The organism is Streptomyces sp. NPDC088194, assembly GCF_040702025.1.
GTDB lineage: Bacteria > Actinomycetota > Actinomycetes > Streptomycetales > Streptomycetaceae > Actinacidiphila.
This window is the reverse complement of record NZ_JBFBIV010000032.1, coordinates 1-96,757: the sequence shown is the minus strand read 5'-3', so window position 1 is coordinate 96,757 and position 96,757 is coordinate 1. Positions and strand designations below refer to the sequence as shown.

The following is a 96,757-nucleotide window of genomic DNA, read 5'->3' as shown; positions in this document are numbered from 1 at the left end:
CTCCCCTACGCCTCCACCCTCTGCGGCGCCTGCTACGACGTCTGCCCCGTCGCCATCGACATCCCCGAAATCCTCGTCCACCTCCGCGAACGCGTCGCCGAGCAGGGCGAGGGGCACCGCGCCGAGCGGGCCGCGATGCGGGCGGCGACCTGGCTGCTGGACCATCCGGCCGCCCTGTCGGCCGTCGAACGCGCCGCGTCCGCCACGCGCGGGCTGCACCCCGCCCGGCTGCCGCTGCCCGGCCCCGCGAAGGCGTGGAGCGACGCCCGCGACCTGCCCGAAGTGGCCGCGGAGCCGTTCCGCGCCGGCTGGAAGAAGGCCCGGGGTGCAGGCGGCGCCCCGCGGAAGGACAAGGACACCCCCCGATGACGCACCCGGTACACCCGGCACACCCGGCACACCCGGCACACCCCGCCGGCCCCGCGGGCTCCTCGGACCCCGCCACCCCTTCCAGCCGGGACCGCATCCTCGCGCGGGTCCGAGCCGCCCTCGCCGACCGCCCCGGCTCCACCGCCAAGGGCGCCGAGGGCGCCGTGCCCGCCGACCCGCCCATCCCCCGCGACTACGCCCGCGCGCACGTCCCCGACGACCCCGCGGCCCTCGTCGACCTGCTCGCCACCCACCTCGCCGACTACCGCGCCCACGTCCACCGCTGCACCACCGCCGACCTGCCCCGTACGATCGCGGAACTGCTCACCGCACACGGCAGCCGCACCGCCGTGGTGCCACCCGGACTGCCCGACGGATGGCTGCGGGCCGCCGCGGACGTCACGACGACGATCGGCGGCGACGACATCACCGCCGTCGAACTCGACCGCATCGACAGCGTCGTCACCGGCTGCGCACTCGCCATCGCCGAGACCGGCACCGTCGTCCTGGACGCGAGCCCCGACCAGGGCCGGCGCGTGCTGACCCTGGTGCCGGACCACCACGTGTGCGTCGTACGGGTACCGGAACAGGTGGTCGCCTCGGTGCCGCAGGCACTGCCCAGGCTCGACCCGGTCCGCCCGCTGACCTGGATCTCCGGCCCCTCGGCCACCAGCGACATCGAACTCGACCGCGTGGAAGGCGTACACGGCCCGCGTACGCTCGACGTCGTCCTGGTCGCCCCGGACGACGCGGAGCAGCCGGGGGCCTGAGCGCGCCGCCTCCGGGGCGGCGGAAGGGAGTGCCGCACGATGGGCCGTTCCACGCCGGTCGAGCCGCCGCGTACGCCGCTGACCGACGGCACCGTGACCGTACGGCTCAGGCGGGAGTCGGACATGGACGCCATCGCGGCGGCGAGCCACGACGCCGAGACGCGCCGCTGGCTGGACGACGGCCCGATGGACGCGGAAGCGCGGCGCACCGGCGTGGCGCGGGTCGAGGCGGCCTGGCGCAGCGGGCGGGCGGCTCCGTCGGTGATCGCGGACGCGGTCACGGACGAGCCGGTCGGCATCGTGAACCTCCAGTTCCGCGCCGACGACGTGGCCTCGGTCGCCTACAGCGTCTTCCCGGCCCACCGCGGCCGCGGCATCGCGCCGCGCGCCGTCCGCCTCGTGACCGCCTGGGCCTTCCGCGACCTCGCCCTCACCCGGCTCCTGCTGGAGGCCGACGAGGCGAACGCCGCGTCGGTGCGGGTCGCCGAGAAGTGCGGCTTCCGCCGCGTGGGCACCCGCACGTCCCCCGCCCCCGACGGCACCACCCCGCACCCCACCGCCCTCTTCACCCGCACCACCCCGAACTGACCCGGCGTCAGCACGGCACGTCCACGCCGTACGTCCTCAACTCCTCGACGGCGGCGCGCAGGCAGCGATCCACCGTGTCACCGTCGGCGCGCACGCCGTGCGGGAGCGGGCCGCCGCTCGCGAAGAACGTCCACGCCGGCCGGCCGTCCCGCAGCCGCTCGGCGTCGAGGCGCAGCCCGGCGCCCACGCCCTGCTCGCCGAGCCACTCCAGGATCAGGAGGGCCACGTCCTCGATCCCGCGCTCCGGGTCCGACTTCACCCACCGGCCTTGGCGCGACGGCACCGTCACGCGCTCCCCCGCGCCGGGGCCCACCTGTTGCCGGCTCCGGTCACCGCACCGGCAGGCTGGAGCCGCGGACGACCAACTCGGGGAGCAGGACGGCACGTTGGTGCTGGTGCTGGGCGGCGCGGGGTCCGGTCTCCTCCAGCAGGAGTTCCGCGGCCATCCGGCCCATCTCGGCGGCCGGCTGCCGTACGGAGGTGAGGGGGACGACCGCGGCCGCGGCGAACTCGATGTCGTCGTAGCCGACGATCGCCAGGTCGCGCGGGACGGCGATACCCGCGGCGTAGACGACCTGGAGGACGCCGAGGGCGAGCAGGTCGTTGGCGCAGAACACCGCGGTGGGGCGCTGGGCGAGGCCGAGCAGCCGGGAGGCGGCGTCGCGGCCGGCGGCGACGTCGAGCCGCTGCGCGGGGATCTCCAGCAGCGCCTCGGGGCCGAGCCCGGCCTCGGCGAGGGCCTGGAGCATGCCGACCCGGCGGTCCTTGACCTGCTGCAGGTGCGGCGGCCCGCTGATGTAGGCGATGGTGCGGTGCCCGGCCGAGACCAGGTGGCGGCCGGCCAGCGCGCCCCCGATCGTGTCGTCGACCGACACCGAGCACCCCTCGGCCTCGCCGGTGCCCCGGTCCACCAGGACGAACGGCACGTTCTGCTGCCGGAGCAGGTCCAGGCTGGCGCCGGTCGGGTCGGCCGGGGTGAGCAGCACCCCGCGCACCCGCTGCTCCGCGAAGAGGGACACGTACGTCGCCTCCTCGGAGGCGCTCTGGCCGCTGTTGCAGAGCATCACGCCCAGCCCCGCCTCGCGGGCCGCGGACTCCGCGCCGCGCGCGACGTCCACGAAGAACGGGTTGCCCATGTCGAGGACGAGCAGCGCCATGATCCGGCTCTGGCCGGCCCGCAACTGGCGGGCCGACTCGCTGCGGACGTAGCCGAGTTGCTTGATGACGCTCTGCACGCGGTCCCTGGTCTCCTCGGAGACCAGGTCGGGACGGTTGATCACGTTGGACACCGTGCCCACCGACACGCCGGCCTGCCGCGCCACGTCCTTGATCCCGACCATTCGCACCATGTTCTCCTCAAAGGGGCTCTCCGCACCGCCGGACCGCAATGTACTGAACGGGTCGGAGGTTTCCCCATTGAAACAGTTCACTCGGCCCCGCCGCACCAGAGGGCGGCCCCATCCGGGCCCCGGCGCCGCCAGCCGGGCCGCGGCGGGCCCGGGAGGGTGCACGGCGTGGCTCCCGCGCGACGCGTCGACCGATTGAAACTATTCAACCCACGTCGCCGACCCTAGGGCCGGCCCCGGCGGACGTCAAGCCTCGCGCCGGACGTACGCCCCCATACCCGCCGCAACCGAGAGGGGTACGGACGAGGGGGCCCACCGTACTCCGATTAGATGCATTCAATACCGCCACCGGTCCCGCGCTCGCTCCGCCCCTGCTCCCGCCCCCGCGCTCGTTCCGCCCCCCGCACCCGGCCCCGCACCCGCACTACCCGCTCTTACGCCGCGGCCGCTTCCCGAACAACGCCCTTGCGGGCCTCGTCCACGGGGCCGCCCGGAGGTTCCGCCGCGCGCGGCGCGCCACCTCGGGATCGATGCCCGGGCAGATCAACACCAGTGCGGCGAGCGGGTCGTGGAGTCCGGTGGGCCGCTTGCCGAGCGCCGCGGCGGCCTCCTGGTAGCGGCGGGCGATGGCCTCGGCGATCTCCGCGCGCTGCTCGGGATCGCGCCACGCGGCGACGCACAGGGCGAACGCCGCCGCGTCCACGGTCCAGTCGTCGGGCCCGAAGAGCAGGCGCAGCAGCAGGGTGCGGCGGGTGGAGCCGGCCCACGGCTCCTCCGCTCGGTGGTGCAGGATGCCGACGCACACCCACACCTGGGCGAACCGCTCCCAGTACAGCGGGTGCTCACGCTGGAGCTCCCTCCAGTTCGGGTCCCGCGGCGGCGGCATGTGGGCGAGCAGGCCCAGCAGGTCGGCGCAGTCCAGCTCGGCGAAGGCCGCGGCGCGGTCGTACGCGATCAGCGGCTCGGCCCAGACTCCGCCGGCGACCTGGTGGACGAGGGCGACCGCCGCCGGAGAGGGCGGCGCCGCGGCCGCGACGGGCTCGGTGCCCCGGTAACTCCACAGCGGCGGGCCGAAGTCCGTGCGGACGGGGAGGCGCGGGTCCGGTTGCGGCCAGCGCGAGAGTGTCGTCGTGGGCGCGGGAAAGCGGGCACGGCAGAGGGCTGTCGGCGTCGGCGCTTCGAGGGCCGTCACCGTCGCCGTGACACTGGTCACCAGGCTGTGCGACTCCTCGATCCCGGTCAAGTACCCGTAGGCGCTGCACACGGCTTCGGTCGGCGGGGGGACGATCCGCAGCCACATGCCGTCTTCGCAGGCGCGCTCCACGCAGGTGCGGAGGTAGCCCACCTCCGGATGGGCCACGGCGAGATCGATCAGGGTCGTCAACTGCGCGGTGTCGCCGCCCCTTCGGGTCTTCCGGCCGGCTCGGTACCGGGCCGCGAGGACCGCCGCGCGGTACTTGGCGCCCGTAGGGTCGGCCGCCGAGGGTCCGGCCGCCACCGCGCGTTCGGCCCAGCGCAACGACTGCGCGACGTCACCCTGGTCGAGCGTGATGTCCGCGAGGTCGAGCAGGACGTCGGCGTTGCCGGGCGCGAGCGCGACGGCCCGCTTCCACACCTCGATCGCACGCTCCGGCTGCCCGGCGCCGCGGTGGGCGGAGCCGAGCAGGATCAGGGTGAGTTGAGTCGCCCGGCCGTCGGCCTGCACCTCGCGTTCCTCGGCCCGCAGGCACCAGGTGACCGCTTCCTGGTGCGCCCCGAGCCGTCTGGCCAGCGCGGAGAAGGCGCGCAGGCCGCCCGCGTCGCAGTCCGGCCGGGCCGCCGCCTCGCGGGCCAGCGCCAGCCACGGGGCCAGCGCGGCCGCGACCTCGGGCGGCGCCGGGTCCTCGACGGCCCCCCAGACGGCGCTGACCGCGCCGCCGACCGCCGGAAGCGGCAGCGAGCCGCCGAGCTCCGGGCTGAACCAGGGCGCCGCGGCCCAGGGCCGCTCGGGGTGGACGGCGACCACGGAAGCGAGCAGTTCCACCGCTTCGGGCACCCGCCCTTCCTCGGCGATCAGCGCGATAGTCGCCGCCGCGTTCCCCGGGAAGACCGTGGTGCCGTCACCCTTGAACAGTTCCCGCGCCGCCTCGGACGATCCGGCGGCCACCACGATCTCGTCCAGCGCGGTGTACGCCGATGCGAGGCCCGGGTCGTGGAACAGCGCCCGGCCGAGATGGACCGCGGCGTGCGGGAGGTCCCCGGCGACCAGGAGCGCGCGGCACCGCCCTACGTCCGCCCCGGCCCGCGCCCGTCCGGAGCCGCCTCTCGCGCCCACACCCGTGTTCATCCCGCCCCCTGTTCGCCCCAGCGGGCCGAACCACCCGCCGGGCCGGAGCTTAGTGCCGTGGCCGGAAGGGTTTGCCTGGTTCGCGGTGTCCGGTGCGGTGCCTCGCAAGGCGGAGGATCGTCCTCGTACCGGGCGTACTCGGACGACTCCGACAACGCGGCGAGGTGCCGTGCCGGACACCGCGAACCGGTGCGCCTTTCCGTTCACGGCCCCAGCGATCAGCACCGACACGGGGAGCGGGGGCGGAGGGCGGAGGGACGCGCGTGCGGCGGCTCAGTGGCGTTCCGCCAGCCAGACCGTGCGGGTGGTGCGGACGGTGAGGTCGCCGCGGCGCAGGAGCGCGTCGGGGCCGTCGCCGTCGAGGAGCGTGGCGAGGACGGCCAGGTCGTCGGCGTCGAGCGCGCTCCCGAGGTGGTCGCGGGTGCGGCCCAGCACGGCGTGGGCGTAACGGCCGGTGGCGGCGGGGAGCGGAGGGGCCAGGTCGATGGCGACGTGCCGTTCGGCGCGGAGGGTGAAGCCGGCCGCGGTCAGGCGGGCGCCCCAGTCGTCGCCCATGTGCGGCACGTCGTGGGCCCGGCGCTCGTCCATCGCCGTGCGGCAGCGCGCTTCCAGGCCGGTCCGGCCGAGGCCGATGTCGTCGGGGAGGAAGAGCGGGAAGGAGTCCAGCTCGACGGCCGCGAGCAGCCCGCCGGGGCGGAGCAGGGCCGCGGCCTCGGCGAGCGCGCGGCCGGGGTCGGCCATGTGGTGCAGGGACGCCGACGCCCACACCAGGTCGGCCGGGCCCGCGTCCGGCCACCTCTCGTCGAGGTCGGCCTCGATCGTACGGACCCGGTCGGCCACGCCGAGTTCGCGGGCCCGGTCCCGCAGCCGGCCGAGCATGTACGGCGAGCGGTCCAGCGCGGTGACCTCGGCGCCGTCGAACCGCCGCAGCAACGCGAAGGTGCCGGCGCCGGTGCCGCTGCCCACGTCGACGATGTGGCGCGTGGCCGGGGAGGCGGAGGCACCTGGGGGCGCGGGGGATGCGGCGATGCCGTCGGGTTCGGCGGGTTCGGCGCGTTCGGCGAGTTCGGCGATCCAGGCGGTGAGGTCGGACAGGTACGCGGCGAGGACCTCGGCGTCGAGGTCGAGCATGTCGGCGAGGGCTGCTTCGTCGTCCCCGCCGTCCCCGCCGTCCCCGCTGCCCGATCCGCCCGCGCCGCCGCCGGCATGGTGGCCGTGCGCGTGCGAGTCCGCGTGGCGGTGCGAGTCCGCGTGGCGGTGCTGGTCCGGGTGGCTTTCGGGGTGCTGGTGGTCTGCCATGCCGCCGACCCTACGTACGGATTGCGGGGACGACATATCCTCTTGCGTATGGCGCAAGACGGTCACGGGCTCGACATCCTCGTACGGCAGCGGATCAGGGGGCTGCGGACGTCCCTGGGCTGGTCGCTCGACGACCTCGCGGCGCGGTGCGAGCTGAGCCCGTCCAGCCTGAGCCGGATCGAGACCGGGAACCGGCGCATCACCCTGGAGCAACTCGACGCGATCGCGCGGGCGTTGGGGGCCAGCATCGACATGCTGGTGGAGTCCGCCGACGACGGCGACGTGGTGATCAGGCCGCAGCACAACGCCGATCGCGGCGTCACCACCTGGATGCTGAGCCGCGAGCCGGGCGCGAACGGCACCACCGTCGCGAAGATGCGGATCACCCGTCCGGTCCGGCGCGGCACCGACGCGCTGCGGGTCCACCCGGGCCGGGACTGGTTCACCGTGCTGTCCGGGACCCTGATGCTCCTGCTCGGCGAGCGCACGATCATCGTGGAGTCGGGCCAGGCCGCCGAGTTCTCCACGATGGTCCCGCACGCCTTCGGCGCGCACGGCGGCCCGGCCGAGATCATGGGCGTCTTCGACCACGACGGCCGCCGCAGCCACTTCCGCCAGTTCGGCTGACCGCCCGCCCCGAAGGGCCGCCCACCCGCCTCACTCCAGATGCGCGACGGACGCGATCTCGACGACGGAGAAGGCGGGGGCGGCGCGGATGTCGGAATCGGCAGGGACGACGTCGAGCGTGGTGATCGCGCAGGAGGGCACGCCGGCGTCCGTCAGCGCGGCCGGCACCGCGTGGTCGCCGATCAGCGTACGCAGCAGGTCCGCGGTGGCGCCGCCATGCGTCACGACGGCGATCGGGCCGGGCTCGGCGTCGGCGGACTCGAACGGCTCGGCCCGCGCCGACAGTTCAGCCCCCTCCGCCGGCTCGGCCGCCTCCGCCCGCTCGGCCGGTTCCGCCAGCTCCAGCAGGCACGCGCGCATCCGCGCCGCGGTGGCGCGGGAGGAGTCACCGCAGTCGGGCACGTGGTCCCGGTCCCGTACCGAGGCGGCCCAGTCCGCCAGGAAGGCGTCCAGCGGCTGAACCCCGTCCCCGTTCATCCGCTCGCGCAGGCGGGCGTCCTCCCGGACCTCCGGACCGGTGGCGGCGGCGAGGAAGGACGCGGTCTCGCGGGCGCGCCGCAGCGGGCTGCTGACGATCGCACGCAGCCCGACCTCCCGCAGCCGGCCGGCGGTTCGAGCGGCCTGCGCCCGTCCCCGCCCGGTCAACCCCGGCTCCCCGGGCCGGCGTTCCTTCTCCGCGTGCTGCACCAGATGGAAGACGGCCATCCCCGCAGGGTGGCGGAGCCGTACGGCGGCGGTCCACCGATATCCCGCGGGTTCCGGGGGCGGGGAGGCACGTCTCCAGCCGAACTCGGCGTATAGTCGGTTCCAACCAATCGGATACGACCAATGGACATCGACCGCGTCCGGGTCCGCGCTGAGGTCGGGCGGACCGCGTGACGACGACGGGAGGGCACCGATGACGGCCAAACGACCGGCGAACCCGCTGGCCCTGGCGCTGCTCGGGCTGCTGCTGGAGCAGCCGATGCATCCGCACGCGATGGCGGTGGAGCTGCGCGCGCGGCAGTTGGACCAGTACTTCAAACTGACCACCGGCTCGCTCTACGACACCGTGCGCGTGCTCGTCCGCGACGGCTGGATCGAGGCGGACGGCACCGAACAGGTCGGCGCCCGCCCGGCCCGCACGGTCTACCGCCACACCCCGCAGGGCCGCGGGCACTTCACCGAGTGGCTGGACGAGCTGATCCGCGAACCGGTCCAGGAGTTCCCCCGGTTCCTGTCCGCCGTCAGCTACCTCGGCGCCCTCGGCCGCGAACGCGCCGCCGACGCGCTGCGGGCCCGGGCCACCGCGCTCCGCGCCCAGGTCGAGACGCGCGAGGCCGCACACCGCGCCGCCCGCGAAGAACACGGTGCGCCACGCCTCTTCGTCATCGAGGCGGAGTACGCCCAGGCGATCGCCCGCGCCGAACTCGCCTGGGTCGAACGCGTCGCCGCCGAGATCGAGAACGGCACTCTGGAGTGGCCGGAGGTGGCACCGGATGCGTGAGGCCCCTCAGGCGCCGGCGGCCACGGAACCGGCCGCCACCGCCACCAACACCGCCACCGCCACCGCCGCTGCCACCATCAACACCGCGACCACCATCAACACCGCCACTACCGGACCGGAGTCGCGCACCGCGGTGCTCGTCGTGGGCGCCGGCCCGGCCGGGCTGACCGTGGCCTGCGAACTGGCCCTGGCCGGAGTGCCCGTGACCGTACTCGAACGGGACGCGACGCCGCCGCCCTTCTGCCGGGGCTTCAACCTCAACGCCCGCAGCCTCGAACTGCTCGACCGGCGCGGCCTGGTGGACCGCTTCCTCGCCGAGGGGCCGACCGTCACCTCGACGGTGTTCGTCGGCGGCGCCCGGCTCGACCTCGCCGCGATGGACTGCCGGCACCCGTACGTCCTGGGCATACCGCAGACCCGCGTCGAGGAACTGCTCACCGCCCGGGCCGCGGAACTCGGCGTGCCGATCCTGCGCGGCCACCGCGTCACCGGCCTTCGGCAGGACGCCGGCGGCGTGACCGTCGAGACCACGGCCCCGGACGGCCCGGCGACCTGGCGGTGCCGCTTCCTCGCGGGGTGCGACGGCGGCCGCAGCACCGTGCGCCGACTCGCGGGCATCGCGTTCCCCGGCACACCGTCGCGCCGGTTCACGCTGCTGGGCGACGTCGTCCTCGCGGACGGCGCCGACCTGCCGTTCGGCGTGACCACCGGACCGGGCGGCGCCGTCTTCGTCATCCCGCGCCCCGGATACGTACGGCTGATCACCGCCGACCCCGAGCCGCCCGCCGACCGCGACGAACCCGTCACCCTCCCCCGTTTCCAGGCGGCGGTGGACCGCGCGCTCGGCCGGCCCGCCGCGATCGCCGAGGCCCGCTGGCTCACCCGGTTCGGCGACGCCGCCCGGCTGGCCGAACGCCTGCGGCACGGACGGGTGTTCCTCGCCGGGGACGCCGCGCACATCCATCCCCCGGCCGGCGCGATCGGCGTCAACGCCGCCATCGACGACGCGATGGCGCTCGGCTGGCGTCTCGCGCTCGCCGCCCGGGACCTGGCCGACGACGGCGTCCTCGACGCGTACCACGCCGAACGCCACGCCGCCGGCGCCCGGTTGATCCGCGACACCCGCGCGCAGGCCGTACTCGGCCGGGACGACGAGGAGTTGGCGCCCGTACGCGACCTGCTCGCCGAACTCGCCACCGCGCCGGCGACAGCCGGACCGCTCGCCGAGACGATCACCGCGGTCGGCACCCGCTATCCGGTACGGCACCCCTCCGGCCATGCCTGGGACGGCCGCGCCGTCCCCGATGTACCCGCGGCCCCGGCCGGGTTGTTCGACCTGCTCGCGCGCACCGGCCGCGGCGTGCTGCTGCTGGCCCCGGGCCCGCTCGCCGAGCCGCTGCGCGCGACCGCCGCCGACTGGTCCGACCGCGTCACCCCGGCCACCACCGCCCCCAACGCGCTGCCCGACGCCACCGCCGTCCTGGTCCGCCCCGACGGCCACGCCGCCTGGGTCGCCCCCGCGGACCAACTCCCCCCAGCAGCACCCGAGTCACCGCGCGAGGCATTGAACCAGGCCCTGCGCACCACCCTCACCGCGGAGTTCGGCCCACCCTCCGCCCGGGCCGACGAGGACACGTAACTCCCGCCCACCGGCCGAACTCACGGCCCCCGGAGCCGTGTGCGCAGGTTCGAATCCTGCCGGGGGCACTTCGCAGGAAATGCCGAAAGACCCCGCCACCAGCGAAGTTGCTGGGTGCGGGGTCCTTTCATGTGCGCGGCCGGATGCGGCTGGGGGCAGCCGTCTGACGGTGATCACGTTGTCATAGCGTGTTGATCTTCGGCTGCCCGACGCAACTGACGACGAGCCTGGCCCCGCACACCTGCCCATCAGAGCACGGAGCCTCGCAGCGGTGCGAAATCGAAGCAGCCGCCCCCTCCCCGGTAGTAGTCTCCACGAACTTAGACGCCGTTTCTTATGGTCGGCTGCGGTTCGCGGGGTCCTCCTGGCAGAGGTGTGTGGGACCATTTGTGCCATGGACATCAACCGAAGGGCTCGTGCCGCGTAGGCGGCCTGGGCGTCTACGTGCCGAGCAACGACTCCGGCGCCAGCCCCCACTCCCGCGACCCGTTTTCCCGGGCCTATCCTCGATGGCCACAGCAGAGGTCGTCAGGATCGAACTCAGCCGTAACTACCTGTGGCCGGGTGCCACGTACGCAGCAGCGCTTGTCTGGAGCCGGTTCGTGCGCAGTCCGAACCGACGACTTTGGGTTCAGGACGATGAGTCCAACTGCGGCATCTGGGAGTGCTGTGGCAGTCCGTTTGAGGCTCGATACTTCTTGGAAGCCGTGATCCGTGGCATGTCTCGGCAACGACGCTCCGAACTGCGCCGTATCGTTGACGAGCTGGACGATCTCTACTAGCCTCGATCTTTCGCGACGGTCTGCCGGCGGAGTCGGTGGACCGTTTCGCTTTCGGTGGCTGGTGGTGGGCATTCCGAAGGCCCGAGAGTCGCCTCGGGTGGGCGCCGGGTTCCACTGCTCCGGGCCGGGTCCTCTTCTCGTAGGGACAGGCGGATCCGCTGGTCAGCCGGGGTTCGGCAGGAGGGCGAGCCGTTCGAGGGCGGCGGTGATTTCGGCTGTCCAGGGCCAGTGCTGGGCAAGGCGGAGGATGCGGCGCCGGCCGGTGGTGACGCGCTGGGCGGCTGCGGAGAACAGGCGGAATCGCAGTCGACGGGACTCCCACAGGCGGGCGGTGCCGGTCAGGGCGAACATGGGCATCCAGGCCAGCAGGTCCAGGGCGATCTGGACAATCTCCAGCCACACCTTGTTCTGGGCGGTGTGGTGCAGGGGCAGGTTGCGCAGTCCGGTGGCCCGGGCGGCCCGGATACGGTCCTCGGCCCGGGCCCGCAGCCGGTGACGCTGTTCCAGATCGGCGATCGGCCGATCGGAGGTGTTGGTCGCGAAGCATGTGATTCGCATGCCGTCCGCGTCGGTGATCCTCAACTGAGTACCGGGATGCGGGCGTTCTTTGCGGACGACCAGGCGCATGCCCTTCGGCCAGCCGTCCAGAAGGCTGCCGGTCAGCTCGGCAACCCAGGCCCCGTCACGGACCGTGCCGTCGGTCTCGACGGCCGGCGTCCAGGCCGAGGCCGGGATCTTCAGCACGTGTGCGTGGATGGGGTCGGTGATCACCATGCCGACCGAGTAAGACAGCCATCGGCTCGCTTGGCGAGCCAGGACACGAAGTCGTGGGTGCCGCCCGCGGAGTCCGTGCGGATCAGCGTCTGGCGCCCCCGCCGGTACTTCTTCGGCAACTGGGCCAGGGCCAACTGGGCGGTGGTGATGTGGTCGGCGGCTGTGTTCGAGCCCGCGTTTCCCGGCCTGAGCAGGGCGGCGACCGGCTCTCCGGTTCCGCCCGGGCCGTGGTCGACGAAGGCCGTCAAGGGGTGATGGCCGTAAGTTTTCTTCCAGGTCGCGGCCGCGTTTTCCTTGTCGGAGTGCGCGATCACCAGGACGCCGTCGAGGTCGACCGTGACCTGGCCGTCGGCGTCCGGGGCGTTCTTGCCCGCCAGGGACCAGACCCGGTTGCGGACGTCGGACCGTGCGGACCGGATGGCCTGCAGGGCTTTTTCGCCGGAGGCGGCGAGGGTGTCGATCAGGCGGGAGACCGTCGGGTCGGAGGCCACCGGGCCGAAGAGGGCCGCCTCACACCGCAGCATCGCGACGTCCGCGAGGCAGTCCCCGCCCAGCGCGACCGCCAGCGCCACGTCCAGCAGCATCTTGCCCGGATCGTGCACCGCCCGGGCCCTCCGCCACGGAGCCAGCGCCGCCGATATCGCGGTGTCCAAGCCGGCCTTGCGGACCGTCTCGACCAGCAGCACGCCCCCCGCCTGCGAGACCACCGTCCGGCCCCCGCCCTCGATGCGGACACGCGGGTACGACCCGATACGCTTCTTCACCTGAGAAGTGCTTCTTTCCACAGCACGATCTGGACCCTCGACAAGTCCTATCGTTCCAGGTCAGGAGCACTTCTCGCTTGTGTGATCAAGCTTCGGACAGACCGCCTCGTGAAAGCCCGAGGCTAGTGACAGCCTCGGACGGCGCCGCTCAGCAAGCCAGGCGCCGGTAGTTGATGAGTATCGCCGCGATGCCGACGAAGGCGAGGAAGTGCTCGGCTTTGTGTTCGTAGCGGCGGTGGAGCCGGCGGCAGCCGGCCAGCCAGGAGACGCTTCTTTCAACCACCCAGCGGTGACGGCCGAGCCGCTGGGAGGACTCGATGCCCTTGCGGGCGATGCGGTGGCGTATGCCGCGGGTGCGGAGCCATCGGCGCAGGTGGTCGTAGTCGTATCCCTTGTCGCCGTGCAGCTTTCCAGGCCGCCTGCGGCGCGGGCCGCGACGGGAGCGGATGGGCGGGATGCCGCGAACGAGCGGCTGCAGTCCCTGGCTGTCGTGCAAGTTGGCGCCTGAGATCCCGAGCGACAGGGGCAGCCCGTTTCGGTCGGTGATCAGGTGAATCTTCGATCCGAGTTTGCCGCGATCGGTCGGATTCGGTCCCGTCAGAGGCCCCCTTTTGTGGCCCGGACGCTTACGGAGTCGATCGCACATCGGGACCAGTCCAGCTCACCGCGCGCACCGAGTTCGTCGAGGATGACACGATGCAGCCTGGCCCGCACCCGGTCCCGGCTCCACTGAGCGAAGCGCCGGTAGACCGTGGGCCACGCAGGGCCGAACACCGGCGGGAGCTGCCGCCACGTACAACCCGACGTCGCCACGAAGATGATCGCCGCCAACGTCTCGCGGTCACCTGCTCGTCGTCGGCCCCCGCCCTGCGGACGTATGACCTCTGTGGGAGACACCACCCGCCGAAACAGCTCCCACAACTCGTCCGGCACCAGCCGCTGGACCAGGTCTGCCATACGCTGCCCAACGACCGCTCAGGCCAAAAGAAACGGCGTCTAAGACCGAACAGCCCGGGTCAAGACGATGCCTCTGGCGGGGGCGCTCCGGCTCCGGGATGGCCCCACCCCGATGGCGGCCGCGGGTTCGTCGTGGGAGAGGTGGGGGAGCTCCCATCCCACCTGCCATCGACCCAGGCAAGCCGAGCAGTCGCGGCCCAGGGCGTCAAGGTCGTTCGTACACTCCACCTTGACGCCCTGAACCACGCCCGCTCCACAGGAGTGCGGGCCGACTGCAGACGGGATGGCAACACCAGGGTGTCCATGCATGGGGTTGCGGTCAGACAGCACAATACGACCAAACTTAGTGTCCGAAGGGTCGTCATAGGCTAACGTCCTCTCCTGTGGGCGACATAGATGGAGATGCAAACACGGTAGCCAGCCGCCTCCGTAGTTTGCATTCAGCAACTGGGCAGGCCATCGAAGCGACGGTCGATTCGTACTCGACTGCGGTTGGCGAGATCATGCGACTGGACCTTGACATCGGAGTATACGAAGAGCTGCTCGCTGATCGCTCAGAGGTAGCCCAACTACGCGCAGCTCGAAGGGAACTGGGATTCGCAACTTACGCTGCGGCCTGCGGGCTCTACCGGCTCTCCTATGACAGCATTCGACTATTTCTAGAACTCGGCTTTGCATCGGTCTACTTTTCGGCAAACGAATACCTACGCAGGAAATGGCTTTCTGACCGATACGACTTTTCTTGGTCAAAAGCACTCGACGAAAACGAAGGGGTCCTATCGAACTCTTTCGTTCGGGAGTTTCGCGAGGACGCTACCGACTCAGCTCCGCATTACTCCTCGGTCGCAGCATCTAGCTACCGACACTGCTCTCAGTTCATTCACGGCAAGGCATCCCAAACAAGCCAACTACCTAACATTGTTGGGTTCTCTGCTGAAGTATTGGGCGACTGGGAAAAAACAGCAAGAAAGTCCGCAGAAGCAGTCCTATTCCTCCTGTATTGTCGTTACTCCAGAGAGATCCTCGACCGCGACGACACGGGGAGATTGCACGCCGCCATCGAGCATTCTTTTGGTCATATACCATCAGTGAGACATTCTCTAGGACTACCAGTTTAGGGGGCAGGAAATGGCCGGCGACCTTTTTTTCCGCACGGAAGACATCCGCCAAGAGGAAGTTGTCTCCTACCTCGTCGAAACACCGACTGATCGCAGTCTGATTAATGCCCTCAAAGGACGCTCACCGGTCGTCCTCAAGGGGAGTCGGGGCGTAGGAAAATCATTCCTCATGCGCGTTGCAGAGGCAGAACTGAAAGACTCATTTTCAAATACTAGAATCTTGCCCGTATATATAACGTTCGCCAAGGCTGGACTTATCCGCGCGAACACTCCGGATAAGTTTATGATTTGGATGATGTCCAAGATATGCAACGCTATCGTGCGAGCTTCTTCCTCATACGGTCTATCTTTGCCTGACGGATCGGCCATAGCCGTGATCCAGGGTGCCGTATCCACTGGGGGTTCCCAGATGGAGAAGCTAGAACTTGCCCTTGAAGAATCTTGGAAAAATCACGCGGACTCTACGGAGAGTGCACAAGTTCCGGACACCGACACCTTGCGTGACGCGATTGAAGACCTGTGTAGGTACGCAGATCTCCAGCGCATCTGCTTGTTCATAGACGAAGCAGCACATGTCTTCATCCCTGAGCAGCAGAGGCAATTCTTCACGCTGATGCGTGACCTGCGGAGCCCATTCGTTGCAGTCAAGGCTGCCGTATACCCGGGTGCCACCGCGTACGGAGATTCATTTCAACCGATGCATGATGCTTCAACTCTCAGCGTAGATCGCCTTATCACCGAGTCAGACTACGCAATGAACATGCGGCAGGTCGTGTATAAGCAGGACTCTACCCTTCGCACTTCGATTGAGCGAAACGGTGAGGTATTTGACGCCCTCGCCTATGCCGCGACTGGAAATCCGCGCACCCTGCTAAAAACCATGGATAGACCTACTCAATTCAATCGCCGCAATATTTCAGAAGTAATCAAGGAATACTACCGCGAAGAGATCTGGGCGGAACACTCAGCCCTTTCTGAGCGATACCCCGGTCATAGCGATCTGATCGACTGGGGTAGATCATTTATCGAGGGAAGCGTCATTCCAGCGCTGTATGACAGAAATCGTCACTCCAAAAGCGAGACGACCGCTCTACTCTGGATCCATCGCGACGCTCCGCAGGCCGTCAGAGAGGCATTGCGCCTTCTCTCCTACAGCGGAATACTACAAGAAGGGGTCTCAGGGATCAGGGGAACGCGGAGTCAAATCGGCACACGCTACCTGGTGAATCTCGGCTGCCTCTTCGCCCTTGATGCCGACCCGATTTCATTCGGCGGTAAGGTCCGGAGCGCTCTTTCGATTAAACGCTGGGTCGAATATGGACCCAATCACAGTGAATTCAGGCCGCTCGACAAATTTTCGCTGGGTGGTCTCGAATCCGAAGGGAACCAAGCTCTCGACGCGCAGTTGCAACGCTCGATCGATCGCCTTGATTTGAGCGAATTCCAGTTGAATAGCTTGAAAAGTTTGAACTTTAAGACTATCGGTGAAGTTCTAGGGGCCGACGAGAAAGACTTCATGCAAGCACATTATGTAGGACCGAAGAGGTCGAGAAAGATGCGCAATTCAGCAATCGCCGCAGTGCTCGAATATTTGTCCGGGTGAATTCTTATAGTTCGTGGCAGGCGGGCTTGCTCTAGCCTAGGCCGTCATCATCGCTCCACCCGAAACCGCAGCTCCCCGCGATCTCCACCAACAATCAGGGCGAGAAGACAGGTCTCGACTTGTCCACTAAAGATTCTCCGAATTTTGTTCATGACCACATTGGTGATGTGCGCCTCCACTCGAGGCCAGTCACCCCCGCAACCGTGCAGCCTCGAAGACCGCGCGGACGTCCTCGACATGACGTCCCTCCAAGGTCTCGTGAACAAGCAGGTCATGGCCCATGCGGCTGAGGACGTTGGCGCCCATGTTGGGGTCGCGGAGGCCGAGGAGGTGGCGGGGGTAGGGAGGAGCGTCCGGGCCCGCCTAGTCAAGGGAGAGGGTGCCCGTCAGGATCGCATCGGTAATCGCCAGAACCGCCTGGACGAAGTGGTCGTAGAGTCCGGCGGTCGACTCGATGCCTGGTCCGGCGTAGAGCCAGCCGGCGAGGAGCGGTTCGAGGTAGACGCCCGTGGTGTGGATGTCGGTCGGGGCGTAGTTGGTGACGAAGTCGCGGAAGCAGTCCCGGGCCTGGTCGATGTGGCCGTCGATCGGTAAGGGTGCGGGGGGGCGGTTGGCGGGCATGGGGATTCCTTGAGGTCGCAGGGGTGGTTGTCGATCAACGGCAGTGCGGGTGTCGCGGCGCGTACGGGTGTCTTGGAAGTCGAGAAGTGGGTGTCCACACGGCTCGCCGCCTCGGTGCGGGCTGCGGCGCTGGGGCGCCGGTCCCGCCCCGAGGCGGCGACCACGCATAAGGTCAGCCAGGGCGCAAGGCCCGCATGTCGATGCCAGCCGAAGCAAGCTCCGCTTCCAGGTCGACGAACGTGCAGCCGCGCAGTCCCATGGCCATCTGCGACGCCAGCACCCACGGCATCCGCACGTCACCCCGGGGCAACAGCACCTGGCCCACCGGCAGCGGTCCGGCCGGCCCCGATTCGTACAGGGCCCCGACGACACCCGCCGGTCGGGGGTCCCGGACGCGTACGGCAACGTGACCGCCACGCCGAAGGAACGGGCACATGCGGACCGAGAGGGCGGCGCACCGCAGGCACAGCGGCGGGTGCGTCGCGCCCATCTCCTCCGGCCAGCCCGGCCAGTCGTCTCGGTCATCGCCAAGCAGCCACAACACGCCGTCGTCATTACGGTCGGCTGGGCCTGCGCAGACCTGGCACAGGAGCTTGCGCATGGTGCGGCGCTGCCGGGCGGCATGGACCGTGCCGAACTTCGGACGCCCCTGCCGGGGACGGAAGACGCTGCGATACCAGAGGACCCCGTGACGGTCCCGGTCGTGCAGCGTCTCGTCGGCGTAGGCGATGCCGCGCCCACCGGGGCGATTCACGATATGGGCAGGGGGACGGCTCTCGGCTGTCCAGGAGGCGATGTACGGCACGGTGGGCTGGCCCGGCGGATCGTCAGCGGAACGCGAGCGCTCCTTGCGTGCCGGTACTGCTGTGTAGGGCATGAGGTGGCAAGTCCCTCGGGGTAGGAGGTCAACGGCCGTCTTGGTCAGGAGGTTCGGCCGGCTGGTGAGAAGAAAGCGGGCTGAGAAGCGCGGTTCGTCCCTCGGTTGTGCTGCTGGGCCATCTCTGCCGCCAGACCGGCGGCGATCAGGCGTGCCAACTCCCGGCAGACGTCGGGGCGTACGGTTCCGACGGGGACGACGCCTTGTCCGATGACGTTGACGTCGGCTTTCAGGCCAGGGACGTCGGACGCGAGGCCCGCGCGGGTGAGTTGACGGGCAAGGACCTCCGCGGCACGGCGGGCATCGGACCAGCCGCGCACGTACGGGATGCCAGGGGCGAGGGTTTCGGCCGATCGGGCGCACACACCACGCGGGTCGGTCATGTCGTCGGCTCCCCTTCCTGGGGTGCGGTGGTGGCCAGACCGAGGCGCAGCAGTTCGGCGACACGTTCGGCGGTGTGCGGGGCGATGCGGCCGAGGTCGACGTAGCCCAGGCCGAAGGCGTTCATGTCGGCCCGTAGGTACGGGAAGTCGCGGTGCAGTCCGGCGGAGGTGAGTACGTCGCGAAGCGCGGTGGTCGCGTCGCGGGCCGCGTACCACTCGGACGTGTCCAGCGGCGTCCTGTCGCCGGCCCCAAGCCGACCGAACTCGCCCGGCCCGCTTGCGTCATCGGGCCTCATGGAGTTCCACCTCCCCGAGGTGCGCAGCCCGGGCGATGAGGTCAGCGGAGGCAGCGAGCATCACGGCGAGGGCGGTCGTACGGCCCGAGGAAGGCCCGCCCTCGCCGACCGGAGGGCACAGCCACTCGTACCGGTCGCCGCTCAGCGTCAGAGGACCGGGCACGACGAGCACCGCGTCGGCGTCGAGGTACCGGAAGGCGGGTGGAGTGCTTGTCTCTCCCGCCAGTACACGGTGGAAGCTGCCACGGGACCGCGGCGGGAGCATGAACCCGATCTGCCGGGCGGCCCAGTCGGCCAGCACGGGGCCCGCCGGCATACGGCGGCGCCGGAGTTGGCCGAAGGTCTCCATTCCGAGTTCCTGGCCGACCACCAGCACCTCGAAGTGCTCCCCCACCGGCAGGGCGTAGGGTGCCCGCGGATTGTGCCGCCAGAGGTTGCGGCACTCCTCGCCGTCGACAGCGGCCCGCGTCAGCCACTGAACGCCCGATCTCGTGACCCGTTGCATGCCTGCTCCCTCCCTTCTCGTCAGGCGGCGAGAGCTGACATCCGCCGCGGTTCCAGATTCGATGCGGACGGCATGGGCAGGGCAGATGACGGCAGGTGACGGGTGATGACGAGGCGACACGCGGCGCGTCATCCCCCGTCACCGTCGACCGACGGCCAGGACACGGAATTCGGGGGTCCCTCCGGCGTCCCGACACGTACGGTGGTGGGGCAACTACATGTCATCCACGGCTGGGAGGGCGCACGATGGCGGGCGCTCCGGAGCAGATCGGCTTACGCCTCAAGGCGGCTCGCCAGCAGCGGGGTTGGAGTCAGCCCCGGTTGGTCAGCGAGTTGCGCTGCCGCGCCCAGGTGAGCGGGCAGGCCCTACCGGCCGACGCGAGCGTCAAGCGGGGGTTGGCGAGTTGGGAGAACGGGCACAGCGTGCCGGACGAGTTCTACGGTCTGCTGCTCGCGGGTGCCCTGGACCTCGGTGCGGCTGAGCTGGGCTTGTCTCCGAGCGGAGTACGGGACGGCTCGCTCGTCGAAGTGCGCTATCCCGCCATCCCCGAAGCGGCAATTTCTGGTGTCGACCAACTCTGGCGCGCCGATCTCCACGGATACGAGCCCCTTCTCCACGCCGCGCCCTCCGAACCGGCATGGAGCGACGCCTCGTTGCGCTGGAGGGTCGCCCCCGAACCGGCTCCGCTGACCGCCAACACCCGCAATGGGACACGCGTCGGGCTCACCGACGTAGCTGTGATCAAGTACACCGGCGACACCTTCGCAATGCTGGACGACCAGTTCGGCGGCGAGCACGCCCGGCATGCGGTAGTGCAGTACCTCAGCGCATGGATGTCCTTCGACGCCGGACAACTCGGCCTCGCACAGCGCTACTTCCTCCAGTCACTTCGCTTTGCCCAGGACAGCGGGGACCGCCGCCTAGGACAGCGGGGACCGCCGCCTAGGACTTGTCCGGCCGATCATGTGCGGAGCCAGATGGTGAGCGCTGCGGCGGTGGCCGTGCCTAGGTAGACGTAGCGGCGCTTGTCGTAACGGGTGGCCACCGCTCGGTGCTGCTTGAGCCGATTGAAGGCGCGCTCGACGGTGTTGCGCTTCTTGTATCGCTCGTCGTCGAAGCTGGGTGGCCGGCCGCCGCGTGAGCCCTTGCGTAGGCGGGCGGCCTGGCTGTCGGTCTTCTCCGGGATCGTGTGCCGGACGCCCCGGCGCCGCAGGTACTCACGACAGGGCCCGTTGCTGTATGCCCTGTCGGCGGCGACGCTGTCAGGCTTCTTGCGAGGCATGCCCGGCCCGAACTTCGGGACGCGGATCTTCTCCAGCACCGGCTGGAACTGGGTGCAATCCGCCCGCTGGCCTGGGGTGACGATCAGAGACAGCGGGCGGCAGCCGCCGTCCGCGCTCAGGTGGAGCTTGGTGGTGAACCCGCCCCGCGACCGGCCCAGGCCCTCACCTCCAGCACCACCTCCACCAGGCGGCCGTGCAGGCTCTGCCATGGTGTTTCGTCCTGATGTTCTGGCCCCTCGGCCCCCTTTGAAACGGGTGCCCGCGGCGGGTCGGTGCGGGCACCCGCCGCATGCTGATGGGCACGAACGATGGTTGAGTCGACCGAAACGTCCCAGTCGATCTCGCCTGCGGCGTCGGCCACGGCCTGGACCTGCTGGAGCAGACGCTCCCACGTCCCGTCGGCCGACCACAGCCGGTGCCGTTCGTAAACCGTCTTCCACGGCCCGAACCGTTCGGGCAGGTCACGCCACTGCACCCCAGTCCGCCCCCGGTGCAGAATCCCGTCGATCACCTGCCGGTGATCACGCCACCGGCCACAACGCCTGTTACTGACCGGCAGGAACGGCCGCAGCCGTTCCCACTCGGCATCACTCAGATCACCCCGCCCCATGCCCGTATCAACGGCCTGGACACGCGGCAGTCCCGTCGGCCGGACGAGTCCTAGCCGGACGGTCGGATCAGAGCAAACTGCGCACTCATGGCGGGACCAAGGTGGTCGACAAGGCCGTATCCGGGCTGGTCCGGCCACGGCAAGCTGAAGAGGAACGAGGTGACAATCACCGCGCTCACCTCAGGAACATCGCGTCGAAGTTGCTCTTCCAGGAACCGCAACGTGACTCGCCAGTCCGTCCCATCTCCTCCCAGGAACGACGCGACAGTCTCCTGAACCACATCCCAGAAGAACACGTGGGACAGGACACCGTCCTGGTTGAAGACGTGGGACTCAAACAGGCCCTCGAATCCAGGCGAGGCCGCCACCAAATCCCGCACGAGCTGAACATCCTGCTCCACAGCACCCCCCAGTGGCTCAGGATAGATCCACTCCGGCTCCGCACATGATCGGCCGGACAAGTCCTAGCCGGGATCATCCTGTCCGCGATGAGCCACCAGGCCACTTTCCTGGGGCACTTCACCCAGGCCGCAACCCTCGCTCGTGCCGTCCGCATGGGCATCTCCGGCGTTGCGACCCCGACGCTCATGGCCCAGTTCCACGCCATGGAAGCGCGAGCACTTGCCGAACCGGCGACCGGCACGCCTGCGAACTCGCCCTGGCCGAGGCCGCACGGCACCTCGACCGCCGCAACGACGGCGACGAACGCGAGTGGATCACCTACTTCGACGAGGCCGAACTCGCCGCCGAAGCCGTCCACTGCTTTCGCGACGTCAATAGCGCCCGGCAGGCTGTCGAGCACGCGCGCACGCCATGAGCGGCAGCCACGTCCGATCCGACTTCTTCGCCACCATGGAGCTGGCTGGCGCGTACCTTCGGGCCGGCGAGTTGGAGGAAGCCTGCCGTGTCACGCTGGACGCGCTGGACCTGGGCGAGCAACTGAGGTCGGCCCGGTGCGTCAGCTACCTCGCCGAGTTCCGGACCGCGCTGGCTCCGCACTCCAAGAGCAGCGCCGTCCGAGATCTGGTGGAACAGGCGGGCGAGCACCGTTTATGGCTGGCTGCCGAGGGAGAAACCGAGTGATGGGACGCTCTAAGCTCGCGGCGTCTGTCTCCGCACATCGACATTCCAGTCCTGCGGTAGCACGTGCTCGCAGAAGACACAGAAGAAGTCGCCTTCACGGACGATGTTGAGCCGCCGGCACGCCTCACAGCGTCGGAAAACCACCTCGTGGGTGAACCCGGGCGGACGGTCGAGACCCACCTGATCGAGAGCCGCCGCGACGGCCGGCCAGGACGAGACGTCTGGGCAGTACCCAGTCGACTGGTTGGTGACCTCCACCGCTCCCCAGCGGTTTCCTACCCGAGCAAAGGTCACCTCCCCGGCGCTGAGAACATCCCCACCACCCGCACAGACCACGTGCTCGCTGCGTCGCGGCGCCAGGCACAGCACCCCGTGAACATCCACGACGAAAGTGAATGGCTGTACGCGCTCGGTCGCGGTGTGCGCCGACGCCCAGTCGTCGAAGGTCTCCGCGTCAGCGATACGCCGCCCGGCCGCCGACCTTGCCGCAGGGACCAACTCAGCAGGTCCCACATATCGGTAGGAACGCCACGGGGTCGTCATCGAGAACATTCAACCTTCGTCAGTTGTGCGGCCTCAGAACACGGCCCAGTCGCGCCGGCTGCCGTTCGTCCGGATGGCCTCCACCCGTCGTACGAACTCCTCGGCGGCTCGCGACTCAGCCGCAGCCTTTCCACCCATCCACAGGGTCATCATCAGCTCGCGCACGTCGGCGAGGACCGGGTAGCCCGGCCAGTTCATCAGGTCAAAGCCGTAGTGCTTGACGTCCTCGGGTTGCACGCCGGCGCCCAGGCCCCGCAGCGACGAACGCACCTTCGCGAAGGGATCGAAGTACGGCAACTCCAGTGACTCCGGCTCCTCAAGCCAGTACAGCCGCTTGAGCAGGTCGGCGAGTTCCGTGACGCTCGCGTACTCCTCGTCGTCCTGGACGCTCTCCCAGAAGGTGACCACGCGCCCGCCCACGACAAGCGGCTGCGCCACGTCGGCCACGACCCTGTTCGCGGGGAAGCCCTCTGCCGCCAGCCATCGCGCGACACGGACGGCCCGCTGCATCTCGGCGAGGGCGTCAGGGTCGGCCGCGATACGTACGATCACGCGCAGGTCGGCACAGTTGTAGACCGCGTGGGACCCGAGCCGGACCAATCGCGCCCCCGCAGGGTCCAGCCCCGCCACCGCGCACGCTTCTTCGAGCACCACGAGGTTGCCTCCGCGGTGAAGCCCGCAGCCCCGCCATCTGACCTGCCACCGTCAGAGGCGCCGCTCGCCATACAACCGACGCTACGGCCCCCCTCCCGCACCTGACAGGTGGTTCGCGTCGTAGAAACGTGTTGATTACGCCGCCCTGAACCGCCTCACAGTCCTTCCACCCAGCTCAACAGCCGACAAACGGCAACAGCTTGCCCGCTCAAGAGCCGTGCGCCCAGGCTCGAATCGTGCCGAGCGGGACACGGCACCCGCTGCGCGCTTGCCGTGCTTCCTTCACCACCGTTCGCGCGCCTCCCGAGGCGGTTGCCCCGCTGCGATCGTGGCAGCGGAACCTGTGCCCATCGTCAGCCTGAGAGGAGCAACCGTGGGAGAGCGCCAGCCGAAATGTCACGCCCTTACGCAGAAGGGGACGAGTTGCCAGCGTCCAGCGAAGAAGGGTTCATCACGCTGCCAGGATCATCAAGGCGCGTGGTCGGCACACGAGGCGAACAAGCGCCGCGCAGCCGGCAAGAAGACCACCAAGAAGAAGCGCTGACGCATCGTTGTCGCTCTGGACAAGCACAGTCAGACTGATGGCATACCTCCCAGCGTCTCATCCGGTATCCAAGTTCGTTCCTCGATCGCTACTGAGGGAATGGTGGATACCGACCACGACCGTGAGAGTCTGCTGGAGCGGCTGAACCGGGCACTACGCCTGGCCGAGGACTTCGGCGGCCTCCAACGGTGGTGCGCCTCCTCGATCGACTCGCGGCGGTCGAACCGAGCCGCGGGGCCCACGTGTGGATTCCCGACACGAACGCGCGCCTGGCTCCGTCAACGATGCTGAGGCAGGGCTTTCCCGACGCGGATGTCCATGTCGTCGCGTCCCTGTACGGGGAGGATGCTCACCGCCGGGGTTGGCTCCGGCTGGACCGTACGCTTACGCCCGCCGAGCACTCGGCCGTCGTCGACACCGCTACGTCCTGGTCGAGGAACAACCGCTCACTGCAAGAGGTCGTGACCGAGTTCGGCCCACCGTCTGTCACCTTTGGCTCCACGGAGCCGGACCGTCCCAAGACCGTCAGCTACGCCACCTCCGACCGCGCGGCCGCTGTCGTCACCTTTCACCTCGGCTTCGCACAGCCGGAGACAGATACAGGTTCAGGCAAGGGACCATGGACCGGCCCGGCCCTGCTCACGGTCCGCGTCCACGACGACTTCTTCGGCGGATGGGAAATCACGCCAGTCGGAGAGAGTCAATTCGGCTGCGCGTTGATGCTCAGAGCCGTCGACCACGTCGTACGGGCGTAATGATCACGCCCCGCTCGCCACCAGAATCGGCTCCCGCCCAGCTCCGTGCCACGCAAACAGCAACGGCTCCCCCAGCCTCCGGAGCCGTGCGCGCAGGTTCGAACCCAGCCGTGGGCACTTCGCAGGAACCGGGCACGGCAGGCCGTCGAGCACGAGGCAATGCGATGAGCGGCAACCCCGTGCGTTCCGACTTCGTCGCCACCATGGTGCTCGCCGACGCCCACCTCCGGACCGGCGACCTGGAGGGATCATGCCGGGTGGCCCTGAATGCTCTCGACCTCGGGGAACAGCTCCGCTCGGCCCGGTGCGTGAGCTACCTCAGCGAGTTCCGTAGGGCGCTGGGCCCACACCCTGATCCCGCCGCCGTACGGGACCTGACACCCCCGCAGCTGTGGTGCCAGGAGGACCATCCCCGCGGGTGCGGGGAGCACACGTTGACCGGGCCGGCGTACGGCTGGGCGAAGGGACCATCCCCGCGCGTGCGGGGAGCACTGGAACCCGGGCCAGGCGCTGATGGTGTGGACGGGACCATCCCCGCGCGTGCGGGGAGCACAGGCCGCCCCGCACGTCGCTCAGGATCACGCTGGGACCATCCCCGCGCGTGCGGGGAGCACAGGGCCACTGGTACCACTCACGAGGTGACAGTCGGGACCATCTCCCCGCGCGTGCCGGGAGCACGCGGTGGCCGAGCGGCTTGAGGAGCCGCACCGGGGACCATCCCCGCGCGTGCGGGGAGCATATCGACGATGCCACCCTGATCTCACCGAAGGTGGGACCATCCCCGCGGGTGCGGGGAGCATCGTCTACACCGCGTGAGAGGAGGCCCCGTGCCGGGACCATCCCCGCGGGTGCGGGGAGCATCGCGGCCGCGTACTCCAGGGGGATGCCGCCGTGGGACCATCCCCGCGGGTGCGGGGAGCATCTCTCCAGCGTGGTGCCGTTGATCTTCGCCGAGGGACCATCCCCGCGGGTGCGGGGAGCATCAGGGGTTCGTCGCCGGTCCACTGCGCGGCGAGGGATCATCCCCGCGGGTGCGGGGAGCATGCTTCCTCCCGCCGGTCGGCGAGCGCGCTCTCGGGACCATCCCCGCGGGTGCGGGGAGCATCCGCATCCGGACCAGGGCACGGCGCATCCGGCAGGGACCATCCCCGCGGGTGCAGGGAACACGGAGTTCCCCTCATGTACCGCGTCACCTACCGGGGACCATCCCCGCGGGTGCGGGGAGCATACTTTCTGACCTGGCACTCTAGCGGCCGATGGGGTCGGATTCTGCAACTTCCGCCGACTCTGACATGTCAGTCATAACGGATGAAGCTTCCACATCGCCCCACGCAGGCCGAGGTTGGCGGGACGTCACTCACGCACGGCATGCGTGAAGGTCCGGGGTCTCGTACGGCACCCGCCTACGTCGTAGGGGCGTAATGATCACGCCTCGACTCGCCCCCAGCTCCGCGCCCGGCAACCGCCCCCCGATCCACGGACCGGCGACCGGCGACCGGAGGGGGCCGAGCCGAGAGGGGGTGGACCGGGGGCGGCGGGGCGGGCGCTTCCGTCAGACGCTCTTGTGGAACCCCGCGTCCACCGCGAAGTCGGCGCCTATCGTGCTGGCCGACCGCGGCGAGGCCAGCAGCAGTACGGCGTCGGCGACCTCCCGCGGATCGATCAGGCGTCCCGTCAGCTGCCCCATCATCTGCGGGGCCACGGTCTGCATGACGGTGTCACGGTCGGCGCCGGCCATGCCCGCGATGATGTCCGCGGCTCCTCCCTTCTCCGTCCACCACGCGGTCAGCACCGCACCCGGGGAGACCGTGTTGAACCGGATTCCCCGGGGGCCGAACTCCTCCGACAGGACCTTCGTGAGGTTGGACAGCGCGGCCTTCGCGGCTCCGTACTCGATGTTGACGCTCGCGGGCTGACGGGCCAAACCGGTGGAGACGTTGACGACCGAGCCGCCGCCGCGCTCGACCAACCGCGGAATCGCGGCGCGGATCATGCGTACGACCGAGAACAGGTTGAACTCGAAGATTGCCTGCCACTCGGCGTCGTCACCGTCGAAGAACCCCGTGCGGGGCATGGCGATTCCGGGCGGCGGCCCGCCCGCGTTGTTCACCAGGACGTCGAGCCCGCCGAAGTGGTCGACCGCGCGGTCCACGACCCGGCCCGGCGCCCGCGGGTCCATCAGATCGGCCGGCACGTGGAGGAGGCCGGGTCCCGCGAGTTCCTCCAGTTCCGGCGACGTCCGGCGGGAGACCGCCGCCACCTTCGCGCCCTCCGCCAGCAACGACCGCGTGACGGCGAGCCCGATGCCCTTCGACGCGCCGGTGACGACGGCGACTCGGTCCACAAGTTCCAGATCCACGATTGCCCCTGCTCCTCTTGCTGTTCCGGGCGGTTCGTGGATCATGCTGCTCGGGCGGAGGCGCGGACGCTGGCACGATTCGGACGTCGCATCGCCTGGGCGACGCCTGCGCGTCACGGCACCCACACGTCACAGCACCTCCGCGTCACGGCACCTCGACGACGAAGAACAGGAAGCCGGGCGTGGTCGAAAGGCCCTGGAAGCCGTCGGGGAACAGGTCGCGGCCGGCCGGGTCGGGCTGCGGCTCGCTGATGACGGACAGCCGGAAGCCGGCAGCGGTGAAGGCGTCGGTCATCGCGTGCAGCGGCTTGCGCCAGAGCCTCATCGGGGCGGGCTGCCCGCCGAGCACCCAGGTGAAGGAGTACTCGCCGCTCGCGAAGTAGTCGGGCCGCGGCTCCCGATGCGTGTAGGCGACGAACGGGTGGTCCACCGACGCGATCAGCCGGCCGCCGGGCCCGAGCACGCGCCGTATCTCGGCCAGCGTCGGCCCCCAGTCCTCCAGGTAGTGCAGGACCAGGGACGCGACCACGTCGTCGAACGCGCCGTCGGCGAACGGCAGCGGGCCGGCCAGATCGACCACGTGCAGGGGCGTGCCGTCGCCCAGCCGGCGCCGGGCCAGCGCGAGCATCCCGGCACTGGAGTCGATGCCGGTGACGAGGGCGCCGCGCTCGCGCAGCGCGGCGGACAGGGGCCCCGAGCCGCAGCCGGCGTCCAGTATCCGGCGGCCGGCCACCTCTCCGGCGAGATCCAAGATCGCGGGCCGCTCGTAGTACGCGTTCACGAGGTTGTCCTCGTTCTCCGCGGCGTACGCCTCGGCGAAGCTGTCGTAGTCGTTCACCACGGTCGGGTCGGCGGGCTGGGCACGATCCTCGGGCACATCGCTGACGTGTTCCATCGTCGCAGGCTACTGCCGCGAACGGCCCCCAGGATCAAGGCCGGTACCCACTTCACCCGGTTCACCCGGTTCGCCCGGTGCCCCCGACCGCCGATGTCGACGCTCGCGGGCGGGCGGGCAAGAGGCCGGCGGGCAAGGCCAGCAGGCGAGGCCAGCAGGCGAGGCCGGCGAGCGAGGCCAGCGGGCGACGCTCCCGGCCCGGATCAACCGCCCGACGTCAGCAGTGCCCGCGCAGCCGCACCAGCACGGTGTCACCCGGCAGCCCGGCGAGGTAGCGTTCGGTGTCCGGCCCGACCGGCGGCGCGGTGTGGCCGCAGTCCAGGGGATCGCAGGAGCCGTGCACCGCGGCCCCGTTCGGCTCGATCCACCAGCCGTCCGGCGTGAGCACGTCTTCCTGCCGCACGGGGTCGGCCGCCTGTCCCACATGCCGCGGTCGGGCGGGTTGTCGGCGTTCAGGTCGAACGGCGCCAGGGCGGCGTCCAGAGCCGCCTCCACATCGCCCTCGGCCTCGGCCGGCAGACACACGGTCACCGACATTCCCGCCATCGCGGTCCCCTCATCCTTCCGCGCTCTTCCGCCTCCGCCGCCCGGAACGTGGGGCTCGGCCGCGTTCCGGAGAACCGCCGTCCGCCCCGGCGGCTCAGCGAGCGGTCATCCGGGGCGCGAGTCCCGTGCGCACGGGACGACCGCGCAGGGCACACGCCGCCCGCCGAAGGCAGGAGGCGAGGCTCACGCGCAGAGCGCCGCGGGCACGAGAGCGCCGCGGGCACGAGAGTGCCCCGTACGACCGGCCGCCGGCAAGGGATTTCCCGGCACGGCCTACCCCTCCAGGACCCCGAACCGCATGTCGCGCAGGCGGTCCGGGTCCGCGACGACGTCGATCGCGGTGATCCGGCCGCCGTCGACCGTGAAGGCGAGCGCCAGCACGAGCCGGCCGAGCGGCGCCATCACCAGCCCCACCGAGCCGTCGACGAGCGCCGGCGCGCTGAACGGCACCCGGGCCGCCGCCGCGAACGCCCCCTGGGAGACGTGCCGCGCCCCGCGCAGGACGACGGGCTCGGGCGTCGGCACCACCTGGCGGTCCGCGCGCAGCACCACGTCCGGGTCGAGCAGCTCGACCAGCGCCTGGAGGTCGCCGCCGCGGGCAGCGGCCAGGAACGCCTCGACCACCCGCCGTTGACCGGCCCGCGCGGCCGCTTCGGCCTCGGACGGCGACTCGGCCGCCGTGCCGCCCCGTACCCGGCGCCGGGCGCGGCTGGCGAGTTGCCGGGCCGCGGTCGGCGACCGCTCGATCATCGGGCCGATCTCGTCGAACGGCATCGCGAACAGGTCGTGCAGCACGAACGCGACGCGCTCCGCGGGCGCCAGCGTGTCCAGCACCACGAGCATCGCCAGCCCGACCGATTCGGCGAGCACCGCCTCGTCCTCGGGGTCGGGCCCGTCCTCCCGATGCCCGGGCGCGGCCGCGTCCGCGCCACCGGCTCCCGCCCCGGGCAGGTGCGCCTCCAGGGGTTCTTCGCGCCGCGACTCGCGGGCACGCAGCATGTTCAGGCAGATCCGCGTGACGATCGTGGTCAGCCAGCCAGGCAGGTTCGCGACGCCGTCCGTGCCGGCCCGGCTCGCCCGCAACCACGCCTCCTGAAGGGCGTCCTCGGCCTCGCTCGCCGAGCCCAGCATGCGGTAGGCGATGCCGCGCAGCCGCCCCCGCTCCCCCTCGAAACGCTCCGCGAAAGCGGCGTCGTCCTCCATCGGCCCGTCCCCCGTCACGTTCCTCGATCGCCGCGTGTCAACACCATAGACCTCCGAGAACCGGGAGGTCAGCCGGGCGCCGCCCGGGTCGGGACGACTTCGGAGAAGCCATGACCTCAGCCATTCTGCTCACCGGCGGTACGGGCACGCTGGGCCGGCACGTGACGCCGCTGCTGTGCGCCGCCGGGTACAAGGTGCGCAGCCTCAGCCGGCAGGCCCGGCCGGACACGGACGGAGTCGAGTACGTCGTCGGCGACCTGCTCAAGGACGAGGGGATCGAGCCGGCCGTGGCCGGCGCCGAGGTCGTCCTGCACCTGGCGGGCAGCGCCAAGGGCGACGACGCGGCGACCCGGAACCTCGCGCGAGCGGCCGCCCACGCCGGGGTACGGCACCTCGTGTGCATCTCGGTGATCGGCGCGGACAAGGTCCCGATCGGCTACTTCCGCGCCAAGCTCGGCGCCGAGCGTGCGGTGGCCGACTCCGGGGTGCCGTGGACGGTGCTGCGCGCCGCGCAGTTCCACGACCTGACGCTGACCGCCGTGCGGGCGATGGCGAGGCTGCCGCTGGTCCCCGCGCCGGGCGGCCTGCGGCTCCAGCCGGTCGACGCCCGCGATGTGGCCGCGCGGCTGGTGGAGTTGGCCGGCGGCGACCCGGCCGGCCTGGTCGCGGGCCTGGCCGGCCCGCGCGTGTACACGATGGCGGATCTGACCCGCGGCTATCTCCAGGCCCGCGGCAAGCGCCGCCCGATGTTCCCCGTGCGCGTCCCCGGCGGCCCCGGCCGCGCCTACCGCGCCGGCGCCAACCTCGACCTCGACGCCGACAAGGGCACCCGGAGCTGGGAGGACTTCCTCGCCGAGCGGGCGCGGTGACGCCAGGCCCCCACCGGAAGACCGAACACCGGAACACCCGCGGCTACCCCGGAGCCCACGCGGCCCCGAAGCGCCGGAGCCACGAAGCCCCGAAGCCCGCAAGCCCGCAAGCCCGTAAGCCCCGGAAAATCGTGGGCGGAGCCGCCTGACATCGGCCCCGCCCACGGGTCATGAGAGCAGCGTCCAGCCCCACACCACGCTGCCGCCGCCACCCGCGTGACAACGTTGTCAAACTATACGCCGTCCGCACCGGAAATGGATAGTCCTCATTGTTCGCCCCGCGGGACCCCGGACCCCCGGGAACCCGGCGACAAGGGCAAGCAAAAGGGGTGAGCCCGACGCTTGTCAACGGAACCGTGCGAATTCCCGGACCGCCCCGGCAGGAGTCACAGCGGGGGTCGCCGCGCAGGTCACAGCCGGGGCCGCCGCGGCGGGGGCGGCACCGGGCGGCGGGCAGTCGCGCCGGGGAGCCGCCCGGCACCGTCGCGCGGCACGGCCGCATGGCGCACGACCGCCGGCGCCGGGCGGCGGCTCCCACCCGCCGCGCAGGCCCGTTTTTGCGCACGTTGTAAACCGCCGGACCGCCGCTCTCCGCGGCGCGCGACCGCACCCGCGCGGACGTGCGGTGATGCTGAGGTGACGCCTGCTCACGGCGTGAACGTCCGGGGCGACTTCTGCGCGGGGTATGGACAGGCCCAACCTCAAGTGCTGTCATGCCGGTTGGCGCCCTTCTTTGCAACGTTGGAACAGCACGACGCCGGGCCTCAGCGGCCGGTGCGCACCCCTCCGCGTGTCCCCGTGCCCCCCCACCTCCGTGCTCCTCCGTGCCCCCACCTCCGTTCCCCCACTTCCGCGCCCCTCCCGCAGAAACGGATCACCGTGACCTCCGACGACACCCGGTCCCCCCACCCCGGACGCCGTGAACTCCTCGCGTGGGCAGGCGCGTTGACCGCGGCCGCCGCGACCGGAGGCTGGCTGACCGCAGGCACCGCCGCGGCCGCCACCGCCAACGCCGCCGCACCGGGCGCGGCCCCGCTCGGCGCCCACGCGGCAGCCGCCGCGCCCGCCTCCACGTTCGCGCCGCTGCGGCCGCCCGCCGTACCGCTGGCGGTCCGCTCGCCCTACCTCTCGACCTGGCTGGCCGCCGACAACCTCGCCGGCACCTGGTCCACCTTCTGGAACGGCCACGTCACCGCGCTGTGCGGCCTGGCCCGGATCGACGGCGCCGCCTACGTCTTCGCCGGCGCGCCCAGCCTCCCCGACGGCCCCGCCCTCACGCCGATGACGCAGGTCTCGCTCGAACTTACCGCCACCCGCTCCGTGTACCGACTCAGCGGCGGCGGCGTGACGTTGACCGTCACGTTCCTCTCCCCCGTCGACCTCGGCGACCTGCGGCGCCAGTCGGTGCCGCTGTCGTACGTCACCGTGCGGGCCGAGAGCGGCGACGGGCAGCCGCACGCGGTGGACGTGCACCTGGACGTGTCGGGCGAGTGGGTGCACGGCGACACCTCCACGCCGATCACGTGGGCGCAGCAGCAGGCCGGCGCGATGACCGTGCTCACCGCGCAGCCGGCGACGCCGGGCGTGCTCCAGGAGAACGGCGACCAGGCGTCCTGGGGGCAGTTGGTGCTCGCCGCGCCCACCGGCTCCGGGGTGACCTGGCAGATCGGGCAGGACACGGTGGTGCGGGCCGCGTCGGCGGGCGGCGGGCAGCTGGCCGGGACCGTCGACAGCGGGCAGCCGCGGGCGATCAGCGACCGCTGGCCGGTACTCGGCCTGAACCGCGACTTCGGCACGGTCCAACCCGGCACGCCGTCGCCGGAGTTCACCGCGACGCTGGGACATGTCCGTACTCCGGCGGTGAGTTACCTCGGCACGCAGTTGCAGCCGTGGTGGACGCACTACTGGTCGTCGTGGACGGACATGGTGCAGTGGTTCGACGCCGACCACGCCGCGGCGCTGTCGGCGGCGACCGCGCTCGACCAGCGCGTGCACGACGACGCGGCCGCGGCGGTGGGCGGCGGCACCACCGGCGAGCACTACGCGGCGGTGTGCGCGCTGGCGCTGCGGCAGGCGGTGGCGGGCACCGAGCTGGTGGACCGGGGCGGCAGCCCGTGGGCGTTCCTGAAGGAGATCTCCTCCGACGGGAACATGTCGACGATCGACCTGGTCTACCCGGCGTTCCCGGCCTACCTGTACCTGTCCCCCGACTACCTGCGGCTGCTGCTGGAGCCGCTGCTGGACTACCCCGAACACGGCGGCTGGCCCAAGGAGTTCGCCGAGCACGACCTGGGCTCCTCCTACCCCAACGCCACCGGGCACAACGACGGTGACGAGGAGGACATGCCGGTCGAGGAGTCGGCGAACACGCTGATCATGGCGGCCGCGCTGATCCAGCGGCTGCCGGCCGCGGACGCGTCGTCGTTCGCCACGGCTCACTACCCGATCCTGCGGCAGTGGGCGGAGTACCTGACGGCGAACGCGCTCGACCCGGGGTTCCAGAACCAGACCGACGACTTCACCGGCTTCATCGCGCACAGCGCCAACCTCGCGTTGAAGGGCATCATCGGGATCGGCGCGATGGGCGTGGTGGCGGCTGCCGCGGGCAACGGCTCCGACGCCGCGCACTACGCGACCGTCGCGCGCGGTTACGTCAGCCAGTGGACGACGCTGGCCGCGGACTCCTCCGGCGCGCACCTCAAGCTCGCCTACGACCAGGACGGCACCTGGAGCCTGAAGTACAACGGCTTCCCCGACCGGCTGCTCGGCCTGGACCTGGTGCCGACCGGCACCGCCGCGCGGGAGGCGGCGTGGTACGCCTCGCAGGCCGGCGGGTACGGCGTGGTCCTCGATCCGCGCAACGACTACACCAAGGGCGACTGGGAGTTGTGGACGGCCGCGTGGCTGGCCGACCACGGCGGTACCCGTGACGCGCTGGTCGAGGGGGTGTACGGGTTCGCCGACACCACGCCGCAGCGGGTGCCGTTCAGCGACTGGTACACCGTGGCGAGCGCGGCGCAGCGCGGCTTCCAGTGCCGGCCGGTGGTCGGCGGGATGTTCGCGCTGGTGCTGCCGCCGGCCGCGTCGACGGTGGTCTGGTGCCGTATCCAGAACCAGAACTCCGGGAAGGTGCTGGCCGTTTCCGGCATGTCGCTGGCGGACTCCGCGGAGGTCACGCAGTACGCCGACAACGGCACCGCCGACCACGTCTGGACGTTGCTGGACAACGGCGACGGCACGGTGCGGATCGCCAACCGCAACAGCGGGAAGGTGCTGGCCGTCCATGACCAGAGCCTGGACGACGGCGCGCACGTGCAGCAGTACCAGGACAACGGCACGCCCGACCACGTCTGGCGGATCGTCGACAACGGCGACGGCTGGTCGAAGATCGTGAACGTGCGGTCGGGAAAGCTGCTCGCCGTGGACGGTGCCTCCACCGCCGACGCGGCCCAGGTCACCCAGTGGACGGACAACGGCACCACCGACCACCTCTGGCGCCTGATCTGATCCGGGCCGCCCTCACCCCCCACCTCGACAGCAGGGAGCACGTCCATGGATCGTCGTACCTTCCTTCGCGGCGGCGCGGTCGCCCTCGGCACCGTGGCGTTCGCCGGCCGCATGGTCACCTCCTCCTGGGCCGCCGCCGGCGGCGGTCCGGGGGTGGTGCTGGTCGGTGACACCTCCGGCGGCGGCCTGTACCACCCGTATCCCGCCGGCCTGACCCGCACGCCGTTCCTGAAGCTGCCCACCGGCAGCGTCACCGCGTCGGGCTGGCTGGCGCAGCAACTCGCCCTGGAGGCTGACGGGATAGCCGGCCGCTACGACGAGGTGTCGCACTTCCTGGACACCTCCAGCACCGGGTGGTTCCACCCGGATCAGGTCGGCTGGGAGGAAGTGCCTTACTGGGTACGGGGGTTGACAGGTCTGGCCGGGGTGACCGGGGACGCCGGCCTGCGCGCGAAGGCCGACACGTGGGTGAACGGCGTGCTGGCCACCGGGCAGCCGGACGGCTTCTTCGGCCCGACGTCGCTGCGCACCTCGCTCGGCGGCGGCCCGGACTTCTGGCCGTTCATGCCGATGCTCCAGGCGCTGTGCACGTATCAGGAGTACACCGGCGACAGCCGCATCGTGCCGTTCCTGACGAAGTTCTTCGGCTACCAGAACACCTTCGGCGCCTCGGCGTTCAACCAGAGCTGGGGCTCGGTGCGTTGGGCGACAACGCTGCACTCGCTGCACTGGCTGTTCGCCAGGACAGGGGACGGCATGCTGCTCGACCTGGCCGACAAGATCCACCGGTACAGCGCGAACTACGTGAACAACCTGCCGTCGCTGCACAACGTGAACCTGGCACAGGGCTTCACCGAGCCGGCCTTCGCCGCGCTGCGCGGGGACGCGTCGCTGACGCAGGCGTCGTACCAGGACTACGCGACGATCCAGGGCACCTACGGGCAGTTCAGCGGCGGCGGGTTCGCCGGGGACGAGAACGCCCGTCCCGGGTACGGCGATCCGCGGCAGGGCTTCGAGACCTGCGGGATCGTCGAGTACATGCAGAGCTTCGAGTCGATGGCGCGGATGACCGGCGACCCCAGCTGGGCCGACGGCACCGAGACGCTGGCGTTCAACTCGCTGCCGGCCGCGATGGAACCGGGGCACACCGCGCTGCACTACGCCACCGCCGCCAACCAGGTGCAGTTGGACGACTACGACAAGACCCTGCACCAGTTCGACAACACCTTCTCGATGCAGGCGTACCTGCTCGGCGTGGACAAGTACCGCTGCTGCCCGCACAACTACGGCCAGGGCTGGGCGTACTTCACCGAGAACGCCTGGCTGGCGACGGCGGACAACGGCCTGGCCGCGGTGCTCTACGCGCCGACGAAGGTGACCGCGAAGGTGGGCGCGGGCGGCACCGCGGTGACGGTCACCGAGACGACGAACTACCCGTTCACCGACAGCGTCTCGCTGGCACTGGCGATGTCCGGCAGCGCCGCCTTCCCGCTCTACCTGCGGGTCCCGGCCTGGTGCGAGGCCCCGTCGGTGAAGGTCAACGGCGCCTCGGTGAGCGCGTCCGGCGGCGCCGGGTACGTGGCGGTGAACCGCACCTGGACCGGCGGCGACACGGTCACCGTCACCTTCCCGATGGCGGTCGCCACCACCACCTGGACGCAGAACCACGACTCGCTGTCGGTGCACCGCGGCCCGCTGACGTACGCGCTGAGGATCGGCCAGAACTTCCTGCGCCACAACGACCCGTCCTCGCACTGGGCGGAGTACCAGGTCTTCCCGACCTCCGCGTGGAACTACGGCCTGGTGCCGGGCACGTTCACGGCCACCAGCACCGGGGCGAGCGGCAACCCGTTCACGCCGGACGGCACGCCGGTGGCGATGACCGCGCAGGCCAAGGCGATCCCCAACTGGCAGGCGGACACCCAGGACGTGGTGACCACGCTCCAGCCGAGCCCGGTGGACACCTCGGAGCCGGCCACCACGGTGACGCTGATCCCGATGGGCGCTGCCGCGCTGCGCATCACCTCCTTCCCGACGGTCGGCGCCGGCGGCCGCCCCTGGCAGCTGCCGGCCACCCCCACCGCTTCCTGGTGCTTTTCCGGCGACACCGTGAACGCCCTCAACAGCGCCTACACGCCGAGCAGTTCCTACGACCAGTCGCATCCGCGGTTCACCTGGTGGGACCACACCGGCAGCAGCGAGTGGGTGCAGTACGGCTACTCCGCGCCGGTGACGGTCTCGGGCGCGTCGGTCTACTGGTACGACGACACCGGGCACGGCCAGTGCCGGGTGCCGGCGTCCTGGCACGTGGAGTACCAGGCGGGCGACGGGTCCTGGCAGCAGGTGGCCGGCGCGGGCGCGTACGGCACGGCGCTCGACGGCTTCAACTCCGTGGCGTTCACGCCGGTGACGACGGCGGCGGTGCGGGTGGTGGCGCAGCTCGCGCCGGGGGTGTCCGCGGGCATCCTGCAATGGGATGTGACGGCGCGTCAGGCGATTGTGGACGGCGGCACCTGGTACCGGGTGCAGAACAAGAACAGCGGCAAGGTGCTCGGCGTGGACGGCATGTCCACCGCGGACAGCGCGAACGTGGTGCAGTTCACCGACAACGGAACCGCCGACCACGACTGGCAGTTCACCGAGGTGGGCGACAACCGCTTCACGGTGAAGAACCGCAACAGCGGGCTGCTGCTGGCCGTCGCGGGCGCCTCGCAGGCCGACAGCGTCCAGGTGCAGCAGTACCACGACAACGGAACCGCGGACCACTACTGGCATCTGATCGACAACGGCGACGGCTGGTTCCGGGTCCGCAACGGCAACAGCGGGCTGGTGCTGGGCGTGGACGGCATGTCCACCACCGACAGCGCGCAGGTGGTGCAGTTCGAGGACAGCCGGACCGACGACCACCTGTGGCGCTTCCTGTAGGAGGCGCGCGAAGCGGCACGGCGACCGCGCGAGCAGTGCGGGGAGGAGCGGGCGGGACGGGAGGGGGGAGCGCCGGCGGCGGAGGCACCACCGCCGGCGCCCGTCAGTGGATCACACATCGGCGGCGCACCGGGGCGTACAACGATGTAAAGCCGGGCAGGGAAATGACAGCACGACAGCGGGATCGTGTCCAGTCCACGCGGCAAAGAAACCCGGGTCCTGACTGAGTCGTACGGGACTCTTGACACGTGGTCGTCAATCCCCCAAGGTCCTCTACATCGTTGTAAAGGACGCGCTGTCCGGCGTCCCGTGCTCGCCCCGTCCGTGCAGCACCGCTGCGCTTTGCACCCCCCATTTCTTCCCGCATCGACGAGGATGTGATCGGCGCATGAACGTCTCCCTCCGGGCCAGGACCGCCGCCGCGGTACTCACCGCCGGCCTGTGCCTGGCCGCGAGCGCCTGCACCAACTCCGGCAACGACTCCGCCGGTTCCGACAAGTCCGCGTCCGCGGACAACTCCGCCGCCGCCCAGCAGACCGACACCCCCACGGCCAGTGCGAGCGGCCCGGCCTGCACCTACCAGACCTACGGCGGCGGGGTCCCGAAGCTGGACATCACCGACGGGAAGACCATCGTCGGCTTCTCCCAGTCGGAGTCGACCAGCAACCCGTTCCGCGCGACCGAGACCAAGAGCATCGAGAACGAGGCGAAGGCCAAGGGCGTCAAGCTGATCGAGCGCAACGCCAACGCGGACGTCAACGCGCAGAACTCGCAGATCGAGGACATGATCGCGCAGGGCGCGAAGGTGCTGATCGTGGCGCCGGAGAACTCCGACGGGCTCGGCCCCGCGCTGGCGCAGGCCAAGTCGAAGAAGATCCCGGTGCTCACCATCGACCGGACCGTCACCGGCACCGCCTGCGGCGACTTCATCGCCTTCATCGGCTCGGACTTCTCCGGACAGGCCCGGATCGCCGCCGACGACCTCGGCACCGCGACCAACGGCACCGCCCACGTCGCGGTCCTCACCGGCACCCCGGGCAACAACGTCTCGACCGACCGCACCAAGGGCTTCAACGACGAGATCAAGAAGAAGTACCCGAACATCAAGGTGGTCGCCTCGCAGACCGCCAACTTCACCCAGACCGACGGCCAGAAGGTGATGGAGCAGCTGCTCCAGGCCCACTCGGACATCAACGCGGTCTACGCCGAGAACGACGAGATGGCGCTCGGCGCGCTCCAGGCGATCAAGTCGGCCGGCAAGACGCCGGGCAAGGACATCAAGGTCGTCTCCATCGACGGCACCCAGCAGGCGGTCCAGGACGTGGCGTCCGGCGCGCTGGTGGCCGACATCGAGACCAACCCGCGGTTCGGCCCGCTGGCGATCCAGTCGCTGGAGAACTTCTACGGGACCACGGGGGTGCCCGCCGACGTCATCATCAAGGACGGGCACTTCACCTCGGCCAACGCCAAGCAGGCGCTCTCCCAGGGCCTGGTGTACTGACGCCCGCGCGGCGCACGGCGGGGCCGGGTCCAGCCTCCCCGCGACCCGGCCCCGCCGTGCACCGCTCCCCCCGCAGCACCGCGCACGACTCCGCGAGAGGAGGAAGACGTTGGTCCAGCCGGACCCGGACCCCCGCAGCGACGCCATCCTGGAGGTGGCGGGGGTCGACAAGAGCTTCGCGGGCGTCCACGCCCTGCGCGAGGTGGACTTCACGCTGCGGCCCGCCGAAGTGCACGCCCTCATCGGCGAGAACGGCGCGGGCAAGTCCACCCTGATCAAGGTGATGACCGGCGTGCACCGCCCCGACGCCGGCACCGTACGACTCGGCGGCGAGGCACGGGACTTCCGCAACCCGCTGGAGGCCCAGGCGGCCGGGATCTCCACGATCTACCAGGAGGTCAACCTGGTCCCGCTGATGTCGGTGGCCCGCAACCTGTTCCTCGGCCGCGAGCCGCGCCGCTTCGGCCTGGTCGACAACCGCCGGATGAACCGCGAAGCAGCCGACGTCCTCGGCCGGTTCGGCGTCCGGGTGGACGTCACCCGGCCGCTGCGCACCCTGGGCCTGGGCGCCCAGCAGATGGTCGCGCTGGCCCGGGCGGTGCAGGTCGACGCCCGCGTGGTGATCATGGACGAGCCGACCTCGTCACTGGAGCCGAAGGAGGTCGAGACCCTCTTCTCGGTGATCCGCGGCCTGAAGGAGCAGGGCATCGCGGTGGTGTACGTCAGCCACCGGCTCGACGAGCTGTACGCCGTGTGCGACCGGGTCACCGTCATGCGTGACGGCAGGGTGGTGCACACCGGGCGGATCGCCGGCCTCGAACGCCTCAAGCTGGTGTCGCTGATGCTCGGCCGGGAGATGTCCGCGGTCCGGGAGAAGGGCAGCACCGCCTTCGACTCCGAAGGGCACGAGCGCCATGACGGCCAACCCGCCCTCCGTGCGACCGACCTGACGGTCCGTCACCGCCTGCACGGCGTCTCGCTCGACGTGCACCCGGGCGAAGTCGTCGGGCTGGGCGGCCTGTTGGGGGCCGGACGCAGCGAGACCGCAAAGGCGATCATCGGGGCACTCGCCACCGAGCAGGGCTCGGTCGAGGTGGAGGGCAGGGCGATGCACCGCCGCAGCCCGGCCGCCGCGATCCGCGCGGGCGTGGTGATGCTGCCGGAGGACCGCAAGGCGGAGGGGGTGATCCCGAACCTGTCGGTCCGGGAGAACATCTCGCTGGCCGCGCTGCCCCGGCTGTCGCGGGCCGGGCTGGTCTCGCAGGCCAAGCAGGACGAGATCGTCACGTTCTTCATGAAGCGGCTGCGGATCAAGGCGTCGGGCCCCGACCAGAAGGTCGGCGACCTGTCCGGCGGCAACCAGCAGAAGGTGCTGCTGGCCCGCTGGCTGTGTCTGAACCCCAAGGTGCTGCTGCTGGACGAGCCGACCCGCGGCATCGACGTCGGCGCCAAGGCGGAGGTGCAGGGCCTGGTCGACGAACTCGCCCGCGACGGACTGGGGGTGCTGCTGATCTCCTCCGACCTCGAAGAGCTGATCGAGGGCTCCGACCGGGTGGTCATCCTCAAGGACGGCCACGTCGTCGGCCACCTCGACGGCGACGATGTCAGCGAGGCCGGCCTGCTGGACGCGCTCGCCACGGCACCGGACTCGCCGGAGCCAGCGGCACCGGCCGCACCGGCCGCGCCCGAACCGGCGGCACCCGCCGAGCCGGTGGAGCAGGCCGAGCCCGCCGAGCCCGCCGCTTCGGCCGAACCCGACGCCTCCGCCCGACCCGACGCCTCCGCCGCGCCCTCAGACCCCGCCGCACCCTCAGACCCCGCTGATCCCGACGAACCCGCCGCGCCCGGACACCCCCGAGCGCGCCCCGCCAAGGAGAAGCAGCCATGACCTCCCTCACCTGGCCGGGCGCGGCCCTGGACCGCGGCCGGCTGCTGCGCCTGCTCCAGGAGTACGGCGTGTACGCCGCGCTGGTCGTCCTGTTCGTGGTCGCGGTCGGCCTGGACGGGTCGTTCCTGTCGACGGGCAACATCCGCGTCCAGCTCTACCAGGTCGCCCCGACCCTGCTGGTCGCGCTGGGCATGTCCCTGGTGATCGGCACCGAGGGCATCGACCTGTCGGTGGGCGCCACGATCGCGCTCGCCGCGTCGGTGGTGCCGCTCTACGCCGGGTACGGCCTGTTCGCCGCGCTCGCGGTGGCGCTGGTGCTGGGCGCGGCCACCGGCGCGGTCGGCGGCGCGATGGTCGCCTTCGCCCGGGTCCAGCCGATCGTGGCGACGCTGTCGCTGATGATCGGCGTGCGCGGCCTCGCCGAGATCGTCAACGGCAACTCGGCCAAGCCGATCACCCAGTCCGGCCTGCTCGGCCTCGGCTCGCACACCCTCGGCGGCGTCCCCGAGATGGCCTGGATCGCCGGCGTCTGCGCGCTGCTGACCGGGCTGCTGGTGCGCCGCACCACCTTCGGCCGGCAACTCGTCGCGATCGGCGACAACCGGCAGGCGAGCCGGCTGTCCGGCCTGCCGGTCCGCCGGGTGCTGATCACCGTCTACGTGCTGTCGGGCGTGCTCGCCGCGCTCGCCGGCGTGCTGATCGTCGGCCACGGCGCGGAGGCCGACCCGGCCAACCAGGGCCTGAACATGGAACTGGACGCCATCACCGCGGTCGTGGTCGGCGGCACCCCGCTGTCCGGCGGCCGGGTGCGGGTGCTGGGCACCGTCGCCGGTGCGCTGTTCATGCAGCTCATCACCGCCGTACTGACCCAGCACAACGTGCACACCTCCTACACTCAGATCGTCGAGGCCGCCATCATCTGCTTCGCGGTGTACGCCTCCCAGGAGCGAGGGACCCGATGACTTCCACCGCCCTCCAGCCGGCCCCGATGCCGCCGGGCGCCGCGTCCGACGGGCAGGCCGCGCGGGTCCCGGTCCGCGAGCGGATCGCCTCCCAGGTGCAGCGGCACGGCGCGCTGGCCGTCCTGGTCCTCGTCGTCGCCATCGCCTCGGCGACCTCCTCGACCTTCCCGACCTGGAACAACATCAGCAGCATCCTCGGCAGCAACGCCTTCGTGTGGCTGCTGGCGCTCGGGATGACCTTCGTCATCATCACCGGCGGCATCGACCTGTCGGTCGGCTCGATGTTCGCGCTCGGCGGCGTGCTCGGCGCGTACGGCTCGCGGCACGGCACCTGGCTGGCGATCGTGCTGCCGCTGGCGGTCGGCGCGGCCTGGGGCACCGTGCAGGGCCTGCTGATCGCGTACGCGCGGATGGCGCCGTTCATCGTGACGCTGGTCGGACTGCTGGGCCTGCGCGGGCTGTTGCAGGCCGTCACCAGCGAGGGCGCCACCACCTACCTGGTGCCGGCCCACTCCTGGTTCCGGAACCTGGGCGCCGGCACCTGGACCCCCGTGCTGATCGTCGCGGCGCTCTTCGCGCTCGGCGCGCTGCTGCTGACCCGGACCCGGTTCGGCGCCACGCTGACCGCGCTGGGCGGCAACGAGCACGCGGCGCGGCTGATGGGCCTGCCGGTGGCCCGGGCGAAGGTGCTGGTGTACCTGCTGTCCGGCACCCTGGCGGCGGGCGCGGGCGCGCTCGGCGGCGCCCGGCTCGGCTCGGGCGTGACCACCATCGGCGTCGGCTACGAACTGACCGCGATCGCCGCGGTGGTGATCGGCGGCACCCTGCTCACCGGCGGTGCCGGTTCGATCGGCGGCACGGTCAGCGGTGTGCTGCTGCTCGCGGTGATCCACAATCTGATCGACCACTATTTCTCGCAGTACGGATCGGCGTTCACCGACACCGTCAACGGCGGCGTCCTGGCCGTCGTGGTACTGCTACAGACGCTGCTGAGCCGTACCCAGCAGCTGGAGTGACCGCCGTACCAGGGCAACAGCACCACCGCGGGCCGGGGGGCCGCAGACCTGAGCCGGACCGCGACGCAACCGGTCCGACCGAGAGAGGATTTCCGTGGGCGTCAGCCTCAAGGATGTCGCGCTGCGCGCCGGCGTGTCCGTGAAGACCGTCTCCAACGTGGTGAACGACTACCCCCACGTCACGCCGAGCACGCGCCGGCGGGTCCAGCAGGCGATCGACGAACTCGGCTACCGGCCCAACCTGACGGCACGCCACCTGCGCAAGGGCCGTACCGGCATCATCACGCTGGCCGTGCCCGAGCTCGGCAACCCCTACTTCGCGGAGGTGGCCGGCGCGGTGATCGACGCGGCAGCCCGGCACGAGCTGACGGTGCTGCTCGACCACACCGCGGGGCTGCGCGAGAAGGAGGTGCTGGTCTCGCAGGGGTTCCGCTCGCACGTCATCGACGGGCTGATCCTCAGCCCGATCCGGCTGGAGAGCGAGGACCTGCTGACCCGCCCCGAGGGCCCGCCGATGGTGCTGCTCGGCGAGCGCGAGTACGACGCCCCGTACGACCACATCATGATCGACAACGTGGGTGCGGCGCGGACCGCGGTACGGCATCTGCTGGACATCGGGCGGCGCCGGATCGCCTTCCTCGGCGCCCGCCGGGAGAGCGCGCGCCAGCCGGCCCACCTGCGGCTGCGCGGCTGGCGGGAGGCGATCACCGCCGCCGGGCTGGTCCCCGACGAGTCGATGGTCGCCGCCACCGAGGGCTACGACCGCGCCGACGGCGCCGCCGCGATGGCCGCGCTGCTGGACCGCGAGGACCGGCCCGACGCGGTGTTCGCCTACAACGACCTGATCGCCCTGGGCGCGATGCGCACCCTGGTCGAGCGGGGCCTGCGGGTGCCGGAGGACATCGCCGTGGTGGGCTTCGACGACATCGAGGAGAGCCGCTACGGCATGGTCTCGCTGACCACCGTCGCCCCGGACAAGGCCGCGCTGGCCCAACTCGCGGTGGACTGCCTGGTGGAGCGGATCGCGGTCGCCGGCGGCGCCGAACCGCCCCAGCCGCGCCGTATCCTGCCCGGCTACCGGCTGCTGGTCAGGGAGTCCACGGCGGTGCGAAGAAGCTGACGCCGGGGCCGCGCGTGCGGATCGCCGAGGCCCGCCCCGGCCCCGTCGCCGCGCCCCTCACCCGCCGACCGACCGCCGCCGCGCCCGCGCCCGTGTCCCTCCCCGTGGCCGGGCGGCGACCGTCGCGGCACGCCCTCCCACCGGCCCTCGTCCCAGGATGACCATGCCCTCTCAGTCCCCCGCGCCCGCCGCCTCCCTGCGCCGCTCGCCGTTCGGCACCGCACCGGGCGGCGCCGCCGTCGCGTGCTGGACGCTGGACTCGGGCACCGGGGTGCGCGCCGAAGTCCTCGACCACGGCGCCACCTTGCGCGGCCTGTACGTGCCGGACCCGGCCGGGCGCACCGAGGACGTCGTGCTCGGCCTGCCCGCGCTCGCCGACTACCTCGCCGACCAGCCCTACCTCGGGGCGGTCGTCGGCCGGTACGCCAACCGGATCGCGTACGGCCGGTTCACCCTCGACGGCCAGGCCCACCTGATCCCGCCCAACGACCGCGGGCACGCCCTGCACGGCGGCCCGGACGGCTTCCACCGCCGGGGCTGGCAGGCCGCGCCCGCCGCGGACAACGGCCCGGACACCGCCGCGCTGCGGCTGACCCTGCACAGCCCGGACGGCGACATGGGCTTCCCCGGCGCGCTCGACGTCGAGGTGGTCTACCGGCTCACCGCCGCGGGCACGCTGAGCGTCGACTACCGCGCCCGCGCCGACCGGGCCACCCACGTGAACCTCACCAACCACGCCTACTTCAACCTGGCGGGCGCCGGACGCGGCGACATCCTCGGCCACACCCTGCGGCTGGACTCCGACGGCTACCTGCCGGTCACGGCCGAGGCGGTGCCGCTCGGCCCGGTCGCGCCCACCGCGGGCAGCGCCTTCGACTTCGGCCGGGCCCGGACGATCGGCGAGCGGATCGGCGACCGGGACCGGCAACTCGCCGACGCCGGCGGCTACGACCACTGCTGGACGCTGGCCGCGCCGGAGCCGGGCGGGGCGCCGCGCCGGGCCGCCCGGCTCGACGACCCGGGCAGCGGGCGGTGCATGGAGGTGTGGACCACCGAGCCGGGCATCCAGGTCTACACCGGCAACGCGCTGGACGGCTCGCTGACCGGCCCGGCCGGCCGGCCGTACCCGCGGCACGGCGCGGTGTGCCTGGAGACCCAGCACTTCCCGGACTCGCCGAACCGGCCGGAGTACCCGGCGACGGTACTGCGGCCGGGCGAGGTCTACGTCAGCCGGACCGAGTTCCGCTTCCCCCACCTGGGGGCGCCCTCGACCGCGGCCGCGGTGGCCGACGGCTCGTCGGAGGCGTCGCGTGCCGACGGGTCGGACGCCTGATCGCCCTCCCCTCCCCCGCCCTTGCCGTCCCCGGCGGACCGGCGCAGCTTCGGGTAGGCCCGGCGGCCGAAGAGCAGCCGCTGGAGGAGGAAGCCGATGGCGAGGGTGGCCGCGCCGGCCACCGCGTCGGCGAAGAAGTGGTTGGCGGTGGAGATGATGACCACGAAGGTGGCCAGCGGGTAGCACACGCCGAGCACCCGCAGCCAGGTCCAGCGGGCCAGGAAGAACAGCGTCAGCCCGCACCACGCCGACCAGACGATGTGCACCGACGGCATCGCGGCGTACTGGTTGGACACCGTGGAGACGTGCCCGGAGTCCCAGGAGCCGTGGGTGTGGTGGCTGACGATGGTGTCGATGAACCCCTCGGAGCGCAGGAAGCGCGGCGGGGCGAGCGCGAAGAGCGTGAAGCCGACCAGTGCCAGGCAGGTCGCGGTGTACAGCGCGGTGCGGGCCGCCCGGTAGTACTGCGGGCGGCGGGCGTAGAGCCAGATCAGCACCGCCGGGGTGATCGCGAAGTGCAGCGTCGCGTAGTAGTAGTTCATGCCGACCGTCAGCCAGTTGATCTTGTCGACGGCGTGGTTGAGGCTCAGCTCGAAGTCGACGTGCAGCAGCCGCTCGAAGTGCAGGACCTCGCGGGCGCGGTGCAGTGCCTCGCTCTTCTCCCGCGGGACGTAGCGGCGGGTGCGGCTGTAGGCCAGGTACAGGGCGACGGTGAAGGCGAGTTCCAGCAGCAGCCGGGGCCGGTTGCGCGGGCGCATCCGGGCGGGCAGCAGCGGGAACCGCCGCAGGCCGGCGGGCCGGTCCTCGGTGTCCGGGGTCTGCGCGGTGTCGGCCGAGCCGGTGGTGGTGGCGGTCATCGGGCGCCTCCCGGTACGGCCGCGGCCCGCCGACGTGCCTCGGCACCGCCCCGGCGGTGACGGGTCGGTGCAGGTCCCGGCCTTCGCCCGCGCGGTGACGGGCTCGGCAGGCTCGGCGAATACGCCAGCAGCATGCGGTCGATCTCTCTTCCCGAACGATCCGGCGACAAGCCGGGCGACTCGCCCGACACTACATCGGACACCAAAACGTCCGGCTACCGATACCGACCGGACATCTTTGCTCGATGGGCGCGGTCACGGAGCGTACCTGGCGAGGCGCGGGTCGCCAAGTCGCCCGCCGCGGTGCAGGGGTGCGCACGGCGCCGGGGCGCGGGCGTCGGGAGAGGTCGGCGCGATTCCCGGGGGCGCGGGCGAAGACGGTCGGCGCGGCATTGGCCGCCGACCCGCAACCGACCCCGGACGCCGTCACATTGGGTGATGTGGGTGATCTTGGCCACATGCCGGAGCCCGCGGCAGGACACCACTGCGGCGCGGGTGCGGCGGCGCCCTGGCGGCGGTACGGCACCGGCACGGCGCCGCCGCGGCATCGCTGCGGCCTCGCTGCGGCACCGTCAGGGGCCGGGGCGGGAGGCGGAGGTCAGGGCTCCCGGGCGGGGGCGGTCGTGGGCGTGTTCGCGGGCGTGTTCGCGGGGGCGCCCGCACCGGCCACGCCGCCGGCAGCCGTCGCGGCGGGTCCGGCCCCCGGCGAAGCGGTGGTGCCCGGCGTACCGCCGCCGGTCGGTGTCGGGCCGGGCTGGGCCGTGCGGTCGGGGTGGGCGGCGCGGTCGGCCTCGATCGCACCGAGCGCCTGCTGGTCGGCGAGCGCGATGGCGAGTTCCCCGGCCGCGGTCGGGTGCAGCGGCGCCTTGCCGGTGGCGTCCTGCACGAACGGCTGCTTGCTGCACAGTTCGTGCCCCTCGAAGCCCGGCCGGGCGACGGCGAAGTGGAAGGTGGCGGCGCCGCTCTCCAGCACCGCGTTGAGGTCAGACAGCCGGGAGCCGAGGACGTCGGCCTTCTCCCGGGTGATGCCGTCCTTCTTCAGGCAGCCGGTGTCCGGCCCGAACGGGTCGTAGTACTCGTTGACCAGCACCGCCGGATGGTGCGGCAGCGCGGCGAGTTGTTCGAGCAGGTCCAGGTAGTCCTGGGTGAAGCCGGCCAGCTCCTCCTTGAAGTACGCGGTGGACGCGTCGTCGTCGCAGACCGGCGCCGCCGCGCAGAGCCCGGTCAGCAGCCCCCAGTTCATGTCGTTGGCGCCGATGCTGACGATCACGGTCGACGCGCCGGTCGCCCGCTGGGCGACCGCGAGCTGCGGCGGCACCACCTTGCCGCCGCGCACTTGCACCCCGAGGATGCCGTCGGACACGGTGGCGCCCTGGCAGGCGAGGTTGAGCACCTTCCAGCCGTTGGCGGCGGCGAGGTCGGCCGCGTAGGCGTCGGAGCTTCGGCCGCAGGTGCGGTCCAGCGCGGTGGGGTGCTCCACCAGCGGGTTGCCGATGCCCGCGGCGGTCGAGTCGCCGATCACCACCGCGTGGATGCCCGGCAGCGCGGGGCCCTTGGCGGCGGGCACCGGCTCCGCACGGGTCCGGCCGACCAGGTCGTCGAGCGTGTGCACCTGGCGCAGCGCGCGGGGGGTCCCGGAGGCGAGCAGGTACACCCCGGCGGCGTTCGCCGCGCTCACCGTCACCAGGGTCGCGGCGAGCATCGTCAGCATGGTGCGGTGCGAGGTGCGGCCGGCGCCCGCGATGGCGATGGTGATCACGCCCGCGCAGCCGGCCGCGACGAGGGTCTCCCAGATGCAGTAGCGCTTCCAGCCCGCCGCGAGCTGCCGGCTGAGCATCGGCACCAGCGCGTTGTCGCCGTCGGCGTGGAACGCCTGGTTCACCTGCGAGTCGAGGGTGATGTGGGCGAGCTTGAGCTTGGGGCGGATCGGCCCGTCGAAGCGCGGCTGGGTCGGGATCGCCTCGCCGAACAGGTCCAGCTCGCCGGGGCCGGACCGGCTCAGGCCCGGCTGGGCGGCGCCGACCTGCACGTTCTGGCCGGCCGCGGAGACCGACTGCATGGGGGTGAGCCGCACCGCCAGCCAGATCCCGGCGGCGCTGGCGACCGCGATCAGTACGGCCGCGAGCAGCAGGTTGCGGCCCCGGCGCAGCCACCGCGCCCTGCCGTTTCCGCACCTCACGAGCCCCACGCGCTTCCCTCTCACCGCCCGGGCCCGCCTTGCGCGTGGCCCTGTGTCCGATCCATCCTGCGCGGCTCCCTTGCGAGGCCGCCTGCCCACGACCCTAACGGGCCAACCCGGACGAACGCCCCATCGCACCCCATCGCGCCCCGGCTCGCACCCCTGCCGGTCCCGGCCGGAACCACCGCCCCTACGGTGGGGCGCATGTACCGGCTGCGCCCGTTCGAACCCGCCGATGCCCCCGCCCTGACCGCGATGCTGCACCGCGCCTACGCGGAACTGGGCGGGCGCGGGCTGAACTTCACCGCGGTGGACCAGACGGAGCGGACCACGCTGAAGCGGGCCGGGACGGGCGCCTCGTGGCTGCTGGTGGACGGCTCCCGGATCGCGGCGAGCCTGACGATGACGCTGCCGCCGCACGAGACGCTGCGCCGGCTGAGCCGCACCGCGGCGGCTCCGGGCCGGGCCTGGCTCAACCAGATGGCGGTCGATCCCGCGGACCGCGGCCAGGGGCTCGCCTCCCGGCTGTGGGCGGTGGGCCGCCGGTGGGCCGGCGACGCGGGCGCCTCCCACCTCGGCGTGGACACCGCGGAACCCGCGGCGCACCTGGTCGAGCTGTACACGGCGTGGGGCTTCGCCCGGCGCGAGACCGTCCAGTGGCCGGGCAAGACGTACCGCAGCGCCGTCATGGAACGGCCGTGTGGGTGACCGGCGTCCCCCACACGGCGGACCCGGCGCCGCCGCGCCCCGGGCCGGACCACGCGCCGACCGGGCCCCGGCCCCGGCCCGCCCCTACGGTGAAGGGGTGATCGAGCGGATCGGGCTGGTCGTGCACGGCGGCAAGGAGGCCGCCGTGGCGGCCGCGGCACGCGTCAAGGCATGGGCCCGGGCACGCGGCGTCCCGTGCGCGGAGATCGACGTGTGGAACACCCCTGCCGCCGACGGCGACGAGAAGGACGGCGGCATGGGGCGGCTGACCGCGCTGGAGGAGGCGGAACAGGCCGGGCTGCCGGACCTGGTGGTGACCGTCGGCGGCGACGGCACCCTGCTGCGCGGGGTGCGGGTGGCCGCGGCGGTGGACGCCCTGGTGCTCGGGATCGACGTGGGCCGAGTGGGGTTCCTCACCGAGGTGCCCGTGCCGGACCTGGAGGCGGCGCTGGACGCGGTGCACGCCGGCACCGGGCACGTCGACGCACGGCTGATGCTCACCATGCGCGCCTCCCGCCCGCTGGAGATCCCGACCGGGATGCAGGCCCTGCTGCGGTACGGCCGCGGCCCCCTGCTGCCGCCGCCGACCCCGCGCGACGCCGATCCCGGGCACACCGGGTGGGGCGTTCCCCTGGACGTGCTGGGCCTGAACGACGTGGTCTTCGAGAAGCTGGCCAGGGACCGCCAGGCGAGCGTCGCGATCTACGTGTCGGGGCGGCTGCTCGGCTTCTACTCGGCGGACGCGTTCGTGGTGGCCTCCTCCACCGGGTCCACCGCGTACAGCTTCGCCGCGGGCGGCCCGATCGTCTCGCCGCACCTGGACGCGCTGGTGTTCACTCCGGTGGCCCCGCACATGGTCTTCGACCGCAGCCTGGTGCTGTCCGCGCGCGAGGAGCGGGTGGCGGTGCGGGTGCTGGAGCGGTCGGGGCGGGTCGCGGTCAGCGTGGACGGACGGCTCTGCGGGGTGCTCGACCCCGGTGACTGGGTGTCGGTGTACGCGGCGCCGCGGCGGGCGCGGCTGGCCCGGCTGGCCGACCCCGACTTCCTCGGCCGGGTCCGCGACCGGTTCGGCCTGGCCGACGCGCCCGCCGCGCTGGCCGACGGCTCGGCGCCCGCGGAGTACCGTCCGGCCCAGCCGCTTCCGGACGACCTCGCGCACCCGGGCCCGCCCGACATCCACTGACACCCCGACACCCTCCGAACCATCCGCGTCCGCCCGGTACACACGTGTACCGACGGCGTACGCTCCCGGCATGAGGGACAGCGATTTCGTACGGCGGATCATCGGCATCCTCACCGAGGCCCGGCAGATGCAGGTGCTGCTGGAGGAGGACCCCGACCGGCAGGACATCTCGGGCGACAACGTACGCGCGCTGCTCAACGAGACCATGCCGACCATCGAGTTCCCCGCCGACGCCAGCCCGAGCGAGATCGGCGAGGCGCTGAGCATCCAGCTCAGCCCGGTGATCGAGCGCCTGACCGGGGCGTTCTCGCTGATCTTCCTCCAGCTCGCGGACGTCCACGACGCGGGCCGCACCGACGTGACGTCCGCGGACATACTCCAGGACCTCGCCCTGCGGGCCGACGAGCTGTGGCCGGGCGAGGAGGAGTCGTGACCGCGGGCCCGGCCGCCGGTGGTGCCGTGACCCGCGCGCGGCGGGCCACGGCACCGGCGGCCGCCGTCAGCCGGCGGCGGTGACCGTCGAGGGCAGCGACAGCGTGCCGGTCAGCGGCAGGTTCCGGGACGAGTCGCCGACGAGGATCTGGTAGTTCCCCGCGGCGGCCGTCCAGGTGCCGGAGCCGGTGTCCCATGACGCGAGGTCACGGGTGCTGACGGTGAAGGTCACCGTCCCGGATGCGCCCGGGGCCAGCGAGATCCGCTGGAAGCCCTTCAACTGGTGCGGTGGCTCCCCCGCCGCGCCGGGATCGCCGACGTACAGCTGCGCGACCTCCGCGCCGGCCCTGCTCCCGGTGTTGGTGACGGTCGCGGTGACCGTGGCGCGGCTGCCGGAGATCGCCCCCACGTGCAGGTCGCTGAAGGCGAAGTCCGTGTACGACAGGCCGTACCCGAACGGGAAGAGCGGTGCGACGTTCTTCGCGTCGTACCACCGGTAGCCGATGTCCAGGCCCTCGGAGTACTCGACCTTGCCGTCGGTGCCCGGCCACTGCGCGGTGGTGTTCGCCGGGACCTGGGCGAGCGAGGTCGGGAAGGTCACCGGCAGGTGTCCGGAGGGGTTGGCGTCGCCGAAGAGCAGCGCGGCGATCGCCTCGCCCCACTCCTGCCCGTCGTAGAAGCCCTCGAAGACGCCGGCGACCTGGTCCAGCCACGGCATGAGGATCGCCGCGTTGTCGTTGAGCACCACGATGGTGTGCGGGTTGGCCGCCGCCACCGCGGAGATCAGCGCGTCCTGGTCGTTCGGGAGGTTGAGCGAGGTGTTGTCCGCCTCCTCGTGGCCGTAGTTGTCACTGGCGAAGACGATCGCCACGTCGGAGGACTTGGCGAGCGCGGCGGCGGAGCTCTGGTCGGTGCCGTCGTTGTAGGTGACCGAGGTGCCGGTGCCCTGCAACCGGTCCTGGATGCCGATGATCGGAGTGTAGGTGCCCGCGCTGGTGACGGTGCCGCTGCCGCCGCCGATGGTCTGGGCGCCGGGTCCGGCGTCCTGGCCGATCACGGCGACGGACTTGGTGCTCGACGTGCTCAGCGGCAGGATGCCGTTGTTCTTCAGCAGCACCGTGCCCTCCTCGTCGCCCTTCAGCGCGACCTGCGCGTGTGCCGGGGTGGTGACGATCGCGGTCTTGGAGCCGGACGGTGCCTTGTCGAACATGCCGAACCGGAACATCTGGGTGAGCACCCGGGAGACCATCGTGTCCACGGTGGCCTGGCTGACCTGGCCGTCCTGCACGGCCTGGATCAGGTAGTCGGCGTAGTAGTAGCCGCCGGGCATCTCCACGGCGAGCCCCGCGTTCGCGGAGTCGACGGTGGAGTGGATAGCGCCCCAGTCGGAGGTGACGAACCCGGTGAAGCCGGCCTGCTGGTAGAGCGGCTTGTTGAGGATGTCGGGGTTCTGGCAGGAGGGCACGTTGTTCACGTTGCTGTACGCGCACATCACCGAGGCCGCGCCGCCCTGCTCGATGGCGGTCTGGAACGCGGGCAGGTAGATCTCCTGGAGCGTGCGCGCGTCCACGTCGATGGTGCCGGCCGGCTGCTCGATGTTGTACGCGGCCGCGTGCTTGACCTCCGCCATCACGCCCTGGCCCTGGATGCCCTGGACGTCCGCGGCGCCCATCTGCCCGGACAGGTAGGGGTCCTCGCCGAACGTCTCGAACGCGCGGCCCCAGCGCGGGTCGCGCACCATGTTGACGGTCGGGCCGAGCGCCACGTTCACGCCCTTGGCGGCGAACTCCTGGCCGACCGCGGTGCCGTAGTCCTGCTCGTAGGCGGTGTCGAAGGTCGCGGCCGACACCAGCCCCGAGGGCATCTGCGTGACCCCGCCGAGGCCGTCGCCGACACCGGCCGGGCCGTCCTCGAAGTTGACGTCGGGGACGCACAGTGACGGGTTGCCGATGATCTTGCCGATGTAGTCGGGCGAGTCGGTGCCGTGCAGCATGGCGACCTTCTCGTCCAGCGACATCTGGCCCATGAGCTGGGCGACGCGGGTGGCGGCCGGCGCGGTGGAGTTCACCCACGGGCAGTCGCCGGGCGCGGGCCGGCTCGGCGGGGGCGGCACGGTGCCGGTCACGTCGCCGACGGTGTGGACCTGGAACTCCCACAGGGCGTAGCCGTATCCGGTCGCGCGCGTGGTGCCGTACATCCGGATGTAGCGGCCGGTGCCGGTCACGTCGAGGGTCTGCTTGCCGCCGGTGCCCGTGGTGGTGGAGTAGACCGGGCTCCAGGTGGAGCCGTCGGCGGAGACCTGGATCTGGAAGCCGGTGGCGTAGGCGTTCTCCCACTGGAGCACCACCTGGCAGATCGGCAGGCTCGCGCCGAGGTCCACCTCGAACCACTGCGGGTCGGCGTAGGCGCTCGCCCAGCGGGTCACGGTGCTGCCGTCCACGGCGTAGTTGGGCGAGTAGCCGGGGTCGTCGTCCTGCACGGAGGAGGCGGTGGCCGGGTGGCCGAGGGCGGCGTTGGTGGTGCCGCAGTCGCCGGTCGGGGTGCCGCCGCCGTCGCCGCTGCCGCCGGTGCGGACCTGGAACTCCCACAGCGAGTAGCCGTATCCGGTCGCGCGGGCGGTGCCGTACATCCGGATGTAGCGGCCGGTGCCGGTCACGTCGAGGGTCTGGGTGCCGCCGGTACCGGTGGTGGTGGAGTAGACCGGGCTCCAGGTGGAAGCGTTGTCGGAGACCTGGATCTGGAAGGCGGTGGCGTAGGCCGCCTCCCACTGGAGCACCACTTCGCAGATCGGCACGCTGGCGCCGAGGTCGATCTGGAGCCACTGCGGGTCGGCCGCCGCGCTGGACCAGCGGGTGCCGGCGTCGCCGTCCACCGCCGCGGACGCCGGGGTGCCGGCGTTCTCCGTGGAGGAGGCGGTCGCGGGCTGGTCGAGCGCGGAGTTCGCCGAGCCGCAGCTCGCGCTCGTGCCCCCGGTGAGGGTGCCGTAGACCTGGAACTCCCAGAGCGAGTAGCCGTATCCGGTGGCCCGCTTGGTGCCGTACATCCGGACATAGCGGCCGGAAGCGTTTACGGCCAGCGTCTGCGTGCCCCCGGTGCCGGTGGTGGTGGAGTAGGCCGGGGTCCAGGTGGAGCCGTCGGCGGAGACCTGGATCTGGAAGCCGGTGGCGTAGGCCGCCTCCCAGGTCAGGACGACCTTGCTGACGCTCGCGTTCGCGCCCAGGTCGACCTGGAGCCACTGCGGGTCGGCGGCGGCGCTGGACCAGCGGGTGCCGGTGTCACCGTCCACCGCCGCGGACGCCGGGGTGCCGGCGTTCTCGATCGAGGACGCGGTGGCGGGCTTGCCCTGCGACAGCAGGGCGGCGTCGGCGGCGTGCGCGGGCCCGGTCCCGCCGAAGAGAGTTGCGGTCATGGCCATGACGGTGACTGCGACCAGCCACGCGAAGCGGATTCTTCGGACCGCGGCACGCGCCGCCGTCCGATGAGTGGAGGACATGGATCTCCCTCGCGATGTGGGGGGTGGTGGGGGGTGTGCGCGGGCGGCACGAGACGGCCGCGGAACCCCGGACCGTCCGTCGGGTCCGCGCCTGGCACCGCGTCAGCGGTCCGCCCACACACGGGAGAGCGCTCTCCCGCACCGGGAAGTGAACAGCCGGCACGCCGGGGGCGTCAAGGGCGGTCCACGTCAAAACTTGCTCTGTACGGTGGGGAGGTGGGGGTTCCGGTTCGGCACTCGGCCGGCCGTGGTCTGCCGGCAGCGTCCGCCTCGGTCCGGGTCCGGGTCTCGTGCCACGGCCCGGCTGCCGTCGCTCCGCCGCGGTCCGGGTCCGCCGGCGCCGGACCGTCCCGGTATCCGCACGTCCGAGGAGGCAACTCGTGTCCACCACTCCCCCGGCGCGCCAAGTCGCCCTGCTCGGCGGGGGTTTCTCCGCCGGCGACGACGGGTTGATCGACGACTGGCTGCTCGGGCACGCGCGGGTCCCGCGCCCCCGGGTCTGCTTCGTGCCCACCGCCAGCGGCGACGCCGAGGGATACGTCGCCCGGTTCCGTGCCGCGTTCGAGCCGCGCGGGGACTGCGAGGCGACCGTACTGTCCCTGTTCCGGCGGGAGTTGGACGACCAGGCGCTGCGTGCGTTCGTGCTCGCCCAGGACGTCGTCTACGTCGGCGGCGGCAACACCGCGAACCTGCTGGCGGTATGGCGCGTGCACGGCCTGGACCGGCTGCTGCGCGAGGCGTACGACCTCGGGACCCTGATGTGCGGGGTCAGCGCGGGCGCCAACTGCTGGGCCCGGGGCTCCCACACCGACTCCTTCGGCCCGCTCACCTTCCTGCCCGACGGGTTGGGCCTGCTGCCCGGCTCCGTCTGCCCGCACTACGACACCGAGGCCGGGCGCCGCGAGTCCTACCGCGCCTTCGTGGCCTCCGGTGCCCTGCCCCCGGGTTGGGCGGTCGACGACGGCGCCGCGGCCCTGTTCACCGACGGCCACCTCACCGAAGCGGTCACCCGCGTCCCCGCCGCCCGCCTGTACCGCGTCGAGCCGGACGGCCGGGGCGGGACGACCGAGCGGGCCCTGCCGTGCGCCGCGCTGCCGTCGGGCTGAGCGGCACCCGGGGGCGGGAGGACCGTTGTCCGTCGCCCGGAGCACGGTGATGGACGACCCGGGGGGACGAGGCCCCGCTCTTGCCGGCGCTGGGCCGGCATCGTGGCGGCGGGGCCCGAGCGTCGCGCCCTCGGCCGCGTTCGCGGCGCCGGACGCCCCGGCCGCACCTCGGGAACGCGAGGCACCGCTCGCCTGGTTGGCCGCATCGGCACGGGGCCGCTGGACGCCTTGCGGAAGGCCGGCCCGGATCGCGGTCGCCGGACGTGGTGGGGGAGGCGCGGTCCCCGCGGACCTGCGGCGCCGTCGACGTCTGCGACGCGCCGGCGTGCGGGCCGACGCCTGGCAGCGTGAACTCGACCGTCCGGGACGGGTGTTGACACGGCAGACGGACCCGGCCGGCGGCGATATCGGATTGCCGCGGGTCGGCGCGGACCGCGACACTGCGGCGTGTGACCGTACTTGCCCGTGATCTGGTGCTCGAACACTTCCGGTGGGACCAAGGGCACGCCGACGTGTGGGCGGTCTTCCGGGACGCGGAGGCCATGGCGGCGGTGGTCGCCGGGCTCGTCGCGCCGTTCCGGGACGCGCGGGTCACCGCGGTCTGCGGGATCGAGTCGCGCGGGTTCCTCCTCGGCGGCGCCGCGGCGGTCGCGCTGGGCGCCGGGTTCGTGCCGATCCGCAAGTCGGGCAGCCTGTTCCCCGGGGACAAGGTCGTGCGGCGCACACCGCCCGACTACCGTCACCGCCGGCACACTCTGCGGATGCAGCGGGGCTCGCTCGGGGTGGGCGACCGGGTCGTCCTGGTCGACGACTGGATCGAGACCGGCAGCCAGGCCGCGACCGCCCGCGCCATGGCCGAGGAGTGCGGCGCCGGTTGGCTGGGATGCAGCGTCGTCGTGGACCAACTCGCCGAGGAGCGCAGGGCGGTGCTCGGTCCCGTCCACGCCCTTCTCACCGCACGCGAACTCCCCGCGCCCGCGGGGTGAACGGCGGGGCGCGTCGCACGACGGGGGCCGCGCCGCCCGGCAGGCGGCGGTGCCCGGCGGTGCCCGGCGGAGCGCACTGCTCAACGTGCGGTGATGCGGGGGACGTACCAGAGGCAGAAGGCGGCCAGGGCGGCGCACACCGCGAGGCAGATCCCGGTCTCGATCAGCTGGAGCGGAAGGAACTGGTTCATCTTGAAGGCGCTGCTGTAGTGCCCGACGATGTGGTGCTGCCGCATGCATGCGGGCACGTCGCGGACCCTGGCACTGGTGCATGGATCGTGGCTGGTGAGCGTGCCGTCGGCCCGGACGTATCCGAGGCCCTGGTACCAGGCGTCACGCGGGGAGTTCGGGAAGTCGAGGCCGAGGCCGCGGCTGCGGCGGACGGACGGGGTCAGCAGGTGCGGGCGCAGCTTCTCCAGCCCGAGCAGGGCGGCCTCGCTGAGCCCGGCGCCGGCCGCGACCGCGGGCAGGGTACGGCGCAGCAGCACGCCGGTGACCGCGCCGATCATCAGGGCGAGCAGGATGTGGGCGACGCCGACCGGGCCGGTCCAGGCGAAGAAGTCCCAGCCGTTCCACCAGATGGTCGCGCGCCAGGCGGAGCGGTCGGGGCCGGTGCCGCTGTGGCCGCGCCAGCTGGAGTACCACCACCAGGTGACCGGCACGGTCAGCACGGCGGCGGCCGCGGTGGTGATCAGCGCTGCCGTGCCGAGCCTGACCGCGACCCATTCGCGGCGGCCGATGGACTGCGTCCAGGCCAGACGGTGGGTTCCGGACTCCAGGTCCTGCGCGAACAGCGGTCCGCCGAGCAGCGCACCGACCGCGAGCGGCAGGTAGCGCAGCACGGACGGCGACCGGTCGAAGACCATGTGCACGACGCTCGGGATGGCCGGCGGAGCCGCGTCGTCGTTGCCGGGGTCGCACCGCTGGGGTGAGGTTCGGCAGATGTCGGCGTAGTGGTGCACGCCGGAGACGAGTTGGTGGTGTTCCCACACCGACCACAGCGCGCCGAGGACGGCGAACGCGACCATCGTGCGGTAGACCGCCCGGTGCTTCCGCCAGGCCAGCCAGGCGGGGCCGGCGAGGCGGGGCAGCGGGAACGGCAGCCGGGCCGGGCGCTCCTCGGGCGGCGGCCAGGACACGTAGCGGGCGAGGGCGCTCATCGGTCGGGGTCCGTGTGGTCCTGGTGGTGGTGCGCGCGTATCTCGTCGGCCGGGCGGGTCGGCGGCACGTCGGCGGGCGCGAGCAGGGGCGGGGCCTGCGGGTTGCGCAGGTAGGCCAGCAGGATCTCCTCCAGGCTGGGCGGTTCGGCACTCACGGCGGGGTCGAGGGAGGTCGGCAGCTGGATCATCGCGGTGAGCTGCCGTCCGGTGGTGCGCGCTTCCACGACGGTGTGGCCGAGCAGCGCGTCCGGCAGCGGGGCGGCCGGGTCGGGGCGGGCGGCGCCGCGCCGGTGGTGGGAGCGCGGATCGGCGCCTGCCCGGACGCCGGACGGCTCGTGGCCGTCGAGGGTGTGGGTGACCAGGGTGTGCGCGGCCTGGACGAACTCCACGTCGTCGGCGACCAGCATCCGGCCGTGTGCGAGCAGGAGTACGTAGTCGCAGACGAGGTCCAGCTCGGCGAGGATGTGCGAGGACATCACCACGGTGGTGCCGTGTTCGGCGGCGGTGGTCATCAGCGCGGCCATCATGGCGTGCCGGCGCAGCGGGTCGAGGTCGGCCATCGGCTCGTCGAGCAGCAGCAGGTCGGGGCGTTTGCCGAGGGTGAGGGCGAGCGCGACGCAGGTGCGCTGGCCGCCGGAGAGGTGGCCGACCTTGGCATCCAGCGGCACGTCGGCGTCGGCCACGACGCTCCGCGCGCCGGCGTCGTCCCACCGCGGGTTCATCTCCCGGCCGTAGCGCAGCGTCTCGGCGACGGTGAACGCGGAGTGCAGCGGCCGGTCCTGGAGCAGCAGGCCGACGCGGGGCAGGACGGCGCCGGCGCCGGGCCGGTGGCCGAGCACCCGCAAGGAGCCCTCGGTCGGGGCGCGCAGTCCGGCGGCGACCGCGAGCAGGGAGCTCTTGCCGTCTCCGTTCGGCCCGACCAGGCCGGCCACCCGGCCGGCCGGGACCCGGAAGTCGCAGTGGCGCAGCGCCCATTCGGCGCGGTTGCGGATGCCGAGGCCGCTCGCCTCCAGCGCGGGTGCCTCGGTGCCGGTGCGCGGGACACCGGCCGAGGGGTGGTCGGTCATCGGTCCTCGCTAGCCGTGCGGGTGGGCGTCGTACGTCCCTGTTCCGGGCACGCGGGTGTCGGCGGCGCGCGGGAAGGACTCGTCGAGAGCGGAGGTCAGCAGTGCGGCGACGTCCTCGCGGCCGAGGTCGGCGGCGCGGGCGGCGGCCATCCAGGCCCGCAGGCCCTCGTGCAGCGGGGAGTCGGCGGCGGAGCCGGGCTGGGCGAGCGACTTGCGGACGAACGTCCCCACGCCCTGGCGGGCCTCGACCAGCCCCTGGCGCTCCAGTTCGCGGTACGCCTTGAGCACGGTGTTCGGGTTGATCGCGGTGGCGGCCACCACCTCGGCCGCCGAGGGGAGCTTGTCGCCGGGCGCCAACTGGCCGAGCCGCAGGGCCTGTTCGGTCTGCCGCACGATCTGCTGGTAGGCGGCGACGCCGCTTCGCCGTTCGATACGGTAGGTGACCACGGGCGCACTATATCACTAGTGGACCGGTGGACCTAGACCCGCGTCGCACTCGGCACTCCACTCCTTCCGACCGCCCACCCTCGGCGCCATGCGGCGCCGCGCGGACCGCCACATGACGCCCCTGAGGGTCGCCACACCCTGCTGAGCTGCGGCGTTCAGCCCTCGTTTGACAGCCAGCCGAAATCCCGCGCATCATCCAGTCCACTAGTTAACTAGTGGACCGATGCGTTGGGTCGACGTCCCGAGCGTGGTGACTGTGCGTCAGTGGATGACGGATGTCCGCGCCGGGCCGGGCCCGGTCCAGGGTCCAGGTCCGGGAGAGGGGCGAAGGTATGGCGACCGTGGCGAACGGCAGGGTGGCACGGGGCAGGCCGGTGGCGGCGCTCGCCGTGACGGCCGGCACGGTCGCGCCACCCGGCCCGCGTCCTGCGCCCGCGCCCGAGCGGCCCTCCCGCCGTACCGGTCCCGGCACCGGCTCGCGCTCCGACCCGCGCGCGAGCCGGCCGCGGCTCCACCACCCGGTCACCCAGGCCGCGATCCTGCTCGCGCTCTCCCTCGCGGTGCGCGCGCCCTCCTTCCGGCGCCCGTTCTGGAGCCCGGACGAGGGCTATCTCGGCACCGAAGCGGTCGCCCTGCACCACGGCGGGCGGATGTACGCCGACGTGGTGGACCGCAAACCGCCCCTGGTGCCCTGGCTGTACGAAGCGTGCTTCGCCCTGACCGGGCCCGGCACGCTGTGGCTGGTGCGGGTGTGCGCGGTGCTGGCCCTTACGGTCACCGCGGTGTTCGTCGCGCGGCTGGCAGCGGTCGCGTGGGGCCGGTCGGCGGCGCTGCCGGCCGGCGTGCTGACCGTCGCCCTGTCGGCGGCGCTGCCGCCGCCCGACGCGATGGCGGCGACCTTCGAGATCTTCATGCTCCCGGCGACCGCGGCCGCGATGTACTACGGCGCGCGGCACCGCTTCCTCGCCGCCGGCCTCGCCCTGGCCGTCGCCACCCTCACCAAGCAGGTCGGCCTCGCCCCGCTCCTGCCGCTGGCCGTGATGGTGCTCACCTCACCGCGGCGGCGCCGGCTGCGGCACGGCGCGGCCCTGGCGGCGGGCCTGCTGCTGCCGATCGCCGGCTGCGCGCTCCTGCTGGGCGTACGCCCCTTCGTGTTCTGGATCTTCCTCTCCTCCGGGTCCTACGCCGACTCGCCGCAGAGCGTGGCCGCGATGTGCGGGCACGCGGCCGGCATCCTGCTGCGGCTCGCCGTCGTCCTCGCCGGCTGCGCGCCCCTCCTGCCCCGCCTGCTGCCCCGCCTCCGCGCCCGCCGCCAACTCAGCTCGTTCGACGGCGTGTTGCTGCTGTGGCTGCTCGCCTCCGCGGCCGGCGTCAGCGCGGGATTCCGTTTCTACGGCCACTACTTCCTGCAACTGGTGCCCCCGCTCGCGCTGCTGGCGGTGCGTGCGGTGAGCGCGGCGCCCCGCCACCCGCGGTCGAAGCGAGCGCCCTCCCAACGGGGCGGCGTGGCGGCCTGGTTCGGCCGGTCCCGCGCCACCGCCTTCGCGGTGGCGTGCGCGGTGGCGGTCTGCGCGGCCTTCACCGCCGGCGCCCTGCGTTCTCAGCCGCCGGAGCTGGGCAAGTCGCTCGCGGTGGCCTCGGCGGTGGACGGCTACAGCAAGCCCGGGCAGCGCGTCTTCCTGTGGGGCATGCACCCGGAGGTGTACTGGCTCGCCGGCCGGCCCGCGGGCAGCCGCTACCTCACCGCCGGGCTGCTCACCAACTTCAGCGGCGGCGCGGACGTCCACCGCGTGGGCGCCCGCTACGCCGTCCCGGGCGCATGGGCCGGCCTCCGCCGCGAACTGGCCGCCGCTCCCCCGTGCTTGGTGGTCGACGACTCCGCCGGCACCCCGTACCCGCTGGCGGACTACCCGCCGCTCGCGCGTCTGGTGGACCGCGACTACCTGCCGGTCGCCGTCGTCCAGGGAGCGCGGATCTACCGCCGGGCGGGCTGCTGACCGCGGCGCGCGGCGCCGCAGGCCGTACTCCGGGGGCCGTACTCTGGGGGGCCGTACGCCGGTGGCATGGACGCGGCCCCGGAGGCCCTCGCCTACGTGGGCGGGGGCGTCCGGGGCCGCGCTCGGTGCGGGTGGTGCGGTCATGCGGTTGGTGCGGGTCATGCAGCTCGTCCGGGTCGTTCACCCGGCGCGAGTGGTGCGGTCCGCAAGTGCGGATCTACGGGAAACTCACGACGTTGCTGGGCGTCGTGTTGGAGGCGGTGACCGCTCCGGTGTCGTTGATGACGTGGCTGATGGTGCCCACGCCGCCCAGCGAGACGGTCAGCGCGTCGTGGAACTTCACGCCCGGGGTGTTGGGGACCTCGAAGGCGTGGTAGTTGTTCACGGCCGGGTTGACGTTGAAGTAGCAGTAGCTGCCCAGGCCCCACGCTTCGTGGGAGGTGACGTTGTCCGCCACCTTGTAGGCCGCGTAGCCGTTGACGCCCGACGAACTCATCCAGGACGCCTGGTCCGGCGGGTCGTAGGGGTTCTCGTTCTGGAAGAAGATGGTCTTGCCGCCCTGGCCGTTCCACACCACCTCGTACTTCTGGTAGTGCTCCACGAACAGGCCGTCGGCGAGCACGTTGTTGCCGTTGACGGTCAGCCCGTTGTCCGCGGTGTTGGTGTTCCAGCCGACGGTGCCCGCGTTGCCGTGGTCGGCGCGCCAGGCCCAGATGTGGTCGATGATGGTGTTGTTGCTGTTGACGACGAGACTGTCGGTCGCCTTGCCGGCGTTCTCACCGCCGATCCGGAAGAAGACGTCCTGGATGGTGGTGGGGTCGGCCGAGTGGTCCGCGGAGGAGCCGGACGGCCCGACGGTGAGCAGCGCCTGCGAGTTGGTGGTGCCCGCGTCGAAGAGCAGCCCCTTGATCCGGACTCCGTCGACATCGGCGACCTGCATCGCGTTGACGCCGTTGTCCGGGACGAAGGTCGGGTAGCCCACGCCCAGGATGGTGGTGTCCGCGCGCGTCACGTTGAGCGTCTGGTTCAGGTGGTACACGCCCGGGGTGACGAACAGGTTGCAGCCCTCGGCGAGCGCGTTGTTGATGGTGGCCGCGGTGTCGCCGGCCTTCACCACGTAGAACTGGCTCATCGGCAGCGAGGTGCCGGGCGTGCTGCCGTTCGCCCAGCTCGCGCCGGAGGAGTTCGTCTCCAGGCTCGGCTCGAACACCCGGTAGTTGCCCGAGCCGTCGACGTACAGGTACGGCACGTCGCGGGAGACCGGGGTGGTGGCGAGGGTGGTCTCCGGGGGGTTGGGGAAGGTGTTGCCCGGAGCTCCGCTGACGCCGGAGAAGACCATGTTCCACACGCCGCCGTCCCAGCTACCGAGGTTGCTGTTGCGGGTGTACCACTGCTGCTGCGACACCGACGACGCCTGGCCGCTGACCTTGGTGTCGGCGATGAAGCCGCCGCTGGCGTAGCCGTAACTGGCCGGGTAGAGCGCCAGGTTGCCGTGCACGTCGATCCGGCGGAACGGCGCGGCCTGGGCGACCGCCCAACGGTCGGTGCCGCTGGAGGGGTTGATCGCCAGGTTCTCCGCGCTGCGCCAGAAGTTCTGCGTGGCGTTGCCGGCGTCGGAGGCGTTGAAGGCGTCCACGGTGACGTCGCCGTTGATGGTGACGTCGTCCGGGTTCTGGCCGAGTCCGGCCACGGACGTGTAGAAGCCGACGTTGTCCTCGACGCTGTAGCTGCCGGGCTTGAACAGGTCGGCCACCCGGTTCTCGCTGAACTGGGCGGTCTGGGTGTCCTTCATCTGGTTGAACTGGGTGTCGAGTTGGGACTGGATCGCGGCGTCGCCCATCGACGGGTCGAAGACGTGCACGTTCGGCCCGAAGTCGGGGGTGTCGGACTGCGCCGGGCAGTCCGCCGCGTCGGCCGCGGGTCGGGCGGCCGTGTCGACGTGGCCGGCGGACTCCGCCGCCGAGGCGGCGCCGGCCGTTCCGGTCAAGCCCGTCAGTGCGGCGAGCAGCAAGGTGGCGGCACCGAGTACGGCGTAGCCGCGCCGGCGGGGGGTCCTGTGACGCCACCGGGCCGCGGTGCGGGCCTTGATGGATGGTCTGCGCATGGGGGGTCCTTTCACCCGGGTTCATGAAGTGAACGCTCGGGTCAGCGCGGATAGTGGGGGTTGATCGCGCTTGTATCCGTTATTTCATAGCCTCAATTCGCGACCGATCCTTCGATTTCTCATGCAGAGAACGCTCTCAATCTACGGATCGGGGGTCTAGCGGCTCGTTAGGCAGTCTCAGCCGACCCCGGCCCAGCGTCAAGGAGTTGGCGCCCGGCCCGCACACAGTGGTCACACCACACACACCGAACCCACACGACGCACCCGCCGCGACGCGGGAGCCGAAGAACTGACCAGCCGTCACACATAAGGCTGCCGACCGGCCTTGGGGCCGATCGGCAGCCTCTCGGGAACACCGGCACGCGCACGCGCCGGCGCCCAGCGGTTCACCGCGTCAACGCGCCGCCGGATCAGCGGCGTCACCGCGTCAGCGGATCACCGGATCACCGCCTCAGCGGCGTCACCGCGTCAGCGGGTCAGTTGTCGTCCGGGCAGAGGTGCAGCGCCAGGACGTTGTCGCCGGTGACCGAGACGTGCACCCGGCCGATGGTGCCGGTGTCACCGCTGTTGGCGAGGCGGAAGTCGGTGCCCGCGTTCTCGCCGTTGTGGAAGGCCGCGTCGTCCACCGTGAACGTGGCGGTCTTCCAGGTGTCGGTGCCGGTCTTGGCCACCGGCGCCGTCGACTTGTACGCGTTTCCGGTCGCGTCGTACTGCAGGCTCCAGCTCCCGGTGCCGTGGTCGTAGTAGTCGATGGTCACCGTGGCGTGGTAACTGCCGCCCGGAACCGTGGTGTTGTCCACGTCGAAGTACTCGAACGGGGAACCGTCGGTGGTGGAGCGGCCGGAGCGGCCGCCGACCGTGACCGGCGTGGTGTGGCCGTCGCCGTTGTCGCGCAGCCGCAGCCCGCACTCGGTGTCGGTGGCGCCGAGGGTGTCGCAGGAGGTCGCGGCACCGTCGGCGGCCGGCACGGTGATCACGGACGCGCCGCCGGGCAGGGACTGACCGCTCGCGGTGGTGAAGGAGACCTTCACCGGGTGGTAGCCGGACGGGGTGCCGTCGGCGACCGCGATGGAGACCGGCACCGTCGCGCTCGCGGCGCGGGTCAGGTCGAGCGTGCCCGACGACGGGGTGACGCTCACCCCGGCCACGTCGGAGGCGGCGCTCCAGTGCACCTTGCCGGCGTGGCCGGCCAGTTCGGAGACGCCGACCGTGCCCGGCAGCGAAGTGCCGCCCGGGGCGACCTGCGTCCCGGTCGGGGTCAGGTAGCCGACCGCCGGGACCTCGTAGTCCCGGTACGACGGCGGAGCCGCCTGCGCGCCCGTGGCCCAGTGGGTGTCGGGCCGGGTGGACAGGCTCACGTCGAGCGCGCCGCCGCGGGTGGCGAACGACGCGGGCAGCGCGGTGGCGGCGAAGGTACGGCCGTCCAGCCGCATCCCGGTGACGTAGGGGGCGTTGTCGGCGGCCTTCGGCGCGTCGATGGTGATCTTGTGACCGGTGCCGAGGCTGATCACGGCCCGCTTGACCAGCGGGCTGTTCAGCGCCAGCGTCGGGGTGCCGGGGGTGGCGGGCATCATGCCGAGCGCCGCCCACACGTACTCCGAGGACAGCGCGCCGTTGTCGTCGTTGCCGGGAAGCCCGTCGGGCGCGGTGGTGAACAGCTCGGTCTCGAACCGCCGTGCCACCTCCTGCGTCTTCCACGGCTGGCCGACGTAGTCGTACATCCACGGCGCGGTCGTGTCGATCTCGTTGCCCGCCCAGTCGTACGGCGCGTTGCCGCCCGCGTTGAGCTGGGAGAAGAAGTCGTCCAGGCGCGGGATCACCTTGTCCTTGCCGCCCATCGCGGCGACCAGTCCCGCAATGTCCTGCTGAACCGACCAGTTGTACTGCGCCGCGTTGCCCTCGTCGTAGCCGTCCTGCCCGAACGCGCCGGCCGGCGGGGTCTGGAAGCCGGGGCCGGCCGGGAAGGAGCCGTTGTCGTCACGCGGGCGCAGGTAGCCGGTGGCGGGGTCGTAGATGTTCTGCCAGTTGTTGCCGCGCTTGGCGTACTCCGCCTGGGTCCGGTGATCGCCGACGGAGGCGGCGAGTTGGGAGATCGCGAAGTCGTCGGTGGCCCACTCCAGGGTCTCCGAGGCGCCCTGCAGGCCGTGATCGCCTTGCGAGGTGGCGTCGTTGGGCGCGTAGCCGAGCTTGACGTAGTCCTCGATGCCGGGCCGTTCCACCCAGCCCCAGCCGACCTTCTGCGAGGTCGTCGCCGCCTTCTTCATGATCGGCAGGGCGTCCTTGACGTCGACGCCCTTCGCACCGAAGGCGACGTACTGGGCGAACAGCGGCACGCCGTTGTCGCCGTTCATCACGTTGCCGGTCATGTTCTGCGACGGCCACTTCGGCCACCAGCCGCCCTGCTGCTGGGCGTCGCGCAGCAGCGAGTTGGCCATGTCGCCGGCCTTGTCCGGGTAGAGCATCGTCTGCAGCGGGGCCAGCGAGCGGTAGATGTCCCAGTCGGAGAACGTCGCGTACTGGGTGTGGCCCTTCGGCACGGTGTGGATCGCGTCGTCGAAGCCGATGTAGCGGCCGTCGACGTCGTTGAAGACGCTCGGCGACTGGAACGAGCGGTACAACGACGTGTAGAACGTGGTCAGTTCGTCCTTGCTCGCCCCTCCCACATCCACCTTGCGCATCAGGTTCCGCCAGGCCGCGCGGGTGTCGGCCTGCACGTGCGCCACGTTCCACCCCGGGATCTCCGCGGCCGAGTTCTTGGCCGCGCCCGCCGTGCTGACGTAGGACATGCCGACCTTCGCCGTCACGCTGCGGCTCGCGGAGGTGTCGAACGTCAGGTACGCGCCCGAGCCCGAGCCCGACGCACTCGAGGCGCCGGGCGTGACGCTGCCACCCTGCCAGGTGCCGTGTGCGGTGAACGGCCGGTCGAAGGTGATGTCGAAGTACATCGTGTACTTGCTGTTGTTGCACAGGCCGTGTGGCGTGGTCGTGCCCGACAGCTCGTGGTCGTTCACCACCTGCACGTCGGCGGACAGGTCACCGCCCAGGCTGGTACCGGACTTGACCAGCACCTGCGCCTGACTGCCCGCCGGATAGTCGAACTTGGCGATGCCGGTGCGGGTGGTCGCGCCCAGGTTCACCTGCACGCCGGAGTCGGCGAGCTTCACCGCGTACGAGCCGGGCACGGCCTGCTCGTCGTCGTGCGAGAAGTGCTCGGTGCGCCCGGCCGGGTCCGCGCCGACCGCGCCGGTCACCGGCAGGATCGGGATGTCGCCGAAGGACGAGCAGCCGCCCGAGAAGTGGTCGAGACTGAAGCCCCGGATCGCCTTGTCGTCGTAGTTGTACCCGGTGCCGCCGGAGGTGGTGTCCGGGCTGAACTGCATCATGCCGAACGGGGCGGTCACACCCGGGAAGGTGTTCTCCCAGTCGGCCCCCTTCTGCGTGCCGATCAACGGATCGACGTATGAGGTCGGGTCGGACACCAGCGCGGTGTGCGAGCCCGCGCCGCCGAACCCGCCGGGGGACGCGGCCGCCGCGAGCGCCTGCGGCGCCGCCGCCACGCACGCCGTCAGCGCCAGCGCCAGGACCCCGAATCTGGTCCGTCTTCTGCTTCGTCGATACACAGTGAACCTTCCCCTGCCGTAAAATAACTCGCTTGACATCGTTGTCATCTGCGCCGTCGGCAGTCTGGTCCGGCAGTGATCGGGCGTCAAGGAGTTGAACGCGGGGGGTTGGCGGGGGTGCCGCTGCGCGGGGTGCGCGGAGGGGCGGGGCGCGGGGCGTATGGCGGGGCTGGCGGAGGGGGTTGGTGTACGGGGCGGCCGGGCGAAGGGTGGGACCGTACGACCGGGCGAGGTGGAGCCAAGGCGAGGAGTCGGACCGTACGACCGGGCGGGCCTCAGCCGAGACGAGGAGTCGGACCGTACGACCGGGCGGACCGGTACCGGGCCGGGAGCACGGCCTCGCGGGGCCGGACCGGGAGGGTGGCCACCTACGGCGGCGCGGAGAACGGCCGGACCATGGACGACGGACGGCCGAAATCGCGGCGGGCGCAGGGCAGTTGTGCGGCCCGGACGGCGACGGGGCGGAACGCGGTGCCACTCGCAGCCGCTCGTGATCCGGACCGTCAGGAGATCCGGGCCTCGATGTGGGCGAGTTGGGCGGCGAGGATCTCTTCGAACGCGGCGCGGCGGTCCACACCCAGGGGGCGGACGTCGCGGGCGAAGTGGGCCAGAGCGGGGAAGCGCTCGGGGGCCGCGCCGAGCACCGCGACGCGGAAGAGTTCCATGCCCTGTTCGTACTCCGCGGGGGTGATGGTGCTGATACCGGCCTCGGAGGCGATCAGTGCGGCGAGGAGGATCGCGACGCGGTGGTAGCGCGCCGGGATCTCCTCGTCGGGCAGGCCGGACGCGCGCAGAGCCTGTAGCAGTTCCTCCATGACCAACCGGGACCCGGTACCGCTGGACGCGTAGCGCCCCCAGATCGCGGCGAGTTGGGGCTGCTCGCCGAAGGCGTCGCGCAGGCGCAGGGCGAGGGTGGTGATGCGCTGCTTCCAGTCCCCCTCGGGGCGGTAGTCGTCCATGGCGGCCAGGAGAATCCGGTCGGCGACCGCACGCAGCAGTTCGGTCTTGTTGCGGAAGTGCCGGTAGAGGCTGGAGGAGTCGGTTCCGAGCGCTGCGGCGAGCTTGCGCACGCTGAACGACTCGGCGTCGCTGGTACGCAGCATCTCCGCCGCCGTGTCCAGGATCTCCTCGGTCGACCATCGCCGTCGGCCCGTCATCGCGCCCCTCTCGTCCGAGCCGAGCATAACCTATGCACTTGTTGATGCACGCACCGCGTGCATAATGAGGACAACGGTCTGCCCGCCCGATGGCGACGCACGGCCGTACGGGCGGGGCACGGCCCGACGCCGCAGCGCACGGCCCGACGACGCACCGCCCGACCACAACGACGGACCCGGCATCCGCCGGGAGGGGGAGCAGGAGACATGAGCGAGATCAGCACCGCGAATCGGCCGCCGGAGCCGGACTTCTCGGCGATCACGACCGAGGAACTGATCGCCTACCGCGAGGCGGAGAACCGTTTCCGGGCCTCCGGCGCGGCGCGGGCGTTCACCGGGGAGCCGGACCCCGGCGCCTCGATCGCCTGGCAGGAGGTCGCGCTGCCCGGCCGCGACCTCCTGGTCCGGGTCTACCGGCCGGCGTCGACGGGAGACGGGGAGGCCGCCGCCCGGGCCGAACTGCCCCTCGTGGTCCACGTGCACGGCGGCAGCTTCGTGGGCACGGCGGTGCAGTGCGACTGGACCAACAGCCACCTCGCCGCGGCGCTGCCCGCGCTGGTCGTCTCGGTCGAGCATCGCCTCATCGCCCCGGACAGTCCGCTCGCGAACGCCGCCGACGACGGCTGGGACGTGCTGCGGCATGTGGTGCGGAACGCCGCGCGGTGGGGCGTCGATCCGGCGCGCGCGGCCGTGTTCGGCGAGAGCTGCGGCGCCCTGATCTGCGCGCTGACCGCGATCCGGGCGCGGGAGGCCGGCATCGACCTCCAGGCGCAGGTGCTGGTCAACCCCGCGGTCGACGTGACCGGGACGATGTACGACTACCCCTCGATCGCCGAGTACGCGTACACCCCGTCCCGCGCGCTGCCCCAACTGCGGCTCTTCCAGCAGCTCGCCGTCCCACCGGGGAGCGACGCCCGCGCGCTCTCACCGCTGTACGCCGACGACCTGAGCAGGCTGGCCCCGGCGCTCGTGGTGGTACCCACCCAGGACGCGGTCGCCGATCAGGGCCGCCGCTACGCCGAGCGCTTGCGCGAGGCAGGGACGCCCGTGCGGCTGTCCGAATACCCGGCAGCGAAGCACGCGTTCCTCACTCTGCCCGGGTTGGAGCCACAGGCCCAGGCCGCCCGGACGGAGATCCTCGCCTTCCTCCGCACGGCCCTGGCGACCTGACGAGCCTTCCCCGCACCCCCACTTCGCGCCGGCGCCACCAGGTCGGCGGTCCGCCCCACCGCCTGGGGCCTGTTCCGGAAATCGGTGACGTGGTCGGTCGGCCGTCCGGGGAAGTGGCGCACTTTCACAACACGCCCGAGGCGGAACCGTCCGCCGCGGTCGGCTGGGCGTGCTGGTAGAGCGTCACCAACGCGCCGAACACGGGCTGGTCCTCCGCGTCTTCCTCGGCCTCGTCGACCAACCGGGAGAGGGTCTCGCCGAGTTCCTTCGCCTTCGCGGGGCTGAGCCGCAGGTGACGCAGCGTCAGACAGGTCTCGTCCGGCGAGCGCTCCAGCTCCTGGGCGACCGCGGCCAGCATCGCGGCGGTGCCTGCCGCGCGGGGCTCGGCGACGACCATACGGCGGGCCGTGCGCTGGTAGTACTGCTCGGTGCCGCCGCGGACCTGGCGGGTCTCGGCGACGTGCACCAGCCCGGCGTCACGGAGCACCTTGAGGTGATGGGCCACGTTGCCCTTCTTCGCGTCGAGCCGCACCGCGAGCTGGCTGATGGTGGCGGGACGGTGGCCCAGGGCGAAGAGCAACCGCTGGCGCAACGGGTGGGCGAGCGCCGCGAACTGCTCGGGCGAGCCGATCTCCTGGACGTCCTCAGGGGGCGGCGGATAGGAAGGCTGGTCACGCATACCGAAAGTGTCTAACGCTCTTGACGCTTTCGCAAGGGCGGTGCTCTACTCCCTGCCATGACGACTCCGACACTGTTCCGGCCTGCCCCTGTCATCGACGAGACCGTCGAGCTCCTGATCGAGCACTACGTCTTCCCCGAGGTGTCCGAGCAGCTCACGGTCCTGCTGCGGCAGCGCCTCGCCGAGGGCGCCTATGACGTCGGCGGCGCCGAGGAACTTGCTCCGCTGGTCACCGCGGACCTGCAGTCCGTCAACGGCGACCGGCATCTGAGGCTGAAGTACCACGCCGATTCGGTGCCCGCGGGGCAGGGGGCGGCCGCCCTGGCGGCCATGCGCCGGGACTTCGACAGCTCGCTGGGCGGTGCGCCTCGGGTGGAGTCGCTCTCCGAAGGGGTGGCCGTGGTGGAGCTGGCACCGATGCTGTTTCCGCTGGAGTGGGCCGCGGAACCGCTGAGTGCGGCGCTCACGCTGGCGTCCCGCTCCCGGGCGCTGATCGTGGATCTTCGCGCCAACCTGGGGGGCGACCCGAACACCGTCGCCTTCGTCTGCGGCTACCTGTTGGACGAGCGCACCCATCTCAACACCATGTACTGGCGTGACGGCGAACGCTACGAGCAGTCCTGGAGCGCGGCGCACGTTCCCGGTGCCCGCTTCGGCGGCAGCAAGCCGCTGTACATACTGACCAGCGACCGCACCTTCTCCGGTGCCGAGGAGCTGACGTACGACCTCCAGCAGCTCGGCCGCGCCGTCGTCGTCGGCGAGCGAACCGGCGGCGGGGCGCACCCGCGGGAGGGCTGGACGGTGCACCCGCACCTGGAAGCCACGATCCCGGTGGGCCGCGCGGTCAATCCGGTCTCCGGCACGAACTGGGAGGGCACCGGTATACAGCCCGATGTCCCCTGCGCCGCTGCCGACGCCCTCGACCGCGCCCACGCGCTGGCCCTCACCCGGCTGACCGGCTGACCGGCGCACCGCAGCTGTGGGTGGCGGCGGCGCGTTTCGGCCACCCGGCGGACCCGTCGGACACCGGCTTCGGGCACTCCGCCCACGCCGGACGGCGACCTCCTGTCGGCGTACCAGGTCGCCGCCCACGCCCGGTGACCGGCGGACGCGGTGCCCTGGTGTGACGGTGACCTGCGGTCGGGGCGACTTCGAGGCCGGGGCGACTTCGGGATCGGGGCGACGTCGGGTCGGGGCGTCGTCGGGGTCGGGTGGTCCAGTTCGGCACCGACGAGAGCGCCCACGCCCATGGCACGCCGACCGGGCCCGCCTCCCGATCCTCCGCGGGCCGGCCGCCGGCCCCGCCACTCCCCCGTCGGACGACAGGAAAGTTGCCCGCCCGGTACCCATCATGAAGGTCATGGGTTCGGCGACGTGCGCGCTCTTGCGCGGATCAACGGGAGGTCGCGATGGGGCAGGCGACGGAACCGCTGTTCACCGCTGATGACGCGGGCCGTGTCAGCGCGTGGAGCGAGGCCGCGGAGTTGTTGTTCGGCCGCTCGGCGGACGCGGTGCTGGGGGGCCGCGTGGTGGAGGCGGTCCGCGGCACGGACGCCGCGCTGTGCGCCGTACCGCGGCCCGACGGCGAGGGCGGCGGCTGGGCGGTGTACCCCTCCGACCCGGCCGAGGCGGACGTGGAGGGCCCGCTGGTGCGCGCGCTCTTCTCGGTGTCGCAGTTGGGCCTGCTCGTCCTCGACCGCGATCTGCGGCTGATCCGGGTCAGCACGGCGGCACGGGCCATGCACGGCAGCGCGCCGGCGGACCTTCTCGGACGCCGTCTGGAGGACGTCTACCGCCTGGAGAGCCCGGTCGAGGACATGGCTGCCGCCCATGGGGTGCTGGAAACCGGGGAGCCGGTCTTCTCCCGGCTGGTCACGGTCCTGACCGTGCACGGGCTGCGGCAGTACTACTCCGTTTCCGCGTTCCGGCTGTGCCGACCGGGCGGCGAAGTGGTCGGGCTGGCCATGACGCTCCTCGACGTCACCCGCCGCGAGCGGGACCGTGAGCGGGCGATGACCGTCTCCCGGGTCCGTGAACGGGTCGGACGTTCCCTGGACCTGATGCAGACCTGCCAGGACCTCGCCGACGCGCTGAGCCCGGGTTTCGCCGATCTGGCGGTGGTGTCGGTGACGGAACAGCTGGCCGGCGGCGACTACCCGCCGCTCCAGCCGGTCGATCCCGAGAAGCTGCTGCTGCGGCGCGCGGCCATCCGCACCACCGGGCCTCCCGACCCGGACGAGGGCGTCAGCGCGGTGGAGACCGTGGATCGCGAGTCGTCGTTCACCAAGGCCCTGACGAGGACGCGGCCCCTGCTGCTGCGGTCGGACCGCGACGGCCTCCTGGCGGACGACCCGCACCGGCAGGAGGCGCTGCGGAGGGCCGAGGCGCACAGCGCGATCGTGGCCTCCCTGACCGTCAGGGGAAGGGTGCTGGGGCTGCTGCGCATCTTCCGCTGCGGTGACTCCGCGCGCTACACCACGGCCGACCTGCGGGCAGTGGAGTCCGCCGTCGCCCACGCGGCCCTGTGCCTGGACAACGCGCGCCGCGTCGCCCACGACCGGGCCCTCGCCTCCACGGTCCGCCAGAGGCTGCTCTCCCGCGTCCCCGGTGCGCAACTGGGCATCGACACCGCGTTCGTCGCGCTCTCCCCGACCGCTCACAGCGGCGCGTGGTTCGATGTCATCCCCCTGTCCGGCGCGCGATGCGGGCTGGTCGTCGGAGAGGTGGGCGGCACGGGAATGGCGAGTGTCACCGCCATGGGGCACCTGCGCACCGCCCTGCGCGTGCTGACCGGACTGGAGCTTCAACCGGACGAACTCCTCGCCCGGCTCAGCGACACCGTCACCCAGCTGGCCCTGGAGCGCACCGCCGCCTCCACCTCGGACAGTCCGCCTCTGACCGCGGCGTGTGTCTACGCCCTCTACGACCCGATCTCCCGCACCTGCACCGTCGCCTGCGCCGGACAGCCCGCACCACGGCTGATCAGGCCGGACGGTCGGATCGACCGGATCGACGCACCGGTGGGCCCCCGCCTGGGTGCCCCGGACACCGAGCCCTTCGCCATGGCCACCGCACCCCTCGACGACGACTGCACCCTCATTCTGGCCAGCGACGACCTGGACCCTGCTCTCAGCACGGAGATCATCAGCCAGGTGCTGCCGGTCTACGACACGGCACAGGGCCTGGCCGACGGCATCTTCACCAGGCTGGCGGCCCACCCCGTCCACAAGGGCATCGCGCTGCTGGCCCGCGCCCGTCCGCTCCCGGCCCGCCGCACCTCCTCCTGGGCGCTGCCGTCGGAGGACCGTGCCGCGAACCGCGCCCGCCACCTCACCCGGCAGTGGCTCACCGAGTACCACCACCCGCTCGACCCCGACGACCTCGACTCGGCCGAACTCCTGGTCAGCGAACTGGTGACCAACGCCGTGCGCTACGGCACGCCACCCGTGACGCTCCGCCTCATCCTCGACCGCTCCCTCACCGTCGAAGTCAGCGACTCCGGCGCCACCGCCCCCAACCTGCGCCACGCACGCGTGACCGACGAGGGCGGTCGGGGCCTGTTCATCGTCTCGTGCCTCACCGAGAAGTGGGGCACCCGCCAGTCCTCGGCAGGCAAGACGATCTGGGCCGAACAGCACTGGCCCACCGGCTGACCGGTATCCGTACCGGCAGGAGCCGGGGCGTCAGTTCGGGTCGGGGCGCGGGGTCATCCGGATCACCGCGGTGCCCTGGTCCAGGTCGACCTTCGAGCGCGGCGGCGCGCCGTCGCCCTCCTCGTCCCGGAGCATCAACGAGGACTTCCGCTCGTCGAGTTCGTTCTGCTTGCCGGGTGAGAAGGTGGCGTGCAGCTGCTCGAAGCCGGTCGCCGTGATCTGGCCCTGCCGGCCACCGCGCCAGGGCAGCACCCCGGCCCGGCCGGCGCGCAGCATCAGCTGGTCGACGAACGCCACCGCCGTCAGCAGGATGACCAGCCCCGGCAGCGTCATGAAGACGACGAAATCCATCGGGCCCCTCCCTCGTTTCCGCGTGTCCCCGCACTCTTACCCGACAAGCGTCGAACGCGGAAGCGCCCGGTCGCGTTCCCGGTGTGCGGCGGCGCGCGAAGGGCCAGCGCCCGGGGGCGCCGAGGGCCCTGGCCCGGGGGCGGTCAGTCGTCGAGCCAGTCGCCGAACTGCGCCTCGCGGATCGGGTCGAGTGCTTCGGGGGTGCGGCCCCTGACACAGACGAACGCGTCGTCGACCTCGCGTATCAGGACGTCGGTCCCGACGAACCAGCGGCTGCCGGGTCCGAACGGCTGGAGCGGGTCGCACAACGCCGCCACCTCCGGCGCGAGCCCCTCCCCGTCGGTGTCCAGGAAGTCCGTGGGGGCGTCCGGGTCCATCAGCGCCTCGGCCATGACGATCTCGACGCAGGCCGCGGCCAGACTCGGCATCCACGGCTCCCAGCGCTCCTGGGACTTGTCCGCGAGGTCGGGCCGGGCGACGGTGCGGGGGTCGTCGCGCACCGCGTCGTCACGCGGCGCGTCCTGCCCCACGGCGTCCTCTCCCACGGCGTCGGGGCGCTCGTCGAAGTCGGCCAGAGGTATGCCCCAGTGGGCGCAGCCCTGGTTCTCCTCCCGGTAGACGAGCGCGCCGTCCCACACGTACAGCTCGTCGGGTGGCAGCAGCCGGTCCTGGTTGCTCGTCAGGTCGTCGCGCCGGCCGAACAGTTGGTACGCCTCCCGGAGCGCGGCCGGCAGCGTCAGGCCGAGGCGCCGCTCGGCGGCGTCGACGACCGCGGGGTCCCATCCGTCGCCCGCGCCCAGCGGCCGGCCCCAGTACGCGGCGAAGCCGGTGATGAACCACCAGGCGAGCGCGCGGTCGCGTGGCGCGGCGAGCATCGCGGGCAGCGCGGAACGGATGTCGAACGGCTCGAACTTCATACCCGCCATCGTAGGAGCGACCACTGACAGTGACCGTTCGCGCGGACGAGCAGGGGGGCGACGCGGTCGCCACGGGACGCCCGGAAGCGGGTAGCCGGGCAGCCGGCGGGACGGGGGTCAGTCCGCGGGCGGGGCGACGGAGAAGCGCAGGCACGCGACGGCGTGCGCAACGGCCGGCGGGTAGCGGTCCTCGCGGCTGACCGTACCGCCGGCGGACTCGGTGGCCTCGGCGGCGACCTGCGGCCAGAAGCGGGCGGCGACGTGGTTGGCGTGGTCGAAGTCGAGGACCCACCGGCCGGGGTGCCGGCGCAGGGTGTGGAGCGCGGCGAGGCGGCCCGTACCGTGCCTGCGGTGCCCCCGCAGTACGAAGAACTCGCTCATCTCCCGCTCGCCGTCCGGCAGTTCGCGGGTCATGGTGAATCCGGCCAGGGCCCCGCCCACCCGGATGAGGCACGCCTCCCGGCTCGGCTCGGTGAAGTACGCGTCGAAGTAGCGATAGCCGAACGTGCCCTGCGCGGTGATGTCTTGAGGGCGCCAGGCGGAGAAGTCGTACAGGTAGAGCTGGAGGAGGCGGGCCAGCACGGGCCGGTCGGGCGGCGTGACCGGGGCCAGTTCGATCGTGGAGCCGCTCGCCGGACCGTTCACCGGGCCGCTCGCGGGGCCGTTCACCGGGCCCTTCGTCATGACGACCGCCTCCCGACAGCCCGCCGCGCGGACAGCGGCACCGGCGACGGCACTTGCGGCGGGTCGGATGCTGCCGCGGCGCGCGCCCGGTGCACGGCGACCCGCTCGCGGGTGGCGCAACGGCGCGAGCAGTAGCGGCGGTTCGGGCCGCGCCCCTCGGTGACGTAGACGTTCGGGCAGCGCGGCGAGGCGCACACGCCGCCGGGCGGGCGCTGCCGGTCCCAGACCAGGACGGCGAGCGCCATGCAGGAGGAGGACAGGAACCACTCGGCCCACGGCGCGTCGTCGTCGCTGTCCAGGTGCGGGTGCCAGGGGCTGCCGCCGCCGTGCGAGGTGAGGCGGAGCGGGCCGGTGCCTGCCGCGAGCAGGCGGTTGAGGCGGGCCGCGGCCTCGTCGACGTGCCCGGCGGCGAACACCTCGCGCAGCAGGCCGGCGGCCGCACGCAGGTCGGCGAGGTCGGCGGCGGTGAAGGTGAGGGGTGCGGCCTCGCCGTACGCGCGCAGCACGGCGGCGACCGCGTCCCGGGTACGGGCGTCGGCGGCCTCGTTCGCCGCCGCGCCGACGGACACCTCGACACCCTGATCCGCCCGATGTCCCTCCACCGCAAGCGCGTTGACGAGGTCGGCGGTGCGCCTGGCGTTGGCCGCCACGGAGTGCCGGGTGGACCGGTCGTCGTACGGAGCCGGAGATGACATCCGCACACAGTAACGTATGTGGCGCATGTTTGAGTTACCTGCGTAACGTCACTCGCATGGAAAAGCGTCACGGTGGCCGCGCCCTGCGGTCGTATATCGGCGGCGCGGCCGCGGCCCGGGTCGGCGACGAGATGTCGGGGCCCGCGCTGCTGCTGGCGGGGCTGGCCGCCACCGGTTCGGCGTCCCGCGCGGCGGCGGTACCGGCCGCGCTGATGGTGTCGGCGGCGGCCGGAGGGCCGCTGTTCGGCGTGCTGCTCGACCGCTCCGCCCGCCCCGGACGTCTGCTGGCCGCCGCGCTCGGCGGCTACGCGGCCGCCCTTGCGGTTCTCCTCGCGACGCTGGACCGGGTGCCCATCGCCGCGACCGTTCTGCTCGGGGTGCTCGCCGGCCCGCTGGGACCCGCCCTGTCCGGCGGCTGGACCTCGCAACTCCCCCGCGTCGTCACCGCCGGCACGCTCGCGCGGGCGAACGCGCTCGACGCGATGACCTACGACCTGGCGAGCCTGGTCGGCCCCGCGCTCGCCGGGCTGGTGGCCGGGTTGTCGGGAGCGCCGGTCGCCGTCGCGGTCGCGGCCGCGCTCATCTGCCTGGCGCTGGCCCCCGCGTGGGCACTGCCGCGCGCACCCGCCGAGCCGACGGAACCCACCGAGCCCGACGAGCCCGCCGACCGGCGCCCGCCGCGCGCCTCGATCCGCGCCGACCTCGCCGCCGGGTTCCGCGCGATCCACCGCGCACCCGCGCTCGCCCGCGCGACGACCGCCTCCGTGGTGTCCTGCGTCGGCGCCGGCATGTTCATCACCTGCGCCCCGCTGCTCGGCGCGGCGTCGCTGGGCGGGGCCGGGCACGGCGCGTACCTGCTCTCCGGCGCCGCCGCGTCCGCGCTCGCCGCCAACACCCTCCTCGCCCGCCGGCCGCGCGCCCTGCGCCCGGACACCGTGCTGTGGTCGGCCACCGTCCTGCTCGGTGCCGCGCTCCTGCTCGCCGCGACGACACGCCCGCCGGCCCTCGCCGCCGCCGCGATCCTCGCCGGCGCCGGCCAAGGCCCGCAGCTCACCGCCCTGTTCGCGATCCGCCACCGCGACGCCCCCGCCCACCTGCGCGGCCAGGTCTTCACCACCGGCGCCAGCCTCAAGACCACCGGCTACGCCCTCGGCACCGCCCTCGCCGGCCCCCTCGCCACCCGCTCCCTGCCCGGCGCGCTCCTGACCGCCGCCGCCTTCCAGGCCCTCGCGGCCGCGTCGTTCGCGCTCGTCGGCCGCCGCCGCGACCGCCCCCCGGCCACCGGCGCCGAAGCGACAAGCGGTACGGAAGACGGCCGCACGCGGCCTGCTGACGCCCCCCGCTGACGAAGTCGGCCCAGCCGGTTGCGGCCGGGACGAACACCGCCGATACGAACGCGGCCCACCCGAGGCACGGTGTTCCCGACCGCGTCACGCGCTCGTCGCGGAACTAGTGTGGGCATGCCTGGAGCGGGAGTTCGCCCGTGATCATGGGAGGGGACGTCGGTGAGCACGGGATATGTGCAACGGCCCGCACGTGTCGCGGTCATCGGAGTGGGCGTTCTCGGCGCCCGCGTGGGCTGGAACCTGTCGCGGCACGGGGCCGAGGTGGTCTTCATCGACGCGGGCCGGCCGGGCGAAGGGTCACCAACTGGTCCTTCTCGTGGGTCGACGCCAGCAAACAAGACGGCACGCAGGTCCTCCTTCGACCTGAACGTCGCGGGCATGGCGGAATACCGTCAGCACGCCGAGACCATCGGACCGGCCCCGTGGTGGCACGAGGGCGGCAACCAGGGCCGCGCAGACCAGAGTTGCCGCGCCCGCGCCTCCCACCGCACCGCACCGCCGAGGCCGTGCCCGAGCACGTCACGCGAGTGCAGCGCCGGCGCGAGGGCGTGCGACACGATCACGCCGAGCACGGTGACACCGTCGGCGATCCGCGCCCGCAACGCGTCCTGGACCGCGAGCAGGACGCCACCGCCACGCAGACCGCGACCGCGGCACGGAATGACGGTCAGGTGACATGGCACGGCTCCCTTGCCGAACTCCAAGGGTGAGCACCGCCGGTGAGCAACACCCTGCCGGTCGCTGTGCGCTCGTCCGGTCGCAGGTTTCGTTACCCGACAACCCCGCCCGGGTCAGCGCGCCATCGGAGACGGGGTCGCGGTGGAGGTCACCCCCGGGTCGGAAGTCGGCGTCCGCCCCGTCGTCACCGGGCCGGCGATCGGCGGGAGGCGCCGCGGCATCACCCGTTCGGCGCAGCGCGCCCACCGCACGGGGCCCGGCCGTACGACGCCTGCACGGCACCTGACCTGCGCAGATGGGACACGGGGCACATCGACATGCGGCGCCCGCCCCCGCCGGACGGCGCCGCCCACCAGTCCGCGGAGCGACACGACCGCACGAGCGCCGCTATCGCCGCCGCAGCAGCGTGAAGTCCGCGAAGTCGAAGCCGGGGGTGACCACGCAGCTGACCAGCACCTCGCGGTCGGTGGCCGGCTCGGCGCGCTGCCAGGAACCGGCGGGGGCCACGGCGTGGAAGCAGGGGTCGGCGCCGGAGGCCGGGTCGGCGGTCAGCAGGTGCTCGGTGACGCCGTCGGGCGCGGGCCCGGGCTTGCTGGTGCGCAGCAGCAGCGGGCCGCCCTGCTGCCAGAACCACACCTCGTCCGATTCGACCTTGTGCCACTCGTAGTGCTCGCCGGGCGTGAGGAGGTAGTGGATCATGGTCGCGGAGGCGCGGGTGCCGCTGCCCGTGGGGTGCGCCAGGGGCACCGGCGAGGTGTAGATCCTGCGGTACCAGCCGCCCGCCGGGTGCGGGCTGAGGTCGAGCGTGCGGGCGAGTTCGGGTACGTGTGTCATCGTTCGTCGGCCTCCGTCGGAAACGTCGGGCCCGCCCCATTGTGCGGTACGCCCACGCTCCCGCCCGCGTGCCCGGCCCGGCGCGCGGGAGCCGCGTGGGACGATCGGGGGACGCGGCCCCGCCACCGGCCACCTCCACCGGACCCGTCCACCCCACCGCCATCGGCCACCGCCATCGGGCCGACCGCCCCGATCCGCGAAGGAGACCCCGCCCGTGCGCCTGCTGCTCACCACCGACACGCACGTGCCCAAGCGGGCCCGGGAGTTGCCGGCCGCGCTGCTCGTCGGGATCGACGCCGCCGACGTCGTCGTGCACGCGGGCGACTGGGTGGACGAGGCGACGCTCGACCTGCTGGAGGCCCGGGCGCGGCGGCTGGTCGCGGTGTACGGGAACAACGACGGCGCCGGACTGCGGGCGCGGCTGCCGGAGGTGGCACGGGTACGGCTGGGTGGCGTGCGGTTCGCGGTGGTGCACGAGACGGGCCCGGCGCGCGGGCGGGAGGAGCGCTGCGCGGCGCTCTACGAGGACGCCGACGTGCTGGTCTTCGGGCACAGCCACATCCCGTGGGACTCGGTGGCCGCGAACGGGCTGCGGCTGCTCAACCCGGGTTCTCCGACGGACCGGCGGCGCGAGCCGTACCGCACGTACATGACGGCGGAGGCGGACGGCGGGAAGCTCTCCGGCGTGACGCTGCACCGGCTGGAACCGTGAGCGGCGGGGCGGCCGTTCAGCCCGCGGGCCGGGCCTGCGCCGTCGCGCCGCCCGCACCGCCCGTGCCGCCTGCCGCGCGCCGGCTCGTGCCGTCGTCCTCCATCGGTGCCCGCAGCGGCCGGGCCAGCGCGGTGATGCCCTCGTCGAGGCGTTGCAGGTGGCGCAGCACGCGGTAGGTGACGGTGCCGGAGCGCAGGTTGCTGCTCCCGGAACCCTCCAGCATGGACGCGATACTCGGCCCGGTCCGCACCTCGGGCCCCTTGCGGGCCGCCGCGCGCTGGTCGGTGTCGCCCGCGGGCGGCGCGGCGGCCGTGGCGCCCGACACCGCGACCGCGACCGCCCGCTCCTTCGTCGACTCCTGCGCCTCGACGTGGCTGATGAGCGCGTCGATGTTGTGGGCGATGCGCGGGCCGACCGCGGCGAGCCGGGGATCGGCGGCCACGCTCCGGCTGTAGGGCACGAGTTCGGCGGTGGCCGCCAGGGCACGGGCGTGGTAGGCGCAGGTCTCCAGCAGGGCGACGAGGTAGCGGGCGGTGCGGCGGCGGACCCGCAGCGGGGTGATCGGGTAGGTGAGCGGGCTGGTGGAGCGGCGCAGGGCGTCCAGGGCGGTGTCGAGGTCGCGGGACATGTCGACGAGGTCGACGGCCGGGCCGCCGCCGAGCTGGTCCACCGCCGCCACGGACACGTCGCGCAACCGGGTCAGGACGGTGACGAGTTGGGCGTCGGTGTGCTCGTCGGTGCGGATCGGCAGGACCAGCACGGCGGCGATCACCCCGCACGCGGCGCCGAGCGCGGTCTCCTCGATCCTCAGCACCAGCACGGACAGGCTGTAGGTGTGCAGCAGGGTGTAGAGCAGCCCGAGCATGGCGGTGACGAAGAACGACATCAGCGTGTACGACACGGGCGCGGTGAAGAACATCGCGAAGATGAAGACCAGGACCAGCGCGAACGCGGTCCAGGTGTGGTGACCGATCGCGCCGGCGAGCAGGACGCCGGCGACGACGCCGCAGACGGTGCCGATCAGCCGCCGGTAGCCCTTGACCAGGATCTCGGCGGTGGAGGAGGTGTTGAGGAACACCACCCAGCAGGTCAGTACGGCCCAGTACCAGCGCTGCGAGGACAGGAACTCGCCGCCGAGGACGGCCAGCGCGGAGCCGGTGGCGACCTGGAAGGCGGCGCGGGTGCTGGGGCGGTCCAGGCCGGTGCGCACGCTGGGCGCGGAGTCGTCGGCCAGCGCCAGGTCCTCGGCCTCGAACTCCTCGCGGGAGCGTACGGTCTCGGGCGCGTCGTCGGAGTCGTCGCCGGGGCCGTCGAGGGCCATCCGCAGGCCGAGGACGGCGCGGGCGGTCTCGCCGATGCCGCGGAAGGCGTCCTGGATCGCGGGGGTGGCGCGGGGCAGGTTCGCGTCGTCGCGATAGGCGAGCAGGCGGTTGCGCAGGTGGGTGACGGCGGTGCCGCGGCCGTCCTCGGACAGGCGGGCGACGAGCAACTGGAGGGCGCGCATCTCCTTGCGCAGGGTGCGGACGGCCTCGTCCTCGTCGCCGAGGCGGCGCACCGGCGCGGGCAGTGGGGCGTTCGGCAGGTGCAGGGTGAGGGTGTCGGCGTGGCCGCTGCCGCGGGTGTTGAGCAGCAGGATGCCGAGCCGCTCTGCGGCGATCTCGGCGTCCACGACGCGGCGTTGGAGCTGGTTGGCGGTGGCCGGGTCGGAGGTGCCGTCCTCCAGCCTGGCCTGGATCATCAGGGCGCTCTCGTGCAGCCGTGCGGTGTCCTTGCGCAGGTCGGCGACGGCGCTGTCGAGGTGGTCGGCCGGGGACTCCAGCACCTCGCGCTGGGTGGCGACGAGTTGCACGGTGCGGGCCCGGAACGCCTGCCGCAGCCGGCGCAGGGTCCGCTCGGGGGTCTCGGGCACGAACGCGAATCGGGTCAGCGCGCTGCACGCGAACGCGATGGTCAGGGTGAGGCAGAGGCCGGGCAGGTCGGAGGGGGTGGCGTGCACGAACAGCGAGACGAAGTACACCTGGAAGCTGATCATGCCGATCGCGGTGTAGCGGTCGCCGAACCGGCGGACGTAGGCGCAGACGAAGATCAGCAGCACGAAGAAGATGTCGCCGACGACGACGTGCGGGTTGAGCAGCGAGCCCAGGGACACCGAGGCGAGCGCGGCCGGCAGCCCGAGCGCGAGGGTGACGGCCTGGTCGGGCACCCGCTTGTCGCGGATGGCGAACGTGGAGACCATCGCGGCCATCGCGCCGGCCACGAGCTGGGTCACCGGGGTGTCCATCACGGCGAGGACCAGCAGCGCCAGGCCGATCGAGCCGACCGTGCGCAGGCCGGCCATCAGCCGCAGCAGCCCGGGGTCGGAGGCCGAGTAGCGGTCCCACAGGTCCGTGAGCGCCCGTCGTGTGCCTCGTGTCCCTGCCATCGCCACTGTCGTGTTCCCTCGGCTGTTCGATCACGCCCAGCATCCCACGCGCGGCGTCCGGACCCGCGCGCGGCACCCCGTGCCGTTGCCGTGCCTGCTACTTCGTGCCCAGCTCGCGGGTGAGCCCGACCGACTTGGAGAGGTAGACGGTGCCGGCCACGACCATGGCCACGCCGAGGAGTTCGGGGAGGAACCACCAGCCGGTGCGGATGTGTTCGGCGTAGACGGTCAGCCCCAGCACCAGGCTGAGGGTCGCGTCGCCGAGGGTCAGCGCGGGCTGCGAGACGGCGATGGACCCGGACTGGAGGGAGTTCTCCAGCAGGAAGACGGCCGCGATCCCGCACAGCGCGAAGCCGTAGGTCTGCCAGGCCGCGAGGAACGCGCCGAAGCCGTGTGCGGAGAAGGTGTTGGCGGCGGACTTCATCAGCGCGGCGGTCAGCGCGTTGGCCGCGGCGGCGGCGACGCCGAGCAGCGCGGCGCGGACCGGACCGGCCCTGCGGTGCCGGGCGAGGGCGACCGCGGCCACGGTGAAGCCGCCCACGCCGGCGACCGCCGGCACCCAGCGGGCGAGTGACGCCTGGTCGGTGCCGCCGTCGGGGGCGGCGCAGGCCAGCGCGATGGCCAGCCCGACCACCATGCAGCCCACCGCGACCCAGCCGCGGCCCGGCAGGGTGCGCTGGAGCACGGGCATGGCGATCAGCAGCGCGAAGGGCAGTTCGAGCACGAACACCGGTTGGGCCAGCGCGAGCGGGCCGGTGACCAGCGCGAGCGCCTGGAACAGCGCGGCGAGGGCCACCCCGCAGATGCCCAGCAGCCACACCGACTGGTGCAGCATGTCCACCAGCAGCCGGAAGCGCATCGCGTCCTCGGCGGGCACCCGCCTGGCGGCTTTGCGTTGGAAGACGGTGCCGGCCGCGTTGCTGGCGGCACCGAGCAGCGCGAAGAGCACACACAGCACCAGCAGGGCGAACCTCCCGCAGCGTCCCTCACGGGTTCTCCGCGCGCGGGCGGAAAACCGTATCGAAGCGGCGCCGAAGCGGCAGCGCCGAACCGGCAGAGCATGCAGGACAGGACGTTACCCGTGGCGGCCCGCGCCGGGTGCCGCCGACATGCCGCAGGACGGGTGCGGGGTCGGCTGCACGCCGGAGGATCACCGGTCACGGGCGGAGGGTCGGCTGTCACGGCAGCGGACCACCGGTCACGGCGGAGGATCGGCTGTCACGGCAGCGGGCCACCGGTCACGGCAGCCGGTCGCCTATCGCGGTATCGGCTCCGCGGGGCTCGCCGGCAGTTCGATCCGCCAGTCGTTGCACCTGATCGGGTTCCCCTTGGGGTACTCGAAGCCGACCTCGCCGAGCAGGGTGAAGCCCGCGCGGCGGCACACCGCGTTGGACGCCGGGTGGTCGACGGACGGGTACGCGTGCAGGTGGCGGCGGGTGCCGATGGTGGCCGCCCGCTCGACCACGGCCCTGGCCGCGGCGGCCGCGATGCCGTGGCCCTGGAACTCGGGGAACACACCCCAGCCGGTCTCGTAGACCGGTTCCTCCTGCCAGACCCGCCCCCAGAACCCGATGGAGCCCACCGCCTCCTCGGCCGGACCGGCACCCGTGTCCGCGCCGATGTTCGCCATGACCACGTACATCCGGCCGCCGTCACCGTCGAGCCGGAGGTAGCGCTCCTGGCGAGCGAGCAGCTGCGACTCGCTCTCCGGGCCACCGAGATGCTCGGTCATCTCCGCCGAGTTCGTGCGTCTCAACACCCACAGGTCACCCTCCTCCCACTCCCTCAGCCGCACCGTCACCGGCGCCGCCGGTCGTCCGTCCACTGCCCGCACCTCGCTCATGTCCGGACCCTATGCCCGCCCACTGACAATGCCCCTGGCCAGCAGGAACGCCGGAGCGGTGGGCTCGCCCGGGTGGCGTCACCTCGGCAGCAGCGCGCCCTTGCGGCCGAGCAGGAACGCCTTGAACGCCGCGACCGGCGCGGTGTCGCGCTGCCCGTCCAGCCACGCCACGCCGATCTCGCGTACGGCGCGCTGCCCGATGAGGTCGAGTTCGGTGACGCCGGGGCGGGGCACCGCGGGCGGCGGCAGCAGCGACACGCCGAGGCCGGCCGCGACCAGCCCGCGCAGCGTCTCCGCCTCCTCGCCCTCGAACGCGATCCGCGGCGCGAACCCGGCCTCGGCGCACAGCGCGTCGGTGATCCGGCGCAGCCCGTACCCCGCCTCCAGGGTGACGAACGGCTCGGCCGCCAGGTCCGTGAGGTGGACCCGGCGCCGGTGGGCGAGGCGGTGCCCGGCCGGCACCACCAGCCGCAGCCGCTGCTGGTCCAACCGGCGGACGACCAGGCCGGGTTCGGCGGGCAGCGGCGAGGTCAGGCACAGGTCGAGGGCGCCGGCCCTGAGCCGTTCGAGCATGGCCTCGCCGTAGGTCTGCACGAGGTGGAAGCGGACCCGCGGGTGGTCGGCGCGGAAGGCGCGCAGCAGCGCGGGGACGGTCTCGGGGCCGAGGGTGTGCAGGAAGCCGAACGCGACCCGGCCGCTGCCGGGGTCGGCGTCCACCCTGACCTCCTCGGCGGACCGCTCCACCTCCGCGAGCGCGCGTTCGGCGGCCTGCTGGAAGGTCAGGCCCGCGCGGGTCAGCCGCAGCGTGCGGCCCTGGCGGGCGAAGAGGGTCACCCCGAGGTCGGCCTCCAGGCGGGCGACGGCGCGGCTGAGGGTGGACTGCGGCATGCCGAGGTGGTCGGCGGCCCGGGTCATGTGGGCCTCGCGGGCGACGGCGGCGAACTGGGCGAGGCGCGGGGCGAGCAGTACGGCCCAGGCGCCAGGGGACAGTTCGGCGGGGGCCGGGGCGGGAACTGGAGCCGGGGCGGGAGTGGAAGCCCCACCCGGCTCCGCCGCCGTGCCCGCGCCTTCTTCCTCGTCGTCGCCGCCCACGGAACTCCCCTCCGTACTGCGCTGATGCTGTGACGGATCGATTCTGCCCCTTCCATGCATTGGACGCATGCGAACCGGGGCCCCTAGCGTCGCTGTCATGGACCCCGCAGATACGGGAGCGGCCGTACCCGGCGCGGGCACGGCCGCTCGGCCCACCGGCGCCGGAGCGCCCGTGCACACGGCCCCGGCCGACTCGGCCGACCCGGCCGACGACCGGCTCCGCGCCGGCACCCCCGCCTACCGCCGCGCCAACCTCGCCCTGTTCGCGGCCGGCCTGGCCACGTTCGCGCTGCTGTACTCCACCCAGGCGCTGCTGCCCGCGCTCTCCGCGGGGCTGCGGCTGTCCCCCGCCCAGGCGAGCCTGACCGTCTCGGCGAGCACCGGCGCCCTCGCGCTCACCTTGCTGCCGGCGAGCGCGCTCAGCGAGAAGTACGGGCGGACCCGGGTGATGACGGTGTCGGTGTTCACCGCGTCCCTGCTCGCCCTCGCGGTGCCCTTCGCGCCGAACCTCGCGGTGCTGGTCGCCCTGCGCGCCCTCCAGGGCGTCGCGCTCGCCGGGCTGCCCGCCACCGCGATGGCGTACCTCGCCGAGGAGGTGCACCCCTCCGCCGTGCCCTCCGCGATCGGCCTGTACGTCGCCGGGAACTCCATCGGCGGCATGAGCAGCCGGGTGGCCGGGGGCGCGCTCGCCCAGGCGTACGGGTGGCGTACGGCGCTGTTCGCGGTCGGCGCCACCGCGCTGGTCTGCGCCGTCGCCTTCCGCCTGCTCGCCCCGCCCGCACGCCACTTCAGCCCCGGGTCGATCTCCCCGGCCGCGCTGGGCCGTACGGTCACCGGTCACCTGCGCGACGCCCGGCTGCGCCGCCTGTACGCGGTGGGGATGCTGTTCATGGCCGTGTTCGGGGCGGTGTACACGGTGCTCGGGTACCGGCTCACCGCCGCCCCGTACGGGCTGTCGCAGTCCGCGATCGGTGCGGTCTTCCTGGTCTACCTGGTCGGGACGGGTACGTCCGCCGCGTCCGGGGCGCTCACCGCGCGGGTGGGGCGGCGCGGTGCCTTCGCGGTGGCGCTCGCGCTGTGCGGGGGCGGGCTCGCCGTGACGTGGGCGCGGCCGCTGTGGGCCGTGCTGGCCGGGCTCGTCCTCATCACCGGGGGGTTCTTCATCGGGCACGCGGTCGCGTCCGGCGCGGTGAGCCGTACGGCTCTGACCGGGCGGGCGCAGGCGTCGGCGCTCTACCTCACGGCGTACTACATCGGGAACAGTCTCGGGGGGACGCTCGGGGCTTCCGCCTACCACCTCTCCGGGTGGACAGCGACCACGCTCCTCGCGTTCCTCGCGCTGCTCCTCGCCGCGCCGGCGGCTTTGCGGCGCCCCTGACCCCCGGGGTTCCCCGCCCCCGTCCCGGGACCGCCCCTCGGTGGCGGCGCTGGTGGCGCGGTTCCCCGCGCCCCTGCCGGCTGAGGCCCTCCGTGGCCGCGCGAATGGTAGGTTCGGGGGATGTTCTTCCTCTGTGCGTAGGGCGCTGGGTGCGCGCCGCCCGTCGGTGAGTTGACGGGTGAGGTGCGCGAGACGGCCCATGCCACTGCGTATTCCAGGGGATACCCATGTCTTCGCCAGATCCGGCGGCGTCCTACGCCGCCGTGTTTCGCCTGCCCCATGCCCGTGTCACGTTCGGCGCCGCGCTGGCGGGCCGGTTCGGGTACGGGGTGCTCGGTCTCGCCCTCGTGCTCTCACTGACCGCGGCCGCCGGCTCGTTGGCGGCCGGCGGGCTGCTGTCGACGGTGTTCGGGACGGTGTCGGTCGTGCTGGGCCCGGCACGCGCCGACCTCGTGGACCGCTGGGGCGCCCGCCGCGCCCTGCCCTCGCTGGCCCTGCCGTTCGCGACGGCGCTCCTCGCCCTGGCGTGGTGCGCGGGCCCGTACTCGGGGGCGGCGGGCCGCCCGGGTACGGCCGTGCTCGCGCTGCTCGCGGCGGCCGCGGGCTCGCTCTGCCCTCCGATCGGGCCGACGATGCGCGCGGTGTGGGGCGCGCTGGCGCCCGACGAGGCTTTGCTGCAAAGGGCGTTCAGCCTCGACACCGTCGCGGAGGAACTGCTCTTCCTGGTCGGCCCGCTGATCGCGGTGGCGATGCACCCGGTGCCGGCGCTGGCTCTGTCGGGCCTGCTGATCGCGGCGGGCTCGTGCGCGCTGGCGGCCTCCCCTGCGGCGCGGCTGACGGCGGCGCCGGACCCCGGTGCGCCGCAGGGGCGGAAGGGCAAGGTGCGGAGCCGGCTGCGGCTGCTGTCCGCGGAGGGTGCGGGCGTACGGCGGGCGGCCGGCGCGGCGCTGGCCGTGGGCGCGTGCCTGGGCGGCATCGACCTGTATGTCATCGCGTGCGCGGACCGGGCGCACCACCCGGGCGCGGTCGGGTGGGTGCTGGCCGGCCAGTCCGCGGGCAGCGCGATCGGGGGGCTGCTGCACGGGCGGATGACGTGGCGGCGCTCGGCCGCGGGAAGGCTGTCGCCGCTGCTGGCGGCGCTGGCCGCGCTGCTCGCCGTGGACGCGGCCGCCTCGGGCGTGCTGCCGCTGCTCGCGGTGTGCGTCGCGGCGACGGGCACGCTGATGGCGCCCGCCTTGTCCACGGCCTACCTGGCGGCGGCCCGGCTGGCCCCTGACGGCACCGCGACCCGGGCCACCGGCTGGGTCAACTCGGCGGTGAACGCCGGTTCGTCGGCGGGCGGCGCGCTCGCCGCCGTCCTGGTGGCGACGGCCCCGCTGCCGGTCTGCTTCCTGGCGACCGCGGCCGTACCGGCGCTCGGCGCGCTCAGGGCAGGAGTCCGCGGGCGGAATGGGCAGGTAAGGACCACGACCCCCTGATTTCGCCCATTACCTCATACGGTACAATTCTTTACCTGACCAATACCAACGGGCAGGTGAGCGGGAGGGATGGCGGCATGGTGCGGTACGAAGCGACCACCGCGTGCCCACCCGTCGTTCCCGGCGTTCTGCGGGGTGGACCGGCGGGCAGCGCATGGGCGATGCCCGCCGGGTGCGCGCCACGCGACCGGGTTCCCGATATCGGCGCCTGAGGTCCGCGCGGTTCCTCCGCCGGACCCGGCGCCCCGCACCCTGTCCCCCACGTGGCGTCTCCGCCGTCCGTGGCGGGTTCGCACGACCCGGGACCGTGGCCTGGCGCGTCGTGCCCGGCCGCCGCCAGGCGGCCGGGCCGGTGCGAAAAGCACGCCCCGCGCACCTCTCCGCACGCACACACGCACCAGCAGGATTCCGTCCCCCACCCCCGTACGCCCCTTGGAGCACGCCATGGGCCTGTCGGCTCACGTTCGCAAGACCCCGCTGCCCGGTGTCGGCAGCCGCTACGACCTCGACACCGACGCCGGCGGGCACCTGTCGGTCGTCGTACACCAGGACGGGCGGCGCGTGCTCGCGCTGCGCGACCCGCAGGACGACGACGCGTGCACCGACGCGGTCCCGCTGACCGAGGCCGAGGCCGGGGCGCTGGCCCGGCTGCTGCTGCCGGACCCGGTGGCGAAGCTGCGCCGCGCGCAGGTCGGCATCGACCTGGTCACCGAGCGGATCGAGATCGACAGCCGGTCGCCGTACGCCGGCCGCACGCTCGGCGCCACCCAGGCACGTACCCGCACCGGCGCCTCGATCGTCGCGGTGCTGCGGCGGACCTCGGCGCATCCGTCGCCGGCCCCCGACTTCCGTTTCGCGCTCGGGGACACGCTCGTCGTCGTCGGCACTCGCGAGGGCGTGGACGCCGTCGCCGAACTCATCACCGGAGGATAGCCGCCCGTGCACAACACGACGTCCATGCTCGTCGAACTCGGGGCGATCATCCTCGCCCTGGGCCTGCTCGGCCGGTTCGCCGGCCGGGTGGGTTTCTCCCCGATCCCCCTCTACCTGCTCGCCGGGCTCGCCTTCGGCCAGGGCGGCATCCTCCCGCTGGACGCGAGCGAGGACTTCGTCGCCACCGGCGCGGAGATCGGCGTGGTCCTGCTGCTTCTCCTGCTGGGCCTGGAGTACAGCGCGTCGGAGCTGGTCACCAGTCTCAGGACCCAGTACCCCTCCGGCGCGGTGGACTTCGTGCTCAACGCGGTACCCGGCGCGGTCGCCGCGCTGCTGCTGGGCTGGGGCCCGGTCGCCGCGGTGGCGCTGGCCGGTGTCACCTGGATCTCCTCCTCGGGCGTCATCGCGAAGGTGATGCGCGACCTGCGCCGGCTCGGCAACCGGGAAACCCCGGTCATCCTGGGCGTGTTGGTGATCGAGGACCTGGCGATGGCGCTCTACCTGCCGATCCTCACCGCGCTGCTGGCCGGCGCCGGTCTGGCCGGCGGCACCGTCACCCTGCTGATCTCGCTGGGCACGGTCGGCGCGGTCCTCTACCTGGCGCTGCGGCACGGCCGCTTGATCAGCCGGGCGGTCTCCTCGGACAACCCCGAGATGCTGCTGCTCGTCGTGCTCGGCCTGACCCTGCTGGTGGCGGGTGTCGCCGAACGCCTCCAGGTCTCCGCGGCCGTCGGCGCGTTCCTGGTCGGCATCGCGCTGTCGGGTGACGTCGCCGAGGGCGCGAGCAACATCCTCACCCCGCTGCGCGACCTGTTCGCCGCGGTGTTCTTCGTCTTCTTCGGACTGTCCACGGTCCCCGCCGACATCCCGCCGGTGCTCGTGCCCGCGCTGATCCTCGCGCTCGTGACCGCCATGACCAAGGTCGGCACCGGCTGGTTCGCCGCCCGCCGGGCCGGCATCAAGACCCCGGGACGATGGCGGGCCGGCGGCACCCTGGTGGCCCGCGGCGAGTTCTCCATCGTGATCGCCGGGCTCGCGGTCGCCAAGGAGCCGCGCATCGGCCCCCTCGCCACCGCCTACGTGCTGATCCTGGTCGTCCTCGGCCCGCTCAGCGCCCGCTTCACCGAGCCCCTGGCCCGCCGCGTCACCGCCCATCTGCCGCGCCGGTTCGCGCCCGCCGCGCAGCCCGCATCGGCCGGCCCGTCCGAGGCCGCGCCCGCGCCCACCGGTGACGCGGCGCCCGATGCCACGCACGATGCGGCGCCCGATGCCACGTCCGGCAGCGAGGCCGGCGCCGGCCCCGAACCGGATCTCGGGTCCGACCTCGAAGCCGAACTCGGGCCCGAAATCGGCCCGGAGATAGGGCCGGAGGCCGCTCCCGCGAAGAGCTGACCCGAGGCCCGCACACCGCGCACCACACCCGCCCATCCGCCGCCGTGACCGGCGGCCCCGCGCACCAACTCCCACCGGCACCGGCGACGATCGGGGGCACCATGACCGTGGACAACCTGCCGCAGACCTTCCTCACCGGCTATGCCGAGGTGCTGCTCAAGGCATCGGCCACCGGACGCCGACTCACCCGGGAGGAACTCAGCAGCCACCGGGCGATGGGTGCGCGGGCGGCCGAGGCGGGCTACGACTGGCGGCAGATCCTGCGCGAACACCTCGCGGCCGGGCGGGTCGTACGGCCGCGCTCGGCCGCGGACCTCGACGGCGTGCTGGCCACCGTCGGACAGGCGCTCGACGCGTTCGCCGACGGCTACCAGCGGGCCCAGCGCGCGGCCGCGCACACCCATGACACGGCCCGGCGGGCGTTCATCGGCGGCCTGCTGTCCGGCACCTTCGACCCGGAGGCGCTGGCCGTGGACGCCGAGCGCTTCGGCCTGCAACTGTCGCACGCGCACAGCGTCGCGGTGGCGGTCGGCCCCGAACCGTACGACGACACGCACGCGGTGACGCGGAAGGTCAGCACCGACACGCTCAGCCGGTTCGGCAGCCGCGGGGTGCTGCTCGCCGCGGTGGACGGCGCGCTGGTGTGCGTGACACCGGGCGGGCAGGACGACGTGCCGGCCCACTTCGCCGAACGCGCGGTCGCCGCGGGTGCGGTCCGGGTCGCGATCGGCCGCGCGCGGCAGGGCGCCGCGGGGTGCGGGCACTCCTACCGCGAGGCGCTGGGCGTGCTGTCGGTGGCCGACCGGATGGCGTTCGAGGAGCCCGTCCTGCACGCCGTCGACCTGCTGGTCTTCCCGGTGCTGACCCGCGACCGGCAGGCCCTCACCGACCTCGTGCAGACCATGCTCGGCCCGCTGGAACAGGCGCGCGGCGGCGCCCGACCGCTCCTGCGCACCCTCGCGGTGTACTTCGACGCCGGGTGCGTGACCGCCGAGGCTGCCCGGCGGCTGTCGCTGAGCGTCCGGGCGCTGACCTACCGGCTACAGCGCGTCCGCGCGCTGACCGGCTCGGACCCGGCCGACCCGCGCCACCGCTACGCGCTCCAGACCGCCGTCATCGGCGCGCGCCTGCTCGACTGGCCGGAGAACGGCCCCTGATCGGCCCGGACAGCCCCTGAACGGCCCCGGTCGACCCGGCCGTGAGGGGAGCACCCCCCGCTCAACGGCCGCCGGTGCGCTCGTAGCCGACCAGCCGGGCCTGCAGTTCCTTGTACGGGGTCGCGCCCGGCAGGTCGGTGCGGCCGTCGCGGACGGCGGCGGCCACGGCGGTCGCCGCGTGCACGGCGGCGCGGTAGGGCAGCGAGCCCGTGCTGACCCGGCGGACCCCGAGGCCGGCCAGGTCGTCCAGGGTGAGGTCGGGCACCACCAGCACGTTGAGCGGGACCGGGATGCCCGCGGCCAGCTCGCGCAGCACCTCCGGGTCGGTGGCGCCCGGCACGAACACGCCGTCGGCGCCCGCCCGGACGTAGGCCGCGGCGCGCTCCAGCGTGGCGGGGATCTCCGCCTCGGTGCCGAGCCAGTACGTGTCCACCCGGGCGTTGACGAACAGGTCGGGGCAGCGGTCTTTGACGGCGGCGACCTTCGCGGCGTGCGCCTGCGGCGCGACCAGCCGTTCGGCGGTGCTGTCCTCCAGGTTCACCCCCGCCAGGTTCGCCCCCGCCGCTTCGAGCCGCGCGACGTACTCCGCGACCTCGGCGGGGTCGTCGCTGTAGCCGTCCTCGACGTCCATGCTGAGGTGGGCGGGCAGCCCGCTCAACGCGCGGGCCAGCGCGAGGTTCGCGTCCTTCGTGGCGCGGCCGCCGTCGGGCCGGCCGAGCGCGGACGCCACCCCGAAGCTGGTGGTGCCGATCGCCTCGAAGCCTGCGTCGGCGAAGGCCAGCGCCGACGGCACGTCCCAGGCGTTGGGCAGGACCAGGGGCCGCGGGCCGCGGTGCAGGTCTCGGAACGTCATGGTCCGCACGTTAGCCCCTCACTGGTCGCGCCCCTTGGTTCACGGCTGGTTTGCGGCCCGCTTTTCGCGGAAGAAGCCCAGAATCCAGGGCACGGAGGCGCTCACCGGGAGCCCGCCACCCGCCGGTGGCCCCTCGGCCGGCAGAACGCACCGGCCGCGGGGGACACGCCCGGGCACTCCCGGTGAGCGGGGGTCCTGGGCAGTAGGGTCCAGGTGATTCACCGGACGCCGCCCGCACAGGGGAGAGTTGGATTGGCCACCGAGCCGGAACCGCAGCCCGTACTGAGCCCGCTCACGTCCGCCGCGATCTTCCTCGTGGTGACGGTCGAGGACGGCGGCGAGCAGACCGCGCGCGAACTGCTCGCGGACCTCGCCGGGTTGACCCGCGCCATCGGGTTCGGCGCGCCCGACGGCAAGCTGAGCTGCGTCGCCGGGGTCGGGTCGGCGGTGTGGGACCGCCTGTTCGACTACCCGCGGCCCGCGGGCCTGCACCCGTTCACCCCGCTGGAGGGCCCGCGGCACCGCGCGGTGGCCACCCCGGGCGACCTGCTGTTCCACCTGCGGGCCACCCGCCTCGACCTGTGCTTCGGGCTGGCCGCCCAGATCATGGACCGGCTGCGCGGCTCGGTGGTCGTACGGGACGAGGTGCAGGGCTTCAAGTACCTGGACGTACGCGACCTGCTGGGCTTCGTGGACGGCACCGAGAACCCGGTCGGCCCGGCGGCGCGCGAGGCGGTGCTGATCGGCGCGGAGGACCCGCGGCACGCGGGCGGCAGCTATGTGATCGTGCAGAAGTACCTGCACGACCTGGACGGCTGGAACGCGCTCCCGGTCGAGGCGCAGGAGCGCATCATCGGCCGGACGAAGGCGACCAACGTCGAACTGGACGAGGACGACTCGCACGTCGCCCTGAACACCGTCACCGGCCCGGACGGCGAGGAGCAGGACATCCTGCGGGACAACATGCCGTTCGGCAGCCCGGGCCGCGGGGAGTTCGGCACGTACTTCATCGGCTACGCCCGCACCCCCGACGTGACCGAGCAGATGCTGCGGAACATGTTCCTGGGCACCTCGGCCGCCTCCCACGACCGCATCCTCGACTTCTCCACCGCCGTCACCGGCACCCTCTTCTACGTGCCGTCCGCGGACTTCCTCGACGACCTGCCGGACGCCCCGGGGAGCGGGACCGCGGCCGGGGCCACGGTCGGGTCCGCAGTCGGGTCCGCGGCCGGGTCCACGGTCGGGTCCGCCGCGCAGCAGGCGTCCGGCCCCCCGTCCGTACCCGCGCAGGCGCCCGTACCGGAACCCGCGCCGGCATCCGCCCCCGCACGGTCCGCCGCCGACGGCAGCCTCGGCATCGGCAACCTGAAAAGGAGCACGCCCTCGTGAACAACCTGCACCGCGAACTCGCCCCCATCTCCGACGCCGCGTGGGCCGACCTGGAGGCCGAGGCCCGGCGCACCTTCGCCCGCAACGTCGCGGCCCGCCGCATCGTGGACGTGCCCGAGCCCGGCGGCCTCGAACTGTCCGCGGTGGCGACCGGGCACCTGGACGAGATCGCCGCGCCCGGGCACGGCGTGACCGCGCGCACCCGCCGCTCGCAGCCCGTGGTGGAGCTGCGGGTGCCGTTCACCGTGGACCGCGGCCAGGTCGACGACGTCGCGCGCGGCGCCAAGGACGCGGACTGGCAGCCGGTCAAGGACGCGGCCAAGCAGCTCGCCTACGCCGAGGACCGGGCGATCTTCGAGGGGTACTCCGCCGCGGGCATCACCGGCATCCGGGCGGCCTCGTCCAACCCCGAGCTGACGCTGCCCGCGGACGTGCGGGAGTACCCGGACGCGATCAGCCACGCCGTCACCACGCTGCGGCTGGCCGGTGTCGACGGCGCGTACACGCTGGCGCTGAGCGCCGACGCGTACACCGCGGTCAGCGAGACCTCCGACCACGGCTACCCGATCCACCAGCACCTCGCGCGGCTGCTGGACGGCGAGATCGTGTGGGCGCCGGCGATCGACGGGGCGTTCCTGCTCGCCACCCGCGGCGGCGACTTCGAGCTGCGGCTCGGCCAGGACGTGTCGATCGGCTACCTCGGCCACACCGCCACCACCGTCGACCTGTACTTCCAGGAGTCGCTGACGTTCCTGGTGCACACCGCGGAGGCGGCCGTGGCCCTCCAGCCGTCGTCCAAGCCCACCGCGGTCTGAGCGGACGGCTCGAAGGGTTCAGGCACTTCACGCAGCTCAAGCGGTTCCCGGGGGCCCGGATCTCACGTTCCGGGCCCCCGCCGCGTCTACGGTGTGTCGGCGGTCCGCACCGAGGGCCGCCAGGAGACGTGGAGGAGAGCGGCGATGAGGACGCACACCGTGGTCGACTCCCCGGTCGGGGAACTGGTGCTGGTGGCCGAGGACGGCGCGCTCAGCGGGCTGTACTTCGCGCACCGGCACCGGGGGCGGCCGAAGCCCGAGGAGTTCGGCGCGCGCGACGGCAGCGGGTTCGACGCGGCCCGGCAGCAGATCGAGGAGTACTTCGCGGGCGAGCGGCGGGAGTTCGCGCTGCCGCTGGCGCCCAAGGGCGACGACTTCCACCGCAGGGTCTGGGACCTCATCGCGGCGATCCCCTACGGCCGCACCCGTACCTACGGGGAACTCGCCGCCGACCTGGGCGACCGGCAGCTGGCGCAGGCGGTCGGCGGCGCGGTCGGCGCGAACCCGCTGTCGCTGGTGGTGGCGTGCCACCGCGTGGTGGGCGCGGGCGGGAAGCTCACCGGGTACGCCGGCGGGCTGGAGCGCAAGCGGTTCCTGCTGGACCTGGAGGAACCCGCCGAGGAGAAGGAGGCGCGGCTGTTCTGAACGGCGGGGCCGTGGTGCCCGGCGACGCCGGCGACGGCCACCCGGCGCGGGCCGGCCGCACTTTCCCCGGCCGGCGGGCTCACGTTCCGACCGCCCGGAGCGTTGACAGGGTGTGAGCAAGCCACCGTTCGAACAGATCGTGACCGAGCACGGGCCGGTGGTGCTCCGGGTCGTCCGTGCCGTCCTGGGCCCGCACGACGCGGAGGACGCCTGGTCGGAGACGTTCCTCGCGGCGCTGCGGGCGTATCCGGAGCTGCCCGGGGACGCGAACGTGGCCGCGTGGCTGGTGACCGTCGCGCACCGCAAGGCGATCGACGTGACGCGCGCCAACGCACGCCGGCCCGTACCGGCCGGTGTGCTGCCCGAGCGGCCGAGCGCCGCCGGCCGGCCCGAGGACTGGGACCCCGATCTGTGGCGCGCCCTGAAGGCGCTGCCCGAGCGGCAGCGGCACGCGGTGGCGTACCACTACCTCGCCGGGCTGCCCTACAAGGAGATCGCCGCCGTGACGGGCGGCAGCACCGACGCGGCACGCCGGGCCGCCGCCGACGGCATGCGGACGCTGCGCCGCACCTACCCGGCACATCCCGACCCCGACCCCGATCCGGAAACGGACACCCGTACCCGCACCGGGACCGGGACCAGCACCGGGACGGACACGAGCACAGGCACGGGCGGTCGTGGAAGCACGGCCGCCGACAACGAGACGGGAGCGAAAGGACGATGACCATGACTGCCACCGAACCGGCCGGGCGGGACCCGTTCGCCGGGCTGCCCGAGCACGACACCGAGGCGATGGCGCGGCTGCACGCGCGGCTGGCCGAACGCGCGGTCCGCGCGGGCGTGCTGGACGTCGCCTACCGGACCCTGGACACCCCGGCGGGCACCCTGCTGCTCGCCGCCACCGACGAGGGCGTGGTGCGGATCGCGTACGCGGTGCAGGACCACGCCGCGGTGCTCCAGCAACTCGCCGACCGGGTCAGCCCGCGCGTGCTGCGCGCGCCCGGGCGGCTGGACGAGGCGGCGAGGCAGCTCGACGAGTACTTCGCCGGGCACCGAAGGACGTTCGAACTGCCGCTGGACTGGCGGCTTTCGAAGGGCTACCGGCGCGAAGTGCTGAGCCTGCTGCCCACCATCGGCTACGGTCGCACCGAGAGCTACGCGCAGGTGGCGGCCGCGTCCGGCAGCCCTCGGGCGGTGCGCGCGGTCGGTACCGCGTGTGCCACCAACCCGCTGCCGGTCGTGGTGCCCTGCCATCGCGTGGTGCGCTCCGACGGCTCCCCCGGGCAGTACGCCGGCGGCGCCGACGCCAAGCGGCTGCTGCTCGCGCTGGAGGAGGCGGCGGCAGCGTGACGGCGGCCCCTCCGCCCCCGTTCAGGGGTGGCGCGAGGGGTCCGCCACCGGATAGGACAGGGTGGCACCGGGTAGGACCGGTGCCACGGAGCCGCAAGGGGCTCGACGGGCCGGCGACGACGTCGGCAGGGCCGCCCGGCCCGATGAGAGTGGTAGCGAAACGAAGGATGGGGGCCGCGCGTGGCCGAGGAAGAAGCGACATTCGCCGAGGAGACCGACCTTTCCGACCGGTTACGGCAGGACCTCCCGCACAGCGCGCGGATGTACGACTACTACCTGGGCGGCAAGACCAACTACGCGGTGGACCGGACCGCCGCCGAGGACGTGATCCGCCGGTTCCCCTCGATCAGGACCGTCGCCCGGGTCAACCGCTCCTTCGTGCACCGCTCGGCCCGGTTCCTCGCCCGCGAGCGCGGCATACGCCAGTTCCTCGACATCGGCACCGGCATACCCACCCAGCCGAACCTGCACGAGGTCGTGCAGCGCGAGGTCCCGCAGGCCCGGATCGTCTACGCGGACAACGACCCGATCGTGCTGGTCTACGCCGACAACCTGCTGAGCAGTTCGCCCGAGGGCGCCACCGAGTACGTCGAAGCCGACGTCACCGACCCGACGGCGCTGCTCGCCGCGGTGGAGGCGGCCCAGTGCGTGGACTTCTCGGAGCCGATCGGCCTGAGCCTCAACGCGGTGCTGCACTTCGTGCCCGACGCGCGGGACGCGTACGGCGTGGTGGAGGCCCTGGTCGGCCGGCTCGCGCCAGGCTCGTACCTGGCCCTGTCGCACTGCACCCCGGACTTCGACCCCGACGCCTGGGCGACGATCACGGACATCTACACCCAGGGCGGCACCCCGCTTCAGGTCCGCACCAAGTCCGAGGTGGAACGGTTCTTCAACGGTCTGGAGCTCGTGGAGCCCGGCGTGGAGGTCGCCCACCAGTGGCGCCCGGAGGCGGGCGAGGGCCCCTCGCTGGTCACCAACGCGCAGTCGTCGCTGTACGCGGGCGTGGCCCGCAAGAGCTGACCGCGACCGCACCGGCCGAGACACGTCGAGCGCCAAGGACCTTGGGAGC

78 protein-coding genes, 1 tRNA gene, 4 pseudogenes and 1 CRISPR repeat array are annotated in these 96,757 nt (G+C 72.5%); of the genes and pseudogenes, 44 read left to right on the top strand and 39 right to left on the bottom strand.

The genetic code is table 11. The annotated features are described in order from the left end of the window. The 3 genes from AB0399_RS19710 to AB0399_RS19700 form a co-directional block, all read left to right on the top strand. Window positions 1-369 (top strand): lactate utilisation protein LutB domain-containing protein (locus AB0399_RS19710; RefSeq protein WP_366412187.1); only part of this gene is annotated, 369 nt, incomplete at its 5' end. After that, on the top strand, window positions 366-1,139 hold the full coding sequence (locus AB0399_RS19705) for an LUD domain-containing protein (protein ID WP_366412186.1): 774 nt from the start codon (window positions 366-368) through the stop codon (window positions 1,137-1,139). The genes AB0399_RS19710 and AB0399_RS19705, both read left to right, overlap by 4 nt. A gap of 39 nt (window positions 1,140-1,178) precedes the next feature. Further along, a complete protein-coding gene (locus AB0399_RS19700; RefSeq protein WP_366412185.1) occupies window positions 1,179-1,727 on the top strand; it encodes a GNAT family protein in 549 nt (182 codons plus the stop codon). Window positions 1,728-1,734: 7 nt separating this feature from the next. Here AB0399_RS19700 and AB0399_RS19695 read toward each other — a convergent pair whose 3' ends face one another. From AB0399_RS19695 to AB0399_RS19680, 4 genes are all read right to left on the bottom strand, one after another. Beyond that, on the bottom strand, window positions 1,735-1,986 hold the full coding sequence (locus AB0399_RS19695; protein ID WP_366412184.1) for a hypothetical protein: 252 nt from the start codon (window positions 1,984-1,986) through the stop codon (window positions 1,735-1,737). Window positions 1,987-2,056: 70 nt separating this feature from the next. Continuing rightward, window positions 2,057-3,076, bottom strand: a complete 1,020-nt coding sequence (locus AB0399_RS19690) for a LacI family DNA-binding transcriptional regulator (RefSeq protein WP_328460872.1) — start codon at window positions 3,074-3,076, stop codon at window positions 2,057-2,059. Window positions 3,077-3,497: 421 nt separating this feature from the next. Beyond that, window positions 3,498-5,399, bottom strand: a complete 1,902-nt coding sequence (locus tag AB0399_RS19685; protein WP_366412183.1) for a tetratricopeptide repeat protein — start codon at window positions 5,397-5,399, stop codon at window positions 3,498-3,500. A gap of 273 nt (window positions 5,400-5,672) precedes the next feature. Then, complete coding sequence (locus AB0399_RS19680; RefSeq protein ID WP_366412182.1) at window positions 5,673-6,698, bottom strand: class I SAM-dependent methyltransferase; 1,026 nt, start codon at window positions 6,696-6,698, stop codon at window positions 5,673-5,675. 48 nt (window positions 6,699-6,746) lie between these two features. Here AB0399_RS19680 and AB0399_RS19675 point away from each other — a divergent pair, with 48 nt between their 5' ends. Further along, the gene (locus AB0399_RS19675) at window positions 6,747-7,325 is read left to right on the top strand and encodes a helix-turn-helix domain-containing protein (RefSeq protein ID WP_366412181.1); all 579 of its coding nucleotides are present in this window, start codon (window positions 6,747-6,749) and stop codon (window positions 7,323-7,325) included. A 30-nt stretch (window positions 7,326-7,355) separates the two neighbouring features. On the opposite strand, the gene AB0399_RS19670 is transcribed toward AB0399_RS19675, so the two are convergent. Then, window positions 7,356-8,030 carry a histidine phosphatase family protein gene (locus AB0399_RS19670; RefSeq protein WP_366412180.1) on the bottom strand — a complete coding sequence of 225 codons (675 nt, stop codon included), beginning with the start codon at window positions 8,028-8,030 and terminating at the stop codon, window positions 7,356-7,358. Window positions 8,031-8,223: 193 nt separating this feature from the next. On the opposite strand from AB0399_RS19670, the gene AB0399_RS19665 reads away from it, so the two are divergent. The 3 genes from AB0399_RS19665 to AB0399_RS19655 all read left to right on the top strand — a co-directional run bounded on the left by AB0399_RS19665 (window position 8,224) and on the right by AB0399_RS19655 (window position 10,518). After that, window positions 8,224-8,811 carry a PadR family transcriptional regulator gene (locus AB0399_RS19665; RefSeq protein ID WP_366412179.1) on the top strand — a complete coding sequence of 196 codons (588 nt, stop codon included), beginning with the start codon at window positions 8,224-8,226 and terminating at the stop codon, window positions 8,809-8,811. Then, the gene (locus tag AB0399_RS19660) at window positions 8,804-10,450 is read left to right on the top strand and encodes an FAD-dependent monooxygenase (RefSeq protein WP_366412178.1); all 1,647 of its coding nucleotides are present in this window, start codon (window positions 8,804-8,806) and stop codon (window positions 10,448-10,450) included. Before AB0399_RS19665 ends, AB0399_RS19660 begins: the two co-directional genes overlap by 8 nt. 5 nt (window positions 10,451-10,455) lie before the next feature. Next, window positions 10,456-10,518, top strand: a tRNA-Ser gene (locus tag AB0399_RS19655). Between the two features lie 876 nt (window positions 10,519-11,394). Here the strand turns inward: AB0399_RS19655 and AB0399_RS19650 are convergent. Together AB0399_RS19650 and AB0399_RS19645 are read right to left on the bottom strand one after the other, a co-directional pair. Further along, window positions 11,395-12,770, bottom strand: a pseudogene (locus tag AB0399_RS19650) (IS1380 family transposase). A gap of 148 nt (window positions 12,771-12,918) precedes the next feature. Then, window positions 12,919-13,727 (bottom strand): IS5 family transposase gene (locus AB0399_RS19645; RefSeq protein ID WP_366412177.1). Its coding sequence is split into 2 segments (ribosomal slippage): window positions 12,919-13,377 and window positions 13,380-13,727, totalling 807 coding nucleotides; the frame shifts between segments, so codons are not numbered across the junction. Between the two features lie 1,128 nt (window positions 13,728-14,855). Between AB0399_RS19645 and AB0399_RS19640 the strand changes: the two genes are divergently transcribed. Then, complete coding sequence (locus tag AB0399_RS19640; RefSeq protein ID WP_366412176.1) at window positions 14,856-16,448, top strand: DNA-directed RNA polymerase subunit alpha C-terminal domain-containing protein; 1,593 nt, start codon at window positions 14,856-14,858, stop codon at window positions 16,446-16,448. A 363-nt stretch (window positions 16,449-16,811) separates the two neighbouring features. On the opposite strand, the gene AB0399_RS19635 is transcribed toward AB0399_RS19640, so the two are convergent. The 5 genes from AB0399_RS19635 to AB0399_RS19615 form a co-directional block, all read right to left on the bottom strand. Beyond that, on the bottom strand, window positions 16,812-17,069 hold the full coding sequence (locus tag AB0399_RS19635; protein WP_366412175.1) for a hypothetical protein: 258 nt from the start codon (window positions 17,067-17,069) through the stop codon (window positions 16,812-16,814). A gap of 172 nt (window positions 17,070-17,241) precedes the next feature. Next, a complete protein-coding gene (locus AB0399_RS19630; RefSeq protein ID WP_366412174.1) occupies window positions 17,242-17,946 on the bottom strand; it encodes a hypothetical protein in 705 nt (234 codons plus the stop codon). A 44-nt stretch (window positions 17,947-17,990) separates the two neighbouring features. Then, a complete protein-coding gene (locus tag AB0399_RS19625; protein WP_366412173.1) occupies window positions 17,991-18,329 on the bottom strand; it encodes a hypothetical protein in 339 nt (112 codons plus the stop codon). Beyond that, window positions 18,326-18,625, bottom strand: a complete 300-nt coding sequence (locus AB0399_RS19620; RefSeq protein WP_366412172.1) for a hypothetical protein — start codon at window positions 18,623-18,625, stop codon at window positions 18,326-18,328. The genes AB0399_RS19625 and AB0399_RS19620 overlap by 4 nt, the downstream gene beginning before the upstream one ends. Further along, a complete protein-coding gene (locus AB0399_RS19615) occupies window positions 18,612-19,130 on the bottom strand; it encodes a bifunctional DNA primase/polymerase (RefSeq protein ID WP_366412171.1) in 519 nt (172 codons plus the stop codon). Before AB0399_RS19615 ends, AB0399_RS19620 begins: the two co-directional genes overlap by 14 nt. Window positions 19,131-19,375: 245 nt before the next feature. On the opposite strand from AB0399_RS19615, the gene AB0399_RS19610 reads away from it, so the two are divergent. Then, a complete protein-coding gene (locus AB0399_RS19610; RefSeq protein ID WP_366412170.1) occupies window positions 19,376-20,143 on the top strand; it encodes a hypothetical protein in 768 nt (255 codons plus the stop codon). Here the strand turns inward: AB0399_RS19610 and AB0399_RS19605 are convergent. Then, window positions 20,092-21,023 (bottom strand): annotated as a pseudogene (locus AB0399_RS19605) (IS5 family transposase). The gene AB0399_RS19610 and the pseudogene AB0399_RS19605 overlap by 52 nt on opposite strands. A gap of 50 nt (window positions 21,024-21,073) precedes the next feature. After that, entirely contained in the window at window positions 21,074-21,424 is a 351-nt protein-coding gene (locus AB0399_RS19600; RefSeq protein ID WP_329372171.1) for a hypothetical protein, read from the bottom strand. Window positions 21,425-21,481: 57 nt separating this feature from the next. Between AB0399_RS19600 and AB0399_RS19595 the strand changes: the two are divergent. Next, window positions 21,482-22,106, top strand: a pseudogene (locus AB0399_RS19595) (hypothetical protein); the annotation flags it as partial. Between the two features lie 576 nt (window positions 22,107-22,682). Here AB0399_RS19595 and AB0399_RS19590 read toward each other — a convergent pair. After that, window positions 22,683-23,303 (bottom strand): hypothetical protein, encoded by a 621-nt coding sequence (locus tag AB0399_RS19590; RefSeq protein WP_366412169.1) that lies wholly within the window; start codon window positions 23,301-23,303, stop codon window positions 22,683-22,685. Between the two features lie 732 nt (window positions 23,304-24,035). Between AB0399_RS19590 and AB0399_RS19585 the strand changes: the two genes are divergently transcribed. Continuing rightward, window positions 24,036-24,602, top strand: a complete 567-nt coding sequence (locus AB0399_RS19585; RefSeq protein WP_366412168.1) for a hypothetical protein — start codon at window positions 24,036-24,038, stop codon at window positions 24,600-24,602. 402 nt (window positions 24,603-25,004) lie between these two features. Further along, window positions 25,005-25,829: a CRISPR direct-repeat array (repeat unit 28 nt; unit sequence GGGACCATCCCCGCGGGTGCGGGGAGCA). A gap of 325 nt (window positions 25,830-26,154) precedes the next feature. On the opposite strand, the gene AB0399_RS19580 is transcribed toward AB0399_RS19585, so the two are convergent. The 4 genes from AB0399_RS19580 to AB0399_RS19565 all read right to left on the bottom strand — a co-directional run bounded on the left by AB0399_RS19580 (window position 26,155) and on the right by AB0399_RS19565 (window position 29,605). After that, a complete protein-coding gene (locus AB0399_RS19580) occupies window positions 26,155-26,961 on the bottom strand; it encodes an SDR family NAD(P)-dependent oxidoreductase (RefSeq protein ID WP_366412167.1) in 807 nt (268 codons plus the stop codon). A 145-nt stretch (window positions 26,962-27,106) separates the two neighbouring features. Next, window positions 27,107-27,856 (bottom strand): methyltransferase domain-containing protein, encoded by a 750-nt coding sequence (locus AB0399_RS19575; RefSeq protein WP_366412166.1) that lies wholly within the window; start codon window positions 27,854-27,856, stop codon window positions 27,107-27,109. Between the two features lie 217 nt (window positions 27,857-28,073). Beyond that, window positions 28,074-28,259, bottom strand: coding sequence for a hypothetical protein (locus tag AB0399_RS19570; RefSeq protein WP_366412165.1), 186 nt, complete (start codon window positions 28,257-28,259; stop codon window positions 28,074-28,076). A gap of 416 nt (window positions 28,260-28,675) precedes the next feature. Then, the gene (locus tag AB0399_RS19565; protein WP_366412164.1) at window positions 28,676-29,605 is read right to left on the bottom strand and encodes a sigma-70 family RNA polymerase sigma factor; all 930 of its coding nucleotides are present in this window, start codon (window positions 29,603-29,605) and stop codon (window positions 28,676-28,678) included. 110 nt (window positions 29,606-29,715) lie between these two features. On the opposite strand from AB0399_RS19565, the gene AB0399_RS19560 reads away from it, so the two are divergent. From AB0399_RS19560 to AB0399_RS19520, 9 genes are all read left to right on the top strand, one after another. Further along, complete coding sequence (locus AB0399_RS19560; protein ID WP_366412163.1) at window positions 29,716-30,474, top strand: NAD(P)H-binding protein; 759 nt, start codon at window positions 29,716-29,718, stop codon at window positions 30,472-30,474. An 879-nt stretch (window positions 30,475-31,353) separates the two neighbouring features. Further along, window positions 31,354-33,981, top strand: coding sequence for a DUF5127 domain-containing protein (locus AB0399_RS19555; RefSeq protein WP_366412162.1), 2,628 nt, complete (start codon window positions 31,354-31,356; stop codon window positions 33,979-33,981). A gap of 45 nt (window positions 33,982-34,026) precedes the next feature. Next, complete coding sequence (locus AB0399_RS19550; protein WP_366412161.1) at window positions 34,027-36,906, top strand: RICIN domain-containing protein; 2,880 nt, start codon at window positions 34,027-34,029, stop codon at window positions 36,904-36,906. A gap of 388 nt (window positions 36,907-37,294) precedes the next feature. After that, window positions 37,295-38,407, top strand: coding sequence for an ABC transporter substrate-binding protein (locus AB0399_RS19545; RefSeq protein WP_329372153.1), 1,113 nt, complete (start codon window positions 37,295-37,297; stop codon window positions 38,405-38,407). Between the two features lie 109 nt (window positions 38,408-38,516). Then, window positions 38,517-40,295 (top strand): sugar ABC transporter ATP-binding protein, encoded by a 1,779-nt coding sequence (locus AB0399_RS19540; protein WP_366412160.1) that lies wholly within the window; start codon window positions 38,517-38,519, stop codon window positions 40,293-40,295. Further along, a complete protein-coding gene (locus AB0399_RS19535; RefSeq protein WP_329372150.1) occupies window positions 40,292-41,257 on the top strand; it encodes an ABC transporter permease in 966 nt (321 codons plus the stop codon). The genes AB0399_RS19540 and AB0399_RS19535 overlap by 4 nt, the downstream gene beginning before the upstream one ends. Further along, entirely contained in the window at window positions 41,254-42,273 is a 1,020-nt protein-coding gene (locus AB0399_RS19530; RefSeq protein ID WP_366412159.1) for an ABC transporter permease, read from the top strand. The genes AB0399_RS19535 and AB0399_RS19530 overlap by 4 nt, the downstream gene beginning before the upstream one ends. A gap of 94 nt (window positions 42,274-42,367) precedes the next feature. Then, window positions 42,368-43,393: a LacI family DNA-binding transcriptional regulator gene (locus AB0399_RS19525; RefSeq protein WP_328460910.1), complete on the top strand. Its 1,026-nt coding sequence runs from the start codon at window positions 42,368-42,370 to the stop codon at window positions 43,391-43,393. A 163-nt stretch (window positions 43,394-43,556) separates the two neighbouring features. Then, window positions 43,557-44,726 carry an aldose epimerase family protein gene (locus tag AB0399_RS19520; RefSeq protein WP_366412158.1) on the top strand — a complete coding sequence of 390 codons (1,170 nt, stop codon included), beginning with the start codon at window positions 43,557-43,559 and terminating at the stop codon, window positions 44,724-44,726. Here AB0399_RS19520 and AB0399_RS19515 read toward each other — a convergent pair. Together AB0399_RS19515 and AB0399_RS19510 are read right to left on the bottom strand one after the other, a co-directional pair. After that, the gene (locus AB0399_RS19515) at window positions 44,615-45,583 is read right to left on the bottom strand and encodes a phosphatase PAP2 family protein (RefSeq protein ID WP_366412157.1); all 969 of its coding nucleotides are present in this window, start codon (window positions 45,581-45,583) and stop codon (window positions 44,615-44,617) included. The genes AB0399_RS19520 and AB0399_RS19515 overlap by 112 nt on opposite strands. Before the next feature lie 598 nt (window positions 45,584-46,181). Next, entirely contained in the window at window positions 46,182-47,771 is a 1,590-nt protein-coding gene (locus tag AB0399_RS19510; protein ID WP_366412156.1) for a GDSL-type esterase/lipase family protein, read from the bottom strand. A 195-nt stretch (window positions 47,772-47,966) separates the two neighbouring features. Between AB0399_RS19510 and AB0399_RS19505 the strand changes: the two genes are divergently transcribed. The 3 genes from AB0399_RS19505 (at window position 47,967) to AB0399_RS19495 (ending at window position 50,086) form a co-directional block, all read left to right on the top strand. Beyond that, window positions 47,967-48,470, top strand: coding sequence for a GNAT family N-acetyltransferase (locus tag AB0399_RS19505; protein ID WP_329372140.1), 504 nt, complete (start codon window positions 47,967-47,969; stop codon window positions 48,468-48,470). 100 nt (window positions 48,471-48,570) lie between these two features. After that, window positions 48,571-49,653, top strand: coding sequence for an NAD(+)/NADH kinase (locus tag AB0399_RS19500; protein WP_366412188.1), 1,083 nt, complete (start codon window positions 48,571-48,573; stop codon window positions 49,651-49,653). A 70-nt stretch (window positions 49,654-49,723) separates the two neighbouring features. After that, entirely contained in the window at window positions 49,724-50,086 is a 363-nt protein-coding gene (locus AB0399_RS19495) for a hypothetical protein (RefSeq protein ID WP_329372138.1), read from the top strand. Between the two features lie 66 nt (window positions 50,087-50,152). Here AB0399_RS19495 and AB0399_RS19490 read toward each other — a convergent pair whose 3' ends face one another. Continuing rightward, entirely contained in the window at window positions 50,153-53,494 is a 3,342-nt protein-coding gene (locus tag AB0399_RS19490) for a discoidin domain-containing protein (RefSeq protein ID WP_366412155.1), read from the bottom strand. A gap of 464 nt (window positions 53,495-53,958) precedes the next feature. On the opposite strand from AB0399_RS19490, the gene AB0399_RS19485 reads away from it, so the two are divergent. Beyond that, entirely contained in the window at window positions 53,959-54,684 is a 726-nt protein-coding gene (locus tag AB0399_RS19485) for a peptidase E (protein WP_366412154.1), read from the top strand. 449 nt (window positions 54,685-55,133) lie between these two features. Beyond that, window positions 55,134-55,670 carry a phosphoribosyltransferase gene (locus AB0399_RS19480; RefSeq protein ID WP_366412153.1) on the top strand — a complete coding sequence of 179 codons (537 nt, stop codon included), beginning with the start codon at window positions 55,134-55,136 and terminating at the stop codon, window positions 55,668-55,670. 80 nt (window positions 55,671-55,750) lie between these two features. On the opposite strand, the gene AB0399_RS19475 is transcribed toward AB0399_RS19480, so the two are convergent. From AB0399_RS19475 to AB0399_RS19465, 3 genes are read right to left on the bottom strand one after another with little or no spacing between them, the layout of a single operon-like run. Further along, a complete protein-coding gene (locus AB0399_RS19475; RefSeq protein WP_329372131.1) occupies window positions 55,751-56,830 on the bottom strand; it encodes a cell wall protein in 1,080 nt (359 codons plus the stop codon). Next, complete coding sequence (locus AB0399_RS19470; RefSeq protein WP_366412152.1) at window positions 56,827-57,897, bottom strand: ABC transporter ATP-binding protein; 1,071 nt, start codon at window positions 57,895-57,897, stop codon at window positions 56,827-56,829. Before AB0399_RS19470 ends, AB0399_RS19475 begins: the two co-directional genes overlap by 4 nt. Window positions 57,898-57,906: 9 nt before the next feature. Beyond that, a complete protein-coding gene (locus AB0399_RS19465; RefSeq protein ID WP_328460936.1) occupies window positions 57,907-58,344 on the bottom strand; it encodes a GntR family transcriptional regulator in 438 nt (145 codons plus the stop codon). A 332-nt stretch (window positions 58,345-58,676) separates the two neighbouring features. Between AB0399_RS19465 and AB0399_RS19460 the strand changes: the two genes are divergently transcribed. Then, a complete protein-coding gene (locus tag AB0399_RS19460) occupies window positions 58,677-60,341 on the top strand; it encodes a glycosyltransferase family 39 protein (protein ID WP_366412151.1) in 1,665 nt (554 codons plus the stop codon). Window positions 60,342-60,558: 217 nt separating this feature from the next. Here AB0399_RS19460 and AB0399_RS19455 read toward each other — a convergent pair whose 3' ends face one another. The 3 genes from AB0399_RS19455 to AB0399_RS19445 all read right to left on the bottom strand — a co-directional run bounded on the left by AB0399_RS19455 (window position 60,559) and on the right by AB0399_RS19445 (window position 67,222). Further along, entirely contained in the window at window positions 60,559-62,445 is a 1,887-nt protein-coding gene (locus tag AB0399_RS19455) for a hypothetical protein (protein ID WP_329372125.1), read from the bottom strand. A gap of 476 nt (window positions 62,446-62,921) precedes the next feature. Then, complete coding sequence (locus tag AB0399_RS19450) at window positions 62,922-66,065, bottom strand: GH92 family glycosyl hydrolase (RefSeq protein ID WP_366412150.1); 3,144 nt, start codon at window positions 66,063-66,065, stop codon at window positions 62,922-62,924. A gap of 503 nt (window positions 66,066-66,568) precedes the next feature. Continuing rightward, window positions 66,569-67,222: a TetR/AcrR family transcriptional regulator gene (locus AB0399_RS19445; RefSeq protein WP_366412149.1), complete on the bottom strand. Its 654-nt coding sequence runs from the start codon at window positions 67,220-67,222 to the stop codon at window positions 66,569-66,571. A gap of 207 nt (window positions 67,223-67,429) precedes the next feature. Between AB0399_RS19445 and AB0399_RS19440 the strand changes: the two genes are divergently transcribed. Next, window positions 67,430-68,392 (top strand): alpha/beta hydrolase fold domain-containing protein, encoded by a 963-nt coding sequence (locus AB0399_RS19440; RefSeq protein ID WP_366412148.1) that lies wholly within the window; start codon window positions 67,430-67,432, stop codon window positions 68,390-68,392. Between the two features lie 124 nt (window positions 68,393-68,516). Here AB0399_RS19440 and AB0399_RS19435 read toward each other — a convergent pair whose 3' ends face one another. Then, window positions 68,517-69,071, bottom strand: coding sequence for a winged helix-turn-helix domain-containing protein (locus tag AB0399_RS19435; protein WP_329372117.1), 555 nt, complete (start codon window positions 69,069-69,071; stop codon window positions 68,517-68,519). 57 nt (window positions 69,072-69,128) lie between these two features. Between AB0399_RS19435 and AB0399_RS19430 the strand changes: the two genes are divergently transcribed. Further along, the gene (locus AB0399_RS19430; protein ID WP_366412147.1) at window positions 69,129-70,034 is read left to right on the top strand and encodes a S41 family peptidase; all 906 of its coding nucleotides are present in this window, start codon (window positions 69,129-69,131) and stop codon (window positions 70,032-70,034) included. A gap of 446 nt (window positions 70,035-70,480) precedes the next feature. Further along, a complete protein-coding gene (locus AB0399_RS19425; protein WP_366412146.1) occupies window positions 70,481-72,724 on the top strand; it encodes a SpoIIE family protein phosphatase in 2,244 nt (747 codons plus the stop codon). A gap of 30 nt (window positions 72,725-72,754) precedes the next feature. On the opposite strand, the gene AB0399_RS19420 is transcribed toward AB0399_RS19425, so the two are convergent. The 4 genes from AB0399_RS19420 to AB0399_RS19405 form a co-directional block, all read right to left on the bottom strand. After that, window positions 72,755-73,075: a DUF6191 domain-containing protein gene (locus AB0399_RS19420; protein WP_366412145.1), complete on the bottom strand. Its 321-nt coding sequence runs from the start codon at window positions 73,073-73,075 to the stop codon at window positions 72,755-72,757. A 143-nt stretch (window positions 73,076-73,218) separates the two neighbouring features. Continuing rightward, entirely contained in the window at window positions 73,219-73,992 is a 774-nt protein-coding gene (locus AB0399_RS19415; RefSeq protein ID WP_366412144.1) for an SMI1/KNR4 family protein, read from the bottom strand. Between the two features lie 117 nt (window positions 73,993-74,109). Next, entirely contained in the window at window positions 74,110-74,676 is a 567-nt protein-coding gene (locus AB0399_RS19410) for a GNAT family N-acetyltransferase (protein WP_366412143.1), read from the bottom strand. Beyond that, the gene (locus AB0399_RS19405; RefSeq protein WP_366412142.1) at window positions 74,673-75,371 is read right to left on the bottom strand and encodes a CGNR zinc finger domain-containing protein; all 699 of its coding nucleotides are present in this window, start codon (window positions 75,369-75,371) and stop codon (window positions 74,673-74,675) included. Before AB0399_RS19405 ends, AB0399_RS19410 begins: the two co-directional genes overlap by 4 nt. Window positions 75,372-75,427: 56 nt before the next feature. On the opposite strand from AB0399_RS19405, the gene AB0399_RS19400 reads away from it, so the two are divergent. The 3 genes and pseudogenes from AB0399_RS19400 to AB0399_RS19390 all read left to right on the top strand — a co-directional run bounded on the left by AB0399_RS19400 (window position 75,428) and on the right by AB0399_RS19390 (window position 77,427). Next, entirely contained in the window at window positions 75,428-76,717 is a 1,290-nt protein-coding gene (locus AB0399_RS19400) for an MFS transporter (RefSeq protein ID WP_366412141.1), read from the top strand. A 159-nt stretch (window positions 76,718-76,876) separates the two neighbouring features. Further along, window positions 76,877-77,146, top strand: a pseudogene (locus AB0399_RS19395) (FAD-dependent oxidoreductase); the annotation flags it as partial. 77 nt (window positions 77,147-77,223) lie between these two features. Continuing rightward, entirely contained in the window at window positions 77,224-77,427 is a 204-nt protein-coding gene (locus AB0399_RS19390; protein WP_366412189.1) for a hypothetical protein, read from the top strand. A gap of 355 nt (window positions 77,428-77,782) precedes the next feature. Here the strand turns inward: AB0399_RS19390 and AB0399_RS19385 are convergent, their stop codons facing one another. Further along, window positions 77,783-78,229, bottom strand: a complete 447-nt coding sequence (locus AB0399_RS19385; RefSeq protein WP_329372098.1) for a cupin domain-containing protein — start codon at window positions 78,227-78,229, stop codon at window positions 77,783-77,785. Window positions 78,230-78,443: 214 nt separating this feature from the next. Between AB0399_RS19385 and AB0399_RS19380 the strand changes: the two genes are divergently transcribed. Next, entirely contained in the window at window positions 78,444-78,941 is a 498-nt protein-coding gene (locus tag AB0399_RS19380; RefSeq protein WP_366412140.1) for a metallophosphoesterase, read from the top strand. A gap of 16 nt (window positions 78,942-78,957) precedes the next feature. Here the strand turns inward: AB0399_RS19380 and AB0399_RS19375 are convergent, their stop codons facing one another. From AB0399_RS19375 to AB0399_RS19360, 4 genes are all read right to left on the bottom strand, one after another. Beyond that, window positions 78,958-81,363 carry an FUSC family protein gene (locus tag AB0399_RS19375; protein WP_366412139.1) on the bottom strand — a complete coding sequence of 802 codons (2,406 nt, stop codon included), beginning with the start codon at window positions 81,361-81,363 and terminating at the stop codon, window positions 78,958-78,960. A gap of 97 nt (window positions 81,364-81,460) precedes the next feature. Next, window positions 81,461-82,327 carry a DMT family transporter gene (locus AB0399_RS19370; RefSeq protein ID WP_329374488.1) on the bottom strand — a complete coding sequence of 289 codons (867 nt, stop codon included), beginning with the start codon at window positions 82,325-82,327 and terminating at the stop codon, window positions 81,461-81,463. A 291-nt stretch (window positions 82,328-82,618) separates the two neighbouring features. Beyond that, complete coding sequence (locus AB0399_RS19365) at window positions 82,619-83,206, bottom strand: GNAT family protein (protein ID WP_366412138.1); 588 nt, start codon at window positions 83,204-83,206, stop codon at window positions 82,619-82,621. 78 nt (window positions 83,207-83,284) lie between these two features. After that, window positions 83,285-84,298: a LysR family transcriptional regulator gene (locus tag AB0399_RS19360; RefSeq protein ID WP_366412137.1), complete on the bottom strand. Its 1,014-nt coding sequence runs from the start codon at window positions 84,296-84,298 to the stop codon at window positions 83,285-83,287. 97 nt (window positions 84,299-84,395) lie between these two features. Between AB0399_RS19360 and AB0399_RS19355 the strand changes: the two genes are divergently transcribed. The 5 genes from AB0399_RS19355 (at window position 84,396) to AB0399_RS19335 (ending at window position 90,636) form a co-directional block, all read left to right on the top strand. Next, window positions 84,396-85,676, top strand: coding sequence for an MFS transporter (locus AB0399_RS19355; RefSeq protein WP_366412136.1), 1,281 nt, complete (start codon window positions 84,396-84,398; stop codon window positions 85,674-85,676). Window positions 85,677-85,903: 227 nt separating this feature from the next. Further along, the gene (locus tag AB0399_RS19350) at window positions 85,904-87,154 is read left to right on the top strand and encodes an MFS transporter (RefSeq protein WP_366412135.1); all 1,251 of its coding nucleotides are present in this window, start codon (window positions 85,904-85,906) and stop codon (window positions 87,152-87,154) included. A gap of 444 nt (window positions 87,155-87,598) precedes the next feature. After that, window positions 87,599-88,087 (top strand): TrkA C-terminal domain-containing protein, encoded by a 489-nt coding sequence (locus AB0399_RS19345; protein ID WP_328460985.1) that lies wholly within the window; start codon window positions 87,599-87,601, stop codon window positions 88,085-88,087. A 6-nt stretch (window positions 88,088-88,093) separates the two neighbouring features. Then, complete coding sequence (locus AB0399_RS19340; protein ID WP_366412134.1) at window positions 88,094-89,479, top strand: cation:proton antiporter; 1,386 nt, start codon at window positions 88,094-88,096, stop codon at window positions 89,477-89,479. Window positions 89,480-89,580: 101 nt separating this feature from the next. Further along, window positions 89,581-90,636, top strand: coding sequence for a helix-turn-helix domain-containing protein (locus AB0399_RS19335; protein ID WP_366412133.1), 1,056 nt, complete (start codon window positions 89,581-89,583; stop codon window positions 90,634-90,636). Between the two features lie 61 nt (window positions 90,637-90,697). Here AB0399_RS19335 and AB0399_RS19330 read toward each other — a convergent pair whose 3' ends face one another. After that, window positions 90,698-91,489, bottom strand: coding sequence for an isocitrate lyase/phosphoenolpyruvate mutase family protein (locus AB0399_RS19330; RefSeq protein WP_328460991.1), 792 nt, complete (start codon window positions 91,487-91,489; stop codon window positions 90,698-90,700). A gap of 252 nt (window positions 91,490-91,741) precedes the next feature. On the opposite strand from AB0399_RS19330, the gene AB0399_RS19325 reads away from it, so the two are divergent. The 6 genes from AB0399_RS19325 to AB0399_RS19300 all read left to right on the top strand — a co-directional run bounded on the left by AB0399_RS19325 (window position 91,742) and on the right by AB0399_RS19300 (window position 96,708). Next, the gene (locus AB0399_RS19325) at window positions 91,742-92,878 is read left to right on the top strand and encodes a Dyp-type peroxidase (RefSeq protein ID WP_366412132.1); all 1,137 of its coding nucleotides are present in this window, start codon (window positions 91,742-91,744) and stop codon (window positions 92,876-92,878) included. Continuing rightward, complete coding sequence (locus tag AB0399_RS19320; RefSeq protein ID WP_329372078.1) at window positions 92,875-93,693, top strand: family 1 encapsulin nanocompartment shell protein; 819 nt, start codon at window positions 92,875-92,877, stop codon at window positions 93,691-93,693. Before AB0399_RS19325 ends, AB0399_RS19320 begins: the two co-directional genes overlap by 4 nt. 144 nt (window positions 93,694-93,837) lie before the next feature. Continuing rightward, on the top strand, window positions 93,838-94,338 hold the full coding sequence (locus AB0399_RS19315) for a methylated-DNA--[protein]-cysteine S-methyltransferase (protein ID WP_366412131.1): 501 nt from the start codon (window positions 93,838-93,840) through the stop codon (window positions 94,336-94,338). Window positions 94,339-94,450: 112 nt separating this feature from the next. Next, window positions 94,451-95,062, top strand: coding sequence for a sigma-70 family RNA polymerase sigma factor (locus tag AB0399_RS19310; RefSeq protein WP_366412130.1), 612 nt, complete (start codon window positions 94,451-94,453; stop codon window positions 95,060-95,062). Window positions 95,063-95,064: 2 nt separating this feature from the next. Next, window positions 95,065-95,688, top strand: coding sequence for a methylated-DNA--[protein]-cysteine S-methyltransferase (locus AB0399_RS19305; protein ID WP_329372074.1), 624 nt, complete (start codon window positions 95,065-95,067; stop codon window positions 95,686-95,688). A 180-nt stretch (window positions 95,689-95,868) separates the two neighbouring features. Beyond that, entirely contained in the window at window positions 95,869-96,708 is an 840-nt protein-coding gene (locus tag AB0399_RS19300) for an SAM-dependent methyltransferase (RefSeq protein WP_329372073.1), read from the top strand. Window positions 96,709-96,757: the final 49 nt, after the last annotated feature.

Bases quoted from the DNA above. Each gene is read 5' to 3' on its own strand.
- AB0399_RS19365 (WP_366412138.1), bottom strand. From the start codon at position 83,206: ATGAGCGAGGTGCGGGCAGTGGACGGACGACCGGCGGCGCCGGTGACG.
- AB0399_RS19665 (WP_366412179.1), top strand. From the start codon at position 8,224: ATGACGGCCAAACGACCGGCGAACCCGCTGGCCCTGGCGCTGCTCGGG.
- AB0399_RS19445 (WP_366412149.1), bottom strand. From the start codon at position 67,222: ATGACGGGCCGACGGCGATGGTCGACCGAGGAGATCCTGGACACGGCG.
- AB0399_RS19535 (WP_329372150.1), top strand. From the start codon at position 40,292: ATGACCTCCCTCACCTGGCCGGGCGCGGCCCTGGACCGCGGCCGGCTG.
- AB0399_RS19610 (WP_366412170.1), top strand. From the start codon at position 19,376: ATGGCGGGCGCTCCGGAGCAGATCGGCTTACGCCTCAAGGCGGCTCGC.
- AB0399_RS19470 (WP_366412152.1), bottom strand. From the start codon at position 57,897: ATGACCGACCACCCCTCGGCCGGTGTCCCGCGCACCGGCACCGAGGCA.
- AB0399_RS19335 (WP_366412133.1), top strand. From the start codon at position 89,581: ATGACCGTGGACAACCTGCCGCAGACCTTCCTCACCGGCTATGCCGAG.
- AB0399_RS19330 (WP_328460991.1), bottom strand. From the start codon at position 91,489: ATGACGTTCCGAGACCTGCACCGCGGCCCGCGGCCCCTGGTCCTGCCC.
- AB0399_RS19425 (WP_366412146.1), top strand. From the start codon at position 70,481: ATGGGGCAGGCGACGGAACCGCTGTTCACCGCTGATGACGCGGGCCGT.
- AB0399_RS19545 (WP_329372153.1), top strand. From the start codon at position 37,295: ATGAACGTCTCCCTCCGGGCCAGGACCGCCGCCGCGGTACTCACCGCC.
- AB0399_RS19550 (WP_366412161.1), top strand. From the start codon at position 34,027: ATGGATCGTCGTACCTTCCTTCGCGGCGGCGCGGTCGCCCTCGGCACC.
- AB0399_RS19705 (WP_366412186.1), top strand. From the start codon at position 366: ATGACGCACCCGGTACACCCGGCACACCCGGCACACCCGGCACACCCC.
- AB0399_RS19625 (WP_366412173.1), bottom strand. From the start codon at position 18,329: ATGACCGACCCGCGTGGTGTGTGCGCCCGATCGGCCGAAACCCTCGCC.
- AB0399_RS19700 (WP_366412185.1), top strand. From the start codon at position 1,179: ATGGGCCGTTCCACGCCGGTCGAGCCGCCGCGTACGCCGCTGACCGAC.
- AB0399_RS19430 (WP_366412147.1), top strand. From the start codon at position 69,129: ATGACGACTCCGACACTGTTCCGGCCTGCCCCTGTCATCGACGAGACC.
- AB0399_RS19345 (WP_328460985.1), top strand. From the start codon at position 87,599: ATGGGCCTGTCGGCTCACGTTCGCAAGACCCCGCTGCCCGGTGTCGGC.
- AB0399_RS19575 (WP_366412166.1), bottom strand. From the start codon at position 27,856: ATGGAACACGTCAGCGATGTGCCCGAGGATCGTGCCCAGCCCGCCGAC.
- AB0399_RS19435 (WP_329372117.1), bottom strand. From the start codon at position 69,071: ATGCGTGACCAGCCTTCCTATCCGCCGCCCCCTGAGGACGTCCAGGAG.
- AB0399_RS19620 (WP_366412172.1), bottom strand. From the start codon at position 18,625: ATGAGGCCCGATGACGCAAGCGGGCCGGGCGAGTTCGGTCGGCTTGGG.
- AB0399_RS19375 (WP_366412139.1), bottom strand. From the start codon at position 81,363: ATGGCAGGGACACGAGGCACACGACGGGCGCTCACGGACCTGTGGGAC.
- AB0399_RS19560 (WP_366412163.1), top strand. From the start codon at position 29,716: ATGACCTCAGCCATTCTGCTCACCGGCGGTACGGGCACGCTGGGCCGG.
- AB0399_RS19495 (WP_329372138.1), top strand. From the start codon at position 49,724: ATGAGGGACAGCGATTTCGTACGGCGGATCATCGGCATCCTCACCGAG.
- AB0399_RS19515 (WP_366412157.1), bottom strand. From the start codon at position 45,583: ATGACCGCCACCACCACCGGCTCGGCCGACACCGCGCAGACCCCGGAC.
- AB0399_RS19615 (WP_366412171.1), bottom strand. From the start codon at position 19,130: ATGCAACGGGTCACGAGATCGGGCGTTCAGTGGCTGACGCGGGCCGCT.
- AB0399_RS19415 (WP_366412144.1), bottom strand. From the start codon at position 73,992: ATGAAGTTCGAGCCGTTCGACATCCGTTCCGCGCTGCCCGCGATGCTC.
- AB0399_RS19660 (WP_366412178.1), top strand. From the start codon at position 8,804: ATGCGTGAGGCCCCTCAGGCGCCGGCGGCCACGGAACCGGCCGCCACC.
- AB0399_RS19305 (WP_329372074.1), top strand. From the start codon at position 95,065: ATGACTGCCACCGAACCGGCCGGGCGGGACCCGTTCGCCGGGCTGCCC.
- AB0399_RS19520 (WP_366412158.1), top strand. From the start codon at position 43,557: ATGCCCTCTCAGTCCCCCGCGCCCGCCGCCTCCCTGCGCCGCTCGCCG.
- AB0399_RS19315 (WP_366412131.1), top strand. From the start codon at position 93,838: ATGAGGACGCACACCGTGGTCGACTCCCCGGTCGGGGAACTGGTGCTG.
- AB0399_RS19630 (WP_366412174.1), bottom strand. From the start codon at position 17,946: ATGCCCTACACAGCAGTACCGGCACGCAAGGAGCGCTCGCGTTCCGCT.
- AB0399_RS19400 (WP_366412141.1), top strand. From the start codon at position 75,428: ATGGAAAAGCGTCACGGTGGCCGCGCCCTGCGGTCGTATATCGGCGGC.
- AB0399_RS19405 (WP_366412142.1), bottom strand. From the start codon at position 75,371: ATGTCATCTCCGGCTCCGTACGACGACCGGTCCACCCGGCACTCCGTG.
- AB0399_RS19440 (WP_366412148.1), top strand. From the start codon at position 67,430: ATGAGCGAGATCAGCACCGCGAATCGGCCGCCGGAGCCGGACTTCTCG.
- AB0399_RS19350 (WP_366412135.1), top strand. From the start codon at position 85,904: ATGTCTTCGCCAGATCCGGCGGCGTCCTACGCCGCCGTGTTTCGCCTG.
- AB0399_RS19680 (WP_366412182.1), bottom strand. From the start codon at position 6,698: ATGGCAGACCACCAGCACCCCGAAAGCCACCCGGACCAGCACCGCCAC.
- AB0399_RS19505 (WP_329372140.1), top strand. From the start codon at position 47,967: ATGTACCGGCTGCGCCCGTTCGAACCCGCCGATGCCCCCGCCCTGACC.
- AB0399_RS19420 (WP_366412145.1), bottom strand. From the start codon at position 73,075: ATGGATTTCGTCGTCTTCATGACGCTGCCGGGGCTGGTCATCCTGCTG.
- AB0399_RS19565 (WP_366412164.1), bottom strand. From the start codon at position 29,605: ATGGAGGACGACGCCGCTTTCGCGGAGCGTTTCGAGGGGGAGCGGGGG.
- AB0399_RS19670 (WP_366412180.1), bottom strand. From the start codon at position 8,030: ATGGCCGTCTTCCATCTGGTGCAGCACGCGGAGAAGGAACGCCGGCCC.
- AB0399_RS19475 (WP_329372131.1), bottom strand. From the start codon at position 56,830: ATGAGCGCCCTCGCCCGCTACGTGTCCTGGCCGCCGCCCGAGGAGCGC.
- AB0399_RS19355 (WP_366412136.1), top strand. From the start codon at position 84,396: ATGGACCCCGCAGATACGGGAGCGGCCGTACCCGGCGCGGGCACGGCC.
- AB0399_RS19675 (WP_366412181.1), top strand. From the start codon at position 6,747: ATGGCGCAAGACGGTCACGGGCTCGACATCCTCGTACGGCAGCGGATC.
- AB0399_RS19685 (WP_366412183.1), bottom strand. From the start codon at position 5,399: ATGAACACGGGTGTGGGCGCGAGAGGCGGCTCCGGACGGGCGCGGGCC.
- AB0399_RS19460 (WP_366412151.1), top strand. From the start codon at position 58,677: ATGGCGACCGTGGCGAACGGCAGGGTGGCACGGGGCAGGCCGGTGGCG.
- AB0399_RS19455 (WP_329372125.1), bottom strand. From the start codon at position 62,445: ATGCGCAGACCATCCATCAAGGCCCGCACCGCGGCCCGGTGGCGTCAC.
- AB0399_RS19635 (WP_366412175.1), bottom strand. From the start codon at position 17,069: ATGCCCGCCAACCGCCCCCCCGCACCCTTACCGATCGACGGCCACATC.
- AB0399_RS19410 (WP_366412143.1), bottom strand. From the start codon at position 74,676: ATGACGAAGGGCCCGGTGAACGGCCCCGCGAGCGGCCCGGTGAACGGT.
- AB0399_RS19690 (WP_328460872.1), bottom strand. From the start codon at position 3,076: ATGGTGCGAATGGTCGGGATCAAGGACGTGGCGCGGCAGGCCGGCGTG.
- AB0399_RS19385 (WP_329372098.1), bottom strand. From the start codon at position 78,229: ATGACACACGTACCCGAACTCGCCCGCACGCTCGACCTCAGCCCGCAC.
- AB0399_RS19530 (WP_366412159.1), top strand. From the start codon at position 41,254: ATGACTTCCACCGCCCTCCAGCCGGCCCCGATGCCGCCGGGCGCCGCG.
- AB0399_RS19640 (WP_366412176.1), top strand. From the start codon at position 14,856: ATGGCCGGCGACCTTTTTTTCCGCACGGAAGACATCCGCCAAGAGGAA.
- AB0399_RS19490 (WP_366412155.1), bottom strand. From the start codon at position 53,494: ATGACCGCAACTCTCTTCGGCGGGACCGGGCCCGCGCACGCCGCCGAC.